At 72.5% G+C, this 114877-nt stretch carries 97 protein-coding genes (2 of these 97 cut by a window edge); 55 read left to right on the top strand and 42 right to left on the bottom strand.

Annotated elements, in window-relative coordinates:
• From ACFO60_RS06840 to ACFO60_RS06850, 3 genes are all read left to right on the top strand, one after another.
• A protein-coding gene (locus ACFO60_RS06840; protein WP_380838328.1) for a glycoside hydrolase family 1 protein crosses the window boundary here: on the top strand, positions 1-486 show its 3' portion. The gene continues 756 nt to the left of window position 1, outside the view; the window shows 486 of its 1242 coding nt (coding positions 757-1242); its start codon lies off the left edge, out of view; its stop codon occupies positions 484-486.
• A gap of 182 nt (positions 487-668) precedes the next feature.
• Positions 669-1508: an alpha/beta fold hydrolase gene (locus ACFO60_RS06845; protein ID WP_380838330.1), complete on the top strand. Its 840-nt coding sequence runs from the start codon at positions 669-671 to the stop codon at positions 1506-1508.
• A 172-nt stretch (positions 1509-1680) separates the two neighbouring features.
• On the top strand, positions 1681-2331 hold the full coding sequence (locus ACFO60_RS06850) for a formylglycine-generating enzyme family protein (protein ID WP_380838653.1): 651 nt from the start codon (positions 1681-1683) through the stop codon (positions 2329-2331).
• A gap of 55 nt (positions 2332-2386) precedes the next feature.
• Here the strand turns inward: ACFO60_RS06850 and ACFO60_RS06855 are convergent, their stop codons facing one another.
• Together ACFO60_RS06855 and ACFO60_RS06860 are read right to left on the bottom strand one after the other, a co-directional pair.
• The gene (locus ACFO60_RS06855) at positions 2387-2758 is read right to left on the bottom strand and encodes a ClpX C4-type zinc finger protein (protein WP_380838331.1); all 372 of its coding nucleotides are present in this window, start codon (positions 2756-2758) and stop codon (positions 2387-2389) included.
• 172 nt (positions 2759-2930) lie between these two features.
• On the bottom strand, positions 2931-3515 hold the full coding sequence (locus ACFO60_RS06860) for a cellulose binding domain-containing protein (RefSeq protein ID WP_380838332.1): 585 nt from the start codon (positions 3513-3515) through the stop codon (positions 2931-2933).
• Between the two features lie 784 nt (positions 3516-4299).
• Here ACFO60_RS06860 and ACFO60_RS06865 point away from each other — a divergent pair.
• The 3 genes from ACFO60_RS06865 to ACFO60_RS06875 all read left to right on the top strand — a co-directional run bounded on the left by ACFO60_RS06865 (position 4300) and on the right by ACFO60_RS06875 (position 7458).
• The gene (locus ACFO60_RS06865; RefSeq protein ID WP_380838334.1) at positions 4300-5571 is read left to right on the top strand and encodes an ABC transporter substrate-binding protein; all 1272 of its coding nucleotides are present in this window, start codon (positions 4300-4302) and stop codon (positions 5569-5571) included.
• Between the two features lie 77 nt (positions 5572-5648).
• On the top strand, positions 5649-6605 hold the full coding sequence (locus ACFO60_RS06870) for a carbohydrate ABC transporter permease (RefSeq protein WP_380838336.1): 957 nt from the start codon (positions 5649-5651) through the stop codon (positions 6603-6605).
• A 10-nt stretch (positions 6606-6615) separates the two neighbouring features.
• A complete protein-coding gene (locus ACFO60_RS06875) occupies positions 6616-7458 on the top strand; it encodes a carbohydrate ABC transporter permease (RefSeq protein WP_380838338.1) in 843 nt (280 codons plus the stop codon).
• Positions 7459-7493: 35 nt separating this feature from the next.
• On the opposite strand, the gene ACFO60_RS06880 is transcribed toward ACFO60_RS06875, so the two are convergent.
• Both ACFO60_RS06880 and ACFO60_RS06885 read right to left on the bottom strand, forming a co-directional pair.
• Positions 7494-8525, bottom strand: a complete 1032-nt coding sequence (locus ACFO60_RS06880) for a medium chain dehydrogenase/reductase family protein (RefSeq protein ID WP_380838339.1) — start codon at positions 8523-8525, stop codon at positions 7494-7496.
• Positions 8526-8690: 165 nt separating this feature from the next.
• Entirely contained in the window at positions 8691-9458 is a 768-nt protein-coding gene (locus tag ACFO60_RS06885; RefSeq protein ID WP_380838341.1) for a TetR/AcrR family transcriptional regulator, read from the bottom strand.
• A 153-nt stretch (positions 9459-9611) separates the two neighbouring features.
• Between ACFO60_RS06885 and ACFO60_RS06890 the strand changes: the two genes are divergently transcribed.
• From ACFO60_RS06890 to ACFO60_RS06900, 3 genes are all read left to right on the top strand, one after another.
• The gene (locus tag ACFO60_RS06890; RefSeq protein ID WP_380838343.1) at positions 9612-10619 is read left to right on the top strand and encodes an ATP-binding cassette domain-containing protein; all 1008 of its coding nucleotides are present in this window, start codon (positions 9612-9614) and stop codon (positions 10617-10619) included.
• A complete protein-coding gene (locus ACFO60_RS06895; protein WP_380838345.1) occupies positions 10616-11467 on the top strand; it encodes an ABC transporter permease in 852 nt (283 codons plus the stop codon). The genes ACFO60_RS06890 and ACFO60_RS06895 overlap by 4 nt, the downstream gene beginning before the upstream one ends.
• A 240-nt stretch (positions 11468-11707) precedes the next feature.
• On the top strand, positions 11708-12961 hold the full coding sequence (locus tag ACFO60_RS06900) for a YVTN family beta-propeller repeat protein (protein WP_380838346.1): 1254 nt from the start codon (positions 11708-11710) through the stop codon (positions 12959-12961).
• 21 nt (positions 12962-12982) lie between these two features.
• Here ACFO60_RS06900 and ACFO60_RS06905 read toward each other — a convergent pair whose 3' ends face one another.
• The 5 genes from ACFO60_RS06905 to ACFO60_RS06925 all read right to left on the bottom strand — a co-directional run bounded on the left by ACFO60_RS06905 (position 12983) and on the right by ACFO60_RS06925 (position 17970).
• Positions 12983-14245 (bottom strand): ABC transporter substrate-binding protein, encoded by a 1263-nt coding sequence (locus ACFO60_RS06905; RefSeq protein ID WP_380838348.1) that lies wholly within the window; start codon positions 14243-14245, stop codon positions 12983-12985.
• Between the two features lies 1 nt (position 14246).
• Positions 14247-15365, bottom strand: a complete 1119-nt coding sequence (locus ACFO60_RS06910) for a branched-chain amino acid ABC transporter permease (RefSeq protein WP_380838655.1) — start codon at positions 15363-15365, stop codon at positions 14247-14249.
• Positions 15366-15393: 28 nt separating this feature from the next.
• A complete protein-coding gene (locus ACFO60_RS06915) occupies positions 15394-16284 on the bottom strand; it encodes a branched-chain amino acid ABC transporter permease (protein ID WP_380838350.1) in 891 nt (296 codons plus the stop codon).
• Positions 16281-17090 carry an ABC transporter ATP-binding protein gene (locus ACFO60_RS06920; protein WP_380838657.1) on the bottom strand — a complete coding sequence of 270 codons (810 nt, stop codon included), beginning with the start codon at positions 17088-17090 and terminating at the stop codon, positions 16281-16283. The genes ACFO60_RS06915 and ACFO60_RS06920 overlap by 4 nt, the downstream gene beginning before the upstream one ends.
• A gap of 67 nt (positions 17091-17157) precedes the next feature.
• On the bottom strand, positions 17158-17970 hold the full coding sequence (locus tag ACFO60_RS06925; RefSeq protein WP_380838351.1) for an ABC transporter ATP-binding protein: 813 nt from the start codon (positions 17968-17970) through the stop codon (positions 17158-17160).
• 186 nt (positions 17971-18156) lie between these two features.
• Between ACFO60_RS06925 and ACFO60_RS06930 the strand changes: the two genes are divergently transcribed.
• Positions 18157-19371 carry a PucR family transcriptional regulator gene (locus ACFO60_RS06930; RefSeq protein WP_380838352.1) on the top strand — a complete coding sequence of 405 codons (1215 nt, stop codon included), beginning with the start codon at positions 18157-18159 and terminating at the stop codon, positions 19369-19371.
• Positions 19372-19479: 108 nt separating this feature from the next.
• Here ACFO60_RS06930 and ACFO60_RS06935 read toward each other — a convergent pair whose 3' ends face one another.
• Entirely contained in the window at positions 19480-22191 is a 2712-nt protein-coding gene (locus ACFO60_RS06935) for a hypothetical protein (RefSeq protein WP_380838353.1), read from the bottom strand.
• A gap of 315 nt (positions 22192-22506) precedes the next feature.
• On the opposite strand from ACFO60_RS06935, the gene ACFO60_RS06940 reads away from it, so the two are divergent.
• Complete coding sequence (locus tag ACFO60_RS06940; protein ID WP_380838355.1) at positions 22507-23181, top strand: phosphatase PAP2 family protein; 675 nt, start codon at positions 22507-22509, stop codon at positions 23179-23181.
• A 34-nt stretch (positions 23182-23215) separates the two neighbouring features.
• Here the strand turns inward: ACFO60_RS06940 and ACFO60_RS06945 are convergent, their stop codons facing one another.
• On the bottom strand, positions 23216-23599 hold the full coding sequence (locus ACFO60_RS06945) for an STAS domain-containing protein (RefSeq protein ID WP_380838356.1): 384 nt from the start codon (positions 23597-23599) through the stop codon (positions 23216-23218).
• A gap of 174 nt (positions 23600-23773) precedes the next feature.
• Between ACFO60_RS06945 and ppk2 the strand changes: the two genes are divergently transcribed.
• Positions 23774-24751, top strand: coding sequence for a polyphosphate kinase 2 (gene ppk2, locus ACFO60_RS06950; RefSeq protein ID WP_380838357.1), 978 nt, complete (start codon positions 23774-23776; stop codon positions 24749-24751).
• 142 nt (positions 24752-24893) lie between these two features.
• Positions 24894-25358 carry an ATP-binding protein gene (locus tag ACFO60_RS06955; protein WP_380838359.1) on the top strand — a complete coding sequence of 155 codons (465 nt, stop codon included), beginning with the start codon at positions 24894-24896 and terminating at the stop codon, positions 25356-25358.
• A 115-nt stretch (positions 25359-25473) separates the two neighbouring features.
• Here ACFO60_RS06955 and ACFO60_RS06960 read toward each other — a convergent pair whose 3' ends face one another.
• The gene (locus tag ACFO60_RS06960; protein WP_380838360.1) at positions 25474-26448 is read right to left on the bottom strand and encodes a helix-turn-helix transcriptional regulator; all 975 of its coding nucleotides are present in this window, start codon (positions 26446-26448) and stop codon (positions 25474-25476) included.
• Positions 26449-26577: 129 nt separating this feature from the next.
• Here ACFO60_RS06960 and ACFO60_RS06965 point away from each other — a divergent pair, with 129 nt between their 5' ends.
• The 7 genes from ACFO60_RS06965 to ACFO60_RS06995 all read left to right on the top strand — a co-directional run bounded on the left by ACFO60_RS06965 (position 26578) and on the right by ACFO60_RS06995 (position 37188).
• Positions 26578-28182: a peptide ABC transporter substrate-binding protein gene (locus tag ACFO60_RS06965; protein ID WP_380838362.1), complete on the top strand. Its 1605-nt coding sequence runs from the start codon at positions 26578-26580 to the stop codon at positions 28180-28182.
• A 94-nt stretch (positions 28183-28276) separates the two neighbouring features.
• Positions 28277-29203, top strand: a complete 927-nt coding sequence (locus ACFO60_RS06970; protein WP_380838363.1) for an ABC transporter permease — start codon at positions 28277-28279, stop codon at positions 29201-29203.
• Complete coding sequence (locus tag ACFO60_RS06975) at positions 29196-30107, top strand: ABC transporter permease (RefSeq protein ID WP_380838364.1); 912 nt, start codon at positions 29196-29198, stop codon at positions 30105-30107. Before ACFO60_RS06970 ends, ACFO60_RS06975 begins: the two co-directional genes overlap by 8 nt.
• 312 nt (positions 30108-30419) lie before the next feature.
• Positions 30420-34229, top strand: coding sequence for a S8 family serine peptidase (locus tag ACFO60_RS06980; protein ID WP_380838366.1), 3810 nt, complete (start codon positions 30420-30422; stop codon positions 34227-34229).
• 171 nt (positions 34230-34400) lie between these two features.
• A complete protein-coding gene (locus ACFO60_RS06985; protein ID WP_380838368.1) occupies positions 34401-35168 on the top strand; it encodes a DUF4166 domain-containing protein in 768 nt (255 codons plus the stop codon).
• 11 nt (positions 35169-35179) lie between these two features.
• Positions 35180-35914 (top strand): alanyl-tRNA editing protein, encoded by a 735-nt coding sequence (locus tag ACFO60_RS06990; protein WP_380838369.1) that lies wholly within the window; start codon positions 35180-35182, stop codon positions 35912-35914.
• Positions 35915-36255: 341 nt separating this feature from the next.
• Positions 36256-37188 carry an aminoglycoside phosphotransferase family protein gene (locus ACFO60_RS06995; RefSeq protein WP_380838371.1) on the top strand — a complete coding sequence of 311 codons (933 nt, stop codon included), beginning with the start codon at positions 36256-36258 and terminating at the stop codon, positions 37186-37188.
• A gap of 198 nt (positions 37189-37386) precedes the next feature.
• Here ACFO60_RS06995 and ACFO60_RS07000 read toward each other — a convergent pair whose 3' ends face one another.
• From ACFO60_RS07000 to ACFO60_RS07010, 3 genes are all read right to left on the bottom strand, one after another.
• Positions 37387-38757: an acyltransferase family protein gene (locus tag ACFO60_RS07000; RefSeq protein ID WP_380838659.1), complete on the bottom strand. Its 1371-nt coding sequence runs from the start codon at positions 38755-38757 to the stop codon at positions 37387-37389.
• 120 nt (positions 38758-38877) lie between these two features.
• Positions 38878-39372 (bottom strand): hypothetical protein, encoded by a 495-nt coding sequence (locus ACFO60_RS07005; protein ID WP_380838373.1) that lies wholly within the window; start codon positions 39370-39372, stop codon positions 38878-38880.
• Positions 39373-39469: 97 nt separating this feature from the next.
• The gene (locus ACFO60_RS07010; RefSeq protein WP_380838374.1) at positions 39470-40312 is read right to left on the bottom strand and encodes a helix-turn-helix transcriptional regulator; all 843 of its coding nucleotides are present in this window, start codon (positions 40310-40312) and stop codon (positions 39470-39472) included.
• Between the two features lie 827 nt (positions 40313-41139).
• Here ACFO60_RS07010 and ACFO60_RS07015 point away from each other — a divergent pair.
• A complete protein-coding gene (locus tag ACFO60_RS07015; protein ID WP_380838375.1) occupies positions 41140-41883 on the top strand; it encodes a fasciclin domain-containing protein in 744 nt (247 codons plus the stop codon).
• Between the two features lie 904 nt (positions 41884-42787).
• On the opposite strand, the gene ACFO60_RS07020 is transcribed toward ACFO60_RS07015, so the two are convergent.
• The 4 genes from ACFO60_RS07020 to ACFO60_RS07035 all read right to left on the bottom strand — a co-directional run bounded on the left by ACFO60_RS07020 (position 42788) and on the right by ACFO60_RS07035 (position 48043).
• Positions 42788-43378 (bottom strand): SgcJ/EcaC family oxidoreductase, encoded by a 591-nt coding sequence (locus tag ACFO60_RS07020; RefSeq protein WP_380838377.1) that lies wholly within the window; start codon positions 43376-43378, stop codon positions 42788-42790.
• 332 nt (positions 43379-43710) lie between these two features.
• Positions 43711-44997, bottom strand: a complete 1287-nt coding sequence (locus ACFO60_RS07025) for a M20/M25/M40 family metallo-hydrolase (RefSeq protein WP_380838660.1) — start codon at positions 44995-44997, stop codon at positions 43711-43713.
• A gap of 62 nt (positions 44998-45059) precedes the next feature.
• On the bottom strand, positions 45060-46892 hold the full coding sequence (locus tag ACFO60_RS07030) for a prolyl oligopeptidase family serine peptidase (protein ID WP_380838379.1): 1833 nt from the start codon (positions 46890-46892) through the stop codon (positions 45060-45062).
• 35 nt (positions 46893-46927) lie between these two features.
• The gene (locus ACFO60_RS07035; protein WP_380838380.1) at positions 46928-48043 is read right to left on the bottom strand and encodes a C39 family peptidase; all 1116 of its coding nucleotides are present in this window, start codon (positions 48041-48043) and stop codon (positions 46928-46930) included.
• 200 nt (positions 48044-48243) lie between these two features.
• Between ACFO60_RS07035 and merB the strand changes: the two genes are divergently transcribed.
• Positions 48244-48906, top strand: a complete 663-nt coding sequence (merB, locus tag ACFO60_RS07040) for an organomercurial lyase (protein ID WP_380838381.1) — start codon at positions 48244-48246, stop codon at positions 48904-48906.
• 22 nt (positions 48907-48928) lie between these two features.
• Here merB and ACFO60_RS07045 read toward each other — a convergent pair whose 3' ends face one another.
• Positions 48929-50038: a DUF5925 domain-containing protein gene (locus ACFO60_RS07045; protein ID WP_380838382.1), complete on the bottom strand. Its 1110-nt coding sequence runs from the start codon at positions 50036-50038 to the stop codon at positions 48929-48931.
• Positions 50039-50273: 235 nt separating this feature from the next.
• Here ACFO60_RS07045 and ACFO60_RS07050 point away from each other — a divergent pair, with 235 nt between their 5' ends.
• The 8 genes from ACFO60_RS07050 (at position 50274) to ACFO60_RS07090 (ending at position 61629) form a co-directional block, all read left to right on the top strand.
• A complete protein-coding gene (locus tag ACFO60_RS07050; RefSeq protein ID WP_380838383.1) occupies positions 50274-51053 on the top strand; it encodes a peptidoglycan recognition protein family protein in 780 nt (259 codons plus the stop codon).
• A gap of 142 nt (positions 51054-51195) precedes the next feature.
• Positions 51196-53013, top strand: coding sequence for a methylmalonyl-CoA mutase family protein (locus tag ACFO60_RS07055; protein WP_380838384.1), 1818 nt, complete (start codon positions 51196-51198; stop codon positions 53011-53013).
• The gene (gene scpA, locus ACFO60_RS07060; RefSeq protein WP_380838386.1) at positions 53010-55256 is read left to right on the top strand and encodes a methylmalonyl-CoA mutase; all 2247 of its coding nucleotides are present in this window, start codon (positions 53010-53012) and stop codon (positions 55254-55256) included. The genes ACFO60_RS07055 and scpA overlap by 4 nt, the downstream gene beginning before the upstream one ends.
• A 16-nt stretch (positions 55257-55272) precedes the next feature.
• Positions 55273-56253, top strand: a complete 981-nt coding sequence (gene meaB, locus ACFO60_RS07065) for a methylmalonyl Co-A mutase-associated GTPase MeaB (RefSeq protein WP_380838387.1) — start codon at positions 55273-55275, stop codon at positions 56251-56253.
• A 122-nt stretch (positions 56254-56375) separates the two neighbouring features.
• Positions 56376-57563: a serine hydrolase domain-containing protein gene (locus ACFO60_RS07070; protein WP_380838389.1), complete on the top strand. Its 1188-nt coding sequence runs from the start codon at positions 56376-56378 to the stop codon at positions 57561-57563.
• Positions 57564-57915: 352 nt separating this feature from the next.
• A complete protein-coding gene (locus tag ACFO60_RS07075; RefSeq protein WP_380838391.1) occupies positions 57916-58233 on the top strand; it encodes a hypothetical protein in 318 nt (105 codons plus the stop codon).
• A 75-nt stretch (positions 58234-58308) separates the two neighbouring features.
• Complete coding sequence (locus ACFO60_RS07080; protein ID WP_380838392.1) at positions 58309-59808, top strand: bifunctional phosphatase PAP2/diacylglycerol kinase family protein; 1500 nt, start codon at positions 58309-58311, stop codon at positions 59806-59808.
• Positions 59809-61302: 1494 nt separating this feature from the next.
• The gene (locus ACFO60_RS07090) at positions 61303-61629 is read left to right on the top strand and encodes a hypothetical protein (protein WP_380838396.1); all 327 of its coding nucleotides are present in this window, start codon (positions 61303-61305) and stop codon (positions 61627-61629) included.
• 231 nt (positions 61630-61860) lie between these two features.
• Here the strand turns inward: ACFO60_RS07090 and ACFO60_RS07095 are convergent, their stop codons facing one another.
• Positions 61861-62121 carry a TFIIB-type zinc ribbon-containing protein gene (locus ACFO60_RS07095; protein ID WP_380838398.1) on the bottom strand — a complete coding sequence of 87 codons (261 nt, stop codon included), beginning with the start codon at positions 62119-62121 and terminating at the stop codon, positions 61861-61863.
• 35 nt (positions 62122-62156) lie between these two features.
• Positions 62157-63155, bottom strand: coding sequence for a phosphotransferase family protein (locus ACFO60_RS07100; protein WP_380838399.1), 999 nt, complete (start codon positions 63153-63155; stop codon positions 62157-62159).
• Positions 63156-63228: 73 nt separating this feature from the next.
• Here ACFO60_RS07100 and ACFO60_RS07105 point away from each other — a divergent pair, with 73 nt between their 5' ends.
• From ACFO60_RS07105 to ACFO60_RS07115, 3 genes are all read left to right on the top strand, one after another.
• On the top strand, positions 63229-64134 hold the full coding sequence (locus ACFO60_RS07105) for a TIGR03619 family F420-dependent LLM class oxidoreductase (RefSeq protein ID WP_380838400.1): 906 nt from the start codon (positions 63229-63231) through the stop codon (positions 64132-64134).
• A gap of 218 nt (positions 64135-64352) precedes the next feature.
• Positions 64353-65153, top strand: coding sequence for an HAD-IIA family hydrolase (locus ACFO60_RS07110; protein ID WP_380838401.1), 801 nt, complete (start codon positions 64353-64355; stop codon positions 65151-65153).
• A gap of 39 nt (positions 65154-65192) precedes the next feature.
• A complete protein-coding gene (locus tag ACFO60_RS07115) occupies positions 65193-65831 on the top strand; it encodes a hypothetical protein (protein ID WP_380838403.1) in 639 nt (212 codons plus the stop codon).
• A gap of 77 nt (positions 65832-65908) precedes the next feature.
• Here the strand turns inward: ACFO60_RS07115 and arfB are convergent, their stop codons facing one another.
• Positions 65909-66334: an alternative ribosome rescue aminoacyl-tRNA hydrolase ArfB gene (gene arfB / locus ACFO60_RS07120; protein ID WP_380838405.1), complete on the bottom strand. Its 426-nt coding sequence runs from the start codon at positions 66332-66334 to the stop codon at positions 65909-65911.
• 216 nt (positions 66335-66550) lie between these two features.
• Between arfB and ACFO60_RS07125 the strand changes: the two genes are divergently transcribed.
• The 5 genes from ACFO60_RS07125 to ACFO60_RS07145 all read left to right on the top strand — a co-directional run bounded on the left by ACFO60_RS07125 (position 66551) and on the right by ACFO60_RS07145 (position 70589).
• On the top strand, positions 66551-67402 hold the full coding sequence (locus ACFO60_RS07125) for an alpha/beta hydrolase family protein (protein ID WP_380838407.1): 852 nt from the start codon (positions 66551-66553) through the stop codon (positions 67400-67402).
• 19 nt (positions 67403-67421) lie between these two features.
• Entirely contained in the window at positions 67422-68030 is a 609-nt protein-coding gene (locus ACFO60_RS07130; protein ID WP_380838408.1) for an HAD family hydrolase, read from the top strand.
• A 179-nt stretch (positions 68031-68209) separates the two neighbouring features.
• Complete coding sequence (locus ACFO60_RS07135; RefSeq protein WP_380838410.1) at positions 68210-68482, top strand: GlsB/YeaQ/YmgE family stress response membrane protein; 273 nt, start codon at positions 68210-68212, stop codon at positions 68480-68482.
• 186 nt (positions 68483-68668) lie between these two features.
• Positions 68669-70237, top strand: coding sequence for an alkaline phosphatase D family protein (locus ACFO60_RS07140; RefSeq protein ID WP_380838412.1), 1569 nt, complete (start codon positions 68669-68671; stop codon positions 70235-70237).
• 67 nt (positions 70238-70304) lie between these two features.
• Positions 70305-70589 carry a MarR family transcriptional regulator gene (locus ACFO60_RS07145; protein WP_380838414.1) on the top strand — a complete coding sequence of 95 codons (285 nt, stop codon included), beginning with the start codon at positions 70305-70307 and terminating at the stop codon, positions 70587-70589.
• Between the two features lie 101 nt (positions 70590-70690).
• Here the strand turns inward: ACFO60_RS07145 and ACFO60_RS07150 are convergent, their stop codons facing one another.
• Both ACFO60_RS07150 and ACFO60_RS07155 read right to left on the bottom strand, forming a co-directional pair.
• A complete protein-coding gene (locus ACFO60_RS07150; protein WP_380838415.1) occupies positions 70691-72310 on the bottom strand; it encodes an FG-GAP repeat protein in 1620 nt (539 codons plus the stop codon).
• 207 nt (positions 72311-72517) lie between these two features.
• The gene (locus ACFO60_RS07155) at positions 72518-73168 is read right to left on the bottom strand and encodes an ATP-binding protein (protein ID WP_380838417.1); all 651 of its coding nucleotides are present in this window, start codon (positions 73166-73168) and stop codon (positions 72518-72520) included.
• A gap of 252 nt (positions 73169-73420) precedes the next feature.
• Here ACFO60_RS07155 and ACFO60_RS07160 point away from each other — a divergent pair, with 252 nt between their 5' ends.
• From ACFO60_RS07160 to ACFO60_RS07170, 3 genes are read left to right on the top strand one after another with little or no spacing between them, the layout of a single operon-like run.
• Complete coding sequence (locus tag ACFO60_RS07160) at positions 73421-74788, top strand: helix-turn-helix domain-containing protein (RefSeq protein ID WP_380838419.1); 1368 nt, start codon at positions 73421-73423, stop codon at positions 74786-74788.
• Positions 74785-75696: a phosphotransferase enzyme family protein gene (locus tag ACFO60_RS07165; protein WP_380838421.1), complete on the top strand. Its 912-nt coding sequence runs from the start codon at positions 74785-74787 to the stop codon at positions 75694-75696. Before ACFO60_RS07160 ends, ACFO60_RS07165 begins: the two co-directional genes overlap by 4 nt.
• Positions 75697-75753: 57 nt before the next feature.
• Positions 75754-77001 carry a cytochrome P450 gene (locus ACFO60_RS07170; protein ID WP_380838422.1) on the top strand — a complete coding sequence of 416 codons (1248 nt, stop codon included), beginning with the start codon at positions 75754-75756 and terminating at the stop codon, positions 76999-77001.
• 155 nt (positions 77002-77156) lie between these two features.
• Here the strand turns inward: ACFO60_RS07170 and ACFO60_RS07175 are convergent, their stop codons facing one another.
• From ACFO60_RS07175 to ACFO60_RS07185, 3 genes are all read right to left on the bottom strand, one after another.
• On the bottom strand, positions 77157-78542 hold the full coding sequence (locus ACFO60_RS07175) for a hypothetical protein (RefSeq protein ID WP_380838423.1): 1386 nt from the start codon (positions 78540-78542) through the stop codon (positions 77157-77159).
• A gap of 383 nt (positions 78543-78925) precedes the next feature.
• Positions 78926-79897, bottom strand: a complete 972-nt coding sequence (locus tag ACFO60_RS07180) for a TAXI family TRAP transporter solute-binding subunit (RefSeq protein WP_380838424.1) — start codon at positions 79895-79897, stop codon at positions 78926-78928.
• A complete protein-coding gene (locus ACFO60_RS07185; protein WP_380838426.1) occupies positions 79897-82068 on the bottom strand; it encodes a TRAP transporter permease in 2172 nt (723 codons plus the stop codon). Before ACFO60_RS07185 ends, ACFO60_RS07180 begins: the two co-directional genes overlap by 1 nt.
• Before the next feature lie 355 nt (positions 82069-82423).
• On the opposite strand from ACFO60_RS07185, the gene ACFO60_RS07190 reads away from it, so the two are divergent.
• Complete coding sequence (locus tag ACFO60_RS07190; protein WP_380838428.1) at positions 82424-83002, top strand: hypothetical protein; 579 nt, start codon at positions 82424-82426, stop codon at positions 83000-83002.
• A gap of 84 nt (positions 83003-83086) precedes the next feature.
• Here the strand turns inward: ACFO60_RS07190 and ACFO60_RS07195 are convergent, their stop codons facing one another.
• Complete coding sequence (locus tag ACFO60_RS07195; protein ID WP_380838429.1) at positions 83087-83746, bottom strand: HEAT repeat domain-containing protein; 660 nt, start codon at positions 83744-83746, stop codon at positions 83087-83089.
• Positions 83747-83917: 171 nt separating this feature from the next.
• Between ACFO60_RS07195 and ACFO60_RS07200 the strand changes: the two genes are divergently transcribed.
• A complete protein-coding gene (locus ACFO60_RS07200) occupies positions 83918-85054 on the top strand; it encodes an aminotransferase class V-fold PLP-dependent enzyme (protein ID WP_380838430.1) in 1137 nt (378 codons plus the stop codon).
• A gap of 31 nt (positions 85055-85085) precedes the next feature.
• On the opposite strand, the gene ACFO60_RS07205 is transcribed toward ACFO60_RS07200, so the two are convergent.
• The 9 genes from ACFO60_RS07205 to ACFO60_RS07245 form a co-directional block, all read right to left on the bottom strand.
• Complete coding sequence (locus ACFO60_RS07205; protein WP_380838431.1) at positions 85086-85961, bottom strand: toll/interleukin-1 receptor domain-containing protein; 876 nt, start codon at positions 85959-85961, stop codon at positions 85086-85088.
• A 151-nt stretch (positions 85962-86112) separates the two neighbouring features.
• Entirely contained in the window at positions 86113-88098 is a 1986-nt protein-coding gene (locus ACFO60_RS07210; RefSeq protein WP_380838433.1) for a glycoside hydrolase family 44 protein, read from the bottom strand.
• 341 nt (positions 88099-88439) lie between these two features.
• Complete coding sequence (locus ACFO60_RS07215; protein WP_380838434.1) at positions 88440-89045, bottom strand: copper resistance CopC family protein; 606 nt, start codon at positions 89043-89045, stop codon at positions 88440-88442.
• Between the two features lie 57 nt (positions 89046-89102).
• Complete coding sequence (locus tag ACFO60_RS07220; RefSeq protein WP_380838436.1) at positions 89103-90314, bottom strand: Dyp-type peroxidase; 1212 nt, start codon at positions 90312-90314, stop codon at positions 89103-89105.
• A complete protein-coding gene (locus ACFO60_RS07225; protein WP_380838437.1) occupies positions 90314-90925 on the bottom strand; it encodes a copper chaperone PCu(A)C in 612 nt (203 codons plus the stop codon). The genes ACFO60_RS07220 and ACFO60_RS07225 overlap by 1 nt, the downstream gene beginning before the upstream one ends.
• Positions 90926-91087: 162 nt before the next feature.
• The gene (locus ACFO60_RS07230; RefSeq protein ID WP_380838439.1) at positions 91088-91651 is read right to left on the bottom strand and encodes an MFS transporter; all 564 of its coding nucleotides are present in this window, start codon (positions 91649-91651) and stop codon (positions 91088-91090) included.
• A gap of 119 nt (positions 91652-91770) precedes the next feature.
• The gene (locus tag ACFO60_RS07235; RefSeq protein ID WP_380838440.1) at positions 91771-92973 is read right to left on the bottom strand and encodes a cysteine desulfurase-like protein; all 1203 of its coding nucleotides are present in this window, start codon (positions 92971-92973) and stop codon (positions 91771-91773) included.
• A 178-nt stretch (positions 92974-93151) separates the two neighbouring features.
• The gene (locus ACFO60_RS07240; protein WP_380838442.1) at positions 93152-93907 is read right to left on the bottom strand and encodes a neutral zinc metallopeptidase; all 756 of its coding nucleotides are present in this window, start codon (positions 93905-93907) and stop codon (positions 93152-93154) included.
• A 265-nt stretch (positions 93908-94172) separates the two neighbouring features.
• Positions 94173-95270 (bottom strand): LacI family DNA-binding transcriptional regulator, encoded by a 1098-nt coding sequence (locus ACFO60_RS07245; RefSeq protein WP_380838443.1) that lies wholly within the window; start codon positions 95268-95270, stop codon positions 94173-94175.
• 91 nt (positions 95271-95361) lie between these two features.
• Between ACFO60_RS07245 and arfA the strand changes: the two genes are divergently transcribed.
• The 4 genes from arfA to ACFO60_RS07265 are packed head-to-tail and all read left to right on the top strand — an operon-like array spanning position 95362 to position 99987.
• Entirely contained in the window at positions 95362-96882 is a 1521-nt protein-coding gene (gene arfA, locus ACFO60_RS07250) for an arabinosylfuranosidase ArfA (protein ID WP_380838445.1), read from the top strand.
• The gene (locus ACFO60_RS07255; protein WP_380838446.1) at positions 96879-98219 is read left to right on the top strand and encodes an ABC transporter substrate-binding protein; all 1341 of its coding nucleotides are present in this window, start codon (positions 96879-96881) and stop codon (positions 98217-98219) included. The genes arfA and ACFO60_RS07255 overlap by 4 nt, the downstream gene beginning before the upstream one ends.
• Positions 98216-99151, top strand: a complete 936-nt coding sequence (locus tag ACFO60_RS07260; RefSeq protein ID WP_380838448.1) for a carbohydrate ABC transporter permease — start codon at positions 98216-98218, stop codon at positions 99149-99151. The genes ACFO60_RS07255 and ACFO60_RS07260 overlap by 4 nt, the downstream gene beginning before the upstream one ends.
• Positions 99148-99987: a carbohydrate ABC transporter permease gene (locus ACFO60_RS07265; RefSeq protein WP_380838450.1), complete on the top strand. Its 840-nt coding sequence runs from the start codon at positions 99148-99150 to the stop codon at positions 99985-99987. Before ACFO60_RS07260 ends, ACFO60_RS07265 begins: the two co-directional genes overlap by 4 nt.
• Positions 99988-100041: 54 nt before the next feature.
• On the opposite strand, the gene ACFO60_RS07270 is transcribed toward ACFO60_RS07265, so the two are convergent.
• The 3 genes from ACFO60_RS07270 to ACFO60_RS07280 are packed head-to-tail and all read right to left on the bottom strand — an operon-like array spanning position 100042 to position 103539.
• Positions 100042-101529 (bottom strand): MFS transporter, encoded by a 1488-nt coding sequence (locus ACFO60_RS07270; RefSeq protein WP_380838451.1) that lies wholly within the window; start codon positions 101527-101529, stop codon positions 100042-100044.
• Positions 101504-102787 (bottom strand): acyltransferase family protein, encoded by a 1284-nt coding sequence (locus ACFO60_RS07275; protein ID WP_380838452.1) that lies wholly within the window; start codon positions 102785-102787, stop codon positions 101504-101506. The genes ACFO60_RS07270 and ACFO60_RS07275 overlap by 26 nt, the downstream gene beginning before the upstream one ends.
• Positions 102784-103539, bottom strand: coding sequence for an alpha/beta hydrolase (locus tag ACFO60_RS07280; protein ID WP_380838453.1), 756 nt, complete (start codon positions 103537-103539; stop codon positions 102784-102786). Before ACFO60_RS07280 ends, ACFO60_RS07275 begins: the two co-directional genes overlap by 4 nt.
• A gap of 210 nt (positions 103540-103749) precedes the next feature.
• Here ACFO60_RS07280 and ACFO60_RS07285 point away from each other — a divergent pair, with 210 nt between their 5' ends.
• The 5 genes from ACFO60_RS07285 (at position 103750) to ACFO60_RS07305 (ending at position 111110) form a co-directional block, all read left to right on the top strand.
• Complete coding sequence (locus tag ACFO60_RS07285; RefSeq protein WP_380838455.1) at positions 103750-105087, top strand: sensor histidine kinase; 1338 nt, start codon at positions 103750-103752, stop codon at positions 105085-105087.
• Positions 105084-105737, top strand: coding sequence for a response regulator (locus ACFO60_RS07290; RefSeq protein ID WP_380838457.1), 654 nt, complete (start codon positions 105084-105086; stop codon positions 105735-105737). Before ACFO60_RS07285 ends, ACFO60_RS07290 begins: the two co-directional genes overlap by 4 nt.
• Before the next feature lie 113 nt (positions 105738-105850).
• Positions 105851-108226 (top strand): endopeptidase La, encoded by a 2376-nt coding sequence (gene lon, locus ACFO60_RS07295; RefSeq protein ID WP_380838458.1) that lies wholly within the window; start codon positions 105851-105853, stop codon positions 108224-108226.
• A gap of 145 nt (positions 108227-108371) precedes the next feature.
• Complete coding sequence (locus ACFO60_RS07300) at positions 108372-109508, top strand: Fic family protein (RefSeq protein ID WP_380838460.1); 1137 nt, start codon at positions 108372-108374, stop codon at positions 109506-109508.
• Positions 109509-109571: 63 nt separating this feature from the next.
• Complete coding sequence (locus ACFO60_RS07305; RefSeq protein WP_380838462.1) at positions 109572-111110, top strand: AMP-binding protein; 1539 nt, start codon at positions 109572-109574, stop codon at positions 111108-111110.
• On the opposite strand, the gene ACFO60_RS07310 is transcribed toward ACFO60_RS07305, so the two are convergent.
• On the bottom strand, positions 111076-112089 hold the full coding sequence (locus tag ACFO60_RS07310) for a M12 family metallopeptidase (RefSeq protein WP_380838464.1): 1014 nt from the start codon (positions 112087-112089) through the stop codon (positions 111076-111078). The genes ACFO60_RS07305 and ACFO60_RS07310 overlap by 35 nt on opposite strands.
• A 401-nt stretch (positions 112090-112490) precedes the next feature.
• Between ACFO60_RS07310 and ACFO60_RS07315 the strand changes: the two genes are divergently transcribed.
• The 3 genes from ACFO60_RS07315 to ACFO60_RS07325 form a co-directional block, all read left to right on the top strand.
• Positions 112491-113822, top strand: a complete 1332-nt coding sequence (locus tag ACFO60_RS07315) for a S1C family serine protease (RefSeq protein WP_380838465.1) — start codon at positions 112491-112493, stop codon at positions 113820-113822.
• Positions 113823-114079: 257 nt separating this feature from the next.
• A complete protein-coding gene (locus ACFO60_RS07320; RefSeq protein WP_380838466.1) occupies positions 114080-114472 on the top strand; it encodes a GntR family transcriptional regulator in 393 nt (130 codons plus the stop codon).
• On the top strand, positions 114469-114877 hold the 5' portion of the coding sequence (locus ACFO60_RS07325; protein ID WP_380838468.1) for an ABC transporter ATP-binding protein. 482 nt of this gene lie beyond the right edge of the window; only the first 409 of its 891 coding nucleotides appear in the window; it begins with the start codon at positions 114469-114471; its stop codon lies beyond the right edge, outside the window. The genes ACFO60_RS07320 and ACFO60_RS07325 overlap by 4 nt, the downstream gene beginning before the upstream one ends.

The raw sequence follows: 114877 nt of genomic DNA on the forward strand, positions 1-114877 counted from the left end.
GCCCGTCCCCGGCAGGACGTCTTCCTGGAGGCCGCGAAGGGGGACGACTTCGTCGGAGTGCAGGTCTACACCCGCGAGCTCATCGGCCCGCACGGCCCGCTTCCCGTTCCCGAGGGCGCGGAGACCACCCAGATCGGATGGGAGTACTACCCGGAGGCCGTCGCGGGCGCGGTCAGGAACGCCGCGAAGATCACCGGGGGCACCCCGATCCTGGTGACCGAGAACGGCGTCGCCACCGCCGACGACAGCCGCCGCGCCGAGTACATCACCCGTGCCCTGCGCGCGCTGAAGGGTGCCATGGACGAGGGCGTCGACGTGCGCGGGTACTTCCACTGGAGCCTGCTGGACAACTTCGAATGGCTCCTCGGCTACCGGCCGACCTTCGGCCTGGTCTCCGTCGACCGCACCACCTTCGAGCGCACGGTCAAACCCAGCGCCCGCGCCTACGGCGCCATCGCCGGGACCGGCCGCCTCCCGGAATCCTGACCACCTCCTACCGGCCTCTTGCGCGGCCCGCCCGATGTCGCCTCGATGTCGTGGCCTCGCTCATCGCCGGGGCCCGGTGCACCAGGGACGGCGAAGTGCCGGGGACGCGCCCAGATCCGGCGCACGACCTGACCGGCCGAAATTCGGTTGCCCGGCCGAAAGGTCGCTGAGAGGATCTGCCAATGCCTGCCTTCGCCGCGTATGACGGAACCGAGCTCGCTTTCCAGGTGCACGGCGAAGGGAGCCCGGTGATCTGCGTGCCGGGCGGTCCGATGCAGGACCCGGTCTACCTCGGCGACCTCGGCGGTCTGTCCGCGCACCGGCAGCTGATCATGTTGAATCTCCGGGGCACGGGCGGGTCCGCGATCCCGCGGGACCTCTCCTCCTATCGCTGCGACCGCCTCGTCGACGACGTCGAGGCTCTGCGCGAGCACCTCGGCCTCGACCGGATGGACCTGCTCGCGCACTCCGGAGGCGCCAACCTCACGGTGCTCTACGCCGCCCGCCACCCGCAGCGCGTCCACCGGCTCGCCCTGATCACCCCGAGCACCATGGCCGCCGGCGTCGCCGTGACCGGGGAGGCCCGGCTTCAGGCCGCGCGCCACCGCCGGGACGAACCCTGGTTCCCCGCGGCCTACGCGGCCCTGGAGGCGGTCACGTCCGGCCGGGCCGCCGGAGGCGACTGGGAGGCCATCGTGCCGTTCTGGTACGGCAGATGGGACGCGGAGGCTCAGGCCCATCACGCGGCCGAGGACGAGCAGCGGAACGACGAGGCCGCCGGCGCCTACGCCGGCGAGGGCGCCTTCACGCCGGACATCACCCGCGCGGCGCTCGCCGCCTTCGGCGCGCCGGTCCTGCTGCTCGCCGGAGAGGCGGACGTGGCCGCCCCTCCGCCCGCCATGGCCGCGTTCGCCGAGCTGTTCCCGAACGCCAAGCTCGTCGTTCAGCCCAAGGGCGGCCACTTCCCGTGGCTCGACGACGCCGGCCAGTTCGTGGCGACCACCGCCGCGTTCCTGGGATGACGATCCGTCCCCGGCCGGGTGCGGCGCCTCCGCCTGCCGAGCCGCGAGCGCGGCGCTCCCGGCCGGAGCCGCGGATCACCGGCCGCGCCGTGCCGGGGACGACCGTCCGCGCCGTGCCGGGGACCGGCCCTGCCGGAGACGCCCGACCATGGGCGTGAGCGAGCGAACCGAGATGATCGCCGTCCCGCCGGGACGGGTGACCCTGTCCGACCGGCGGACGCGGCGCAGCTGGCCGGTCGAGCTCGCGCCGTACCGGCTCGCGGCGTTCCCGGTCACCCGGTCGCTGTATGCGCAGGTCACCGGCCAGTGGCCGGGCACCGCGCGCGGCGACCGGCTGCCCGTCGAGGGCGTGTCATGGTGGGACGCGGTCCGGTTCTGCAACGCCCTCTCCCAGAGCGAGGGGCTGACGCCGGCCTACCGCCTCCAAGCGGGAGCGGAGGGCGTCGAGTGGGACGCGTCCGCCGACGGGTACCGGCTTCCGGCCGAGGCCGAGTGGGAGCACGCGTGCCGTGCGGGCACGACCGGCGCCCGGTACGGGGAGCTGGACGAGATCGCCTGGCATCGCGGCAACTCGGGCGAGCGGATTCACGACGTGGGCGGCAGGCGGCCCAACACGTGGGGCCTGTTCGACATGCTGGGCAACGTCTGGGAGTGGTGCTGGGACCTCTACGATCCCGAGGTGTACGGCGCCTATCGGGTGCTGCGCGGCGGCGGGTGGTTCGACGAGTCCTGGAGCTGCCGCGCCTCGGTACGGCGCCGCAGCCACCCGGACCTGCAGATCGACGACGTGGGCTTCCGCCTCGCGCGCTCCGTTCCCGCCTGAGCGTGATGGCCCCGGCGCCGATGCCGCGGTCCACCCGACCCCGCCGCGGGTCGTGTCACTCCTCGCCGGAGAATCGCTCCCATGCGGACTGGCGGGTGATCCCGAGAGCTTCGCCGATCTTGCTCCAGGTGACGCCGCGCCGGCGCAGTTCCTGCACCCACGAGCGCAGGTCGGTCTCGGCCTGGTCGACGTGCGCGGCGACGCGGGGAATGTGGCTCAGCATCTCCGGGTCCGTCAACGACTCCCAGACGGGCACCTGGAGGGCTGCGGGGTCGGCGAGACTCTGGTCGATGACCGACGTGGCGAGAGCCACGCACTGGTCGCAGATGTAGACGCCGGGGCCGGCGACCAGCCTGCCGACCTCGGTTTGCGGCTTGCCGCAGAAGGAGCACTGAGCGAGTCCGGCGAGGGCGTCGGACGTTGTCACGGCAACACTCCTAAGGTGTGTCAGGGATCTCCTGACACACCTTAGGTTGTCAGGGATTCCCTGACAAGTGGTGTGCGTTACACGGCTCGCTCGCGCGTGGGCGGCACTCAGGCCGTGGCGATCATGAAATGAGCCGTTCCGTGACCGAAGGCGCTTTCCCCGGTTTCCCAGCTCATCTCGGAGAGGGAGTGGGGGGAACGGGGTCGCCCGTGGGAGTGCGTGACGGGGTGGGAATGGGGGGAGCGGGGTCGCCGGTCGGGGTGCGCGACGGGGTGGGAAGGGGAGGCACGGGGTCGCCGCTGGGCGACGGTGTGGGGACGGCCGGACCGCCGCACCTCACGCCGTTGAGGGCGAAGGAGGACGGCATGGGGTTGGCGCCGGACGAGTTGGCGATGAAGCCGATCAAGGTACTCGCGCCCGTGGCCAGGGAGCCGTTGTAGGAGACGTTGACGGCGTTCACATCGGCGCCGCTTTGGGTGTAGACGGCGTTCCACTGGTAGGCGATGGTCTCTCCGGCGGTGAAGGACCAGGTCAGTCGCCAGTTCGTCACGGCGTCGCCCAGGTTGGTGATGGTGACGTTCGCGGTGAACCCGCCTGGCCACCTGTTGGCCACCACATAGGAGACCCGGCAGCCGGCGGCGGCGGAGGCCGGACCGGCCACGGTCAGCGTCGCGGCGGTGACGCCCGAGGCGACGAGCGTGAGGGCCAGGAGGGCCTCCCGCCATCGCCGGCGAGTCTTCAAGGGGACGGCCTGCATGTCGGACCTCCTGTGCCGGGCGGGTGGTCGCTCACCGAGGTGCGGTGTCGGAGAACGGGTGTGGTCTCGCATAACGGATGTGGTCCGATTACGTCACGTTTCGGTGGACGGTCAATGTGGCGTGCCGTGCGGAACGTTCGCCGGTGAAGGATTCGCTGCTCCACGCGCATGGCCGCCGGAGGCGGCGTGAAAGTTGCATCGGTCCCACGGGAGCGCCGGTGCTGCTGAGCGGCCGGATCGGGGCGTTCTTCCTGTGAGAGCGCGGCCCACCTGGTCCACATACTGCGGCTCTGAACTTCCGGCGGAAAGCCGCGAAATGTTTCCGACGTATTGCGACAGGATTATTGACGCTTGAGTCGACTCGGGCCTAATGTCCCCAGATAACGATCGGCGTGGCGCTCGAAACTTTCGGTCTCTCCGCTATTCCGCGGAGGCGGTTCCCGGAACGCCAGGTCGGCGCGACGATCGCGGGCTCGGACGCGGGCCCTCCTGACGCGGGATCCGGCCTGTGCCGCATGGCTCTGGTCGGGTCTCGGTCGGTCTCGCGACCGAGACGTAAGGAGCACAGAACACGCCGCATCACTCTGCCCCGACGTCGTGGCCGGACGTCTTGAGACCGCCCGGCTGGAGCAGGCGCGGCGCGCTCGGCGCGAAGCGCCCCCCTCTCGCCCCGATCCAAGGCCTGGTCCAGGCGCGTCCGCCCGGCCATGCGCCGGCGAACGCCGCCCGCACCGGCTCTGCCGGCCACATCTTTCCTGACCACGCGCAAGTGAAAGAGGTCGCCGTGAAGTTCCGCATTGTTTCAGCGGCCGCGCTCGCCGCGGCTCTCACGGTGGCGGGCTGTTCCGGCTCGCCGGCCGGGACGCCCTCCGCTGGATCGGACGCCAAGTCGTTCGAGTTCTGGTCGTTCACCGGGATCAACGCCAAGGGTTCCGCCGCGGAGTACAAGGCGATCAAGCCGGACATCCAGATCAAGCTGACCGAGGTGGGGGGCGCGCAGGAGACGGCGCAGGCGCTCACCACCGCGCTCGCCGGCGGCAAGGTGCCCGACCTGGTGCTGATCCAGGGCGACGACCTGCCCAAGTTCGTCCAGCAGCCGCAGAACTTCGTCGACCTGCGCACGATGGGCGCCGACAAGATCAAGGGCGACTATCTCGACTGGGTGATCAGCCAGTCCACGGCCAAGGACGGCTCGATCATCGGCATCCCGACCGACGTCGGCGGCATGGCCATCGCCTACCGGGCCGACCTGTTCAAGGACGCCGGGCTGCCGACGGACCGCGAGGAGGTGGGCAAGCTCTGGCCCACCTGGGACGCCTTCATCGAGACCGGCAAGAAGTACAAGGCGGCCACCGGCAAGGCGTTCATCGACAACGCCGCCATCAGCGTCTACTCGCAGGTGGTGAACCAGGGGCAGGAGAAGTACTACGACCCCTCGGGCAACGCGGTGTACGACCGGAGCCCTCAGGTCAAGACCGCCTTCGACCAGGCGCTCAAGGCCGTGGCCGCCGGGATCACCGCCAAGCAGAGCTCGTTCACCGACGGCTGGAGCGCCGCGATGAAGAAGGGGGACTTCGCCGTCGTGGCGGCGCCGGTCTGGCTGCTCGGCGCGATCCGCGACAACGCCCCCGACACCAAGGGCAAGTGGGACATCGCCACGATCCCCGGCGGCTCGGGCAACTGGGGCGGCAGCTTCCTCGCCATCCCCAAGGCCGCCAAGAACCCGAAGGCCGCCTGGGACTACATCGCCGCCACGCAGTCGCCGCAGGGCCAGCTCAACCACTTCTCCCAGGCCAGGTCCCTGCCCTCGACCCCGTCGGTCTACAAGGACCCGAAGCTCACCTCGGTCAAGGACCCGTTCTTCTCCGGCGCGCCCATCGGCACGATCTACACCGACTCGCTGCTCGGCCTGAAGCCGTTCCTCATCGGGCCGGACAGCACCACGATCGGCACGGAGTTCACCAACGCCATCCAGAACGTCGAGCAGGGCAAGGGCGATCCCGCGAAGGCATGGGACGCGGCGGTGACCAACATCAAGAACGCGATCGGCAGTTAGCACCTTCTGCCACGAGCGCCGCCGGCGCCCGGCGTCCCGGACGCCCGGCACCGGCGGCGGGGAAGTGAACCACGCCCGTGACGACGAGCATCAGCCTCACCAAGAAGGCCCCGCCTCCGCCGGCGCCGGTGGTGGCCAGGCGGGGCCGCCTCACCGAGTTCCTCGCCCCCTACGCCTACATCACCCCGTTCTTCGCGCTCTTCGCGATCTTCGGCCTCATCCCGCTGCTGTTCACGTTCTATGTGGCGTTGTTCAACTGGAACCCGATCGGCGAGCATGTGTTCGTCGGCCTGGACAACTTCAGCAGGCTGCTCCAGGACGTGCGGTTCTGGAACGCGGCGCGCAACACCGTCAGCATCTGGGCGCTGTCGACCGTGCCGCAGCTGCTGGTGGCCCTCGTGCTGGCGCACCTGCTCAACCACGTCCGGCTGCGGTTCGCGGTGCTCTTCCGCATGTCGATGCTCGTGCCGTACATCACGTCGGTGGCCGCCACCGCGATCGTCTTCGCCCAGATGTTCGACCGCGACTACGGGCTGCTGAACTGGCTGCTCGGCCTGATGGGCTTCGAGCACATCGACTTCATCCAGTCGGTGCCGGGCAGCCACACACTGATCGCCGTGATGGTCACCTGGCGGTGGTTCGGCTACACGACGCTGCTCTACCTCGCGTCGCTGCAGGCCGTCCCCCGGACGATCTACGAGGCGGCCGCGGTGGACGGCGCCGGCAGCCTGCGGCAGTTCATTCACATCTCCATCCCCGCGCTGCGGCCGGTCATCGTCTTCACCATCGTGACCTCGACCATCTACGGGCTGCAGATCTTCACCGAGCCCCTGCTCATCTCCCGGAGCGCGCCGAACACGTGCGGGCCGATCCGTCAGTGCCAGACGCTGACCCTCTTCCTGTTCGAGCAGGGCTTCACCCAGTTCAAGTTCGGTTACGCCGCGGCCATCGGCGTGGCGCTGTTCGTCATGGTCGTCGCGTTCGCCGGGCTCAATTACCTGCTGTCCACCCGGATCCGCCCGGAGAGGGCATAAGGGAGCGATCATGAGTAGGACGACACCGCGGTCCGGCGACCGCCTCCGATGGTGGGTCTACGCTCTGCTGGGCCTGGCCGTGTTCGCCTGCGTGTTCCCCCTCTACTGGATGTTCGTCGTCGCCACCACCGACACCGCGGCGGCCACGAACCTGCCGCCCGAGATCGTGCCGGGCGGCAACTTCTTCCACCTCGCGGGCCTGGTCTTCTCGACCGTGCCGTTCGTCCGGTCGATCGTCAACAGCCTGGTCGTGGCCGGGACGATCGGTGTCGGCCAGGCGCTGCTGTGCGCGCTGGCCGGTTTCGCGTTCGCCAAACTGCGCTTCCGGGGACGCGACCCGCTGTTCCTGCTCGTCGTCCTCACCATGACCGTGCCGACCCAGCTCGCCATCGTCCCGCAGTACATGATCATCTCGTCGCTGGGCTGGGTGGACACGCTGCAGGCACTCATCGTGCCCGGCCTGGCCAACGCGTTCGGGATCTTCTGGATGCGCCAGCACATGGCCAACGCCATCAGCGACGAGATCCTCCAGGCGGCCCGCATCGACGGGGCGACCACCTGGCAGATCTTCTGGCGCATCGCGTTCCCGCTGGTGCGTCCCGCCGCGTTCGTGCTCGGCCTGCTCGGGTTCGTCTACGCCTGGAACGACTTCCTGTGGCCGTTCGTGGTGCTGAAGTCGCCGGAGATGTACACCGTCCAGATCGCGATCAAGGCCCTGCAGACGAACTTCAGCATCGACCTCGGGCTCGCCATGTCCGGCTCCTTCCTCGCCACGCTCCCGCTGATCGTCCTGTTCGTCTTCGTCGGCCGGCGCATGGTGGCCGGGATCATGGACGGCGCCTTCAAGGGCTGAGACCGGCCCCGGGCCGCCATCAGGCGGTCAGGCGGTCAGGGGGTCAGGACGACCTTGCCGGCGACGGTGCCGGACTCGGCCAGCCGCATGGCGTCGGCGGCACGGGTGAGCGGCAGCCGGGCGGCGATCTGCGCGGTGACGTCCCCGCGCTGGAAGGCGGCGAAGACCTGGGTGAGGTCGGCGCGCAGCCGGGCGCGGAACCGGCCGGCGGACAGTGCCTTCCCGGCCCAGACGTTGAAGAAGAAGGCGCGGCGGCGGTTGGGCAGCGCGTTCCACAGCCACACCCGGCCGAGCAGCTTGAGCACGGGCCACTGCTTGGACCCCTCGTCGTCCCGGGTGGAGGCGCTGCCGTAGGAGACGAGCGTGCCGCCGGGCGCGAGCATGCGCCATGAGCCGGTGATGCCGCGGCCGCCGACGTGGTCGAAGACGGCGTCCACCCCGCCGGGCGCGAGTTCGCGGACGCGCGCGGCGACGTCCTCGGTGTGGTGGTCGACGGGGACGACGCCCCGCTCCCGCAGGGCGTCGTGGTGGCGCGCGGACGCCGTGCCGATCACCTTCGCGCCCGCGGCCTGGGCGAGCTGCACCAGGACCGAGCCGACGCCGCCGTTGGCGCCGAGCACCACGATGGTCTGCCCCGCGCGCACCCGCGCCTTGCGGTGCAGCATCTGCCAGGCGGTGACGCCGTTGACCACCAGGGTCTCCGCCTCCGCCGCGTCGATCTCGCCGGGCACCTCCACCACGTCCGCCGCGTCGACGAGCACGTGGCTGGCCCAGCCGCCGACCTTGACCAGCGCGGCCATCCGGGTGCCGGTCAGGCCCGGCTCGACACCCTCGCCGGTGGTGAGGACCGTGCCGACCAGGTCGTAGCCGGGCACGAACGGGAACGCCGGCTGGTCGTAGTAGCGGCCGCGGCGCATCTGCTGCTCGGCGAAGGAGACGCCGGTCGCCTCCATCCGGATCACGACCTGGCCCGGGCCCGCGACGGGGACGGCTCCGTGTCGGATCTCCAGCCCTTCCGGCTCCACCTTGCCCGGCAGGACGACCTCGACGAGTCCTTCGGCGTTCATGGCGACCTCCACTGCGTGGCGCATCGAGTTATATGTGTTTGTGTTCGTTATAAGTTGTAACCCAGAAGCGCGGAGAGTGTCAATAGCTTTGGTTATACCTTCTAACCATCATTGCCGGCCGCTCGCGCCGGAACGGCCCGCAAGGCCGGCGGGCCGGCCTTGGGGTCAGGAAGGCCTGGGCGAGGGCGCCGGCCCGGCGTCGCGAAGCCGTGGCAGGAAGCCGTCGAGCAGACAGTCGAGCCCGTAGGCGAAGTCGAGGTCGGGGTCGCTCTCTTCGTCCTCCTGCTCGATGAGGCGGCCGAAGGTCGGATAGCGTCCGCTGGCCACCACGTCGGCGATGTAGGGACGGACGGAGGCCGCCCACTGCTCCTCGGTCAGGCCGTTGCGCCGCTTGGCCTCCTCTCCCGCCAGTTCGTGCAGCACGAACCCGGTGACGTAGCTGGTGGTCGCGCCCACCATGCGCGCCATCTCCGGCAGGCGCAGCCCCCGCCCGTCCAGGGCGGCCAGGGTGCACTCGAGGTGGCGCAGAGCGTTCGGGCCGAGCGGCGCCCGCGAGGAGGCGGCCGCGACGAACCACGGGTGGTCGCGCAGCACGGCGCGGGTCTGCGTGGCGATCTGCGCCAGCACCTCGCGCCAGCCGGCCGCCGGCTTCTCCGGAAGCTCGATCATGCCGTAGACCTCGTCGACCATCAGGTCGAGCAGGTCCTCCTTGTCGGGAATGTGCCGGTAGAGCGACATGGTGCCGGCGCCGAGGCGCACGGCGATGGCGCGCATGGACAGCGCGCCGAGGCCTTCCGCGTCGGCGATCTCGATGGCCGCGGACACGATCTGCTCCCTGGTCAGCGCCGGGCGGCGGGCCGGGGCGGTGGGCCCGACGCGCGACCACACCAGGCCGGCGCGCGACGCGGCCCCGCCGTCTTGCCGCTCACCCATCCCGCTCTCCCTTCGCGAGCCGGTACGGCCGCCGGTGCCGGCGAGCGTCCCCGCCGTCCATTATCCCGCTTGCGTACAGCGCACCCTGAAGCGTACGCTCGTCTCGTAATGCGTACTTAGTACGCATTATGAGAATGGAGAGGAGGCGGGCAGATGGCAGGTCCAGAGGCTCCCGTGATCGAGGCGGAGGGCCTGCGTAAGCGATACGGGAAGACGGTCGCGCTCGACGGCGTCGACCTGGCCGTGAGACCCGGCACCATCTGCGGCCTGCTCGGGCCGAACGGCGCGGGCAAGACCACCGTGGTACGCATCCTCACCACGCTGCTCCGCCCCGACGGAGGCGCCGCGCGGGTGGCGGGCCACGACACCGTCCGGCAGGCCGAGCTCGTGCGCTGCCGCATCGGCCTGGCCGGCCAGTACGCCGCGGTCGACGAGCTGCTCACCGGCCGGGCCAACCTGGAGATGATCGGCCGCCTGTGCCACCTCCCGCGCAAGGACGCGCGGCGGCGGGCGGACGAGCTGCTCCACCGGTTCGCCCTCACCGGCGCGGCCGAGCGGCCGGCCAAGACCTACTCCGGAGGCATGCGCCGCCGCCTGGACCTGGCGGCCAGCCTCACGGCCGAGCCGCCCGTCCTCTTCCTCGACGAGCCGACCACCGGCCTCGACCCGCGCAGCCGCGCGGGCATGTGGACGCTGATCGCCGATCTGGTGGAGGCCGGGACGACGGTGCTGCTCACCACGCAGTACCTGGAGGAGGCCGACCGCCTGGCCGGCCAGATCGTCGTCATCGACGCCGGCAAGGTCCTCGCCACCGGTTCGCCGGCCGAGCTCAAGGCGGCCAGCGGCGGGGAACACGTGGACGTCGTCGTGCGCCGGGACGACGAGGTCGAGACGGCCCGCGCCGCTCTTGCCCGCCTCGCCTCGGCCCGGCTGCGGGTCGAGCGGCACCTGCGGCGCATCAGCGTCCCGGTGACCGGCGGGCCGGCCGCGCTGGTCGAGGCGGTCCGCGAGCTGGACGCCAGGTCTGTCGGCATCGACGACATCTCCCTGCGCCGCCCCACCCTCGACGACGTCTTCCTCCGCCTGACCGGGCGGCCCGCCGGGCGGTCCGAGGACGCCCCCGCCACCGGCGAACCCACCTCCCAAGGAGCGGCATCATGAGCATCCCAGGCGCGCCGGTCCTGCCGGCGCCCCCCCGCGATCGGTGGGCGCGCCTGCGCTGGACGGCCGCGGACACGCTGACCATCACCCGGCGCAACCTCAGCCACATCAGGCAGGTGCCCGAGCAACTGATCGGCGTGACCCTCCAGCCGATCATGCTGGTGCTGCTGTTCGCCTACGTCTTCGCGGGCGCCATCCACATCCCCCAAGGCGACTACCGCGAATACCTGGTGCCCGGCATCTTCGTGCAGTCCATCTTCTTCACCGCGGGCAGCACGGCGGTGAACGTCTCGCTCGACCTGACCCGCGGTGTCAACGACCGGTTCCTGTCGCTGCCCATGGCACGGTCGGCGGTGCTGCTCGGCCGCACGGTGTCCGACCTGTTCGAGAGCGCGCTCAGCCTGGTCGTCATGGCATCGTGCGGGCTGATCGTCGGCTGGCGGGTGCACACCACCGCCGGCTCGGCCGTCGCCGGGTTCGCCATGCTGCTCACGGTGGCTTACGCCGTGAGCTGGGTGGCGACCTATGTCGGGCTGGTCACTCGCGGGCCCGAGGCCGCGACCGGCGTCGTCATGGCGGTGCTGCTGCCGCTGACCTTCGTGGCCAACACGTTCGTGCCGACCGAGGGCATGCCCGCGCTGGTGCGCCCCATCGCCGAGTGGAACCCGATCAGCGCCGCCGCCGCGGCGGCCCGCACGCTGTTCGGCAACCCGGGCGTGATGCCCCAAGGCGCGCCCGCCTGGCCACTGCAGCACCCGGTCGTCGCCACCATCGCCTGGTCGGTGGCGCTGCCGGCGATCTTCGCCCCGCTGGCGGTCCACCGCTTCCGCGGCGCGGTGGCCCGCTGACCGGCGGCCCGCCGACCGGCGGTCCGGGCCGGCCGCGCGGGCCGGCTCGACCGGCGGCGGTCAGGCGATCGCGCACCGTCCGGCCACGCCGGCCACGCCCGGCCGCGTCCGCCCGCGGCCGGCTGTCGGCGGGGAACGCCGACGTCCCGCTGACCCGGCGTTGATCGTCCGCTGACCTTCGTGCCCCTAGCGTTTCGGTAGCCGGCAGGGAGCCGGGAGATCGGACCGCGAAGGGGAATCATGCAGCGGCGCACGTTGCCGGTTTCGTCGCCCGGAGGACGAGGCCTGACGGGGGACGCCTCGCGCGTGGCCGCCCGGGTGCTCCTCGCCGCGTCCGCGCTCCTCCTGACGGCGACCATGTCCGCCTGCGCCGGCGAGGGGACGCGTCCCGGCGTCGCGGCCACGGCCGTCCCCGCGCCCTCGTCCACCCTCGCCGAGGCCAGGTCCGCGCCGCGCGGCGGCGCCAGGAAGGTCGCGGTCCGGGACGTCTACGCCAACGACCGGCCCGGGATGCTCAGCCCGGTCGTCGCCTCCTTCCCGTCGCTGGTGTACGTGCCCAACAGCGAGAGCGGCACCGTCACCGTCATCGACCCGAAGACCTACAAGGTCGTGCGCCACTTCACCGTCGGCCGCCGGCCGCAGCACGTGGTCCCCTCCTGGGACCTGAAGACCCTGTGGGTCAACAACAACGACGGCGACACGCTCACGCCGATCGACCCGGCGACCGGCAAACCCGGGCGGCCGATCCCCGTCGAGGATCCCTACAACCTCTACTTCACCCCCGACGGCACCTCGGCGCTGGTGATGGCCGAGCGGCTCAACCGGCTCGACTTCCGCGACCCGCACACCTTCAAGCTGCGCGACTCGGTGAAGATGCCGTGCCGGGGCGTCAACCACGCCGACTTCACCGCCGACGGCGCGACCATGCTGGCCAGCTGCGAGTTCTCCGGCCACCTGGTGGTGGTCGACCTGGCCGGGCGCAAGGTGCGCAAGGTGGTGCCCCTTCCGCATCGCCACGGCATGGCCCGCCACGGGAACATGCCGCAGGACGTCAAGCTGTCCCCGGACGGCGAGACGTTCTACGTCGCCGACATGGCGGCGGGCGGCCTGTGGCTGGTGGACGCCGGGAGCTTCGCGGTCCGGGACTTCGTCAGGACCGGCGCCGGCGCCCACGGGCTGTACGTCAGCCGGGACTCGAAGCGCCTGTACGTGTCCAACCGGGGCGCCGGGTCGGTGTCGGTGGTGTCCTTCGCCCGCCAACGGCCGGTCGACACCTGGCGCATCCCCGGCGGCGGCTCGCCCGACATGGGCGGGGTGTCCGCCGACGGCCGGCGGCTGTGGCTGGCCGGCCGCTACCACGGGGTCGTGTACGTCTTCGACACCAGGAAGGGCAGGCTGGCCCGCACGATCCGGGTGGACGCCGGACCGCACGGGCTGGCGGTCTACCCGCAGCCGGGCCTGCACTCACTCGGCCACACCGGCGTCTTCCGCTGACCGGAGCCGGTGGCGTGCCGGTCAGCCGACCGGCACCTGGTAGTCCTTGGCCAGGTCCGAAACGGCGGCCTCCTTGACGATCACCGAGCCGCCGACCGCCGTCTTGTCCGGTTTGACGACGTAGGAGGCCCGGGAGGCGGGCTGGTCGATGCGCGAGAAGTCCATGGGCTGCCCGAAGCCGCCCTCCCACGAGGGCTGCGAGCGGTGCGCCTTCACGATGCCCTCGCGGCTGAGATCCTTGCTCTCGCACGCCTTCTTCAGCGCGTCGCCGACGATCATCGCGGCGCCGTAGCCGGCGCCCACGCCGCTGTCGACCGGCTGCCCGGGGTACTTGGCCTGGTAGTCGGACACCAGCTTCTGGATGGCGGGGATAGGAGCGCTCATGGGCGCCGCGGCGGTCATGACGGAGAAGCTCTTCAGCAGGGCGGGCGCGGCGGGCGTGCCGAGCAGCTGCGGGCTGTAGGCCGAGTTGCTGCCGACGAACGGGATGTCCATGCCCTTGGCGACGGCCACGCCGACCAGGGAGGCCGCCTGCCGGGGGCCCGCCGACACCATGATCGCCTTGACGCCGGCGTCCTTGAACGCCGAGACCTGCGCGCTCATGTCCTGGTCGGTGGCCTTGATCTTCTGCTCGACGACGGTCAGCCCCAGCTTGCCGGCCGCGTACTTGGACCCGTTGAGCGCGCTCTCGCCGTAGTCGCCCTCGAAGTACAGGTGCCCGATCTTGTCGCCGGACTTGACTCCCTTCTCCTTGGCGAGGTAGTCAACCCCATTGATCATGTCGATGTCGTAGGTGGTGCCGGTGACCTGGATGGCCTGGCCGCCGAGCAGGCTGGTGGCCCACGCCATGGGCAGCGTCAGCATCTTGTCGCCCTCGATGCGCTGCTTGAGCGCCGTGACCATCGGCGAGCCGATGAACTGCGGGACGGCGGCGGACTTCGGCCCTATCTCGGTGTAGGCGGCCACCGCCTTCTGCACGTCGTAGCCGTGGTCGCGGACGATGCCCTGCAGCTTGCGCCCGCACACCCCGCCGGCCGCGTTGGTCTGCTCGAAGTACAGCTGCTGCGCCTGCGTGAGGCTCTTGCCGAAGGAGGCGTAGGGGCCGGTCAGGTCGGTGAGGATGCCGAGGGAGATGGTGTCGGCGGTCACGCCGGGGCCGGTCCTCACCCCGTCTCCGCCGGTGGCGGGCTCGCCGCCCGTGGCCTTGCCGCTCGCGCACGCGCTCGCCGCGAGCGCGAGCGCCGTCAGTGCGGCGGCCGCGGTACCGATGCCGGACTTGCCCATGTCAGCTCCTGGTGTCGGGGGAGGGGGAGTGGGGGGCGGGCGGCGGGGTGAGCCGTGCCCGTGGCGTGCGGGTGAGCGTGGCCGCCCGGGCGCCGGCCGCCGCGCGCAGCCGGGTGAGCAGTCCGGCCAGGCCGCCGGGCAGGAAGAGCACCACGGCGATCACGGCGGCGCCGTATAGGATGCGGGCGGCCTCGGCGGGGGAGACGCCGCCGGAGCCGGGTTCGGCGATGAGCGGCAGGTCGTCGCTGTAGCGGGTGAGGAGCTGGGGCAGGAACGAGACGAACAGCGCGCCGAGGACCGCCCCGCCGATCGACCCGAGCCCGCCGATGACGATCATGGCGAGGTAGTCCAGCGACAGCAGCACGCCGAAGTAGTCGGGGACGGTCCGCTGGAACACCAGGGCGAGCATCACCCCGGCCAGCCCGCCGTACATGGAGGACAGCACGAACACCGCCGCGCGGTAGCGGGCGACCGGGACGCCCATGACCCCGGCGGCGATCTCGTGGTCGCGGATGGTGTTCATCGCCCGGCCCGGCCGGCCGCGCAGCACGCCGCGCGCGAACGCCGCGGCGCCCAGCACCAGCGGCAGGCCGAGGAACCACAGCCGCTCCAGCGAGCCGAACGGCACGTTGAGGACCACCAGGGACGGGGAGTCGGCGAAGACGAGCCCGAACAGCTCCATCGGCGGGACGGCCCGCCCGTTGTAGCCGCCGGTGAGCGGCTCGGCGTTGAACAGCAGGTGCTGGCCGAGGAAGATCAGCGCGAGGGTGGCGATGCCCAGGTAGGCGCCCTTCAGCCGCCCGGCGATCGGGCTGAACAGCCCGCCCGCCACGCCCGCCGTGAGCACCGCGAGCACCGCCGCGAGCGGGGTGGGCAGCCCGAGGCCGGCGAGCCCGTGCGACCCGCCGGCGGCCGGGTCGCCGGCGAAGTACACGTAGGAGTAGGCGCCGACGGCGAGGAAGAACGCGTGGCCCATCGACAGCTGCCCGGTGGAGCCCGTCAGCAGGGCGATGCCGATGGCGCCGACCGCCGCCGACATCGCGAACAGGCCGGCCTGCAGCCAGAAGCCCTCCAGGTAGAAGGGGACGGCGATCGCGACCGCCGCCGCGCCGGCCCACATCAGTGCCCGGCTCGGCCGGAAGCGGCTGTCAGACACGGGCCGTCTCCCTCGTGCCGAACAGGCCCGCCGGGCGCGCCAGCAGGATGACGACCATGACCAGGAACGGCGCGACGTCCCCGACGCCGCGCCCGAGGAAGGCGAGCTGGTTCTGGTAGCCGCTCATCAGCGCCTCGGTGACCCCGACGATCAGCCCGCCGGCCAGCGCCCCGGTGGTGGAGTCCAGCCCGCCGAGGATCGCCGCGGGGAACGCCTTGATCGCCGCCAGCGATGTGCTGCGGTCGAGCCCCGGCGTGGGGAACACGCACAGGAACAGCGCCGCCACGGCCGCCAGCGCTCCGGCCACCGCCCACGCGCTCAGCGAGACCCGGCCGAGGCGGATGCCCATGAGAGCGGCGGTCTCGGCGTCCTCGGCCGTCGCCCGCATCGCGATGCCCCAGCCGGTGAACTTGAACGCCAGCAGGAACAGCGCGATCAGCGCCGCGGCCGTGCCCAGCGCGACCAGCCGGGTCTCGGCGATCGTCACCTGCCCGAGGTGGACGACCGAGCCGCCCCAGGGGTCGCCCAGCGCCAGGATCTCGGTGCCGATCTGGCGGGTGAGCTCGGTGGTGAGCACGATGTCGACGCCGATGGTGGCGATCGCCAGCAGGGTGTGGGAGCCGGCGCGGGCCCGCCGGATGATGAGGAACTCGATCAGGGCCCCCACCGACGCCGCCGCGGCGACGCCGATCAGCAGCGCGGCCCAGAACCCGGTGACCGGCTGGAGCCGGGCCACCAGGTAGCCGCCGGCCAGCAGCAGCGAGGCGTGCGCGAAGTTGACCACCTCGGTGGCCTTGAAGATGACGACGAAGCCGAGGGCGATGAGCGCGTAGACGGCCCCGATGGAGATTCCGTTGAGGAGGAGCTCCAGAAAAGTGATCACATGTCCTCCTGTCCGGCGCTCGTGCCGAGGTAGGCCCGGACGACCTCGGGGTCGTCCTGCACCTGTCCGGGGGTGCCGTCGGCGATGCGGCGGCCGAAGTCGAGCACGGTGATCCGGTCGGCCAGGCGCATCACCATGCCCATGTCGTGCTCGACCAGCAGGACCGAGATGCCGAGGCCCCGCCGGACCGCGCCGATCAGCGCGGCCATCTCCGTCCGCTCCTCGCCGTTCATCCCGGCCACCGGCTCGTCGAGCAGCAGCAGCCGGGGCTCCATGCACAGGGCGCGTGCCAGCTCCACCCGCTTGCGCACCCCGTAGGGCAGCAGCCCGACCGGCGTGTCCAGGTGGTCGCCCAGCCCGGCGAAGCCGGCGATCTCCGCCGCCCGCGCGCGGTGCCGCGCCCATTCGCGGCGTGCCGAGGGCAGGCGCAGGCCGGAGGAGACGAACCCGGCCCTGGTCAGCCGATGCCGCCCCAGCATCAGGTTGTCGATCACGGGCTGGTGGGCGGACAGGGCGATGTTCTGGAACGTGCGCGCCACCCCGAGCGCGGCGATGCGGTGCGGCGGCAGCGCGGTGAGCTCCGCGCCGCCGAAGCGGACGCTGCCCGAGGTGGCGCGGTACACCCCCGACAGCACGTTGAAGCAGGTGGACTTGCCGGCGCCGTTCGGCCCGATGACCGCGTGCACGCTGCCCGGCGCCACGGTGAAGCTCACCTCCGACAGGGCGGTCAGTCCCGCGAAGCGCACCGTCACCGCCCGCACCTCTAGCGGCGCGGGGTCCCGGGCATCGTCGTGCGGCGCTGGCATACCGTCCGGTTGGTATGACGCGGTCATGGCCGCTCCTTCGCGATACCGTCCGGTTGGTATGATATGGTCATGCCCGCCACCTCCCGAGCGTGCGCCGCCCGGCGGACCCGTCCAGCGGACGCTCGGCGGCGGGGTCGCCCACGCCCAGGTAGCGCCGCCGCACCTCGTCGCCGGCGGCCAGTTCGGCCGTCGGGCCCTCCAGCGCCACTTCGCCGACCTCGAGCACGTAGGCGTACGACGCCAGCGACAGCGCCATCGCCACGTTCTGCTCGATCAGCAGCACCGAGGTGCCGCGCGCGTTGATCTCCTTGACGGTCTCGGCGATGCGGGCCGCCATCAGAGGCGCGAGGCCCAGCGTCGGCTCGTCCAGCAGCAGCATCGACGGGCGCGCCATCAGGGCCCGCCCGATCGCGAGCATCTGCTGCTCGCCGCCCGACAGCAGGCCCGCCCGCTGATGGGCGCGCTCGGCCAGCACGGGGAACAGGGCGAGGACCTCCTCGCGCGCCGCCGCCGACCGTCTGCCGCCGCCGAGCCCGCCGGCGCGCAGGTTCTCCTCCACGGTCATGCGAGCGAACACCCGGCGGCCCTCGGGGACCTGCGTCACGCCGCGCGCCACCACGGCGGGGGCGGCCAGGCCGGACAGCCGCGTCCCCGACCACGAGACCTTCCCGCCGCCGATCGCCCCGCGGTGGAAGCGCAGCGTCCCGGAGATCGCCCGGAGCAGCGTGCTCTTGCCCGCGCCGTTCGCGCCCAGCACGGCGACGACGGACCCCGCGGGCACCCGTAAGGACACTCCGCGCAGCGCGGGCACCGCGCCGTAGTTCACCGCCAGTCCGCTGACGGCCAGCCCCGTGCCGGCGGGGGGCGCCGTGGCCACCATGTGCTCCTCCTGTGGGTCGGTGAGCCACATACGAACGCCGCTCGCGCACCGCCGTCCAGATGCGGCGGTGAAGTCGCAACCGGTGCCCACCGTCGCGGGAGGAGCGTTGTGCGCCCGCACAACGGCACGTCACGAAACGAAACCGAACCTTGTTCCGGACGGGAGGCGGGTGGCACGCTACGAAAGATGCCCGTCAAGCGAAACGAGCACGTGGACGACGACATCCGGCACGTCCTGCGCATCGGCGCCGCGCGGCTGCTGGAACGCCTGCCCGAGCTGGCCGACGACCTGGTGGGCCGGGTGCGCGAGGGGGACGAGGCCTACCGCAGGCTGGTCTCAGTGGAGGAGCACTGGCAGAGCACCGAGGAAGGCCTGCGCATCGGCATCTCGGCCATCCTGCAGCCGCCCGAGAAGCGCCGTGACCTGGAGTTCGCCCGCACCATGGCCCGCCGCCGCGCCGAGCAGGGGCTGCCCATGGACTCGCTCATGCGCATGTACCGCCTGTCGGCCCAGGTGACCTGGGCGGGGTTCGTCGACCTGATCGAGCGCGAGCACCCCGAGCTGCTCGGCGCGCTGGTCCGCACCGCCACCCACGTCTGGCACGCCATCGACAGGCAGGCGCTGACCGCGGCCGAGACCTACCGGCGGCGCGAGAAGGAACTGCTGGGCCGCGGCAACGAGCGGGTGAACGCCCTGCTCGACGACCTGCTGGAGGGCACGGGCGACGCCGCCGTCGCGCGCTCGGCCGCCGCCGCGCTCGACCTGCCCGAGCGCGGACGTTATGCGGTCATCACAATCAGGCTCCCGGTCCGCCAGAGCGCCGCCCAGGAGGCGGGGGACGACGCCCATCCCGAGACGCTCGGGGCGATGCGGTTGGTCTGGAGGATGCGCACCCAGTACGAGGTGGCCGTCGTCGCGCTCGGCGAGGGCACGCTGGAGGCCCTGGTGGAGGGCATGACCCCGGTGGTGTGCAGCTCGGCCGGGGTCAGCCCCGTCGTCGACGGGCTGGAGGAGCTGGCGTCGGCGCGCAAGCTCGCCGAGCTGGCCATGCGCACCTGCGCCGGATGCGGGCCGGAGATCGCCCGGCTGGACCGGCGGCTGCCGGCCGCGCTGGTGGTCGCCCAGCCCGAGCTGTCGGGCCGGCTGACCTCGGAGGTGCTCGGCGCGCTGCTCGCGCTCGACGCGCCCGACCGGGAGGTGCTGCTCGCCACGCTCTCGGCCTGGCTGCGCTGCGAGGGCTCGGCCGCGCGCGCCGCCGGGCTGCTCTACTGCCACCGCAACACGGTCTTCAACCGCATCCGCCGCGTCGAGCAGCTCACCGGCCGCTCGGTCTCCCGCCCGCGCGACATCGTCGAGCTGGCCCTGGCCCTGGAGGCCGTCCGCCTGCTCCCGGCCGTCTGACGCCGGCGCGCCGCCCGTCACCTAACGCCGGCCCGCTACCGGACGCCGGCGCGCTACCAGACGCCGGCGCGCCACCGGACGCCGGCGCGCCGCCCGACGCGGCCGGCCTCAGGACGGGCCGGCGGCCGGTTCGCCGGCCCCCTGCCCCCGGAGTTCCCCGGATGTGCCGGTGAGCCTGTGGTGCAGGCGGCGGGCCTGCCGCACCAGCTCGGTGACCCGCCGCCGGCCCGCCGTCTCGGCGACCACCGCCACCGCGCCCCGCGCGTCCGCCCATTCGGCCACGTCGGCCGCGAACGTCATCAGCCGGGTGTGCGCGCTGGTGGCCCGCTCGCCGGGCCCTGGCAGGCAGGCGGGCAGCAGGCCGGCCATCACCTGCCACACCTGCCGGTGCGCCCCCTGCTCGGCCGCAGCCTTGAGCGCGGCGATGACGGCGGAAGGGCTGTCTCCGCCGCGCTTGAGCAGGTCGCCGAGCTGCACGCCGGTCTCCTCGCCCGGCAGGCCGCCGGTGGCCGCCAGGCGCAGGAACGGCCCCACGGCCCCGCCGGAAGGGCCCGCGAGCAGGAAGTGCGCCAGCACCAGCGCCAGGCCGGGGCCTCCCGGCCCCTCGGCGGTGGCCAGAAGCTGGAGATCCTCGGCCTTCGGCTTTTCCAGCGGCCAGAACGACTTCAGCGCGTAGGCCGATCGGGCGGCGGCAAGTTCCCGGTGCCCGGCCAGCACGGCGAGGAGCATCTTGCACGACTCGTCGTGGAAGCGGAAGACCAGCAGGTCGCCCAGCACCTCCTGGTACTCGGGGCCGGACACGAACTCGGAGGTGATGCGGGTGTCCCCTTCGTGGGTGCCCCAGCACAGCACCGTCCGCGGCTCGGCGGGACGGCCGGTGAGCCACCGGGCGACCTTGCGCCCCGTCTCCCCGGTCAGGCGCGCCGCCCGCGCGGCGACCTCCGCGGGGACGGTGCGGCCGAGCCGGAGCAATGCCTGCCGCAGGTCCAGCGGCAGCGCCTCGGCGCCGTCACGTTCGTAGCCCTCCAGCCGCTGCACCAGCGCGTCCGCGTCGAGCACGCCGTTGGCGCGGGTCGGCGTGGCCAGCAGGTACGGCGGCAGCCGCCCCTCCACCTGCGCCCGGTAGACCTCGGCGAAACGGGCGAGCGGCATGATCTTCCCGGCGGGGCCGTGCGTCATCTCGGGAACCCGCTCCTCGACGGTCGCCCGCCACTCCACAGGCGCTCTGAGCTCCGCGCCGGGGTCGGTCAGCTCTCTGGCCATCGCCGCGGCCCACTCGGCGGTGCGCCACCACGGCCGCCACCCGTAGCGGTCGTCATCGCACCGTGCGGCGAGCGGGGCCAGCGCGCCGGCCAGCGCGGCCCGTTCCCGGCCGTCCGGTCGTGCCGCCAGCCGGACGAAGCCGTCCAGCCACATCTCAGAGCTCAGCCAGTCGAACTCGCGCAACCTGAGCCGTGCCAGCGCCTCGGGAGCCCGTGCGGCCGGCATCGGCACGGGCTCGGGCACGTGCGGGAGCGGCGCGGGGACGAAAGGCACGGGCTCGGGCTCGGACGCCGCCTCGCCGCCGAAGACGGCCGCAAGCCGCACACCCTGATGGGCGGGCAGCGTCGCGACGGCGTCCCTGATCGTCTCGGCGCCCAGCGGGCCGAACCGGCCCGCGTGCTTGACGGCCAGCTTCACCGCGCGCTCGCGGGCCTCGCCCGACTCGCACACCAGCGCGGCGGCCAGCGCGGGCGCGTAGGCGTCCACATCGGCGGCGGGGCCCTTCAGCAGCCGGTCGAGCCAGGCGAGCCCGGCCCGCACCAGCCTGCCCTCAGGACGGAACAGCAGCCCCTCGACGGCCTCGCCCGCCTCGGCCGGCGGCACCGGGCCTGATCGGCGGACCTGCCTGAGCGCCAGATCGGCGACGTTCGCCGGAGCGGAGGCGAGCAAGGCCAGATAGTCGCGAAGATGCGGGGCGGTCTCCTCGGGCGCCGGGTCGAGCAGTTCGTGCAGGCGTACGAAGAACCGCTGGTCGGCGGCCTGGCCCCCGCGCAGGAACCGGCCGCGGCAGCCGGCGAGCACCCTCTCGCGCTCGACGCGGCCGTCCGCGGCCAGCGCGGTCAGGGCCTCCGCCCACCCCTCGTCGGAGCGCAGCAGCCTGCCCGCGCCCTCGGCCGAGAACAACCGTGGCACCATCACGGGCAGCAGAGGGTCATCGGGCAGCTCGCCGGCGGCCGTGGCCGCCGCCCAGGCGAGGGTCAGCGGGTCGTGCTCGGGCGGCTCGGCCCCGGTGGCGCGCAGCAAGGCCAGAGGCAGCCGCACCCGCCGGTCGGCGACGGGCCGCGAACCGCGCAGCCGCTGCGCCAGCCGAACCGCGAGGTCGCGCTGCCAGGCGGCGGGCCTGGCCGCCACGACCCGCAGGATCAACGGGACGTCGTCGATCTCGAGGGGCTCGAAGCCCCGCTCGAAGTCACGCCTGTTGAGCCAGGCGGCGACGGCCGCGGCGCCCGCGATGGTGCCCGCGCCCGCGACGCGCATGGGCTCCATCCAGCCGTCGGCCGGTTCAGCGGCGGGGTGGTCGTGCAGCTCGGCCAGGGCGTACACCGACCGGCCCTCCCGCTCGGCCCGCTCGACGAGCACCGCCCAGCGGGCCCGGCGCTCCCGCTCGCGTTCCTCTTCCTTGAGCCGCCCCGCCCGGCGCGCCTCCGGCAGGTGGCCGGGCAGCTCACGGGCCACCTCGAGGCGCCGCGCCTCGTCGAAGCCGATCACCAGCTTCGCGACGGCGGCGGCGTCACCGTCGTCTATCGCCGTGCGGACCTCATCCCAGGCGTTCGTCATGAGCGCGACCATAGGGGAGCCCTCCGACAAAGAGCGGGGGCCGGCGTGCCGGGCCCGGTGGGCGCCCCGGCCCAGGGCAGGGTTTGTGCGGGCGCGGGCGGACGGGTGGCCCCGGGCAGGCGGCGGCACCGGTGGGCGCGGGGCGGTAAAGGCGGTCTGGGGGAGGGCGGGAGCGGCGCTGACCGAGGGTTGGGCGTCCGCTGACCGGGCTCCTCCTAGCGTGGCGGTGAGTGGTCGCGCCGCCCGCTCCGGCGCGCGTGAGGAACGGCGCCGGAGCGCGGCCGCGCGAGGGGACGAGATCGGAAAGCACCGCCTGTGACCAGAAGAGCGCTCGACATCCTGGGGCTTCCCCTGCTGCTGCTCGCCGTCGCGCTCGTCCTCGGCCTCGCCGCCAGGACCCCGCAGTGGACCGGCGCCGACCTTCGCCTGGAAGCGGCGGTGCGCGCCACGCGGTCCGGCCCGCTCACGGCGCTCGCCCACGCCCTGCACGCCGGATTCTCCCCGCCCGCCGGGGTGACCATGATCGCGCTGCTCGCCGCCGGCCTGCTGCTGGCCCGGCGGCCCCGCACGGCGCTGATCGCGTCCTCGCTGGTCACGGCCGGGTGGACGGTCAACTCCGCCATCAAGGCGCTCATCGACCGGCCCCGGCCGCCGGTCGCCTTCCAGCTCGTCCCGGAGCTCGGGCACGACAGCTTCCCCAGCGGCCACGTGGCCCTGACCATGTCGCTGGTGATCGCCGCGGCCTACCTCGCCCGCCGCACCCGCTGCTTCCCGGCGGTCGTCGCGGCGGGCGTCGTGCTGGTGGTCGCGCAGGCGCTCGCCCGGCTTTACCTGGGCGTCCACCATCCGACGGACGTGGCCGCGTCGATCCTCACCAGCACGGCGGGCGCCGGAGCCGTCCTCCGGCTGAGCGCGGCGCGCCGGGGCCGCCTCGCCGGCGAGCCCGGCCGGGAGGGCGTCTCGCGCGCGGTCACCGGACCGCGGTCCTAGCGCCGAGGCCCGTCCCGCCGTCCGCGGCCGCCCGTCAGCCGTCCTGGGCGCCCGGAGAGGGCGGCGCGGCGCCGGAGACCCCCGTCAGCGAGGCGGCCACGTCGGGGTCGAGGGCGAAGGCCGAGTCCAGGTGGGTCAGCGCGAGCAGGCGGCGCAGGAATCCGTCCGCGCCGGCGAGACGCACCCATCCGCCCGACCGCCCGGCCTTGCGGCTGACGTCGAGCAGGAGCCAGAGGCCGCCCGAGTCGCAGAACCCCAGCCCGGACACGTCGAGGACGAGACGGTCGCATCCTCGCGCCAGCAGGTCCTCCAGCGCTTTGCCCGCCTTCCCCCGCGTGGTCGCGTCGAGTTCGCCGTCCATCGCGACCACCGTGCAGGCGGGATCGCGATGAGAGGCGATCGCCAGCTTCAAAGGCATCGGGCCGCTCCCTTTGCCGAACGTCGAAGACGGCAGCGTCATCACATGGACAGTGTCCCCATCGTTGCACCGTGCCATCGCGTACGGACCTATTAGACGGGCTATGTACCTCGATCGAGATGTGAAACCACCCGGTGCGTCGGAAACATTCTGTTCATATGTAATGCTGACGTTATGGAGTCGGCACCCTCGGACATCCTCTATCCGCAGTCCACCGAGTCGAGCGAGCTTCTCGACAGCACTCCCGGGCTGTGGGTGGACGCCAGCGACGACGACGATCCGGTCCTGCTGTACGCCGATGGGCGTACGGTCGACACCTGGAGGGAGCACTATCCCTACACCGAGCGGATGTCGCGCTCGGAGTACGAGCAGACCAAGCGGCTGCTGCAGATCGAGCTGCTCAAGCTGCAATATTGGATCAAGGACGCCGGGGGCCGCCTGGTGATCCTCTTCGAGGGCCGCGACGCCGCGGGCAAGGGCGGCACGATCAAGCGGTTCATGGAGCACCTCAACCCGCGCGGCGCGACCGTCGTGGCCCTGGAGAAGCCCAGCGAGCGCGAGCGCACGCAGTGGTACTTCCAGCGGTACGTCGCCCACCTGCCCGCCGCGGGGGAGATCGTCCTGTTCGACCGGTCGTGGTACAACCGCGCCGGTGTGGAGCGGGTCATGGGCTTCTGCAGCCCCGAGGAGTACCAGGAGTTCATGCTGCAGGCGCCGCTGCTGGAGCGGATGCTCGTGCGCGAGGGCATCCATCTCGTCAAGCTGTGGTTCTCGGTGTCCCGCCGCGAGCAGCGCACCCGGTTCGTCATCCGCCAGGTCGACCCGGTGCGGCAGTGGAAGCTGTCGCCGATGGACCTGCAGTCGCTCGACAAGTGGAGCGACTACACCAGGGCCAAGGAGGACATGTTCCTCAACACCGACACCGAGGACGCGCCCTGGACCGTCATCAAGAGCAACGACAAGAAGCGCGGGCGCGTCGAGGCCATGCGCCACGTCCTCAATTTGTTCGAGTACAGCAACAAGGACCACCAGGTCGTCAGCGCCCCGGACCCGCTCATCGTGCGCTCCGCCGCCGACATCGTCGATGAGGACAAGTCCGACAGGGAAGGCCCGCTGGACCTGCCCGCCGCCGAGGGCACGGGAACGAGATGACCGGGCCCGGGCGCGCCGCGGGCGCAGACCGGTGAGTGGGAGCGCTCCCGATGGAGACTGCTTTCCTACCTTTCGGCGACATCGCCCGGGCCGGTCCGGGCGTCCTTAACAGGGTGCGGGCAGATGACTACCGGGGGGTCGCATGACTTCATCAGGATTCGGCAGGGCGCAATCAGACAGTGACCGTGTCCTGCACCTCGCCGGGGATCCTGACGCCGTCGCCCGCGCCCGGCGGCTGGTGTCCTCGGCGCTCGGCAAGAACCACCCGCTCCACGACGACTGCGTACTTCTGACCAGCGAGATCGCCACCAACGCGGTCGTGCACTCCGACTCGGGGCACGGCGGGACGTTCACGCTCAGCGTCTCCTACTCCGCGGAATGGGTGCGCATCGCCGTCCAGGACGCCGGCTCGCTGGACCCGCCGTTCGGGTGGCGGCCCTCCTCGCCGCTGGACACCGGCGGCCGAGGCCTGCTCCTGCTGGAGGCGCTCGCCCACCGCTGGGGGTTCATCAGGGAGGCGGGGACCAACAACGTCTGGTTCGAGATGCACGTCGACATGCTGAACCCCTCGGCCGGCTCCAACGGCTCCCTGCGGATCGCCCGCTGACGCCACCCGCCCGCCCCACCCGCCCGGTCGAGGCAGGACGGGGCGGGCCGGGCAGGGCGGGGTCAGAGCAAGGGCGGGGAAGACACGCGGGGCAGGAGCCGCTCGGCCCCGCCTTTCAGGGCAGGTCGAGGCGGCACAGGCCCTCGGCCAGCACCTTGGTCGTCAGGCGGGTGCGGCTGTCGCAGCCGAGCTTGGCGAAGATGTGCTCCAGGTGTGTGGTCACCGTGCGCACGCTGAGCACCAGCGCCGCGGCGATCTGCGGGTTGGAGTCGCCCAGCGCGACCCTGGTGAGCACCTCGACCTCCCGCGCCGTCAGGTCGTAGGGCAGGACGCACGGCCGCTCGGCGATCACGGCGCCCTGGATGGCGCCGTGGAAGCCGACGCCCGCGCGGTGGACGCGCACCTCGCGCCACTGGCCGCCGCAGTCCTGCCACAGCCCCCGCCGCGACAGCTCGCGCGAGTCGATGAAGTCCCTGGCCAGCTCGGCCATCGCCGGCTCGCGCCCGATGGCCTCCGACGCGGGCCACCCGGCGACCGCGCGCCGCCGCCCGCCGCGCTCGAACGCGACCGCGTGGTACCCCGGCGGCAGCCCCATCGGGTCGATCACGCATCTGGTGAGGTCGGTGACGTGGGCCAGCGCGCCGGAGACGGCGCTGATCACCGTGGCGGTCTCGGGCGGCAGCGTGTCGCGGCTGCTGACGTGCAGCAGGCCGGTGTAGCGGCCCTCGTCCACGAACAGCGGCGAGGTCAGCCCCGACCGCCACCCGTACGGCTCGAGATGCCTGCGGTAGTAGAGCTCCGTGCCCGGCGACCCCATCGTCAGCGGGACGCGCGCGGTCATGGCGCGGCGGTAGGGGTCGAGCCGGGCGTACTCCTCGGCGGCGTCCGCGTCCACCCGGGCGTACCCCGAGGAGACCAGGCTGCGATGGCGGCCGGTCGCCGGGTCGAACGCGACGAACTCGTAGGCCTCCACCGGGATGATCTTCCGGAGGGCCGTCATGGCGCCGTGAGCCCCCGACCCGCCCGCCACCTGGAACCCCACTTCGGTGAACGCGTGGAGGTGGCGTGCGCTCAGGGTGATCGAATCCATCAGTCCTCCGCGCTCAGCTTGCCCGACCCAGATCTTTTCATGGAATACGTAAACCATCCGATGCAGTCCACTGCCCTGCTATTTAGCCTCTCCGGCATCACGCCGGAGCGACGGAGAGGCAGAGGAACAGTGACGGTCCACAAGAAGGCGCGAGGTGCCGCCGTCCTCCTCGCGGCGGCGCTCGGCCTGAGCGCGTGCGGCGGCTCCAGTGGGAACACGGGCGGTGACCAGGGCGGACAGGGGCCGAAGCAGTTCTCCGTCGCGCTCAACGAGCCTGACCATCTCACGCCCGGCAACACCTCCAGCAGCTATTCCATCACCGTTCTCCAGGCGTTGTTCGACACGCTCGTCGTGATCGACCCCCAGGGACGGCCGCAGATGCGCGCCGCCGAGTCGGTGACGAGCCAGGACCAGAAGACCTGGACCATCAAGATCAAAACCGGCCAGAAGTTCCACAACGGCGAGGCGGTCACCGCCGAGAGCTTCGCCGACGCCTGGAACGCCGCCGCCTACGGTCCCAACGCGTGGACCAACAACTACTATTTCGCCAACATCGAAGGCTACGACAAGCTCAACCCCGAGGCCGAGGGCGCGAAGCCCGGGACCGACAAGCTGAGCGGCCTGAAGGTCGTCGACCCCGCCACGCTGGAGGTCCACCTCACCGCGCCGTTCAGCCAGTTCCCGATCACGCTGGCCTACACCGGCTTCGCGCCGATGCCCAAGGCCGCCTTCGCCGACCTGAAGGCCTACGACCAGAAGCCGATCGGCAACGGCCCCTTCGCCCTGGACGGCGACTGGGCGCACAACCAGCAGATCAAGCTGAAGAAGTTCGACGGCTACGCCGGCCCGCGCGCGGCCAAGTCCGGCGCCGTCCTGTTCAAGATCTACGCCAGCCGCGACACCGCGTACACCGACCTGCGGGCCAACAAGGTCGACCTGCTGCAGACCATCCCGCCGGCGAGCGCGCCGGAGGCCAAGAAGCTGCTCGGCGACCGCTTCGTGCCCACGCCCAGCGGCACCATGGACTACCTCGGCTTCCCGACCTTCGACAAGCGGTTCCAGAACGCCGACCTGCGCAAGGCGATCTCGATGGCGATCGACCGGCAGGGCATCGTGGACGCCGTCTACAACGGCGCGTTCAAGCCGATGGGCTCGCTGCTGGCGCCGCTGGTGCCGGGCTACCGCGAGGGCGCCTGCGGCGAGGCGTGCACCTACGACGCGGCCAAGGCCAAGGCGCTGTTCGACAAGGCGGGCGGGTTGTCCGGAACGCTGAACCTCTACTTCTCCAACGCCGACCCCAGCTACGAGCAGTGGATGACGGCCGTCGCCAACCAGCTCAAGCAGAACCTCGGCATCGCCGACATCCAGTTCAAGAAGATCCCGGCCGCCGACTACCTCTCCACGCTTCGCGAGAAGAAGGAGGACGGCCCCTACCGCAACAACTGGGTCATGGACTACCCGAGCCCGCAGAACTACCTTGAGTCGATGTGGGGCGCGGGCAACCGCATGGGCTGGGAGAACAAGCAGTTCAACGACCTGATCGCCAAGGCCAACGCGGCGCCGAGCATGGAGGCGAGCATCCCGCTCTACCAGCAGGCGGAGGACGTCGCGCTGGCCGAGATGCCGATGATCCCGCTGTGGAACTGGCAGGACCAGGCCGGCTACAGCAACAAGGTCGGCGACGTGCGCATCGACGCCTACAGCCCCAACCTCGACACCATCACGGTCAAGTAAGGATGCACGCGATGGGGACTCCGCCCCCGGTCATGCCTCCCGGCCGGCCGGGGTCCCCGCGCGTCCGGCCGGCCGCCGCCACGGGAGGCGGCAGGTGAGGTACGCCGTCCAGCGCCTGCTGCAGGCCATCCCGGTCTTCGTGGCGACCACGTTCCTGATCTACGCGATGGTGTGGGCCCTGCCGGGCGACCCCATCCTGGCGCTCGCGGGGGACAAGCCGCTGCCCGCCAGCGTCCTTGCGACGCTCCGCGAGCACTACCACCTCAACGACCCGCTGATCGTGCAGTACGGGCTGTACATGGCGGGGGTGTTCCTGCGCGGCGACCTGGGGGAGACCTTCACCGGGCAGCAGGTCAGCGAGCTGCTCACCGACCGCTGGGCGGTGACCGCGCAGCTCGCCGTCACCGCCTGGATCTTCGAGCTGGTCGTCGGCATCGGCCTCGGCGTGCTGGCGGCGCTGCGGCGCGGCAAGCTGGCCGACACGGCGGTGCTGGCCGGCACGACGTTCGTGATCGCGGTCCCCGTCTTCGTCGTCGGGTACACCGCCCAGATCGTGCTCGGCCTCGACCTCGGCCTGTTCCCGACCGCCGGCACCGACGAGGGCTGGCCGGTCAGCTACCTGCTGCCCGGCATGGTGCTCGGCTCGTTCGGCCTGGCGTACGTCGCCCGGCTGACCCGGGCCAGCGTGGTGGAGAACCTGCGCGCCGACTACGTGCGCACCGCCACGGCCAAGGGGATGCGGCGATCGAGGGTCATCGGCAGGCACACCCTGCGCAACTCGCTGATCCCCGTGGTCACCTACCTCGGCGTCGACTTCGGCAACCTCATGGCCGGCGCGGTGGTCACCGAGGGCATCTTCAACCTGCCGGGCATCGGCCAGCAGGTCTTCCAGTCCATCCAGCTCCAGGAGGGACCGGTCGTCGTCGGCGTCACCACCCTGCTGGTAATGATCTTCATCGTGGCAAACCTGCTCGTCGACCTCCTGTACGGCGTGCTCGACCCGAGGATTCGCCGTGGTTGACCTCAAGGCGTCCGTGGAGGCCGCCGCCCCGGGACCGGAGACCTCCGAAGGACGGGTCCGCGGCTCCCTCTGGTACGACGCCTGGCTGGAACTGCGCGGCCGGGTCGTCTTCTGGCTCTCGATGGCCATCCTGCTCCTGGCCTGCGCGATGGCCGCCTTCCCCTCGCTGTTCGCCCGGTTCGGGCCGAACGACGCCTGCAACCTGCGGATGTCCAAGAAGGGCCCCGGCGGCGGGGCGCTGTTCGGCTACGACCTGCAGGGCTGCGACTACTGGTCCCAGATCGTGCACGGCACCCGCGCCTCGGTGCTCATCGGCATCGCGGTGACCGTCTTCGCCCTGCTGATCGCCGTCCTGCTCGGCCTGGTCGGCGGCTACTACGGCGGCGCGCTGGACGCGATCATCGCCCGGGTGACCGACGTGTTCTTCGGCATCCCCTTCGTGCTCGGCGCCACCGTCGTCCTGGTCGCCTTCCCCGGGCACGGCATCTGGGCCATGACCGTCGTGCTGGTGCTGCTGGGCTGGACCACCATGACCCGCCTGATGCGCGGCCAGGTCATCGCCGTGCGCGACTCCGACTACGTGCAGGCCGCCCGTGCCCTCGGGGCCGGTGACGTGCGCATCATGGTCAAGCACATCCTGCCGAACTCCATCGCGCCGGTGTTCGTGGTCGCCATGCTCAACATCGGCAACGTCATCTCCGGCGAGGCGACCCTGGACTACCTCGGCGTCGGCCTGCAGTACCCGGACGTGTCCTGGGGCCTGCAGCTGAACGTCGCCCAGTCGTTCTTCGCCGAGTACCCCCACCTGCTCCTCTTCCCGGCCCTCTTCCTGACCGCCACCGTTCTCAGCTTCCTCATGCTCGGCGACGTCGTCCGCGACGCCCTCGACCCCAAGCTGCGCTGACGCACCCGGCCTCCGCGGCATCCCCGTCGCCGGCCGCCCCACTGCTGTGCGCCGCGGTGCGTCGCCCGCCGGCCGTTCCTGTGCCGCCCCCGATCTCGACGGCCCTCCCGCTCGTCGAGCGTCTCCGCCGCTCCTTCCCGGCCACCGCCCGCGGGCTCTCCCTACACGCCTGACGGCCGGGGCCGCGTCAGGACGGCTGTCGCAGATGTGACATGTCATATTTTCGACAGTTCACTCCCGTTGCTGATGTCACATGCGCTTCGTCACTATTGCAGTTATTTCTGGCGCTTTGCCTATTCTTGGAGTGGCTTCGTGCACCGCCCCCCTTCCCTACGGCTCGGGTTCACCTCCCTGGCCGCGGGACTCACCCTCGTCATGGCGGCCTCGCCGCTCACCGGCGGAACGGCCTCCGCCGCCGCCCCCGGCTCCCGGCTCGCCGCGGCCGCGGCCTCCCGGGCCGCGACCGGCCCGTCCGCCGGCACGCGGACCGTCACGCTCGTCACCGGTGACAAGGTCACCTACCGGTCCGGCGGCGACACCCCGGCGATCGTCTCGGTCCAGGGACCGCACGGCGGCCGCGCAGCGGCCCGCATCACCACCGTCGGCGACGAGGTGTACGTGGTGCCGGACACGGCCGCCCCGTACGTGACCGCCGGACTGCTCGACCGGTCGCTGTTCGACGTCAACAAGCTCGCCGCCTACGGCTACGACGACGCGAGCAGCGACCACATTCCGCTGATCGTCACCTACACCGACGCCGCCGCCCGCAAGCGGGCCGAGCCGGTGCCGGGCGGCGCGGCGAAGGTCCGCACGCTCAGCAGCATCCAGGGCGCGGCGCTGACCGCCGGCCACGACCGGGCCGCGGACTTCTGGAACTCGCTCACCGGCACGGCCGGCGCGGGCGCCTCCTCCCGCGGCGCCGCGCCCGGCACCGCGCTCGCCGGCGGCATCGCCAAGGTGTGGCTGGACGGCAAGGCCAAGGCGGACCTCGCCGACACCGTCGCCCAGGTGCACGCCCCCGAGGTGTGGGCCGCCGGGAACACCGGCACGGGCGTCAAGGTGGCCGTGCTGGACACCGGCGTCGACGCCGCGCACCCCGACCTGAAGGACCGGATCACCGGCACGGCGACCTTCGTCCCGGGCCAGGACGTGACCGACCGCCACGGCCACGGCACCCACGTCGCCTCCACGATCGCCGGCACCGGCGCCGCGTCCGAGGGCGTGGAGAAGGGCGTCGCCCCCGGCGCCGACCTGCTGATCGGCAAGGTGCTCGACAACACGGGCAGCGGCCAGGACTCCTGGATCATCGCGGGCATGGAGTGGGCCGCCCGCGACCAGAAGGCCAAGGTCGTCAGCATGAGCCTCGGCGGCGGTCCGTCCGACGGCACCGACCCGCTCAGCCAGGCCGTGAACCGGCTCAGCGAGGAGACCGGCGCGCTGTTCACCATCGCCGCCGGCAACGCCGGCCCCGAGGACGAGACCGTCAGCGCGCCGTCCACGGCCGACGCCGCGCTCTCGGTCGCCGCGGTGAGCGTCGGCGGCAAGGGCACCTCCCTCGCCGCCTTCTCCAGCAGGGGCCCGCGCGTCGGCGACTACGGCCTCAAGCCGGAGATCTCCGCGCCCGGCGTGGACGTGCTGGCGGCCCGCTCGCAGTACGCCCCCGAGGGGGAGGGCGCCTACCAGACGATGAGCGGCACCTCCATGGCCACCCCGCACGTCGCCGGGGTCGCCGCGCTGCTCTCCGCCGCGCACCCGGACTGGACCGGGCAGCGGCTGAAGGACGCGCTGATCAGCAGCAGCAAGGTCCTGTTCCAGTTCGGCCCCTACCAGGCCGGCGGCGGCCTGGTGGACGCGAGCGCCGCCGTCGGCGGCACGGTCTTCGCCACCGGCACCGCCTACATCGCCACCCACTGGCCCTACACCTCCGGCCAGAAGGCGACCCGGCAGGTGACCTACACCAACACCGGCGACGCCCCGGTCACCCTGAACCTCAACGTCACCGGCGGCGCCCCCGAGGGCCTGTTCGAGCCTTCGGCCGGCACGGTCACCGTCCCCGCGCACGGCACGGCCGACGTCGAGGTGACGCTGGACGTCGACCGGGCCGAGCTGGACGGTCATCTGGCGGCCCGGCTCGACGCGGTGGACGAGGAGGGTGTGCTGCGCGCCCACACCGTGCTCGGCTACTACAAGGAGGGCGAGCGGGCTCAGCTCACCGTCAACGCCAAGGACCGGTCCGGCAAGCCGCTCGCCGGCGAGATGGTCGTGACCCGTCAGCTGCCCAACGGGCACCAGAGCCTCGACGCGTACGCGATCGACGAGTCCGGCACCCGCACGCTGCGGCTGCCGACCGGCACGTACTCCATCTGGATGTGGGGCGAGGTGCAGGGCGCGAACGGCCCGCACTCGCTCGGCGTGGCGCTGCTCGCCAAGCCCAGCGTCGAATTGAAGGCCGACACCGCCGTCACCCTGGACGCCGGCGGCGCCCGGCGGATCTCCTCCGTCCTGCCGAAGGGCATGGATCAGCCGCGGACCACGGTCGACACCCGCGTGGACTTCGTCCGCGGCTTCGGCGCCGAGGAGGCCGTCGCAGACAGCCGCCTCCTCGGCGTCCAGCACGACAGCATGTGGGTGCTGCCGACCGGCGGCAAGGTGACCGGCGGCAGGCTGGGCCTCGCCGCGCGCTGGCGCGACGAGCAGCCCCGCCTGGCGGTCTCCTCGAAGGACGACGACTTCGACGACCTGCTGATCCAGTCCCGGTACACGCCGCTGCCGGAGGGCCGTTACTCCTTCGACGCCGTCTTCGCCGGGCAGGGAAGCGCCGCCGAGCTGGCCACGGCGAAGGTCAGGGGGAAGGTCGCGGTCGTGCGCTGGAGCGACGCCGCCGACCCGGTCGCGATGGCCGAGGCCGCCCGCGCCGCCGGCGCCAGGCTGCTGCTCCTGGTGGGCAACGGCCGGGGCAGGCTCGACGCCTGGGACGCGGTGCAGACCCCCGCCCCGATGCCGGTGGCCTCGGTCACCATGGACGAGGGCGAGCGCCTGATCGGGCGCATCCGCAAGCAGGGCAGCGCCCCGCTGCGGGTGACCTCGCACCCCACCGCCGACTACCTCTACGACCTGGTCCACAAGTGGACCGGCGAGGTGCCCGCCGACCCGGTCTACCGGCCCCGCGAGCGTGACCTCGCCCGCGTCGAGATGTCGTTCGCCAACCACAAGCAGGCCACGGCGCGCGACATGCGCACCGACGTGCTCCCCGACTGGCCTCGCGGATTCAGCGGCTACCTCACCGAGGGGCCGGCGCGCGGCACTCGCACCGACTGGGTGTCCGCCGACGGCGGCGTGCGCTGGATGGAGAGCGCGCTCGCCCTGGACGGCGGGGCGCAGGAGCAGTCCGACCTGGTCACCTACAAGGGAGGCGCGACCGGCGACTCCCGCTGGTTCGGCCCGATCGTGCGCCCGCGGATGAACGACGTCAACGGCTGGTTCCCCCTGCGCGGCGGCGACGCCCTGATCTTCTTCCTGCCCGCCTGGGGAAGCTCCGGCGGCGACCACCAGGGCGAGATGCTGTTCAACGAGCACGTCACCCAGACGGCCTCGCTGTACCAGGGGGACACCCTGGTGGACCGCGTCACCAACGAGCGCACCGACCGGTCGGTCGTCCTGGCCCCGATCGTCAGCCCCGACCGGCTGCGTTACCGCCTGGTCAACGAGGCCGCCCGGGACGCGTCGCTGTACCCGTACTCGACGCGCACCCTCACCGAGTGGAACTTCACCAGCGGATACGTCGAGACCGACCACACGCTGACGCTGCCGATCATCCAGGTGGACTACGACGTCGACGTGGACGCCGACGGCCGGGCCCACCGAAAGGCCGACCTGACGGTCACTCCCCGGCAGCTGCCGTACGCGGTGGACGCCGGGCCGATCAGTGCCGTCACCGTCGAGGTCTCCTACGACGACGGCGGCACCTGGCGGAGCGCCCGCCTGGCCCGCTCCGGCGACGGCTGGACGACCAGGCTGGACGCTCCCCGCACGGCCCACGCGGTCACCTTGCGCGCCTTCGCCAAGGACACCGAGGGCAACAGCGTCAGCCAGACCATCACCCGGGCCTTCGGCCTGAGGTGACCCCCGGTCCGAGGCCCGGTCCATCACCCGGGCCTCGGACCGCCCCCGCCGGCCGGACGCCTCCAGGTCACGCTTCCAGGCCGCGCCGCGCGGACGACGGATTCTCCGTGGCGCGGCGGCCGATCTAGGGGCGCGTGCCACGATGAGAGGAAGGAAACGGGAGGGGGCGCGGTGCGGGAGCCGGGCGAGGGGTCGCACGCGTGGATGCTCCGGTTCCACCTGGGGACGGAGACGGTGCGCGGCGCGGGCGCGCTGACGGTGCGCCGGGGCCCCGGCCCGCTGGGGCGGATGGCCTGCGCCCTGCTCGGCCTTCCGCGCACGGGCACGGCGGTCCCGTTCCAGGTGACCGTGACACGCCTGACGGCGGCACGGCCCGCACCCGCGAAGACGGACCGGCCGGCGCGCACCGGGCTCACCGGCACCGGCCGTACGGACCGGACGGTCCCGGCCGGGGAAGCGTCGATGCGGGAGGTCCCCGCCGGGGAAGTGGCAGGGCGGGAGGCTCCGGTCGTGGAGCGATGGGAGCGCGTCATCGGCGGGCGCAGGCTCGTCAGTCATCAGATCCGCGTCGGCGAGCGAGGGTGGGAGCGCCACGGTCCGCTGGAGGTCCGCACACGCACCATCGCCCGGACCGCGCCCGCCTCCGCGCCCGGCTCCGCTTCCGGCTCTCCGCCCGGCTCCGTGGCCGGTTCCGTGGAGGTCGCCGAAGCGGATGCCGTGGTCGTCGAGGTGGTGCAGCGGGGCGCCGTCCTGCGCGCCGGCCGGCATGAGATCCCCGTCCCGGCGCGTCTCGCGCCCCGCGTCCGCGCCCGCGCCTGGACCGGCCCGCCCGGTCCTGACGGCGGTCCGCCGAGGTTCCACCTGGAGGTCGGCGTCGCGCTGCCCGTGATCGGCCGGCTGTTGTCGTACCGGGGACATTGCGAGGAGGAAAGGGCCTAGGCTGTCCTGGCATGAGCGTCGATCTCCACGGGCGAACGCAGCGGCTCGAACTGTCCGACCAGAACCTCCGCTCCTTCGAGGCCGTCGTCCTCGCGTCGGCTCCCGAGGGCATCGTGCTGAGCAGGTCGGCCTTCTACCCCGGGGGCGGCGGCCAGCCGGCCGACCACGGCGTCCTGGTGTGGCAGGGCGTCGAGACCCGCATCGTGGGCGCGCGCAAGGGCGACGACCTCTACCTGATCCCCGCCGAGGGCGACCCGATCCCGCCCGCGGGCACCGAGGTGCGAGCCGCCGTCGCCGACGACAGGCGCTCGGCGCTGATGCGCACCCACTCAGGGCTGCACGTGCTGTGCGGCGTCGTCTTCCGCGACTACGGCTCGCTGGTGACCGGCGGCAACATGGAGCCGTTCAGCGCGCGCATGGACTTCAACCTCCCCGAGGTGCCGCCCGGGTTCAAGGAGGCCGTCGAGGACGCCTGCAACGCCGAGATCGCCGCCGGCCGGCGCATCGACGTCAGGGTGCTGCCCCGCGAGGAGGCCTTCGCCATCCCCGACATCATCCGCACGGCGACCAACCTCGTCCCCGAGGACGTCGAGGAGGTCCGCGTCGTCGACATCGTCGGGCTCGACACGCAGGCCGACGGCGGGACGCACGTGGCCACGACCAGCCAGATCGGCCGCATCAAGGTCACCAAGATCGAGAGCAAGGGCAAGGGCTTCCGCCGCCTCCGCATCGCCGTCTCCGACTGACCGCCCTCGGACCCGAGGCCCCTCCCGCTCGGACCCGAGCCCACCGGTGGGACCCGAGCCCTCCGGTGGGACCCGAGCCCTCCGGTCGGACCCGAGGCGTCTCCCGGCCGCCGCTCGCCGATCACCCGCCGGCCGGGACGAGGCCGCGCCGGGCCGGCCCGGCTCCCGGGGCGCCGGCCCCACCGTCCGGCCCCGGCATGGTGGCCGGGGACCGGCCGCGCGCGGGGGGATGTCCGTTCGAGGGCCGCCGGCGACAGGTGCGAGCATGAGGGAGCGGCCTCGCGGCGGAGCCGCGCGTGTGCGGGCGGTGCGCGGCCCGCCGACAGTCCGGGGGATGACAGGTGACCGTGGAACTCTTCCCGCCCACGCTGCCGATCATGTCGACGATGGCGCGGAGCGAGGACGGGCGCTCGTGGCTGGCGCGGCTTCCTTCGCTGGTCGACGAGCTGAGCCGGCGATGGGAGCTGCGGCTCGGCGCGCCCTTCCACGGCGGGACCTGCTCCTGGGCGGCCCCCGCCACGCTTCCGGACGGCGGCCCGGCGGTCCTCAAGATCAGCTGGCCGCACCGGGAGGCCGCGGGCGAGGCCGAGGCCCTGCTCTGGTGGGACGGGAACGGCGCCGTCCATGTGTACCGCCATGACCAGGACAGGTACGCGCTGCTGCTCGAGCACTGCCGGCCGGGAGAGCCGCTCCGCGCCGTGGACGGTCTCGCGGCCGAGGACCGCCTGCTGGCCGGGGCGGAGGTGCTGGACGAGCTGTGGTCGGTCCCGCCGCCCGCCGAGACCCGATTGGAGCGCCTCGGCGAGGTCACCGCCGAGTGGGCCGGCCTGGTGGAGGACCGGATGGACCGGCTGCGCCCCGGATTCGACCCCGGGCTCGTGGCGCACGGCGTCCGGCTGCTCCGCGAGCTCCCTGGCACGGCCGCCAGGCAGGTCGTCCTGCACGGCGACTTCAACCCCGGCAACGTGCTCGCCGCGGGCCGCCGCGCCTGGCTGGCCATCGACGCCAAGCCGATGATCGGCGACCCGGGTTACGACCCCTGGCCGCTGGTGGAGCAGATCGACGACCCCTTCCTGCACCGGGACCCGCTTCCCGTGCTCGCCGCCCGGTACGCGCTGGTGGCCGGCAGCCTCGGCGAGGACGTCCGGCGGCTGCAGGCGTGGGCGGTGGCCCGCCGCGTCGAGATGGCCCTGTGGATGGTCGAACATGACATGCCCGGCGCGGCGCCCGCCATGGAACGGGTCCGCCTCCTGGCCGCCCTGGCGGGCCTCTGAATGCCGCTCCCGAGCGCCGGCTTCGAGGCGTTCCGAAGCGCCGTTCCCGAGTGCTGGTCGCCAGTGCTGATCGCCAAGGCTGGTCGCCAGTGCCGGTCGCGAGTGCCGCTCTCGAATGCCGGTCGCAAGGGCCGGTCCTGAGTACCGGTCGCGAGGGCCCGTCGCAAGGGGGCCGGGGCGGGCCGGTGGCCGGCGTGGCTAGGGCCCGGAGGTGAGGCGCGAAGAGGCCCCGTCACTCCGGGCCGGACGCCGATGGCGGCGGACCAGGGCGAGCAGGGTGGCGCCGCTCAGATAGGTGAGGAGCACGCCCCACGGCAGCCCGGTGGGCCCGTGATCCGACGGGCCGGCCAGGGCGACCCCGAGAAGACCCGACACCACGGCGGCGGCCCCTGCCACGGTGAGCGTGGTGGCCCACGCCCCGCCGGCCGGCTCCGCCCTCGCGGGACGGCTCGCGCGGCGCTCGAAGCGCCCGAAGGCGGCCACCAGGACGGCGAGGATCACCGCCAGGCAGGCCAGCCAGGGCAGTCGCAGGAGCAGCCAGAGCGGCGAGCCCGGCGCGGCGGCGGGCATCAGCCCGGTGCCGTACAGGAGCACGACGGCGGCCACGACGGCGGTCATGTGCCAGAGGAACAGCGTCATGATCACCGAGTTGACGGCGACGACGGCCGTCCACGGGCCGGGGCGGCGCAGCCACCGGTTGCCCAGGTCGCGCAGCGCCAGCGCGATGCCCGTCTGCGTGACGGCGAGGGCGAGCAGGGCCAGCGTCGGCGGCGCGGTGTTCTGCACGCGCTCCCCGGTGACCCCCACCATGCTGACCGGGTAGGGGCCGGCCACGGTGAGCAGCACCAGCGCGGCCAGCCCGGCGGCGGCCAGCGGCAGCGCGACGCGCCGACGGGACGGCAGCCGCCCGTCCTGCACGGCGAACCCGAGCTGGTGCACCGCGAGCCAGGCCATCAGGTAGTTCGCCGGCCCGACATAGGGGACGCCGAAGCCGAGCCGGGCCACGTCGTCCGCCCCGACCAGGACGGTCAGGGCGACGGGCACCGCCAGGCCCGCCCGCCGGTGCAAGGCGTGCGTGAGCGGGGTCAGGAAGACCACGGCGATGTAGGCCACCAGGAACCACAGCGGGATCGAGGCGAGCCACACCGCCGTGCCGACCGTCGCCGGCGCGGCGCCGAGGGACCGGGCCGCGAAGGCCGTCGCCGCCAGCCCGCACAGCAGGACCGTCGTCGGCTGGACGAGCCGGGCCGCCCGGCCCAGCGCCCAGCCGGTGCCGTCGCCGCCCCGCGCGAGGTGGGAGGTCAGCGACGCCGCGTTCGCGAACCCGCCGACCAGGAAGAACAACGGCATGACCTGGAAGATCCACGTCAGCGGGTGCGTCCACGGCACCAGCTCCAGGACGCTGCGGCCCGTCAGCCCCGACCCGTTCCGGGTCACGTACACGACCAGCCAGTGCCCGAAGACCACGGCCGCGATGGCGACGGCGCGGATCAGGTCGACATGCCGGTCACGCCCCGCCGGCGTCAGCTCGGCCGCCCGCCGCATCTCCTGGACCACCCGCCGGACCATCGTCACCGGTCTCTCCCTCCGCCGAGCCGATGCCAGGGTCCCTTCCCGCGCCGCTCGCCGCCGGACCCTCGGCTCCGCGGCTTTCCGGCCGCGGAGCCCCCGCCGGCGCCGGGCCGTGCCTCAGAGGTAGGTCAGCTCCAGGGAGTCGCGGTTGGAGCCCCAGGTCAGGTCCAGGGTCCAGCAGCCCGCCGACGGGACGTCGACGATGGACGGGTAGATCTCGCCCGGCCCCGAGTCGGCGGGCTGGCTCGACCGGACGACGGGTTCGGCGGTGCCCTTCGGATGGGCGGCGATCTCCAGCGGGGCGCCGTCGCGAGGCTGCCGGACGTACCAGAGGATCTTGTTCGCCGGGTCGGTGGGATGCCCGGCCCGCAGCCGGCCGGCGAAGAGGTAGCCGAGCACGTCGCCGCGCACGCCGGTCCTGACGGGGAGCCCGGTCGGGGCGTTGACGCTCGCCCACGCGGGGATCGGCGCGTGCGTCCCGGCCGGGCCCGTGCTCTGGTCCTGGCAGACCGGCCGCTCGCGCGCGGCCTGAGCGCCGCCGCGGCCGCCGCCGCAACCCGCCGCCGCCAGGGCCGCGACCAGCATCATGATGAACATCGAACGTGGTGACATGCCTTGAGTACTCGCCCGCCGCCGCCGAGGTTCCGCGCCGCCGAGGTTCCGCGCCGGCGGCGAGACCGGCCGGACGCCGTGGACCGGGAGCCGGCGACTAGGAGCCGGAGCGGGACGGTCGTGAGCCGCCCCCGGCGGCGAGTTCGCGGAGGGCGCGCACAGCGGCCTCCGAGGGGCTGCCCGGCTCGGGCTGGCCGACGACGATCTGCTGGGCGGGGCTCTCGTCGATGGTGAGGGTCCGCCAGCGGAGCACCAGCTCGCCCACGCGGCGATGGCGGATCCGCAGGGAGACGCGGTCCCGTGCCCGCACGTCATGGCGCGGCCAGATGCGGCGGAAGTCCGCGCTCGCCTCCAGGAGCTCCTCGACGAGTTCCCGCACCCGCGGGTCGTCCAGGCCGGTGCCCACCGCGGCCCGCAGGTGGGCCACGTGGGACCACGCCTCCTGCTCCCACTGCACGTAGAAGTCGTGGGCGTCGGGGTCGAGGAAGATCAGCCGAATGAGGTTGCCCGCGTGGCTCAGCCCGTCGAAGAACGCCGCGGCCGGCGGGTTGACGGCCAGTACGTCCATCCGCCGGTTCCACACGAACGCCGGCGCCGGCAGGCCGTCCATGAGCCGCTGCACCTCGGGGTCCACCTGGTCGCCCGACTCCGGGCCCGTGCGCTCGGACGCCATGTGGCGGGCCAGGTCGTACAGGTACCCGGTGGCGTGCCCGTCCAGCTGGAGCACCTGTGCCAGCGCGCCGACCACATGGTCGGAGGGATGCCATACCTTGCCCTGTTCCAGCCGGGTGTAGTAGTCGGGGCTGATGCCGGCGAGCGCGGCCACCTCCTCGCGGCGAAGGCCCGACGTCCGGCGACGGCCGGTGGACGGCATGCCCACCTGGTCGAGGGTCACGACGTGGCGCCGGGCGCGCAGGAAGTCACCTAGGGGGTTGGTCATGCCGGTCAGGCTAGGAAATCGCGCTTCAACGGCATGCAAACCACGGAGAAGGGGAGCTTCACATCGAAAGTGATTCTCCACAAGGCGCCGCGGCCGAGCCTGCCGGTCGTACGGCCGTTCGAACGTGCGGTCGGTTCCCGAGCCCGGCCCGGTCAACCGCAGGGAGGTCGTCGGCCGTCATTCGCCGGCGCGCGGTGGGGGAGCCGGGGCGAAAGAACGCCCCGTGACCCGTGTGGCCGGTGGTGCGGGCACGAGGACAGGCCGGCATGGTGGAGCCTTTGACGGTTCGGGGTCGCCGGCCGGGGTGGCGGGGAGGGCGCCCGGTGATAATAAGAGGGACGATGCGCGCGGGGCCCCGGCCACGAAGATCGCGCGCACGACGCAGTTGATTGAGCGAGGGCATGCTCGAGCGGCCCTCTCATAGGGGCTGTCGCCGCGGGACTCCGCGTGGGACGAGGCGCCCGCTGACGCGCGAGGCCGTGACGGACACGGCCGGCGGACACGCGGGCCGTCGAGGGACGAGGCCCGTGAAAGCGCGGGCCGGGAGCGGCGCCCGCCGCCGCGTCGCCGGTGCGAAGGGCCGGCGACCCCCTGCTCGTGGCGAGCCAGCCGTCATCGCCGGCTCATGACCAGGCCGCCGGATCCCGCGTCCGCCGGATCGCCGGACCAGCGCGAGATCGCCGGGCGGCCGTGATCACCGACAACGTTCTGCCGATCTCCCATGTCGCCGTCAGGCGCAAGGTCCTGGCCACCGTCCAGTACCCGCCCTTCGCGGGTGGCCGGTGCCCGGTGACCGCCTTCAAGAGAGCGTAAAAGGGGACAGACCCATGAACACTCGTCTACTCGTCCTTCCGCTAGCAACGGCACTGTCGTTCACGGCCGCCTACGTCGCCGGAGCCGGCGCCACCACGAGCGGACGCGACGCCGGCGTCGGCACGCTGACGCCGGGAGCGGTGCGGACGCCCGCGCCGGTCTCTCCCACCTCGACCTTCTCCAGCCCCGGGGAGTCGCCGCCGGCGGGGTCGCCGGTGCCCTCGGAGTCGCTGTCGCCGTCCGGGTCGCCGACGGACATGTCTCCCTCGCCGACCGGAGCGGTCGCGTCCCCGTCCGGGCCGGGCTGCGCCGCACTGCCGGCCTCGGGTCCCGGCAGCCCGGCCCAGCTCGCCACCGAGCCGCTGGGCACCGCCCTGTCCCACGTCCCGGACCTGTCCACGCTGGCCGACGCCGCCAAGAAGGCGGGTGTGGTCGAGACGCTCAACTCGGCGAAGGACATCACGGTCTTCGCGCCCACCGACTCCGCGTTCAACAAGGTGCCGCAGGACCAGCTGAGCCGGATCGTCAACGACAAGCAGAAGCTGACCCGGCTGCTCACCTACCACGTCGTCCAGGGACGCAAGATCCCCGCCGACCTCGAGAAGGGTGAGCTCACGACCCTTGAGGGCGGCAAGATCGGCGTCCGCAAGGAAGGCGAGACCATCAGGGTCAACGCCGCCCGGGTGACCTGCGGCCCCCTCCAGACCCGCAACGCCACGGTCTACATCGTCGACTCGGTGCTCAAGCCCGGCGGATGACGGCCGGACGCGAGGCGGGCGATGGGGCGCGAACCCCGCGGGTGACGGGCCGGAGCCCGCCGGCCTGACGGGCCGATCGCGCGAGCGCGGGCACCGGCCCGGCCACGACGGCCGGGACCGGTGCCCGTCCTCGTGTGCCCGCGCTCGCGCCCAGGCGTGACGCGCGGCCGTGCCCGCGCCCAGGCGTGACGCGCGGCCGTGAAGCCGGTGGGCGATGTGCGGCCGCGGACGGGGAACGGCGGTCGGTCAGGCTTCCGGCCGGCGGTCGGGGAGGCTCCTGCCGGAGGGGGGCGGAGGGTGATGCCGAACGGCACGCGGAGGCTCCCCTCGGGGTCTCCGCTGGTGTGGGTGGTGACGAAGCCGGACCCGGACCGCTGGTGACGGCGGGACGCGAGGTCCGCAGGACCCCGGTGACCTCGACCGCCCCGGCGCGGTACACGCAGACGGCGAAGCCGCCGAACAGGTACGGCATTCCCTGCACGGTGAGCCGGAGCGTCAGCGGCTGCCGGCCGCCGTCGCCGCCCGGCTCGACGAGCTTCTTGGAGACCCCGGGCGCGGGGCGCCCGGCCCCGCGCGGGCGGCGGCAGACAGCAGCGCGAGGGATGGCGCACAACCCCGGCGAAGGCGCTGGGGAACGCCTTGGGAAACGTGTCGCGGATGGCTCAGCCCTTGCGTGCCTCGACGATGGAGGAGAGCCGCATGCCCACGCGCCCTTGTCTCCTCCGCAAAGGCGGGTGCGTTTCCTCGGCCGGAACGACTGCGTGGAGCGGCTACGCGAGAGCGCCGGACCAGGCGTGGACCCCCATGTATGACGCCGCCGCCCGGAACGCCGTCACCCGTCCTGCCCACCGCCGGAACGAGGGCGGCGGGCAGGACGGGCGCCGGAAGGCGTGTTCCAGCGGCTTCAGCCGGTGGACGGCGGCTTGACCGGGGGCTGTCCGCCCGGGTGGACGAGAGTGTTCTGGAACGAGGTGATCAGCCACTCGCGGGCGTACTTGACCGCGACGCTGGTGTTGATCGAGACGGTGTCGGGACGGCAGGCCTTCTCGCCGCCGTACAGCACGCAGCCTTTGCGGACGATGACGGCGGTCGTCGGGGACACGAAGCGCACGTGCTCCTCCAGTTCGAGCAGGCGGGTGTTCTTCAGGCTCCTGTCGAAGTGGCGCTGGATGGCCTTGGCGATGCCCTGGCGGCCGTGCATGTGCTCGCCGAGGATGTTGACCAGGTCCCCGTCGGGGGCGTAGGCCGCGGCGTACGCCCGGCTGTCCCCGCGCTCCCAGGCGCGCGCCTGCTCGCGGCGCATCCGCGTGAAGACGGCCAGGTCGGCGGCGTGGGCCCGCCCGGCGGCGAAGACGGGTGCCCTGGTGCCCGCGGCGGAGGCGGAGCCGGAGGCCGTGGTGGCGCCGGAGGCCGGGGCGGCGCCGATCGATGCGATGCCGAGTCCGGCAGCAAGAGCCAGGCGGATCGTGGTCCGCCCGTGTCGATGAATGCCCATCGTGTGCTCCCGTCCGAGTCGATCTGCAGCAAACGTATCCGCGTGTCGTCCGATCGACGGTGAAGGACCGTCACGTGTCCCGGCAGACGCCCGTGAAATGCGCGCATGCGGCGGACACGACGGTGAAACTGCCGAGGGGTCTCACACCACCTGATCCGCCGGGAGAAAAAACGGCGGCAGGCGTTTCGGCGCGAGGTGTGCGAGCGTTCCGACTTCTTCCGGTGGCACGCCGTGCACGAAACGTGCCTTCTTCTGCGTCCCCGGCATTTCGGGGAACCTCGGTAGAAGTGTTCCCCGAAATGCCGGGATTAGTACCTTTTGGGCGAGGGTGGTCAGGCGGCGGGCGAGGTGAGCAGGCGGTCCAGGACGCGGACGCCGAACTCCAGCCCGGCCACCGGCACCCGCTCGTCCACGCCGTGGAACATGCCGAAGTAGTCCAGCCCCGGGTCCAGCATCAGCGGCGCGAAGCCGTACCCCCTGATGCCGATCTTGGCGAACGACTTGGCGTCGGTGCCCCCGGTCATGACGTACGGCACCGGCCGCCCGGCCGGGTCCTCGGCCAGCAGGGCGGCGCACAGCTCGTCGAACAGGCCTTCGGTGGGGGAGGCCACGCCGTCGTTGAAGCTCACGAACTCCCGGGTGATCTTGGGGCCGAGCAGCCTGTCGACCGTCTCGAGGAACTCGTCGCGGAACCCGGGCAGGAACCGGCCGTCCACGTGCGCCTCGGCCGTCCCCGGGATCACGTTCACCTTGTAGCCGGCGTCCAGCATGGTCGGGTTCGCCGAGTTGCGGATCACGCCCTTGAACAGGGTGCCGGCCTTGCCGAGCCGTTCGGCCTCCTCGTCCAGTCGGTCGAGGTCGACGCTCGTCCCGAGCGCCTTGCCGAGGTCGTCGATGAGGGCGGCGACGGCGGGGGTGAGCCGTACGGGCCAGCGGTGGTCGGCGAGGCGGGCCAGCGCCCGGCACAGCTCGGCCACCGGGTTGTCGGCCGGAGGCTTGGAGCCGTGGCCGGCCACGCCGTGCGCGGTGACCTTCATCCACGCCGTGCCGCGCTCGCCGACCGCCACCGGGTAGACGCGCCCGCCGTGGGGACCGGTCACGCTGAAGCCGCCGGACTCGCTGATGGCCTCGGTGCAGCCCTCGAACAGGTCGCGGTGCCGGGTGACGGCGTACCCGGCGCCGTACTCGCCGGTCGCCTCCTCGTCGGCCAGGAACGCCAGCACGATGTCGCGCCGGGGCCGCACGCCGCGCCTGGCCCACTCGCGCACCAGGGCCAGCGTCATCGACAGCGTGCCCTTCATGTCGACCGCGCCGCGCCCGTTGACGCACCCGTCGGCGATCTCGCCGGAGAACGGGTGCGTCTTCCACTCGGCCGGGTCGGCCGGGACGACGTCCAGGTGCCCGTGGATCAGCAGCGCCTCGGGGCTGTCGCCGGGGATGCGCGCCACGACGCTGGTGCGCCGGGGGGCGGACTCGAACACCGTGGGCTCGATGCCGGCGTCGGACAGCAGCCCGGCGACGTACTCGGCGGCCAGGCGCTCGCCGGAGCCGTCCGGCGTGCCGTCATTGGTGGTGTCGATCCTGAGCAGGTCGGAGCAGATGCCCGCGACGCCCGTCACGCCGTGGCCGCTCGCCTGCCGCGTCCCGCTCGCCTCGGTGGTCCTGGTCGTGTCGGCCTCGGTCACGTTCTTCCTTTCAGCGCCAGCGGCGGCACCTCTGGGGTGGGGAAGCCGAAGATGAGCCCGTAGAACGCCAGCTCGGCCTCCAGCGCCGCGATGATCGTCTCTTCCCGCCGCCAGCCGTGCTGTTCCCCGGGGAAGGTCAGATACGCCCACCGGCCGCCGTGCTCGTCGAGCGCGGCGATGAAGCGCTCGGCCTGGCCCGGGTCGACGATGGCGTCCTCCAGGCCGTGCATCAGCAGCGCGGGCCCGGACGCCCGGCCGGCGTGCAGGGTCGGGGAGCGGTCCAGATAGCGCTGCCGCGTCTCGGGCAGCGGGCCGATGAGCCCGTCGAGGTAGCGGGACTCGAAGTCGTGGGTCTCCCTCGCCCAGCCCTCGGGGTCGGTGATCGCGTAGTGGGCCACCGCGCCGCGGAAGACGTCGCTGTGCACGAGCGCGGCGACCGACGTCCAGCCGCCGGCGCTGCCGCCGCGGATGGCGACACGCTCCGGGTCGGCGAGCCCGGCGCCGATCAGGCCGCGGGCGACGGTCTCGCTGTCCCGCACGTCCACGATGCCCCAGTTGTGGCGCAGCCGCTCGCGGTAGGCCCTGCCGTACCCGGTGGAGCCGCCGTAGTTCACCTCGGCGACGCCGATGCCCCTGCTGGTGAAGTAGGCGATCTCCAGGTCGAACACCATCGGGCTCGACCCGGTGGGACCGCCGTGGACGAACATCACGTACGGGGAGGGGCTGCCGTCCACGGCGCCCGCCGGCGGGTACACGTGGGCGTGCACGCCGTCGAACACCATCGCGCGCGGCGTGGGCAGCACCGCGGGGTCGGGAAGCTCCCTGGGGCGCGACAGCACCTCGTGGCCGCCGGTCGAAAGGTCCACGCGGACCACCTCGTACGGCTTGTGCGGCGACCCGCCGACGGCGGCGACGGCGCCGCCGCCGGGGGAGACCGACAGGGCCGGGGCCCAGTAGGTGTAGGAGCCGCCGACGTCGGTGATCTCGCCGGTGGCCGGGTCCAGCACGCCGAGCCGCTTGCCGTCGGCCGTGCCGTGCACGGTGACGAGGCGGTCGCCGGCGAGCGCGAACCACTGGTAGCCGAGCTTCCAGGCCGCGTCGCCGAACTCCTCGGGCAGCGGGGCGAGGTTGCGCGGCGGCGTGCCGTCGAGCGTGACGAGGTGCAGGTTCCACCAGCCGGACGGGTCGGTCACGGCGTACAGGGCGCCGTCGTCGCGCCATTCCGCCTGCGCCACCGCCTCCTGCGGTCCTCCGGCGACGACGCGGTGCGGCCCGGCGGTGCCGTCCTCGCGCAGCGTGGCCACGCACAGCGAGGCGCCGTCCCACGGCATGGCGGGGTGGTCGTAGCCGATCCAGGCGATCTGGCCGCCGCCGGGGGAGACGCGGGGGTTGAAGATGAAGTGCTGGGCCTTGACCACCACGCGCGCCGGCCCGCCGTCCAGCGGCACGGCGACCAGGTCGCGTTCGTCCTCGGTCTCGCGCACGCACCACACCTCGTCGCCGTGCAGGACGAGGTCGGCGTAGCGGGAGACGCCCGCGGGGGTGATGGGCAGGGGCTCGGCGCCCGGCCGCAGGACGTACAGCCGCTGGTCGTGCCAGTTGGTGAAGACCAGGCCGCCGCCCGGCAGGGGCCGCCATGAGCGGCCGCCGTACTCGATCACCCGGTTGCGGGCGTTCCAGCCCGGCGGCAGGACGTCGTGGACCGCTCCGCCGGGGGTGCGCCGCACGACGCAGCGCCGCCCGCCCTCCGCCGGGCGCGGCTCGTCCCACCAGACCTCCTCACCGGCGCTGGTTGGCACGATCTCCACCCAGAACGGGCGGTCGTCCACACGTGCGACGTCAACGGCAGTGATAGGAGATCGGATCACCAGTTGCCCTCTGAGGATGGGAGTGGGATGTCGTGCGGGTGGATGACATGGACGATTCCCCCGCTGCTGGTGCTGCGTAACCAGACGTTCTCGAACGCGGCCCGCGGATAGACTCTCTTGACCGTGTCGTCGGAGGCGCCCGCCGGATCATTGGCGACGACGTCACCGCCGGCGGTGAACCCGGTGACGACCATCAGGTGGCCGCGCGTCGAGTAGCCCGAGCCCGGCAGCTCGTGCTCCTTGAACGACTGCGAGGTGATCAGCGGGATGCCGGCCGTGATGAAGCGTTCGGCCTCGGCGAGCGAGCGCAGGCGGGTGACGAACCCGCTCAGCCCGTACCGCCCGGCGTAGGCGACGCTGAACGGCCAGTTGCCGGTGCCCTGGTAGCTGTGGTCGTACATGTCGCGCGCCGCGTGGTCCACGGCGGGACACGGGTCGGCCGGGTCGACGAACAGCAGGTCGCCGGGGCCGGGCCCGCGTCCCCAGTATTGCAGCACCATCGTCGTCGAGGCAGGGCTGCACCAGGCCTCGCCTCCGCCTCCCCATTCGGGGTAGTGGCCGGCGTGGGTGCGCTGCGAGCGCGGCGGCACGTCCAGCTCGACGCCGGCGGCCTCGCCGGGCCGGCTGACCGGGACCCCGGCGCGCGTGGGCAGCGCCGAGGCCATCACCCCGACCGACCGGACGGCCGCCCCCGGGCCGTGCAGCGTGAGCCGCAGGCGGTAGGCCGAGACGGGGCGCCGGGCGACGAAGGTGTCGACGGCGACGTCGCCGTCCTCGTCGCCCTGGCCGGGCCGCGAGGTGCGGTGGATGTCGCCGTTCCCCTCGGCCCAGTTGCCCATGTCGTACCACTTGGTCAGGCCGCCGGTGATCGTGCGCGCCCGCAGTTCGACGCGCAGCCACGAGCCCGGCGGCGCGGCGGCCGTCCACGAGGGGACCAGCTCGGTCGCGGGGAAGCCGATCTCACGCTCTTCGGAGGTCCAGCGGGTGTACGGCCAGGTGGTGGTCTCACCGCCGAACGGGTCGAGGTAGGAGGTGACGCCGCTCTCGGAGGGGGCCACGGCGGCCCAGCGGTGGAAGGCGACGGGGCTCGCGTCGGCGGACGAGTTGACCACCCTGCGATTGTGGTTTCGCCCTCAGTGCGGCGCATCGGATGGTTTACGTATTCGTCACACGGCCCTGACCGTGAACCGGCGGCGGCTTTGCCGCCCGCCATCCTCAATACCGGAATATAGCCCTCATTCGGCCGGGTGATGGGGGTGGTCCGCGGCCGCGCGGTGGCATCGACCCTCGTCCCGCCGGGTACGTCAGACGCATGCGCGATCTTGCGGACGTGCGGGTCTTCGTCTACCAGTGGTTCGCCGAGAGGGGGGAGCCCCCGAGTCCCGAGGACGTGGCCGACGGGTTCGGGCTGGACACGGCCGCGGCGCTGGAAGCACTGAGAGCGCTGCACGACGCCCACCTGCTCGTGCTGGACGCCGGCAGGCGCGAGATCCTCATGGCCCACCCGTGGTCGGCGCGGTCCCTCGGTTTCGTCGTCACCGACGAGCGGGTGAGGTGGTGGGGCGGCTGCGCCTGGGACTCCTTCGCCATCCCGGCGCTGGTCGGCCGTCCCTGCCTGGTGGCGACGCACTGCCCGGGCTGCGGCAGGGCGCTGGCCTTGGACGTGCGCCCGGACGAGCATCCGCCCGCCGGCCTGGTCGCGCACTTCCTGGTCCCCATCCCGCGCATGTGGGACGACGTGATGTACACCTGCGCGCACCAGTCGCTGTTCTGCTCGGAGGAGCACGTCGGCCGGTGGCTGCGCCAGAGCCGGAGCCCGCGCGGCGCGATCCTCGACATGCGGACGCTGTGGCTGCTGGCCACCCGCTGGTACGCCGGCCGCTTCACCAGGGAGTACCGCCGGCGCACCCCCGACGAGGCGCGAGCCCTGTTCCATGAGCTCGGCCTCGTCGGCCCGTTCTGGGGCGACGCCTGAACCCGCCGCGGCCGCCGGGCGGTCAGAGGTACAGGCCGGTCGAGTCGGCCGGCGGGGCGGGCAGGGCGGTCGCGCGGCCGGAGCGCAGGGCGAACAGCTCGGCCAGGGTGGCGCCCGACGGAGACACCCCTTCGGAGGCGCCGAGCCACGCGGCGGCCTCCTCGGCCGACAGGCGGCCGGCCTCCACCTGCGACAGGCAGCGTCCCGGGCGCACGACCGCCGGGTGCAGCCGTGCCAGGTCCTCGTTGGTGGTCACCGCGACCAGGACGTCCCTGCCCTGGCCGAGCAGCCCGTCGGTGAGGTTGAGCAGCCGCGACAGCCCCTGCCCTGTGGCCTCCTTCGCCTCCGCGCGGATCAGTTCGTCGCAGTCCTCCAGCACCAGCAGCCGCCAGCGGTGGTCGTCGTCGTCGGTGTCGTACCCGACGGCGACCTCCATGAGGTAGCCGGGATCGGCGAACAGCCGCTCGGGGTCGAGCACGCAGTCCACCTGGCACCAGTCGGCCCACTCTCTGGCCAGCGCGCGCAGGGCCGTGGTCTTGCCGGTGCCCGGCGGCCCCTGCAGGAGGATGAGCCGCCCGTTGGTCTCCGACGGTGTGACCGCCATCAGGCGTCCCAGCGCCTCGCCGGCGACGCGGGAGTAGTTGCCGCGGATCGACGGCCAGCGCGGCGCGGTGATCGGGCGCTGCGTGCGGCGCGGGCCGTGGGCCCCCACCCACCAGAAGCCCATCTCCACGTGGTCGGCGTCCTGCGGCGGCGGCTCGACGGCGTCGAGGGTCGCCTCCTCCAGCACCGAGCGCGCCAGCTCGTCGCTGACGGCGGTGACGGTGAGCACGGCGGTGCGGTTGCGGAACCGCACGACCCGCAGGGTCCAGCCGTCCCCGCACGCGAGCCGCGAGTCGCGGCCGTCCTGCTCCTTGGCGGCGCGGGTCAGCCGGGCGCGGGCCGGCATGAGCGGGGCGTCGGGACGCACCCTTTCCAGGTTCGCGGTGCGCGCCCACGGCTGGTTCCCCGTGGCGAACGGGGACAGCGCGAGCGCGTCGATGACGTCGACGGGCGAGTCGCCGTCGTCAAGCCACACCTTCATCGGCAGGGCCTCGGCGGCGGGGAAACGGACCTCCTCCACAACGGACATATATTCATGTTCCGGCCTGGCGAGGGCAGAGTCCATGGATTTTCCCGAAGGTTCGCCCGAAACCTGCGACTTCCTATGCGTGATTGGCAAATCACCCCATGTGGTGATGTGTAGCTCGTTAGGGTTGCCATACGGATTCAATGCACTGGGAACCACTAAGAGCGGGTTTGACGTCTCTACGGGTGGACAGTGGGCCCTGAGTCCGCAAACGCGTTCGTATCCCCAGGAGAAGTCAGTGGCAATCGACCTCGTGTCGCGCGAAGCCTGGGGTGCCCGCGCCCCGCGCGGCTCCTACTCGACGGTGACCGAGAACCGAGGCGTCAAGGTGCACTACACCGGCGGCCGGGTCGACCCCGCGATCGTGAATGATCACGCCAAGTGCGTCGCCCTCGTCAGGTCCATCCAGAACTTCCACATGGACGGCAACGGCTGGCTCGATATCGGATACTCGATGGTGGCCTGTCCCCACCGCAAGGTCTTCGTCGGGCGCGGCCCTCACCACCTGCCCGCCGCCAACGGCGCCGGCCTGAACAGCGACCACTACGCCGTCCTCGGCCTGGTCGGCGACAGCGGCCTGGTGCAGCCTCCGGACGCCCTGCTCGAAGGCGTCGTGGACGCCATCGAGTACCTGCGTGAGAAGGGCAGGGCCGGCACCGAGATCAAGGGCCACCGCGACGGCTACTCCACCGACTGCCCCGGCGAGCCGCTGTACGCGTGGGTGCGCAAGGGGGCGCCGCGCCCCGGCGGCGGCGGGACCGGCCCGGGCACCCCGCCGGAGGAGCACCCGCAGTGGCCGGGCAGGCTGCTCAAGTACCCGCCGGTCATGCGCGGCGACGACGTGCGCACCTGGCAGGCCCAGATGGACAAGCGCGGCTTCGCCATCGACGTGGACGGCGCCTACGGCCCGGGGTCCAAGCAGGTCTGCCGCGACTTCCAGGAGCAGCAGAAGCTGGACGTCGACGGCATCGTCGGCAAGAAGACCTGGGACGAAGCCTTCGAGGCCCCGATCACCTGAGCGGGCCTGAGCGGTGCCGCGGCGGCCGGGCGGCCGCCGGAGGGCGCCCGATCGGCGGCTGACCGCCGCCTGATCGGCCGCTGATCGCCCGGTGACGCCCGGCCGTGGTACTCCTGGCACGCCACCGCCTACGATCCATGTCATGACCGTCCAGCATGAGGAGTTCCGGCCGGGGGCCGGTTTCCCGCCCGGCACGCGCGAAGAGTGGCGGCGGGCGGCCGTCGACGTGCTGCGCAAGTCCGGCGCCGACGTCGGCTCCCCCGAAGAGGCGCTGGCGCACACGACCTACGACGGCGTGACGCTCCGGCCGCTGTACGACGCCTCCGACCTGCCCGCCGACCCCGGGCTCCCCGGGTTCGCGCCCTTCACCCGGGGCACGCGCGCCGTCGGCGGAGCGCTGACCGGCTGGGACGTCCGCCAGCGCCACGCCCACCCCGACCCCGCCGTCACCCGCGAGGCCGTCCTCGCCGACCTGGAGAACGGCGTCACCTCGCTGTGGCTCGTCCTCGGCGACGGCGGCATGGACCCCTCCGCGCTGCCCCGGGTGCTGGACGGGGTCTACCTCGACCTCGCCCCCGTCGTCCTGGAGGCCGGCGCGGCCACGCCGCAGGCCGCCGAGGCCTACCTGCGCCTGGCCGGCGAGCGCGGAACCGCCCCGGCGGGCGGCAACCTCGGCGCCGACCCGATCGGCCTGCGCGCGAGGACGGGGACGCCTGCGCCGCTCTCGGAGGCCGTCGCGCTGGCTCTGCGCACCAAGGGGACGCCCTCCCTGCGGGCGATCACCGTCGACGCCACCCCCTACCACGACGCCGGCGGCTCCGACGCCGAGGAGCTCGGCTGCTCCCTGGCCACCGGAGTCGCCTACCTGCGGGCCCTCACCGACGGCGGCCTGACCCTGGAGGAGGCGCTCGGGCAGATCGAGTTCCGCTACGCCGCCACCGCCGACCAGTTCCTCACGATCGCCAAGTTCCGCGCCGCGCGCACGCTCTGGGCCCGCGTCGCCGAGGCCTGCGGCGCGCCGGCCCTCGGGGGCCAGCTCCAGCACGCGGTCACCTCCTCGGCGATGATGACCGCCCGCGACCCGTGGGTGAACATGCTCCGCACGACCCTCGCCTGCTTCGGCGCCGGCGTCGGCGGCGCGGACGCCGTCACCGTCCAGCCCTTCGACGCCCGCCTCGGGCTGCCCGACGCCTTCTCCCGGCGCATCGCCCGCAACACCCAGTCCCTGCTGTTCGAGGAGGCCAACGTCGCCAGGGTCGCCGACCCGGCCGGCGGCTCCTGGTACGCCGAGCGGCTCACCGCCGACCTGGCGGGCAAGGCGTGGGAGTGGTTCCAGCAGATCGAGCGGGCCGGAGGCGCCGAGGCGGCGCTCGAACGGCTCATCCCCGAGCGCCTGGACGCCACCCGCGCCCGCCGCGCGCGCGACATCGCCCGCCGCGTGCGGCCGATCACCGGCGTCAGCGAGTTCCCCCAGCTGGACGAACGGCGCCCCGTCCGCGAGCCGGCGCCCGAGCCGGCCGGCGGCGGGCTGCCCCGCGTCCACTACGCGCAGGACTTCGAGGCCCTGCGCGACCGCGCCGACCGCGCCCCCGAACGGCCCCGGGTCTTCCTCGCCGCCATCGGCCCGGCGGCCGCGCACACCGCGCGGGCCTCCTTCGCCGCCAACCTGTTCCAGGCGGGCGGCATCGCCACCGTCACCGGCGGCGCGAGCACCGACCCGGCGGCGATCGCCGAGGCGTTCGCGCGCAGCGGCGCCGCCGTCGCCTGCCTGTGCTCCAGCGACAAGCTCTACGCCGAGCACGCGGAGCCGGTCGCCGCCGCGCTGGCGGCGGCGGGGGCGGGCAAGGTGTGGCTGGCGGGGAAGGGCCACTATGAGGGTGTGGACGCCGTCCTGCACGCCGGCTGCGACGCGCTGGACGTCCTCCGCACCACCTTCGACGACCTGGGGGTTGCCCCGTGATTCCCGACTTCGCACAGGTGCCGCTGACCGCGCCCGCGGCCGCGCCGCCCGGGCCCGGCGCCCCGCGGGACGACGTGGCGCGTGACGACGTGGCGCGTGACGACGTGGCGCGTGACGACGTGGCGCGTTGGGCCAAGGCCGTGCGCGAGCAGGTCGGCAAGGACCCCGCCGACCTGGTGTGGGACACCCCCGAGGGCATCGGAGTCAAGCCGCTCTACACCGCCGCCGACCTCGAGGGCCTGGACTTCCTGTCCACCTACCCCGGCACGGCGCCGTACCTGCGGGGCCCCTACCCGACGATGTACGTCAACCAGCCGTGGACGATCAGGCAGTACGCCGGGTTCTCCACCGCCGAGCAGTCCAACGCCTTCTACCGGCGCAACCTGGCCGCCGGCCAGAAGGGCCTGTCGGTCGCCTTCGACCTGGCCACCCACCGCGGCTACGACTCCGACCACCCCCGCGTGGGCGGCGACGTCGGCATGGCAGGCGTCGCCATCGACTCGATCTACGACATGCGGCAGCTGTTCGACGGCATCCCGCTCGACCGCATGAGCGTGTCCATGACCATGAACGGCGCGGTGCTTCCGGTGCTCGCGCTCTACATCGTCGCCGCCGAGGAGCAGGGAGTGGCCCCCGAGCGGCTCGCCGGGACCATCCAGAACGACATCCTCAAAGAGTTCATGGTCCGCAACACCTACATCTACCCGCCCGGGCCGTCGATGCGGATCATCTCCGACATCTTCGCCTACACCTCCCAGCGGATGCCGAAGTTCAACTCCATCTCGATCTCCGGTTACCACATCCAGGAGGCCGGGGCCACCTGTGACCTCGAGCTGGCCTACACCCTCGCCGACGGCGTCGAGTACCTCCGTGCGGGAGTGAAGGCCGGGATGGACGTCGACGCGTTCGCGCCGCGCCTGTCGTTCTTCTGGTGCATCGGCATGAACTTCTTCATGGAGGTCGCCAAGCTGCGCGCCGCCCGGCTGCTGTGGGCCGGCCTGGTCAAGGGCTTCGGCGCGCGGAACCCCAAGTCGCTGTCGCTGCGCACCCACTCCCAGACCTCCGGCTGGTCGCTGACCGCCCAGGACGTCTTCAACAACGTCGCGCGCACCTGCGTGGAGGCCATGGCGGCCACCCAGGGCCACACCCAGTCCCTGCACACCAACGCCCTGGACGAGGCGCTGGCCCTGCCCACCGACTTCTCGGCGCGCATCGCCCGCAACACCCAGCTGCTGCTCCAGCAGGAGTCCGGCACCTGCCAGGTGATCGACCCGTGGGGCGGCAGCGCGTACGTCGAGCGGCTCACCTACGAGCTGGCCCGCGCCGCCTCCGGGCACATCCAGGAGGTCGAGCGGGCGGGCGGCATGGCGGAGGCGATCGACGCCGGCCTGCCCAAACTGCGCATCGAGGAGGCCGCCGCCCGCACCCAGGCCCGCATCGACTCCGGGCGGCAGCCGGTGATCGGCGTCAACAAGTACCGCACCGGGTCCGACGAGGACATCGAGGTGCTCAAGGTCGACAACACCGCCGTGCGCGCCCAGCAGCTCGACAAGCTGCGCCGCCTGCGCGAGGAGCGCGACGAGCGGGCCTGCCGCGACGCCCTGGAGGCCCTCACGCGCGGCGCCGCCGGCGAGGAGAACCTGCTCGCCCTCGCCATCGAGGCCGCGCGGGCCAAGGCCACGGTGGGGGAGATCTCCGACGCCCTGGAGAAGGTCTTCGGGCGGCACGCCGGGCAGATCCGTACCATCTCAGGGGTGTACCGCGAAGAGGCGGGCGACGCCGCCGGCATCGAGAAGGCGCGGGCGGCCTGCGCCGCGTTCGAGCGCGAGGAGGGCCGCCGGCCGCGCATCCTGGTCGCCAAGATCGGCCAGGACGGGCACGACCGCGGCCAGAAGGTCATCGCCACCGCCTTCGCCGACCTCGGCTTCGACGTCGACGTGGGCCCGCTCTTCCAGACCCCCGCCGAGGTCGCACGCCAGGCCGTCGAGGCGGACGTGCACGTCGTGGGCGTCTCCTCGCTCGCGGCCGGCCACCTGGCGCTGGTGCCCGAGCTGCGCGAGCACCTCGCCGCCCTCGGCCGCGACGACATCATGATCGTCGTGGGCGGGGTGATCCCTCCCGGCGACTTCCCCGCGCTGCGCGAGGCCGGGGCGAGCGCGATCTTCGGGCCCGGCACGGTCATCGCCGACGCCGCGATGGACCTGCTGCGCGAGCTGTCCGCGCGGCTGGGCCACGCCATCTGATAGGACCAGAAGGGTCATGCCGTCGCTTGAGGACTACGTCCAGGGCGTCCGCGAGGGCGCCGTCGGGTGGATCGCCCGTGCCATCACCCTCGTCGAGTCCACCCGGGCCGATCACCGGGCGCTCGCCCAGCGGCTCCTCGTCGAGCTGACGCCGCTGTCGGGCAAGGCCAGGCGCGTCGGGGTGACCGGCGTGCCCGGGGTGGGCAAGTCCACCTTCGTCGACGCCCTCGGCGTCCACCTCACCGGGCAGGGGCACCGCGTCGCCGTGCTCGCCGTCGATCCCTCCTCCACCCGCACCGGCGGCAGCATCCTCGGCGACAAGACCCGCATGGCGCGGCTGTCGGCCGACCCGAACGCCTACATCCGGCCCTCGCCCACCTCAGGCACCCTCGGCGGCGTCACCAAGGCCACCCGCGAGGCCATGGTCGTCGTCGAGGCGGCGGGCTTCGACGTGGTGCTGGTGGAGACCGTGGGCGTCGGCCAGTCCGAGACCGCCGTGGCCGAGATGGTGGACACCTTCCTGCTGCTGGCCCTCGCCCGCACCGGCGACCAGCTCCAGGGCATCAAGAAGGGGGTTCTGGAGCTGGCGGACGTCATCGCGGTCAACAAGGCCGACGGCCCGCACGAGATGGACGCCCGCAAGGCCGCCCGCGAGCTGTCCGGCGCGCTGCGGCTGCTGCGCGCGGGCGGCGGCACCTGGAACACGCCGGTGCTGACCTGCAGCGCCCTGGAAGGCACGGGCCTGCCCGAGCTGTGGCGGCAGGTGGTCCGCCACCAGGACCAGATGGAGGCCTCCGGCGAGCTCGCCGCCAGACGCCGCCGCCAGCAGGTCGGCTGGACCTGGACCCTCGTGCGCGACCGCCTGCTCGGCAGGCTCACCGGCGACCCGGCGGTGGCCGCCGTCACCGCCGAGGTCGAGCGGGAGGTCCTCGAGGGCACCCTCACGCCTTCCCTGGCCGCCGATCGCCTGCTGGCCGCCTTCGACCGCCGCACGTGACCGCGCTGGACCGCCCAGAGCACCGGTTCCACTCGGACGGGGCTTCTTCCTCGACGTCCTTGCGGAACGTGCGGCCGTCGCGCGAACGCGTGACGTGCGAACGGATGAGATGAGGAAAAGACGTGACCACTGGTGGCTTCTCGTCGAAACGGCTGGCTCGGGTGCGAGAGCTGCTCGAGCGTCACGTCGACTCCGGCTTCGTCCCGGGTATGGTGGCCGTTCTCGCCCGACACGGCGAGGTGCACATCGAAGCGACGGGCAATCTCGCGTTCGAGGGCGCAGGGTCGAGGACGCCGATGGCAGGCGACACGATCTGCCGCGTGGCCTCGATGACGAAGCCGCTCGTCGCCGCGTGTGCGATGACGCTCGTGGAGGACCGCACCCTCCGCCTCGATGACCCGGTCGACGACCTCCTCCCGGAGCTGGCGGACATGACCGTGCTCGCCGATCCCCGCGGGCCACTGGAAGACACCGTTCCGGCGAAACGCCCGATAACGCTGCGGGACCTGCTGACCTTCACCCTGGGCACCGGCATGGTCCTCGCCGAGCCGGGAACGGTTCCGATCTCGGACGCGCTGAACGCGCTCGGCCATCCGCCGCCGGAGGAGTGGATGCGCCGGCTCGGCACGCTGCCGCTCGTCCACCAGCCAGGTGAGCGCTGGATGTACGAGACCGCCGCCGACGTGACGGGCGTGCTCATCGCCCGGGCCACCGGTATGTCTCTCGGGCATGCCTTGCGCGAGCGGATCTGCGATCCGCTCGGGATGAAGGACACCGCCTTCAGCGTGCGCGGCGAGAGCGTCGGCCGGTTGGCGACGGCGTACGAGCTCGACGCCGCCACCGGTGAGCGGGTCGTGGAAGACGGCCCCGACGGGCGGTGGAGTCGGCCGCCGGCGTTCGAAGGCGGTGGCGGCGGGCTCGTCTCGACCGCCGGCGACTACCTCGCCTTCGCCTCGGCTCTGCTCGCGGGCGGTTCCCACCACGGCGAACGGGTGCTCTCGCGGCCGTCGGTGACGCTGATGACACGAGACCACCTGACCCCGGCGCAGAAGGCGGTCTCCGGGTTCTGGCCGGGGTACTTTGACACCATGGGCTGGGGTTTCGGGATGTCGGTCCGCACCCGCAGCACGCAGCCCGGCCCTTCGGCCGGGAGCTACGGATGGCCGGGCCTCTACGGCACCGCCTGGTACAACGATCCCGCCGAGAACATGACGACGATCTTCATGATGCAGCGGGCGCACGCGGGCGACCAGAGGCTGCCGATGTGGAACGACTTCTGGACCGCTGTCCATCAGGCGATCGACGACTGACCGCGGGGGCCGCGGACCGCCGGGCCGGGTGGCGGCGCCCGCACGCGCCACCCCGGAGACCGGGCCGGTGACCTGCGCATACGGAGGGGCTCTCCCGGCCGCGGGGATGGGACCTGCCCGCGATGACGACCGGCCGCGCTCTCATGCGCGAGTCGCATCCCCGGCACGACTCCTCCTTCGCCGCCCGCGTCGTTCCTCCTCCCAGGGTGTGCCCGCATCTCCCGGCTCCGTTACTTCCGTCGGTACGGCGGTCACTCAGGGTAGAAGAATTTCCTTCCCTGGGGAGTCGTCCGTCGCGCCAAGCGGGTCGAAGATGTCACCATGGCGACACACAGAGTTAACAGGAGGTCGCATGAGCAGTGATCCGCAGCCGCGCCACGCCCGCCCGGCGGCGCCCGGGGAACACTGCCCGCCGGAGGGCGACGACGCCGCCCCCGACGAGGCCCCCCTGCTGTACGTCAGGGTGCTCGGCCTGTGCCGCCTGCTCGGCGAGGAGCGCTTCTTCCGCGCGGCGTTCGGCGACGCGGGGGTGCACCCGCGCGAGGCCGCCGTGAACGAGCGCACCCGCGTCCTCGAACTCGACGTCGAGGAGGTGCTGCGCGCCGCGCTCGGCCCGGGCGCGCCCGCGAACTCCGCCGCCTGCGAGCCTGAGAGGCTCTCCGGGCGCTGAGGCGCCGCCGGGGGCTCCGCGTCCGGCGCCGGGAGGATCGACGGGGCTCACACCGGGTGACTGAGCGTGCCGCGGGTGGGCACTATCGATGGCATGTGGAACGCCAGCGGCAGAGGGACGGGCATCAGGAAACGGCTGGGCGCGCTCGATCGGCGCCTGTTCAGATCGGTCGCCGACGCGCACCTGCCCGGCCTCGACCGCGTCCTGCCGCGCCTGTCGCGCGCGGCGGACAACTCCTTGCTGTGGGCCGCCATCGCGGGCGGCCTCGCGCTGACCGGGCGCAAGCGCATGCGCCGCGCCGCCACGCGGGGGATGCTGGCGATCAGCCTGGCCAGCCCTGTGGTCAACCTGCTCGGCAAGCAGGCGTTCGCCCGGGCCCGGCCGTCCATCGTCGACTTCCCGCTCGCCCGCCTCGGCCGCATCCCCTCCTCGCACTCCTTCCCGTCGGGCCACTCCGCCTCCGCGGCCGCGTTCGCCACCGCCGTGGCGCTGGAGGCGCCCGCGCGGGTCGCCGTGCCGGTCGCCGTCGCCGCGGGCGCGGTGTGCTTCTCCCGCGTCTACACCGGCGTGCACTATCCCGGCGACGTGCTCGCCGGCACGGCGCTCGGCGTGACGGCGGCGCTGATCACCAGGCGCCTGTGGCCGGGCCAGACGGTCATCGGCGATGCCCGCGTCGCCGCCACGGCGCCTCTGCACGACCTCGACCCGGACGGCGAGGGGGTGGTCGCCGTGGTGAACAACGCGGCGGGGCACGACCCGTGGACCGCGGCCGCCGTGCGCAAGGCCCTGCCCGGCGCCGAGGTCATCGAGACCGAACCCGGGGACGACCTGATGCGGTGCCTGAAGGAGGCCGCCAAGCGGGCCCGGGTGCTGGCCGTCGCGGGCGGCGACGGCACGATGAACTGCGGGGCGCAGGCGGCGATGGAGCACGGTGTCCCGCTGCTTCCGGTGCCGGCCGGGACGTTCGACCACTTCGCCCGCACGCTCGGCATCGAGACCATCGAGGAGGCCGCCGACGCCTACCGGTCGGGCCAGGTCGTCGCCGTCGACGTCGGCGAGGTCGCCGGGCGGGTGTTCCTCAACACCGCGAGCATCGGCATCTACCCCTCGGTCGTCGACCTCAGGGAGGACTGGGAGAAGAAGATCGGCAAGTGGCCGGCGCTGGTGCTCGCCATGGCCGGCGTGCTGATGCGCGACCGCAGCCCGCTCGAACTGGTCGTCGACGGCGTCCGCCGCCGGGTGTGGCTGCTGTTCGCCGGCAACTGCGCCTACGAGTCGCGCGGCATCGCGCCGACGCGCAGGGACAGGCTGGAGGACGGCGTGCTGGACATCCGCATGCTGACGGCCGCGGGGCGGTTGCCGCGCCTGCGCGCCATGGTGACCACCGTCGCCGGGGGGCTGGGCCTGTCGCGGCACTACAGCCAGTGGCGGGCCGACACCCTGCGGGTGGCCGCGCCGGGGGACCCGGCCGGCGAGATCAGGCTGGCCCGCGACGGCGAGACGTTCACCGTGCCCGGCCCGGTGACCCTGGGCAAGCGCCCCCGCAGCCTCCTGGTCTTCCGCCCCGGGGCCTGAGCCCCGTTTCGAAATAACCGCGATCAACGACCGGCTCACCAGGCTTTGAACCAGGGCCCAGCCCTCCGGCGGAGGAGCGCCCGGGAGGCGGCTGGTGGCATTCCCGGAGGACATTCACGGCGGTTTCTACCTCCACCGTCCGAGCGCGAGGAATACAGCGGTTCAGGCCTGTCCAGCGCGACGCAGGCCGGTGGCGGGATGGCACGCCCAGGAGGATTGCGGTCAGGGCCGGCTTCAAGTGATCCTTCGGCTCCACGTGGAAGCGGGCCAGGTCGGGCTCGGCCTGGTAGGCCGCCCGCAGGCTGGGCGGGGGTGTGCTGTGGGCCGGCAGTGCACCGGCCATGTCCATGGCTTGCAGGCTGAACAGTGTCGTGTTCTCGCCCAGGGGCCGCTCCATGGGAGCGCGAGCGGCCGATCGGGCCGGCAGGAGCAGGGATCGATCGGACTTCGAGCGTCATAGGTATTCAGAACGCCTGGACGGTGACGTTTCAGAATAGGCTGGACGGGAGCTCTCTGGCGTCAATAAAACCACAATCATCGAGGCAAGAGTTAATAGGTGCTGTTTGTCGTGTACCTTCACCGACAACAATCGATGCGAGCAATGCTCCACAAACCCCTGGAAGGGCGTCTGTCTGTGATGGGGGATATTGCCAATATGGCGAAGAATGCGCGCACGAGGGAGTGAAGGTGGGTAAATTCCGGGAAATCGCCGGGCTCATGTCCGTCGGCAGCCTGATCATCGGTGGTGTCATCGCCCTGGACGCGTCCGTGATGACCACGGTCGCCGGAGCCGCCGCGTACGACGCTCCCGGGCACTCGGTGGTGGACTCGTGGGTCCACCCCTCGTCCGGCGTCGAACGGGCCGCCGGGAAGAGCCGCCGGCACAAGCGGCACAGCCTGTCCGGCCGGTCGGCGGTGGCGCACGCGCTCCGCCTCACACATCCTGGTGACGGCGGGCACGGGCGGAGTGCACGCCGGCACCGGCACCACGGGGGCCACGGTCATCACCACCTGCGGCAGGCCGTCCGTCACATCCGAGTGGTGACCGTCAAGGCGGACAGGGCGCGGCGTCACGACGCCCGGAGCGGAAGCGCGGAACTACGGCGATGGATCGCCGGCGCCGCGCACGGTGACCCCGGGACGAAGGCGCCACGCGGTCCGCAGGCCGGACGAGGGCCGCAGAGCGAGCGGGGCCCCGAGGGACCGGCAGGTCCCGCAGGTCCGGCGGGTCCCGCAGGTCCGGCGGGTCCCGCAGGTCCGGCGGGTCCGGCGGGTCCGGCGGGTCCGGCGGGTCCGGCGGGTCCGGCGGGTCCGGCGGGTCCGGCGGGTCCGGCGGGCGTGCGGGGGGTCGCGGGTCCGCAGGGTCCGGCCGGCGCGCGGGGGCTCGCCGGTCCCCAGGGTCCTGCCGGTGCGCGGGGGCTCGCGGGTCCGCAGGGTCCCGGTGGTACGCGAGGGCCCGCCGGTGCGCAGGGTCTCGCGGGTCCGCGAGGTCCGGTGGGAGCGTTCGGGTACGGGGTCGTCACGGGGACGCCGCTCGCGTGCAACCTCGTCGGCGCCGGCTGCCTCGGCAGCGCAGCGCCGGTCGCGTGCAACCTCGCCGGCGCCGGCTGCCTCGGCAGCGCAGGCTACCTCGCCGGCGCCGGCTACATCGCGGGCGCCAACTGCCTCGCGGGCGCCGACTGCCTCGCCGGCGCCAACTGCCTCGCGGTCGCGGCCTGCCCGGCGGGCGAGAGCGTCTTCGGCGGCGGACACCTCATGCCCCCGCCGGGAGCGCCCGTCTATGCACACGCCAAGCGGATGGGGCCGGCCGGCAACCGGTGAGCGGTGTCCGTTCGCGACGACGGCGGCCTCGCCGCTTTTGTCACGGCCCGCGTCAGCTGCGCCACTGTTCGACCAGGACGCCGGGCCGTCCGCCGGGCCCTGTCTGTCCGGCATCGCCGGGCCGTCCGGCGGGGCGAGCCCGCGGGCAGCGCGCCGGCCGGGCCGACGGCCGGCCGGCGCGCTGCCTCAAGCGTCACCGGGCCACGTGGACATGTGTGCCCGGGCCGCGGCTCAGCTGGAGAAGAGCATGCCGACCCAGCTGCGCTGGTGGTGGCCGTGGCGGCCGTGGTGGGGCGCGCCCCAGGCGGGGGCGCCGTGCACCGGGGGCGGCGGCGAGGCGTACTGCTGCTGGGCCCACTGGCTCTCGACGCGCGCCAGGGTCTCGAGCTCGCCGTAGTCGAGGAAGATGCCGCGGCAGTTGTCACACTGCTCGATGTGGACGCCGTTGCGGTCAAAGGTCCGCATGGAACCGCTGCACTTCGGGCAACGCATGGACTCGATCTCCTTCGGGTGGCCTACAGGCGACACTACTGCGGGGCCCCGGCGCGCGCGATCCTCCCGCAGGAGGAGACGAGGACTTGCTCTACTTCGTCCAGAGGACGGCCCTCAGCGCCCGCCGTGGCCACGGCCGTGGCCGCCAACTGGACCGTCAACGCGCGGGCCGGCACGTCGAGTTCCCGCCACGGATCGGCGGCCGGCACGGCCGATCCGCCCGCGTCGAGGTAGGCCGACAGGAAGCGTTCCCACAGGTCGGGCGAGAGCAGGCCGGTGGCGTACCAGGCCGCGGGACGGGCCAGATCCCACGCCGGGTCGCCGGAGCCCAGGTCGTCCACGTCGATCAGCAGCCACTCGCCCTCGTACCGGATGATCTGCCCCAGATGGAAGTCGCCGTGGGTGAGGCGTCCGGCGACCTGCCCCCGGGGCTGGGCGAAGGGCGGCGCGCCGGCAGGAGGCCCTCCGGCGGGCGGTGCGGTGGCGGGCGGCGCGGTCGCGGAGCCGGGGAGGCCGCGGAAGGCCGCCAGGATGGTCGCCGCGGGGGCGGCGAGCCCACCGTCCAGGCCGTCCAGCCGGGCGACGGCGCGGGCGAGCCGGGCGGCCCCGGCCGGGGGGAGGGCGGGGGCGGGCGGCGCGGCGTGCAGCGGGGCGAGCAGCGCGGCCGCGACGTCCCACGGGGCGCCCACCGGGTCGGCCGGGTCCACCGGCTCCCCCGCGGGCCACACCGTGACCAGGCGCCCGGAAACGAACTCGGGCCGGTCGGCGAGCGGCGGCAGCAGCACTCCGGGAAGCGCCGCGGCGGCCCGCAGGCGCGCGGTCAGAGCCGCCTCGTCGGTCTCCGGCGGATGCGCCTTGACGACCACGTCGCCGGCCCGCACGACCATGACCCTCGTGTCCTTCAGCACCGTCGCCCCGGCCCCTCCGCCGCGCGCGCGGGCGAAGCGCGCCAGCCGCCCGGCGAGGCCGGGGGGCGTGACGGCGGAGCCGTCCCGGACGGCGTCCGCCGCCTCGTCCTCACGCCGCACGGTCATCGGTCCCCGTCGCCCCATCCCCGCCGTGTACGGTCACCGGACCAATGTACGGGCGCGCCCGTAAGGTGAGGTCATGAGGATCGGCTTCGGAGTACCCGTCTCAGGCTCATGGGCGACGCCCGCCAACATGCTGCGCGTGGCGCGCCGCGCGGAGGACCTCGGCTACGACTCGCTGTGGACCTTCCAGCGCCTGCTCTACCCGGTCGGCCACACGATGGGGCCGACGTACCGCAGCGTGCTCGATCCCGTCGTCACCCTGGCCTATCTCGCGGGGGTGACCGAGCGCGTCCGGCTCGGGGTGGCGGTGCTGAACATGCCGTTCTTCTCTCCCGCCCTGCTGGCCAAGCAGCTCGCCACGCTGCAGGAGGTGTCGGGCGGGCGGCTGGACGCCGGGCTCGGGCTGGGCTGGCTGCCCGAGGAGTTCGTCGCCTCGGGGGCGCCGCTCGCCGGCCGCGGACGCCGCGCCGTGGAGTTCCTGCAGGTGCTGCGGCGCTTCTGGAACGACGACATCGTGTCCCACAAGGGGGAGTTCTACGAGGTCGCGCCCTCCCACATGGACCCGCGGCCGGTTCCGCCGCCTCCGGTGCTGCTGGGGGGCACGGCCGAGGTGGCGCTGCGCAGGGCGGGCGAGCTGGCGGACGGCTGGATCAGCTCCAGCCGGACGGACCTTTCGGCGATCAGCGACCAGATCTACATCGTAAAGGACGCCGCCCGGGCCGCCGGGCGTGACCCCGAGGCGCTGCGGTTCATCTGCCGGGGCGTCACCAAACTGCGCGAGGCCGGGCAGCCCGGCCGCGCGCCGCTGACCGGGTCGCCGCAGGAGATCAGGGCCGACGTCGAGGCGCTGGCCGCCGCCGGCGTCACCGAGGTCTTCCACGACCTCAACTTCGACCCCGAGATCGGCTCGCCGGACGCCGACCCCGTGACCTCGATGCGCCGCGCAGAGGAGGCCCTTTCAGCCCTGGCCCCCGGCGCCTGAACCGACTCGCGGGGGGACGCGCACGTCTGCGCCCCCGTCTGCGCCGGCACCGGGCCGGCGCGGACGCCACGTCGCCGATCCGGCCGGCGGACATGATCATCCACGGGCGGGCGAAGGTACGCCGCCCGGGGGGACGAAGCTCGCGGGCGCGGAACATCCACTCCGCACCTGTCATCCTGGAGGAGTACGCACATGAGACGCCCGAACGCGGGGGAACGGTGAACGAGCGCAAGCCGATCGAATGCTGGCTGTCGGACATGGACGGCGTCCTCGTCCACGAAGGCAGCCCCGTGCCCGGGGCCGACGAGTTCATCCGCAAGCTGCGCGACTCGGGCAAGCGGTTCCTCGTGCTGACCAACAACTCGATCTACACTCCGCGCGACCTGTCGGTGCGGCTGCGCGGGGTCGGGCTGGAGGTGCCGCCCGAGTCGATCTGGACCTCGGCGCTGGCGACGGCCCGGTTCCTGGACGACCAGCGGCCCGGCGGGTCGGCGTACGTGATCGGCGAGGCGGGCCTGACCACGGCCCTGCACGAGGTCGGGTACATCCTGACCGACACCTCCCCCGACTACGTGGTGCTGGGCGAGACCCGCACCTACAGCTTCACGGCGATCACCAGGGCCATCCGGCTGGTCGAGGCGGGCAGCCGTTTCATCGCCACCAACCCCGACGCCGTGGGCCCCTCCAACGAGGGCTCGCTGCCGGCGTGCGGGGCGGTGGCCGCGATGATCACCAAGGCGACCGGCGTCGAGCCGTACTTCGTGGGCAAGCCGAACCCCATGATGATGCGCAGCGCTCTCAACGCCATCGACGGGCACAGCGAGAGCACCGCCATGATCGGCGATCGCATGGACACCGACATCGTGTCCGGCATGGAGGCCGGGCTGCACACCATCCTCGTGCTCACCGGAGTGACCGCCAAGGACCAGATCGACCGCTACCCGTTCCGGCCCTCGCTCGTGGTGAACTCGGTGGCCGACCTCGTCGCCCTGGTGGATTCCCCGTACGTGGTGGAATGACTGTCACGTCCTGTCAGGATCGCCGGGGAGGATGACGGCATGACCGACGTTTATCTGGAGATCGGCCCCAAGAAGGTCTTCGCCTGCGCATTCGACTGGCCGGGGTGGTGCCGCGTCGCCAAGGGCGAGGAGAACGCCCTGGCGGCGCTGGCCGAGTACGCCCCGCGTTACCGGACGATCGCCGAGCGGGCCGGACTGCCGTTCGACCCGGGCGCCTTCACCGTCGTCGAGCGGACGCCCGGCGGCTCGACGACCGACTTCGGCGCCCCCGAGGCCATCCCCGAGATCGACGCGCGGCCGGTCGACGCAGAGACGGCCGAGCGCGACACCGCGCTGCTGCGGGCCGCTTGGGAGGTGTTCGCCGAGGTCGCCGCCGTCACGCCCGAAGAACTGCGCAAAGGCCCCCGCGGCGGCGGGCGCGACCGCGACAAGATGGTCGCGCACGTGGTGGAGGCCGAACGGTCCTACGCCCGCAAGATCGGCGTGCGGCACAAGCCGTTCCCCATGGAAGACCTCGCGGCGCTGGAGGCGATGCGCGACGACATCGCCGAGGTGCTGTCGAAGCCGTCGGACGGCTCTGCCCTGGTCGCGCGCGGCTGGCCCGCCCGCTACGCCGCGCGGCGCATCGCCTGGCACGTGATCGACCACATCTGGGAGATGGAGGATCGCCGCACCTGACGCCTCCGCGCGCCGTCCACGACAGGACGGCGCGTCGCGGACGGCGCGGGCGGGTGGGCGTGAAGCGGGCCGGCCGGTCAGCGGTCGTCGGTGCGGCGCAGGCGTTTGATGTCGGAGCGGTGCTTCTTGGCCGTGAGCCGCCGCTGGACGGCGCCGCGGGAGGGCTTGGTGGCCCGGCGCTTGGCCGGCGGGGGAGCGACGGCCTGCTCGAGCAGGCGGGCCAGGCGCACCATGGCGGCCTCGCGGTTGCGCAGCTGCGAGCGGTACTCCGAGGCGATGACGGTGACGACGCCGTCGACCAGGCGGGAGGCCAGCCGCTCGAGCGCGCGCGCCTTGAGCGGCGACGGCAGGGCCTCGGTGGCGCCGAGGTCGAAGCTCAGCTCGACCCGGCTGTCGGTGGTGTTGACTCCCTGGCCGCCCGGCCCGGACGAACGCGAGAAACGCCACGAGAGCTCGGCCTCCGGGATGACGACCGAGCCGCGGACGACAAGAGGACCGGGCATTGCTCCAGCGTAGCCGCCCACCCCCGCCGCGGATCAACTGATTTGTCCGCCCCTTTCCGCCAGGTCAGTGTCTTGTCACGTGGCGGGAGTCCCTTGCGAAGATCGCGGGGCTGGAGCACAGTGTCCCTGTACTCCGGGCCGGCCCGATCCGGCCCTTTTCCAGGGGCCGGCGTCGCATCGCCGGGCCGAATGCGTCACGACGTGGGGAGCCGTGCGGTGGCGAGCATCGTGGGGGTTCACGGCATCGGCAAATACCGCTACTTCGTGGACGCCGGCTCGGCGCGAGGGGCCGCCGACACCATGCGGGCCAAGTGGAACCGCTACCTGCACCATGGCCTGTCGGGCGGCGCGCCGTACGCGGGGCAGGCCTACGTCAGCGAGGTCGCCTACTACGCCCACCTGCTGCGCGAGGAGAAGCCCCCCGCGACCAAGCGCGACCTGCGCAAGATGGACCCCGCCTCCCAGCTCGTGCTCGCCGGATGGATGGAGCAGATGGGCGGGGTGGGGGCCAGAGCGGGCGAGACGCTCACCGGGCTGATCCACCGGTTCGCCGAGTGGCTGCTCATGAGGCTCGGGCCGAAGGCCAAGGACTTCGCCGAGGACTTCTGCCCCGAGGTCGCGGCCTACCTCGCCGGCGCGGACGCGGCGGCCCGGGTTCGGTCGCGCGACGCCGTGGCCGACACGATCCGCCGCAACCGGCCCAGGGTGCTCATCGCCCACTCGCTGGGCAGTGTGGTCGCCTACGAGGCGATGTGCGCCTACCCCGACCTGTCGGTCGAGCTGTTCGTCACCCTCGGCAGCCCGCTCGCGATGCGCAACGTCGTCTTCGAACGGCTGCAGCCGTTGCCCGCGGCCGGGCGCGGCGTGTGCCCGCCCGGCGTCGGCCGGTGGGTCAACATCGCCGACAAGGACGACATCGCCGCCATCCCGGGGCAGCTGAAGAAGTTCTTCGACGGCGTCAGCCGCGACGAGACCGTCAACATCAACTGGGCCGACTTCCACACGGTGCGGAACTACCTTGCCTGCGGCGCCGTCAACGAGCACGTGCGCCCCTTCCTCGCGTCCTGATTTGGGTAGGATCGCGATCATGCAATGGGTGCTGTTCGACTACGGAGAAGTGCTGTGCCACGCGCAGCCGGCGGCCGACCGCGAGCAGATGGTGCGGGTCGCGGGCATCGACGCCGACCGCTTCTGGCGGGGCTACTGGGAGCACAGGCTTGAGTTCGACAGGGGCACCCTGACGCCGGGCGCGTACTGGTCGGAGGTGCTGGACCGCCGCGCCCGCGACGCCGAGGTCGAGCGGCTGGTGGAGCTGGACGTCCAGAGCTGGACCCATGTCAACGACGACGCCGTGGCGGTCCTGACCGAGTTCCACGAGGCCGGCAGGCCCGTGGCGCTGCTGTCGAACGCCCCGGCGTGCGTGGCCGAGGGCATCGAACGGCTGCCGTTCATCGCCACCATGGAGGCCCGCTTCTACAGCGGCCACATGGGCGTGGTGAAGCCGGACGCCGAGATCTACCTCAGGGTCGCGGCGGCGCTCGACGTCCGCCCGCAGGACGTGGTCTTCGTGGACGACCGGCTGGTGAACGTCAACGGGGCCGAGTCGGCGGGCATGACCGCCGTCCACTTCCACGACGCCGAGACGCTGCGCGCCGATCTGAAGCTGGCGCTCGCCACGCCGGGCGAGGCGCCCTGACCCGCCCGCTTCGCCTGACCGGAATGTCCTGACAGGGTGCCTCGCCCGGGCGAGGCACCCTGAGCCGTGGCACGCCGCCGCGTGCCATCTGCCGCCATTTCACGCTCCGACCTGCCCTCGAAGTATCGGACGATCCGTAAAAGGGAATACGGATGACATCCGAATAAGGGAGTGTGAAGATGCATGTCAGCGGCATAATCAGCGCGATCGTCGTCGGCTTGGTGATAGGCGCGCTCGCGCGGCTCCTCATCCCCGGGCGGCAGAACATCCCGATCTGGCTGACCATCGTCATCGGCATCGTCGCGGCCCTCATCGGCACCGCCATCGCCGGCGCCCTCGGGGTCGCCACCACCAGAGGCATCGACTGGATAGAGCTGATCTTGCAGATCATCCTCGCCATCATCGGCGTCCTGCTCGCCAGCGCCCTGTACGGCAGGCGCAGAGTGACCTGATCCGCCGGGCTCCCCCCGGCCCGCCGCCGGACGCGGAGACTTCGCCTGGAATGCCGGTACCGGTCGCCTCGGCGTCGACCGGCGTTCAATCACGGTGGGTAACCCACCCGCCTGGCCCGGAGGTGTTCACGCGGCCGACACCGGACACTCGCCCGCAGGTCAGCCGGGCCGTCTGCACTTACAACCGTGGAGCATACCCCGTCACGCAGAGCGTTCCTGATCGCCGCCGCCGCAGGAGCCGGCGGACTGCTGTCGCCGGCGTCCGCCGGTGCGGAAAGTACCGCGACCGCGCGCGCCGGCCGTACCGCCCGGGACCCGTTCACGCTGGGCATCGCCTCCGGCGACCCCGCGGCCGACGGATTCGTGCTGTGGACCCGTCTCGCGCCCGACCCCCTCACCCCCGACGGCCACGGCGGCATGCCGGCCCGCGACGTCGAGGTCGGCTGGCAGGTGGCCACCGACGAGCGTTTCCGCGAGGTGGTGCGCACAGGGTCGGCCCTCGCCCGTCCCGGCTCGGCCCACTCGGTGCACGTGGAGCTGCAAGGGCTGCGGCCGGGGCGGGAGTACTTCTACCGCTTCCGCGCGGGCGGGCACCTGTCGGAGGTGGGGCGCACCCTCACCACCCCGGCCCCCGGCACCGCGGAGTCGTCCTTCACCTTCGCGGCGGTCTCCTGCGCGCAGTACGAGCACGGCTACTACACCGCCTACCGGCGGATGGCCGAGCAGCACCCGGACCTGGTCGTCCACCTCGGCGACTACATCTACGAGTACTCCGGCGGCGTCTACACCGCGGCGCAGGGCAACGTGCGCGAGCACGCCGGCGGCAAGCTGCAGACGCTGGCCGACTACCGGCTGCGGCACGCCCAGTACAAGACCGACCCCGACCTGCGGCTCGCCCACCGCAACAGCCCGTGGCTGGTCATCTTCGACGACCACGAGGTGGAGAACAACTGGGCCGGCGACAACCCGGGCACGCTCGTCCCCGACTTCGCCACCCGCAAGGCGGCCGGCTTCCAGGCGTACTACGAGAACATGCCGCTGCGCCGGTCGGCGGTGGTCCGCGGCCCGCACCTCAAGATCAATCGCAGGGTGTCGTGGGGGTCCCTGGCGACCTTCCACCTGCTCGACAGCCGCCAGTTCCGCGACGACCAGCCCTGCGACGACGGCATGCGCTCCGGCTGCGACGAGCGCCTCGGGCAGGAACGGGTCATGCTCGGGGACGAGCAGATGAAGTGGCTGGCCGGCGGGCTGCGGTCGGCTCCGGCCGCGTGGAACCTCGTCGCCCAGCAGGTCATCGTCGGCCAGCGCGACTACCACCTCGGCCCCGGCCGGGAGCTCAACGTGGACGCCTGGGACGGCTACCCGGCCGAACGCGACCGGCTGCTGCGCACCCTGGCCGGCGCGGCGACCGGCAACCCGGTCGTGCTCACCGGCGACGCCCACGTCGCCTCGGCCTCCGACCTGCTGGCCGACTTCGACGACCCGGACGCCGAGCGGGTGGGCGTGGAGCTGGTGGCCACCTCCATCTCCAGCGACGGCGACGGCTACCGCGACGCCGCCAGGGACGCCGCGCTGCTGGAGGAGAACCCGCACCTGAAGTTCGTCAACGAGCGCCGCGGCTACATCATGTGCCAGGCCACGCCGCAGGAGCTCAAGGCGGACTTCCGCACGCTGGACTACATCAGCCGCAAGGGCGCGCCGGCCAGGACGGCCGCCACCTTCACCATCCCCGCCGGCGAGCGCGCCCTCACCTGAGCGCCGCGGGGGACGAAGCACAGGTCGCCGAACGGCTCGGCGTCAGCCGCGCGGATGGGTCTTTCCAATGGGTCTTTCCAAGGGAGGGGCCGTCACCGCGGTCATCGACCGGCTGGAGAAGGCCGGGTTCGCCCGCCGCCGCCGCGACGCCTCCGATCGGCGACATGTCATCGTCGAACTCGACCGTGAGGGCGCCTACACCGGCTTCCGCCAGATCTTCGAGCGCTTCAGCGAGGCGTACACCGCGCTGATCGAGAAGTACGACGACGCCCGGCTCGCGCTTCTGCTCGACTTCGCGAACGGCGCGAGCGAGATCGTCTACAGCGAAACGATGAAGATCAGAAACCCCTGACTCGTGGTCGCGCCTTCCGCTTGGCACCAGGGGTCGAACGCCGGAGCGGCCTGGCGGACCCCGGACCTGTGAGACCGGGGCGCCGGCTGGAGCGGCGGGGGTCAGGGGGCGACGGTGTAGCCGAACAGGCCCGTGCGGCCCCCGGTGAGGGAGCGGGCGGAGCCGGTGCGCAGGCCGGTGTAGGAGCCCTTGCGGGCGGCCGAGGGGATGAGGGTGACGCGCCCGGCGCCCGGCGAGCCGACGGCCAGGCCGGAAGCGGTGATCGCCACCGACGAGCCGTAGAGGTCGCCGGGCCGCCCCGTCCTGCCCTTGACGATCACCGCGTGCTTCGCCGTGAGCCCGCCGGTGCGGGTGCCGGGGAGCACCAGGACGCGGTTGCCGCCGGGCAGGCCGATCGCCAGCTCGGCGTCGCCGTCGCCGTTCAGGTCCCCGGCGGCGAGCGCCGAGCCGAGCCGGTCGGTGTTCAGGCTCTCGCCGCGGATGCCCTTGGTCTTGCGCGACCAGAACTCGCCGCCGATCGCGGTCAGCCCCCGCCGGGTGCCGTGCAGCACGTGCACGCCTCCGTTGCCGTACATCGGCCCGTCCTGGAAGACGTCGAGGCCCTCCCCGGGGACGCCGACGGCGAGGTCGTCGCGGCCGTCGCGGTCGAAGTCGCCGGCCGCGAGCGCCCCGCCGAAGTAGTCCCACTTCTCGGCCTCGCCCGGCACTCCGGGGCTGTTCTGGGTGTACAGGCCGGCCTGCCGGGCGCGCAGGTCCACGACGGTGACCGATCCGCCGCCCGAGGTGGCAGGGCCGACCGTGTCGCCCGGCGCTCCGACGGCCAGCTCGGCCCTGCCGTCGCCGTCGAAGTCGCCCACCGCGACGGCGGCGCCGAACTGGTCGCCTTCGATGTGCTCCTGCGCGACCCATGACGTGGCCTGGGTGACGAGGGCGCCCTTGGCCTTCGGGCCGCGTCCCTTGAGGCCGAAGACGCCCACGCCGCCGCCCTCGGACAGGCCCGGGATGCCGACGACCAGCTCGTCGTCCCCGTCGCCGTCCAGGTCGCCCGCGGCCAGCGCGGCGCCGAACCTGTCGGTGTCGCGCGGGCGGCCGAGGCGGGTCACGTCCAGCGTCACGGCCGGCCGCGGGCCGCCGGACGTGCCGTACAGCACGTGGACCACGCCGTTGCCGTCGGCGCCGTCGGGCACCGGGGTGCCGGCGAACTCCTCCGAGACGCCGATCGCCAGGTCGGGGCACCCGTCGCCGTCGAAGTCGCCGGAGACCATCGCCGATCCGAACGAGTCGCCGCGTTCCGGGCCGCCGGGGATGCCGTGCGCGCCCTGGGAGAGGACGGCGGTCTTCTTCGCGCCGCGGAACAGCGTGACCGTGCCCGCCCGGCCCTGCCCGTCCACGGTGTCGTACGGCGCCGCCACGGCCAGGTCGGCGCCGGCGCCGCACGCCGCGCCGAGCGCGCGGGACGAGACGGCGCGGGACGGCACTGCGCGGGACGACGCCGCGCGGGACGACGCCGCGCGGGACGACGCCGCGCGGGACGACGCCGCGCGGGACGGCATCGCGCGGGACGACGTGCCGGGCGTCAGGGCGCGGGCCGGCGCGCCGGCGGCCACGGCCTCCGCGCGGCCGGCAGGGGCGGCCAGAGCCTGGGCGGCGGGCTGGTGGAGGAGGGGGACGACCACGACGGTCGCGGCGGTGATCAGGCGAAACGCGCGCGAGGCACTCATGCTCCGGATGGTCCCCGCCGGCCAGGACATCCGCCCTACCGCAGCGTGAAGTCCCCGCGTCGGTCGTCTGAACGGCGTGTCCACTGATCCACACGGCCATTGTCAGAGCGGCCGGGAACGTCTCCACCCGATCGTCGCGATGTTCGCCGGGATGTCATGCCACGGAGCCGGGACCGGCTCCGTGGCTTCCACCTTCAGGCCCGTCCGTCACGCTCGCTCGCCGCCGGCGACCGGTCCGCCTCGGCCCCCGTCAGGGGGACCCGGCGGCGGGGCGGGGAGGGCGAAGGCCACGGCCTTGCCCGCCCCGCCGCCGGCGGACACCGTCGTCGGGTAGGCGTAGCAGTGCCCGCGGGACAGCCGGTGGGCCAGCAGCAGCCCCCGGCCGCTCTCGGCGAACGGCGCCAGGTCGCAGGCCTCCAGGCCGGAGGGCTCCTCGTCCTGCGCGGGGGCCTGCCCGGCGTCCGGATCGGTCTCCTGCAGGCGGGCCAGTATCGCCGAGACCAGGCCGAGGTCACGCCCGCCGTCCACCATCTCGCACCACATCGGGATGCCGCTCAGGCAGTGGACGCGCAGCTCGTACGGCCCGCGCGCGTGCGTCTCGGAGTTGGCGGCGAGCTCCGCCACGATGATCTCGGCGTCGCCGATGTCGTCGTCGCCCGCTCCCGCGGTGGCCAGGGCCTCCCGTACCGCCGCGCGGGCGCCGCGCGAGGCGGAACCCGGCCGCAGCGTCGTGACCAGGACCCGGAAGGCGTCTTCGACCGGAAGGGGAGCGCGTGGGCGCTCGCCCGGCCGCCGCTCCCGCGACAGGACTCCGGTGCGGTGGTGGACCTCCTGCGGCACGGGCTGCTCGGCGCGCATGAGCTGATCACTCCTTGGCATGTCGACCGTTGAGCCGGCGGAGGGAGCGCGCGGTGATCCCTCCCGGAACTGGCCTCCATGGTGAGGGAGGCGCGGGAGCGGTGGTGAGCCGCCTCACCGATACGCATCCCCGCTCTGCCGCGATCGTCCGAGCCGATCAGCCCGGGCGATCGGTCCGGCCGTTATCCCCTCGTGACCCGCCGTCACCTGGTTACCTGAGAATCCCAGCGCAGTTCACCGTGGAAGGTCTGCATGAACGTCACTCATGCGAGGGAGCAGGCGATCAGCTTCGCCGTCTGGGAGAGACCCCAGATGCGCCAGGCTCTGGCGGCGCGCGACATCGCGACCGTCTATCTGCTGCTCCAGCGCGTCGGAATCTCCCAGCGGCGCATCGCCGCGCTGACCGGGCAGTCGCAGTCGGAGATCTCCGAGATCCTCAACGGACGCCAGGTCATGGCCTACGACGTGCTGGTCCGCATCGCCGACGGGCTCGGCGTCCCGCGCGGCTACATGGGCCTGGCCTACGACGAGACCACGCAGGGGGGCGCCGACCCGGCGCTCGCCTGCCACGAGGACGACCTGGACGAGGACGAGCAGGTCCGCAGGCTGCTGGCCCACGCCGCGCAGGTCACCATCGGCGCCGTCGCCGTCGTCGCCGACGACTGGCGCCGGCCGCTGGCCCGCGCCGACACCCCCGTGCCAGCGAAGATCGGGGACGCCGAGGTGGAGCAGGTGGAGACCGTCACCGAGTCGCTGCGCACGCTCGACTACCGCTACGGCGGGGGCGTCTGCCGGGACGCGGTCCTCGCACAGCTCAGCTGGTCGCAGCATCTGCTGCGGGCCACCTGCTCAGAGCGGGTCGGGCGCCGCCTGCACCGCGCGCTCGCCGACCAGCACAACCTCGCCGGGTGGACCTCCTTCGACGTCGGGCTGCACGGCCCGGCCAGGCGCCACCTGTCCCGTGCGCTCGAGCAGGCCAAGTACGCCGGAGACCCGTCGCTGGCGGCGAACATTTTGTACCGCCTGGGGCGGGTCCATCTGCATCTCGGGCGGGTCGAGGACGCATTACGGTTCTTCCAGCTCGGCCAGATCTGCGCCCAGGACGCCAGCTGCGAGCTGACCGTCGCCATGCTCTGCGCCAACGAGGCGTGGGCGTACGCGCTGCTGGGCGACGAGAAGCTCGCCATGAAGTCCATCAGCCGGGCGAGCGACGAGTTCGACCGGGCCCACCGCGAGGCGGTGCCCGGCTGGGTGCGGTTCTTCACCGAGGTCGACCTGCAGGCGGCCAGCGGCATGACCCACGCGGGCCTGGCCGAGCTCGACCGCCGGCACCTGCCTCTGGCGGCCGAGCTGCTGGCCGGCAGCGTGCGAAGGCGCGAGGCCGACATGGCGCGCAGCAAGGTGTTCGAGCTGATCGGCCTGGCCACCGTCCGGCTGCTGCTCGGCGAGGTCGACGACGGCGTGGCCGACGGTCATGAGGCCGTCACCCTGGTCACCCAGATCAGGTCCGTGCGGACGATCGACCGCCTCGCGCCGCTGGAGGCCGCGGCGGCGGGGCGGCCGAACAGCGCGGACGCCCGCGAGCTGCGCCGGCGCATCGCGGAGCTGCGGGCCGTATGAGCGTCACCACCATCGGCCCGTCCGGCGGGCTCACCCGGGACAACCTCCACTTCCTGCTGGGCGCCCTGTGCGCCGAGACGGGCCTGGACCCCACGGGCGCCGAGCTGATCAAGTTCACCAACAACGCCGTCTTCCGGCTGCGCACGGCCCCGGTCGTGGTGCGCATCGCCGGGTCCACCGCCGCGCGCGACCGGGCCTCGCTGGTCGTGCGGGTCGCCCGCTGGCTGCAGGGCCACGACTTCCCCGCGGTGCGCCTGCTGCCGGGGTTCGAGCAGCCCTTCCTGCTGCACGGTCAGATGATCACGCTGTGGAAGGAGGTCCCCTGCACCGGCCGCCGGCCGGACGGCGCCGACCTCGCCGTCCTGCTCAGGCGCCTGCACCGCCTGCCCGGCGCTCCGGACGAGCTGCCGCCGTGGCGGCCGATGCGCGAGGTCCGCCAGCGGCTGGACGAGCCAGAGGAACTGGGCGCCGCCGACCACGCCTTCCTGCTGCGCGAGTGCGACGAGGTGGAGGAACGGCTCGCGGGCCTGCGGTTCGCGCTGCCACCCGGCGTCATCCACGGGGACGCCTTCCTCGGCAACGTCATCGCGGGCCCGCGCGGTCCGGTGCTGTGCGACTTCGACGGCACCGGCGTCGGCCCGCGCGAGTGGGACCTGGCCCCGGTGGCGGTCGGCCGGCTGCGGCTGGACTACGCCACCGACGACCACGCCATGCTGGCCGAGCACTACGGCGTCGACGTCACCGAGTGGGAGGGCTTCCCGGTGCTGCGCCGCCTGCGCGAGCTCAAACTGGTCACCAGCGTTCTGCCCATCCTGCGCAGCAACCCTTCGATCCGCGCCCAGTGGGAGCACCGCATGCGCACCTTCCGCGCCCGCGACCTGACCACGAGGTGGCAGCCCTATCGCTGACGCGGGGACGATCCCGGCGCGGCGGCGGCGCCGCCGCGGGCGTGCCAGGATAGGACCGTGACAACGGCGGTGGACACGGGCATCGACCTGGCGGACCTCGCGTTCTGGCGCCGGCCGCCGCACGAGCGCGAGCGCGACTTCGCGCGGCTGCGGAGCCTGCCGCACCCGGTGTTCTTCCCCGAGCGCCGGGTGCCCCTGCTGCGCTCGGGGAAGGGGTTCCACGCCCTGGTGCGGCATGCCGAGGTGGTGGAGGCCAGCCGCAACGCCAAGGTGTTCTCCAGCGAGCCGGCCGTGACCAACCCCGAGCCGCCCGGCTGGGTCAAGCACGTCTTCGGCGACTCGATGGTCAACCTCGACGACCCGCGCCACGCCCGCCTGCGCCGCATCGTGTCGCGCGCGTTCTCGCCGAAGATGCTGAGCGGCCTGAACGACGGCATCGCCAAGGTCGCCGAGCGCATCGTCGACGACGTCGTCAAGGAGGGCCCGCGCGACTTCGTCTCGCAGGTCGCCGCCCGGCTGCCCATCCACGTCATCTGCGAGATGATGGGCATCCCCGACGGCATCCGGGCGAAGGTTCACGAGCACGTGGACGTCTCCACGGCCTACACCGGCGTCCGCATGAGCCTGCCCCGCACGGTCGCCATGGCCGGGCGCAACATGGCGGCGCTGTTCGCCCTGCAGCGCATGGTGATCAACCTCGGGCGTGAGCGCGAGCGCGAACCGTCGGACGACCTGGTGTCGGCGCTGGTCAACGCCAACGTCGACGGCGAGCGGCTGAGCCCGAAGGAGCTCGGCTCGTTCTTCACGCTCCTGCTCGTCGCCGGCAACGAGACCGCGCGCAACACCATGGCCCACGGCGTCAAGCTGCTCACCGACAACCCTGGCGAGCGAGAGCGGCTCGTCGGCGACTTCGACGGCCACATCGGCGGCGCCATCGAAGAGACCGTCCGCCATGTCTCGCCCATCATGCAGTTCAGGCGCACGGTCACCGAGGAGTACGAGATGCGCGGGGTGCGGTTCGCCCCGGGCGACAAGGTGGTGCTGTTCTACGGCTCCGCCAACCGTGACGAGGAGGTCTTCCAGGACCCCGGCCGGTACGACATCACCCGCAAGCCGAACCCGCACGTCGGCTTCGGCGGCCCGGGCCCGCACTTCTGCCTCGGCGCCAACCTCGCCCGCCAGGAAATCAAGATCATGTATCGCGAGCTGTTCACCCGGCTGCCCGGCATCCGCGCCGTGGGGGAGCCCGAGTTGTTGCTGTCCAACTTCGACAACAGCGTCCGCTCCCAGGGGTTCGCCTTCTGACACCGGCGACGCGGGTGAGGCCTTCCGGCGAGATCCGGCCGCCTTCCGGCTGACGTCGGGTCTCCGTCGCGATCGGCCGTCACCGCCTGCCCGCACGCGGGGCGCGCCCGGCCGCGGGATGCGGCCGGGCGCGCGTGGAGCCGTCGAAGCGAGGATCAGTTGGCGAGGCGGCAGCCGTCGGTCGTCTTGCCGTTGTTGCAGTGGTTGAGCTGGAGACTGTCCAGCACGTAGGCGAAGTTCTGGCCGGAGGGACTGACCACCGACACTTGAACGGTGGCCGCTCCGCTCGGCGCGACGGCCGAGTACGAGTACTCCTGCCAGCCGGTCGACAGCGCCGAGATCGGGCCGTTGTCGGCCGAGATCAGCGCGTTGGAGGAGTTGTACCAGGACAGCCGCAGTCGCACGTTGCCGGACGTGCCGGTGGTCATCTTGGCGAAGAACTTGTAGCGCTGCCCGGCGGTGATCGCCGGCTTGCGGGTCACCGACACCGACCCCTCGGCGTACGACTGGACGTTCATGGTCAGCGACCGCCGCCCGTCGTAGTACCGCGCGGAGACCTGGCCGTCGGAGCCCGGCGGGGTGACCTGGAACCAGCCCCCGCCCGAGACGCTGAAGCCCGAGGGCGTCGAGTAGGGCGCCTGCGCCTCGATGGTGCGCTCCTGCGCGGTCAGCAGGTCGTTGCTGTAGCCGACGTCGCAACAGGTCGCCGTCGTGAAGTACGGCCAGGCGGCCACGTTGGCCTTGCGGGTGTCGGGATAGTTGCCCTGGTAGAAGGTGGCCGTGGTCTCACTGGGGTCGTAGTAGTTGTTGAAGTCGTGGTCCAGCACCCAGTCGTAGTAGGGGTTGGACATGACGTCGGGGTAGCTCAGGATCTCCGAGCCCTCGGTGACCTTGGGGTGGTCGACGTAGAAGCCGTCCGCGGCCAGGTGGGTCAGCTCGTGCAGCATGGTGCCGCTGGCCCAGGCGTCGGCGGTCGCCGCGCAGGCGGGTTCGCACCAGGCGGTCGCCGTGCCGTTGAAGTCCTCGAACACCACGTACTTGCGGTTGTCGACGTCGTAGCCGGCGTCCGCCAGATCGTGGGTGATGGTCTGGATCGGGGTCTCGCCGCCGATGACGCCGGACTCGATCTTCTCCGGCACGACCAGGGCGTGCGCGTAGCCGGCGTAGGTGCTCGTGCTGTATCCGGTCCTGCAGCTCAGGTTGATGTGCTGGTCGTAGTTCGTGGACTCGTCGAGAGACCAGTCCATCCGGTCGACGATCTTGGCGATCTTCTCGACCTGCTGCTCGTACCTGTTCCCGATGCCGTCGTGCCAGGCGTAGATGACCTGGACCGCCGGGATGCTCCCACTGGCGTTCTTGGGGTCGGCCAGCGTGGCGGCGCAGCCCCGCTGGGGGACGCTCGCGTCCACCGGCTGCGCGTAGGGACCCGTGGGCTCGGGATCGTAGGGGGCATCGAACGCGCCTGCCGGACTCGCCGTCATCAGGACGACGAGACCCCCCGCGGCGATGGCCGACACAAGGCGCTTCAACCGTAACGACAAAGGTGCTCCTCCTGTGGGTGTCATTTCGGAGGGAGCCTAACCCTTCGTAGGGGCCCAAAAGAATGCGATGTGGGGAATTTCATAAAAAATCCGGAATCGTGGTGAATTGACGCGGAAGTACGGCAACTTGTCGGCCTGTCTATGGATGATCATCCTGTTTGTGCGCTAGAACCGACCATTCATTGATTAGTGCGCCCTGTTATCCCGTTAACCGGTTAACCCAGCCACTTCGTACCGTTTCGCGAGCTTTATCGGCACGAGGAGAACGCGCGTGGCTTCGGTTCCCGCAGGTCGCCGCCCGGCCGCCCGCCGATGCCATCCGCGGCATGATGGGCCTCCCCGGGAGGGCGGCCGCGCCAAGGCGCACGAGCCGCGCGACCGGGTCAGCTCCCGGCGAGATACTTCCTGGCGCCGTCGTGGAGCGGTACCGGGCCGGTCTTCGGGGCGTCGGCCTTGCTCATGTTCCCGGCCTCGGGATGCACCTTGGCGAGCTCGTCCTGATGGTCGAACAGGACGCGGACCAGGCTCCCGGCGAGGTCGGCCGGCATCTTCTCGGAGACGACCAGGAGGTTCGGGACCGCGATGGTCGCGACGTCGGCGCCGGTGCCGTAGACGTCCTTCTTCAGCGTGCTCGCCTGGTAGACCTCGCCGTACTCCGCGCGCAGCTTCGGCAGCAGGTCGCCGAGCGGCACGAAGACCACGTCGTCCTTCAGGGTCGTCGTGAGGTCGGTGACGCCGCCGGTCGGCAGGCCGCCGGACCAGAAGAGCGCGTCGAGCGTGCCGTCCTTCATGCCCTGGACGGTCTCGGGCAGCGACAGCGCCTGCTTGCGGACGCCGGTGTCCGGATCGAGGCCCGCGGCCCGCAGCAGGCGCAGCGCGATGTACTCCGTGCCGGAGTTGGGGGACCCGGTCGAGACGCGCTTGCCCTTCATGTCGGCCACCGAGCGGATGCCCGAGCCGGCGCGCGCGATGACATGGGTGTAGTTGGTGTAGATGCGGGCGAGCGCCCTGATGGGCTGCGGCCGGGCGAAGGCGCCCTTCCCGGACGCGGCGTCGCCCGCGGCGTCGGCGAGGGTGAAGGCGATGTCGGACTCCCCGCGCACGACCCGCTGGATGTTCTCGATGGACGCGCCGGTCGCCTCGGCCGTGACCTGGTAGCCGGGCAGGTTCCTGCCGACGAGGTCGGCGTACCCGCCGCCCAGCTGGTAGTACACGCCGGTCGTGTTGCCGGTGGCGATGGAGAGCCGGCCGCCCTTGTAGAGCCCTTGCCCGGCGGGGGCCTCCCGCTCGCCGCCGCAGGCCGCCAGCATGAGCGCCAGGCCGATCGCCACGGCGAGACGGGTAACGGATCGCATCAGCTTGCCTCCTGGGTCGGGGTGGGTCCGGCCGGGCGGTCACGTCCGGGCCGCCGCAGGACGACGTGGGTCAGGAACGCGACGCCGAGCACGGCCAGGCCGATGGCGACGCTGCGGGGTTCGAGGCGGAGCAGGACCAGCGCGGCGGCGCCGCAGAGCAGGCGCTCGGGCCATCCCGCGCGGCGCAGCATCCACCCGCCCGTCGCGGCCGCGAGGGCCGCCACGGCGACCGCCGACACCGCGAGCGCCGCGAGGACCTGCGGCGGCGGGGCCTGCCACAGCAGCGCCCGCCCAGCCGGTGACAGGACGACGGCCATCGGGACCAGGAAGGCGGGAAGGGTGTACTTCCAGGTCGTCATCATCGTCGCGAACGCGTTGCCGCCGGTGACGGCCGACGCCGCCACCGCGGCCAGCGCCGTCGGCGGAGTGACCTCCGACAGGACCGCGTAGTAGAAGATGAACATGTACGCCGCCGCGGGGGGCACGCCGAGCATCTGCAGGGCGGGCCCGATGACGACGGCGGCGATGATGAACGACGCGGTCACCGGCACGGCGAGGCCGAGCAGCAGCACCGCCAGCGCCGACACCACGGCCGTCAGGACCAGCCCGCCGCCGGACAGGTCCACGATGATGCGCGAGCTCTTCAGCCCGAGGCCGGTGAGCGTCACCACCGCGACGATGACGCCGGCGGCCGCCGTGGTCGCGGCGACGGGCAGGACTCCCAGCGTCCCCGCCGACAGCGCCTTGGCCGCGCGGCGCGGCCCGAGCCGGTGCGCCGGGTCGAGGAACGACAGGGCGAAGGCGAGAAGGGTGGCGTAGACGACGGCACGGAACGGCGAGACGCCCCACGCCATGCACACCACGATGACGACCAGCGAGGAGAAGTGGTAGCCGAAGCGGGCCAGCAGGCGCCAGGCGGGCGGCCCGGCCTCCTCGACGGGGCGGGCGCCGAACCGGCGGGCGTCGATCTCGATGGCGAGGATGATCCCGAGGTAGTACAGCAGGGTGGGGACGATCGCGTAGATCAACACCTGCAGGTACGACACCTTGAGGTACTCGGCGATGATGAAGGCCGCCGCGCCCAGCGTCGGAGGCGACAGGATGGCGCCGATGCCGGCGGCGGCCAGCACGCCCCCTCCCTGCGCGGGCGCGTACCCGGCCCGCCTCAGGATCGGCCAGGCCACGGCGCCCAGCGACACCGTGGTCGCGGTGCCCGACCCCGAGACCGTGCCCAGCAGGAACCCGGCCAGCGTCACCGTGCGCCCGGGCGCGGCGGCCGAGCGGCGGAAGGCCGCGAACGAGATGTCCAGGAAGAACCGGCCCGCTCCGGAGTGCTCCAGCACGGCGCCGTAGATCGTGAACAGGACGATGTAGGTCGCCGCCACGTCCAGCGGGACGCCGAACAGCCCTTCGGTGCCCATGTACAGCTGGACCAGGATGCGGTCGATGTTGTAGCCGCGGTGCCCGGCGACCCAGTCGACCGGAAGGTAGCCCCCGTAGTAGGCGTAGGCGGCGAAGGCCAGGCAGATCGCGGGCAGGATCGCCCCGACGGTGCGCCGGGTGGCCTCAAGGACGAGCAGCGTGCAGCCGGCGGCCATGACCAGGTCGAGGGCGGACGGATCGAAGGTCCTGCGGATGAACGCGTCGAAGTCGAGCAGCGGGTACGCGCACACGACGACCGAGACCCCGGCGAGAACCCAGTCGGCGACTCCGGGACGATCCGGCCCCGCCGCCTCCTCCCGAACCTCCCGAACCCCACGCGCGCCACCGGCCCGCCGCCCGTCCGCGATCTCCCGCGGGTCTCCGATCTCCTCCGCGTTCCGGGTCTCCCGCGTGGCCCCGGCCTCCCGTGCCCGCCGCGGCCGGCGAGGCCTTCCCGGCAGGCGCAGGCCCGGCCGGTACACCAGGAACGTCAGCGCCAGGACCACCGCCAGGAAGCTCATCCGGTACGGCAGCACCGGCATCGGGTCGAAGACGACGTAGAGCGCGTAGAGCGACACGCACAGCGCCACCGCGCCGACGACGCGGGCCGGGACCCCGGTCAGATCGCGCGCGGGGCGCTCGGCGTCGAACTCGGCGGCCGGCCTGCCGGTGTCGGCCGGGGAGACGTCCTGCCCGTCGTCCCCGGAGGCGGGCGACGCCGTGCCGTGCGCGGTGGTCGGCACTGCCACCCCCTGAACCCCGGGACGCTCTGACTTGAACTCCGTGCTCTTTGTCAACCCTAGATGTTGAACGGTCGCATTCAAAGGTCATTCTCAAAGCCGAGGCCGCGAACCCCCGCCCGGACGCCGCGACCCCGTCACCCGGACGCGGGATCCTCGCGGGCCGGTGAACCGGACGGGGACGTTCCGGCGATAGAGGAGATGTGTTGGTTCTCCTGACTCGTCCCGCTCCGCCGAAGACGTCGGGCCCGTCGCCGGGCGGTTCGATCCGTACGAGGCGCTGGCGGGGGTCGCCGTCACGGCCGCCGCGGCGGCGGCGGGGGCGGCGCTCGGCCGCTGGACGCCCTCGCTCGCGGTCGCTCCGGTGGTGGTCGTGCTGTGGGGGTTCGGCACGTTCGCCGATTCCCGGGGCGAGTACGGCGGGTGGTTCTGGCCGGTGATCGCCGGTCACGAACTGGAATGGGGACCACGTCCCTCCGGAACCCACCTGCTCTATCTGGCCGCGTTGGTCGTCCTGCTGGGGGCGCTCGCGCTGCTGCGCCACGGCGGCGTCGGCGCGGCGTTCGCGCTGGTGGACGCCATGGCCGGCAGCACGGCCGCCCTGCTGACGGCGCGGCTGCCCCCCGGAACCGGGATCCCCCGGGGCGGCGCGGGCGTCGAGGCGGCGGTGTGCGTGCTGGTCGCCCTCGCCGGAGCGGCGGTGGCCGTCCGCATGGTGCGGGGACGGCAGGCCGGGACGGCCGGGGCGCTCACGCAGCTGTCCCTGCTCGCCGGCACCTTCTTCCTCGAAGGCGACCTGTGGCCCTGGCCGCCGCCGGGAGACCCGCGCTGGGAGCCCGTCCATCAAGGCTGGTCCGCCGCCCTCCCTCTGCTCGCACTCGTGCTCATCCTCGCCCACCGAGACCCGGTCACGCCCCCGCCCCGGAGAACCACCTCATCGTGACCAAGCACGACCATGATGGAAGTACCTCAGTCGCGGGGTCTCTGTGAAGAGCGCCAGGCACGAGAACGGTCATCAGCCGCACGATCATGCGTTGAGTCGCTGGAGGAGCCGCGTGTCGCCGAGTTCTTCCGCCGTCTCCAGGACGAGGCCGCGCGTGTACCGGTCTTCGTCGTCATGGGGTTCGGCGAGATAGCGGCGGACTCCGTCCAGCCCCCGGCGGTCACCGCGCAGCGCCAGACCGCGCGCGCCCTCCATGGCGATCGTCAGGCAGGGGTCGCCGAGACGTGCGTACAGCGCCTCGCGAATGACCGCGTTGTCGTCTTCGAGCCCTGCCAGACCGGCGGTCGCCCAGTCTCGGGTCTCATCGTCGGTGTCCTGGGTGAGCCTGATGAGCGCCGATCGCCCTTCGGTGTGGCCCTCCGGCAGCACGGAGCCCAAAGCACACGCGACAGCATGGCGGACGTCCTCGCTGTCGTGGCCGGCCAGGCGGACGACCTCGGGGAAGGCGCGCTCGTCCGCGAGATGGCCGAGCGCGAAGACCACTCCGCAGAGCAGGATGGGATCGCTTTCCCGCTCGGCCATCCGCCGCAATATCGGCAGGCTCCGCTCCAGGAACGGTCTGTCACCCGCGACGCCCAGTTGTGCGAGGACGTCAGCGCCCAGCAGCCGCTCGGACGGCCGCGTGCCAGCGCACAACTCCGCGGCTCCCTGGAACGTCTCGGCGTCTCCGCGCAGTCGCAGCACCGGCCGGAGGGGCGAGGGTCAGCCGTGGCCCCTTATGCCGGCCCCGCTGGGCGGGCCCTCCCTCTCACGTCCCGCGCGCAACCCGTGAGCACTCCTCGGGGCCACGTCTTGGTGGCCTGCGAGGGGCGGCCTGCGAGGTTCGGACCTGGAACGTCGGATTAGGGTTCCCTTGTGAACATCGACGACTTCAGCCTGGACCCGGCCGTCGCGCACCTGAACCACGGATCCTTCGGCGCGGTGCCGCGCCGCGTGGGGCGAAGGCAGGACGAACTGCGCCGGGAGGTCGAGCGCGCCCCCGACCTGTACTTCGCCACGGTCATGGACCGCCTCGCCAAGGCGCGCAACGAGGTGGCCGCCTTCCTCGGCGCCGAGCCGGAGGGCGTCGCGTTCGTCTCCAACGTCACCGAGGGTGTCGCCGTCGCGCTGAACAGCCTGACGCTCCGGCCCGGCGACGAGATCATGATCTGCGACCACACCTACGGCGCCGTCGAGATCGCCGTGCGGCGCACGGCGGAGCGCGCCGGGGCCGAGGTGGTCGTGGTGACGCTCCCTGGGCGCGGGGACGGCGAATGGCCGGGCGAGGAGGCCGCCCGGGCCTACCTCGCCGCGGTCACGCCGCGCACCAAGGCGGCCGTCTTCGACCACATCACCTCCGCCACCGCCCGCCTGCTGCCGGTGGCCCGCCTGGTGGAGGGGTTCCGCGCTCTCGGCGTGACCACGATCGTGGACGCCGCGCACGCGCCCGGCATGCTCGACGTGGACGTGAGCGAGCTCGGCGCCGACTTCTGGACCGGCAATCTGCACAAATGGGCGTTCGCGCCCCGTCCGGCGGGTGTGCTGGCCGTCTCCTCCGCCTGGCGCGAGCGGGTCGAGCCGCTGATCCCGTCCTTCTACCAGGAGGCCGGCTTCCCCAGGAGCGTGGAGTTCCAGGGCACCCGCGACTACACGGCCTGGCTGGCCGCGCCGGAGGGGCTGCGGATCTTCGAGGACCTCGGGCCGCACGCCGTCCGGGCGCGCAACGCCGAGCTGGTCGCGCGCGGCAGCCGGATCGTCGCCGACGTCGCCGGCCTCCGGCCCTGGCGGGCGGACCCCGAACTGTCGATGTGCGTCCTGCGGCTGCCGGACGGGGTGGCCGAGACCCAGCCGCGCGCCGAGGCCCTGGCCGCGGAGATCATGCGCAGGTACGGCTGCCGCGCGGGCGTGAAGTTCTGGCCGGGCGCCGGCCTGCTGCGCCTGTCGGCCCAGCTCTACAACCGCGAGCAGGACTACGAACGCCTCGCCGCCGCCCTGCGCGACCTGTTCGGCTGAGGGCCGGCGCGGGGAGGGCGGCTGCGTGGGCTCACGGGTGGTCCATGCGGGCGGCGATCGCGGCGTGCACGGAGGCCTCGAAGTCGCCCTCCAGATCGTTCAGGATGGCGAGCATCCGGGCGCAGATCTCCACGACCTCGCGTATCCGCCTGCTCGACTCGGCCCGGTCGCCGGGATCCCTGGCGCCCCGCGCCACCGCCTTCTTGGCCGGTTCGATGCACTCCTTCAGCGCCCGCAGCCGCTGGTCGCCGTCCGCGACCGGGGCCAGCAGCTCTTCCAGCCGGTCCATGGCCGACAAGAACGGCGGGTCGTCGTCGTAGGCGGCGTACTTGACCGACCAGTGCCAGCTGTTGAACCACTGGAAGTATCCGGCGGCGGTGTCGGTGCGAGTGTGCAGCACCGACAGTGCGTGCTTCACGAACTTGAGCGCGTCGAGGTTGTCCAGGTACCAGAGGATCTGCCGCTGCCCGATCAGCACCGGAGCGCCGCCCAGCGACCGCAGCAGCTCCAGCATCGTCTTGCGGTAGGACGTGGCGTCCCGCCAGTCCCGGAAGTCGGCGTACTTGATGTGGCTGACGCTCGGCGGGAGCGCCACGTCGTCGAGCAGGAGCGGCAGGATGCCGAACCCCTTCCCCTCCATCGAGCGGATCTTGGCGACTCCCAGCTCCTCGCGCACCCAGGGCGACCGCATCGAGGCGTGGGAGACGATGTAGATCAGGCTGGTGGCGGCGGCGATCTCCCCGAAGATCCGCTCCGGGATCGAGTCGCCCACCTTCAGGTCGCGCTCGGCCAGGAAGGTGGCGACCCCGGCGGCGGCCAGCGAGCCGTCCAGGAACCGGGCGAACTCCCGGTCCGCGCTCGAATAGGAGATGAACACCTTGACCCGTGACGCCCCGCCGTCGCTCATCAGCACCTCCGCGCGCGATCCTCCAGGAGCCGGCCGGGCACCCGGAGGGGTGCCGGACGTCGCACCGCGCGCGCGTGGGCGCGGGCCGGCGGCCGGGCGGAACGCAGCGAGCATACTGCCCGCCGCCGCCGGCCGCCGGGCCCGCGAGCCATCAGCGCGGGGGCGTGGTCACCTGGACGGTCTGCGACTTCGGTCCGAGATTGCCGGCCAGGTCACGGGCCCGCACCCAGAAGGTGTACCGCCGCCCCGGCGACAGGTCCGCGACGGCGACCCTGGTCGTCGCGGTCACCGTCGTCTTGACGGGCTGCCCGGCGCTCTGCCGTGAGAGCTCGTACTCCTTGACCGCGACGTTGTCCGTGGCCGGCGACCAGGTCAGGGTGACGCCGCGCGCGGTGGGACGGCCCGCCTTCAGGCCGGTCGGCGCGCAGGGCGGCACGGTGTCCGCGACGACCAGAGCCGTGATCGAGTTCGCCGGGAACGTGGTGGACGCCGTCGCGGACCCCGCCCTCGTGCTCAGCGGCAGGTCGGCGGGACGGGTGATGGCCGTGAGGTCGGCGCCGCTGTACTGGTAGACCTGCGCCGTGGCGCCCGGCGCGCCGCCGTTGACGGTGACCGGGCTGGTGAGGTCGGAGCCGGTCTTGTTGACGACCATCAGCGTCAGCGCGCCGTCCGCGCTGCGCTTGGCCCCGTACACGGCGAGCCGGGACTGGTCGGCGCTGGTGGACAGGACTGAGGTGTCGCCGAACCTGCCGCCCTTGCCGTCGTGGTTGAGGTACATGCGGAACGCGTACGCGCCGGGGTCGGCGGAGGAGGGCGGGCTCCACAGGGTGGCCAGGTCGGCGCCCTCCCGGCCGAGGATGCCGAGCACGTCGGCCTGGGCGAGCGCGCCGTTCAGCGACCCCAGGGCGCCGAAGCTGTACTCGGTGACGGCGACCTTGGTGCCCGGGTAATTCTTCGCGACCATCTCCTTCATCCTCGGGATGAGGTACACCGGCTGGCCGATCCAGCTCTCGTCGGTGTAGGCGCGGTCCCACAGGGTGCGGGTCTGGCGCAGTCGCAGCGCCTGCTTGGCCGCGTCGCCCGGGTCGTCGCCGAAGACCCCGGCCTGCGGGTACCAGTGGTTGTCGTAGTAGTCCAGGATGCGCACGCCGTGCGCCTGCTCGTAGGCGCGCATCTGCTGCAGGTACCACTCGCCGAACGGCACGCCGCCGTGCGCCGCCTGGTCAGGCGGGTTGCTCCAGCAACCCTCGATCGCGCATCGCTGCTGGTCGGAGCCCGACAGCGTGATCGACGACCAGCCCCAGCCGACCGGACCGAGCGTCTGGGCCTTGGGGTCGGCGGCCTTGACCGCGCCCGCGATCTCGTAGGTCTTGTCGCGCATCTCGTCGTAGGACGCCCCCGCGGGGTGGACGTCGCGGTGCGTCGAGTGCCAGATGTCCGGCTCGTTGTCCAGGTTGTAGAACCGCACCCCGCCGTGCGCCGCGTCGCCGTACCGGCCGCGCAGGTGAGCCATCCAGTCGGTGACGTACTCGGCCCCGATCTCGACGCTGGTGTCGTGCGGGTCGTTGCCGGTGACGTTCGTGCCGTCGGGCTTGACGCCGTTGCCGCAGTCGGGCGCCCACTGGTCGGTCGACTGCTGCGGGCCGTATTTGGCGACGCTGAACCCGCACGCCTTGGCCCGCTCCTTCGGCGCCCAGCCGATGAGGGGGAGGGTGATGACGCTGTCGGTGCCGGTGCGCTTGTCCTGGTCGACGAACCGGTCGGTCTCCGAGCCGTCCGGCAGCGCGTCCGGGTCGGCGTTGTCGCCGGCGATGTTCTCGAAGAACCAGTCCGCGGCCCGGTTGGTGGTGTCCAGCCGGAAGTTGTAGCGGGTGGTGGCGTTGCCGCCCCAGCGGCGCACCGGCAGGCGCAGCTCCTTGGCCAGCGCCTCCTCGGTGAAGTTCATCCCGTACACATGCGGGCTGATGGGGTGGGTGGGCGCGCTGAGATCCACGGTCAGCGCGGGCCCCGCCTCCGCCGCGGACCGCCCGGCCTGCGCGCCGGGTCGTTCGCCGGCGGCGTGCGCGGGGAGGGCGGTGCCGGTCGTGACCAGCAGCGTCGTGACGGCCAGTGCGAGCCGCGTTCGGTGCGGTGGCATGACGGGGTCCTCCTTGACGGGCGAGTGCGCTCCGGAGCGGCACGCCCTCGCGGGCGAGTGCGCTCCGGAGCGGCACGCCCTCGCGGGCGAGTGCGCTCCGGAGCGGCACGCCCTCGCGGGCGGGTGCGTTCCGGGCGTGGTACGACCACCGGCCGATGCTGCTGCCCCCGCGCACCCGGGTCCAACAACGTCGCCCCACCTCTCGTGAATCCCCTGGTGAACCCCTCTGAACTGCTGAAACTTTCACCGCCGACCGAGGGGCCACCCGTGTCGTCCGCGCTCCCGACGCCGGTCAGGCGGCCGTCCGAGCCCGCGATTCCCTGTGGCGGTGAGGGTGCCGTCTACACCTGGTCCTTCTCCGTCGTGCTGGGATCATCCTCTGCACGGGATGTCCTGCGGCCGGTCAGCACGGCCGCCGCCGCCACCACCACGAGCAGGCCGAGTGCCGCCCAGATCCACGGCGGGACACCCGCGGCCGAGGTCTCGTCCTCGCTCGTGGAGACCGGTGGGGGCGCGGAGGCGGCGGCACTCGCCGCCGGCCGTGCCGGCGCCGCGCTCGCCCGTGTCCCGGCCGCCTCTCCGGACGCTCGCACGGTGAAGGGAATCTCCCCCTCGACGGGATGGCCGTCGGACGAGACGATGCGCCAGGCCACGACATAGTCCCCGGACGGCAGCGGGCCCGCGACCTTCTGGAAGACCTTCGGCCCGTCGGTGCGGGGCCGGCCGGACTCGAAGCGCCGTCCCGCCGCGTCGTGCAGGATGACAGCAGGGAAGCTCACGCTCGCGCTGAACTCCAGCTCGATCTGATCGAGCTTCGAGACGAGGGCGTTCTTGGCCGGCGAGCTGCTCTTGAGGCTGTCGTGCGCGAGCGCGGAAGGGGCCGCGAGCCACAGGCTCGCGGCGGACACGCAGAGGACGAGCAGTGCTCGAATGACGGTGGATTTCATCACGTTGCTCACTAGGGTCGGGAGCGGTGGCCGGATGACGGGTGATCGGCTACGGGCTCATTTCAGCAGTCTCTCTCCGATCCAGCCGCCGGGGTCGCAGCCCGGCGGGATGGCGAACACGGCCGAGCCGATCGGCGTCGTCCACTCGTTCAACAGGTCGACCTCGGCCAATCGCCTCTGCACCGGCACGAACTGGCGGGTGATGTCGGCCTGGTAGGAGGCGAAGACCAGTCCGCTGTCGGCGCGCCCGTCCGCGGACAGGCCCTCGTCGTAGTTGTAGACCCGGCGGAAGATCCGCGAAGCGGGGTCGGCGGTGTGCGCCCGGCGGATGTGGGCGTACTCCGAGATGGCCGGCAGCCCCACCGCGTTCAGCTTGGTGAAGTCGGGTTCGTCGTGCTCCCGCGTACCTGTCAGCGGGGCGCCGTTGTCCAGGCGTCGGCCGATGGTGAACTCCTTGGCGACCCGGTCGGCGGCGTCCCAGGTCTCCATCTCGGCCCGGATGCGCCGGAGTACCACGGTGGTGCCGCCGTGCAGCCATTCCGGACCCTCGCGCACCCACACCGCGCGGTCGAATTCGGGTGAGCCGGGGACGGGGTTGACGGTGCCGTCCAGCTGGCCCATGACGTTGCGCTGGGTCTGCCCGCCCTCCTGGATGCCGGCGCCGCGCCGGAACCCGCGCTGCGTCCAGCGCACCCGGGCGAAGGCGCGGACGTCCTTGACGATCATGCGTAGTGCGTGTGTGACGGTCAGCGGGTCATCGGCGCAGATCTGCACCAGCACATCACCGCCGCTCCAGCGCTTGTCCAGCTTGTCGATGGAGAAGCCGGGCAGCGGCGCGATCTGCCGCGGGCGCCGGCCGGCCGCGCCGGCCGCCTCGAACAGGCCGGGGCCGAAGCCGAAGGTGACGGTCAGCCGGGCGGGCAGCACCGCCAGCTCCGGCTCGGTGTCGGCCAGCGCGGGACGTCCCTCGGTGAGGCGCCGGGCGTCGTCGGTCACCAAGCGCATCATCCGGCCGAGGGCCTCGCGGTCGACGCCGCGGCGCAGATCCAGGCCGGCGAAGACGGCGTTCGCCTGCGGGCTGGTGGCGATCCCGGCCTGGTGCGGTCCGTGGAACGGCTCGACCGCGGTCCCGGACCGCGCGGCTGAGGCCTGCCCGGCGGCGGACGCCGAGGTGAAGGCGGGTGCGGTCAGGGCGCCGGCCACGGCGGCGCCGGAGGCCAGCAGGCCCCGCCGGGTGAGCGGGGGCCTGCCGGGTCGGAGGTCGGCCATCAGCCCTTGTCCCCGCCGTCTTCGCCGCCCATGTGCATGCCGCCCTCGCCGGTGCCGGGCTGGTAGTCCTCCTTGCCGCCGGCGAAGTCCTTGCCGATCGCGGTGAACTTCAGAGTGCCGCCGTCGGCGAGGGTCAGGGTGAAGGGGATCTCAGCGCCCGGCTCGACCTTGCCGGCGACGCCCATCAGCATGATGTGGTCGCCGCCTGGCGCCAGCTGATGGGTGCCGCGGGCCGGGATCACGAAACCGCCCTCCTTAGGACGCATCACCATCTTGCCGTCGTCCTCCACGACTTCGTGCAGCTCGATCTTCGGTGACAGCGGGGAGGCGCCGGAGACCACCCGCACCTCGGTGCCGGTGTTGTTGACCAGGGTGCCGAAGGCGGCGGTCATGCCCTCGCCGGTGGTCTTGACCCACGGGTCGGTGATCGACAGAGCCGGCGCGGGAGACGCGACCGGCGCGACGGCGGCCGCGGCACTCGACGCGGGTGCCGAGGGGACGGCGGAGGTGGTGTCCCTGGCCGCGCACCCGCTCACCAGCACGGTGGCCAGGGCCAGAGCCGGAAGCGGCAGAGCGGGGAGGACACGGGAACGCGAAAAGGGGGAGAGCATGGAAGAACAAGACCTTTCACGGCAGGCCTCGGCAGCGGAAGGTTCAGGTCGTGCCGGAGGCGGACACACGCAGGATCGCTCAGCGGCCACAGACGAGGTGGCCGCCGGTTTCCGGGCCGATGACGCCGGAAATGGAGACGTCCTCCGGCGCCGCCGCAGCGGTCAGCCGGAGTAGCAGGAGACCTGCGCGTGCGGCGGGCCGCGCCGAGGCGCGGCGAAGGCCAGCAGCGCAGAGCGCAACCGGCCAGGTTCGGGCGCCGCCACGGCGGCGATCGGCTTGTGCACGGGCTGCAGGCAGGCGACCAGCACAGGGTGCAACCGCACCGCCAACCGGCGCAGCAGCCCCCACAGCGCGGCCTCGCCCCGGGCCAGCCACAGTGCCGTCAGCCCGGCCGCCCAAGCGTGCGCGACCAGCATGCCCGCACTCGGCGCCAGTCCAGACATGTGCGTGTGACCTGTGACATGGTGGGCCGCAGGAGTGTGACCGAGGGTGAACAACACGTGCAGCACCGCCTGCACCCCCGCCAGCAGCGGGAAGATCACTGTCAGCGGGCGCTCGCCCCCCGAGGCCGCCACCCCGGCGCCGAAGGCCAGCAGCAGGCCGCCCGCCGCCACCGGCGTCGAGACCGGCCCGCCGCCCAGCCGGTGCGCCGCCACGCTCAGCCCGAGACACACAACGGCGAACACCGTGGCGCGGGCGAGACGGAACGGCAGGGCGGCGGTCATGATGTGGTCATCATCTCACCTCGTCCCGTTGGCCCGGAAGCCGGTACGAGCCCGGCTCGCGACCGGCCGGGCATCTCGGTACGGAGACGTTCCGGTGGACGCGGCGCGACGTCAGGACGTCAGGACGTCAGGTCGTCAAGGGCTTTGAGGAGGCGGTCGACGTCGGACTCGTCGGTGTAGGGGGCCATTCCGGCGCGGACGGCTCCCTCGTCGCCGAGGCCGAGCCATCTGCTGCACTCCAGGGCGTAGAAGCTGCCCGCCGGGGCGTTGACCCCGCGCGCCGCGAGGAACTCGTGGACGGCGGCCGGCGCGGCGCCGTCGACCGAGAACAGCGTCGTGGGCGTGCGCCTGCGGCCCGGCGCGCCGTGCGGGCGCACACCGGGGATCTGGGCCAGCCCGCTCTCGAGCCGCTCCAGCACGGCCTCCTCGTGCCGCTCGAGCTCCTCCATCGAGCGCGCCAGGCGCTCGCGCCGCGTCCCCTCGCCGGGCACCAGTCCTGCGAGGAAGTCGACGGCGGCCGTCGTCCCGGCGAGCAGCTCGTAGGGGAGCGTGCCGAGCTCGAAGCGCTCGGGAACGGCGTCGGTCTGCGGCAGCAGCTTGTCGGGGTGGATGCCCTCCAGCAGCAGGGGATCGGCGGCGAGGACGCCGAGGTGCGGGCCGAGGAACTTGTAGGGCGAGCAGGCGTAGAAGTCGGCGCGCAGCGCCCCGATGTCGACCAGGCTGTGCGGGGTGAGGTGAACCCCGTCGAGGTAGAGCAACGCTCCGGCGGCGTGCACGAGGTCGGCGATCGCCGGGATGTCGGGCCGGGTGCCGAGCAGGTTCGACGCGCCGGTGACGGCGACCAGGCGGGTGCGGTCGCCGAGCAGCCCGGCGACGCGCTCGGTGGCCAGCTCGCCGGTGTCGCGGTCGAAGTCCGCCCACCGGACGGTCACGCCGCGCGCCTCGGCGGCGTGCACCCAGGGCCGGATGTTGGCGTCGTGGTCGAGCCGGGAGACGACGATCTCGTCCTCGGGGCCCCAGTCCTTGGCCAGGGCGCGTGCCAGGTCGTAGGTGAGCTGGGTCATGCTTCGCCCGAACACGATGCCCGCCGGGACGCCGGCCAGCAGGTCGGCCATCGCCTGCCGCGCCGACAGGACGATCTCGTCGGCGCGGATCTCGGCGGCGGTCACCGATCCCCGGTTCGCCACGGCGGCCCGCAGCGCCCCGGCCACCGCGTCCGCCACCTCCATGGGCGTCTGCGTGCCGCCCGGACCGTCGAAGTGCGCCGCCCCTTCTTCGAGCGCCGGGAACCGCTCCCGCACCGCCGCCACGTCATACGTCACGAGACCTCCAATGCCGTCACCAACATGACCTTTACGCACCGATGCGGCATTTGCCAAGTTTTCGGCGACGGATCGCCGCCGCGGGGAAGGCGCGTCGTCGCCTCGCAGGGGAGCGGCCGGCGGGAGACGGGGGCGCCGGGTGCGGTCGCCGGCGGCGGAGGTGGGAGGGGCGCGAAGGTCAGGCGACCTGCTTGGAGGAGGCCGTCCAGGTGTTGCAGGAGCGCGGGTCGCGGGAGGCGTACCCCTTGTCGAGCCATCGGGCGATGCCGGCCCCCCGGCCCTGCGGCCCCGGCTTCTTGCCCTCGTCGCCGTTGGCCCTCATCACGCTGAGCAGCGCCCGCCAGCTCTCGGCCTTGCGCGCCGCGGTCTTCCAGGTGGCGCCGAGAAAGACCCCGGCCAGGCAGAACGACTGGAGGGAGGAACGGCGGAGCTGCTCGTTGAGCTCCTTCTTGGAGGAATAGGGGATCGCCTCGAACGCCTCGCTGATCCCGGTGAGCCGCTGCAGGTGGTAGGCGTACACGCGGGCGACGAGCTGGAAGTGGAAGACCTCGCGGGTCCGCAGGTAGTCCTTGTCGATCAGGATCGCGCCGGTCGACGTCTTGTCGCAGAACGAGCCGGCCTGGTCCTTGCCCCATTTATCGTCGCAGAACCGGCGCGCCTTTGTCAGGACGATCAGCTTGGCGGGCTTGAACGTCAGCCCCGCCTTGCCGAAATAGGCGCCCCAGGCCTTGTTCATGCATGCCCACAAGGCCTGCAACGTCTTCTTCGCGGCCTTGGAGTTCGCCGTGCTCAGCGCGCCCTGCCGGCATGCGAAGGCGGGCAGGACGCCGCTCTTGTACAGCTTGTTGTCGGTCAGGGCCGGCGCGTTCTTGATCGGGTACGCGGACGTGATGGTCCGTGCCTCCGCCGTCCCGGACAGCGGAAGAACCGCCACAAACGCCACAATAGTTAATGAAAGCAGTTTTTTGCGCATGAATAGTGGACGCTAGCTCACCGAATGACACACATCAATACATCAGCCCAAAAGCGTTATACGTGCTGGTTGTCGAGATGCGCGGGGCGGTGCCACGGTGAACCGCGTAGTGAGCGCGATCGAAGGCGGCGAGGACTCGGCGCGCGTTCCGTGCGGCACCCACGCCCGCTAAGCCGTTCGGCGTGCGTCTGGACCGGGCCGGCCTTATCGGCCCCCGGCGTCCCCGCTAGGGCGTCGCGGGTGAGGTGGCGGGGGTGAGGGCGGTGCTTTCCCTGATCATGAGGTGGTAGTCGGCGGTGACCTCCTGCACGGGGTGGTGCGCCGGGCCGTCGAGGCGGCGTTTGAGCAGGTCGACGGCGACGCGCGCGAGCTGGGTCTTGTCGGGGGCGACGGAGGTCAAGGTCGGGGTGCTGAACCTGCCGTCCTCGATGTCGTCCACCCCCGCGACCGCGATGTCCTGCGGCACGCGCAGGCCCGCGGCCAGGATGGCCCGCATCGCGCCGAGGGCCAGCAGGTCGTTGAAGCAGAACACCGCGTCGGGCCGGGCGGGGGAGGCCAGCAGCGCCGCCATCGCGGCGGCGCCCTCGGGCCTGCCGAACCGCTCGACCTCCACCACCATCTCGGGCAGCCCGTGGGCCGCCATCGCCTCGCGGTAGCCGGCCAGGCGGACCGAGGAGGTGCCGCTGGCGGCGTTCTCCTGTGCGCCGAGGGCGGCGACGCGGGTGCGGCCGAGGCCGAGCAGGTGCTCGGTGACGTCCCTCGCGGCGCGCACGTTGTCGATGGCCACGTGGTCGGCCGGGCCGTCGTGGATGCGCTCGCCGAGCAGCACCAGCGCGGTGTCGTCGGTGCGCGCGGCGAGCTCCTCCTTGCCGATCGCGACCGGGCTCAGGATCAGCCCGTCGATGCGGTGGTCGCGCACCCCGTCCAGCACCTGGCGCTCGCGGTGCAGCTCGCCGTCGGTCTGCTCGATGACCACGATCCAGCGGTGCTCGGCCGCGGCGGCGATGACGAACCGCGACAGCTCGGCGAAGTACGGCTTGTCGATCTCGGGCAGGCCGAGGGCGATCACGCCGGTGCGGCCCTGGCGCAGGTTGCGGGCGGACAGGTTCGGCCGGTAGTCCATCTCCGACAGCGCCCGCTCGACCTTCTCTCGCGTGGCCGCCGACACGTGCGCGTAGCCGTTGACCACGTTGGAGACGGTCTTCACCGACACCCCGGCCAGACGCGCGATGTCGCGCAGGCTCCCTCCCACGTGGGCCACCCTCCTGGTCGCGAACCTGATCTCCTCGTACGACCGTACCGGCACCTCCGTACGTAACGGCACGGTATCGACCCGGTCAGCTCCTGTTTACAACGTTGAAACAACGTTGTACAAACGCTCCTACCACTGAACCGCGCGACAGAGAGGTCGTGCCTTGGCACCGACTGCTCATATAACCCTTGACCCCTCCTTCCGGATCGGGCCGGTGGAGCGACGGCTGTTCGGCTCGTTCGTCGAGCACATGGGCCGTTCGGTCTACACCGGCGTCTTCGAGCCGGGGCACCCGCTGGCCGACGGCGACGGCCTCCGCACCGACGTGCTGGAGCTGACCCGCGAGCTGGGGGTCACCCTGGTGCGTTATCCGGGGGGCAACTTCGTCTCCAACTACCGCTGGGAGGACGGCGTCGGTCCGGTGGGCGACCGGCCCGCCCGCCTCGACCTCGCCTGGCGCAGCCTGGAGGACAACAGCTTCGGGCTCAACGAGTTCATGGCCTGGGCCGCCAAGGCCGGCGTGGAGCCGATGATGGCGCTCAACCTCGGCACCCGCGGCGTGGCCGAGGCGCTGGAGCTCGTCGAGTACGCCAACTACCCCGGAGGCACCCGCCTGTCGGAGCTGCGCAGGTCCCACGGCGTCGACAAGCCGCACGACGTCCGCCTGTGGTGCCTGGGCAACGAGCTGGACGGCCCCTGGCAGATGGGGCACAAGACGGCGGGGGAGTACGGCCGGCTGGCCGCCGAGACCGCACGGGCGCTCAAGCGCTTCGACCCCGGCCTGTCCCTGGTCGCCTGCGGCAGCTCCAACAGCGGCATGCCGACCTTCGGCGCATGGGAGGCCGAGGTGCTGGAGGCGACCTACGACATGGTCGACTACATCTCGCTGCACGCCTACTACGACCCCTCCGACGGGGACGTGGACTCCTTCCTGGCCAGTGCCGCCGACATGGACCACATGATCCGGTCCATCACCGCGACGGCCGACCACGTGGGCGCCAAGCTGCGCAGCCGCAAGCGGATCAAGCTCTCCTTCGACGAGTGGAACGTCTGGTACCAGAGCCGCTTCCACGGCGAGTCGTCGCTCTCGTGGGCCGAGCACCCCCGCCTCATCGAGGACGTCTACGACCTCACCGACGCGGTCGTCGTCGGCAGCCTGCTGATCACGCTGCTGCGCAACGCCGACCGGGTGGGCATCGCGGCCCAGGCGCAGCTCGCCAACGTCATCGCGCCGATCATGACCGAGCCCGGCGGCCCGGCGTGGCGGCAGACCATCTTCCACCCCTTCGCGCTGACCGCGCGGCACGCGCGCGGCGAGGTGCTCAGGGTGGAGCCGGAGTCCCCGGTGATCGACACCGGCAAGTACGGCGAGGTGCCCGCGATCTGGGCGACCGCCACCCACGACCCGGAGACCGGCGAGATCGCGCTGTTCGCCGTCAACCGCGACCGGCGGGCCCCGCTCCCGCTCGACATCGGCCTGCCGCACGGCATGCGGGTCGCCGAGCACCTCGAACTCGCCGACGCGGACCCCTCGGCCCGCAACACTGCGGAGGCGCCCGACCGCGTCGTCCCACGTCAGGGAACGGGCCTGGTCCTCGACGACCGCAGCGCCACGCTTACACTTCCGCCCGTTTCATGGACTATTGTCCGCTTTGCTCCCCTTACTGCCAGGAGTGCGTCATGACCAGCCCACTGTCCCGTCGTTCCTTCCTCGGACTGTCCGGGGCCGTCGGGCTGACGGCGACGCTGGCCGCCTGCGGCGGCGGCACGAAGATCGGGGCCGACGCCGGAGCGCCCGCCGCGGCCGCCCCGACCTTCTCCGGCGGCGAGTACACCGGCCCCAAGGTCACCCTGGAGTTCTGGAACGGCTTCACCGGCGGCGACGGCCCGCACTTCCGCGCCATGCTGGACGCGTTCAACAAGCAGTACGCCGGCAAGATCGAGGTCCGCAACGTCACCCGCCGCTGGGAGGACCTCTACCCGGCGCTGCCCACCGCCATCGCGGCCGGCAAGGGCCCCGATGTGGCGGTCATCCACATCGACTGGATCGGCACCTTCGCCGCCCGCTCGGTGCTCACCCCGCTGGACGACGTCGTCTCCGCGCTCAAGCTCAGCGACGCCGACTTCATCCCCGCCATCTGGAACGCCGGCGTCTACGAGGGCAAGCGTTACGCCGTCCCGCTGGACGTCCACTGTCTCGGCGACTACTGGAACACCGCGCACCTGGACAAGATCGGCCTCAAGGACGCCCCCGCGGACAAGGCCGGGTATGAGAACGCGCTCGCCGAGCTGGCCAAGGCCGGCGTGGCCAAGCCCTTCTGGATGCCCAGCAAGTGGCCGGCCCACCTGATGTTCATGTCGCTGCTGTGGCAGAACGGCGGCGAGCTCTACAGCCAGGACGGCGCCAAGGCGCTGTGGGGCTCGGCCGAGGGCGAGCAGGCGCTGGCCTGGATGGTCGAGCAGATCGACAAGGGCCGCAGCCCCGAGAAGGTCGCGATCGACACCCAGTACGCCGCCTTCAAGAACGACAAGGTGAGCTTCACCTGGGACGGCATCTGGCAGATCAACGACCTGAAGACCAACGCGCCGAGCCTCTCGTGGGGACTGTCCCCGGTGCCGGCCATCGGGTCCACCCCCGCGGTGTGGAGCTCCTCGCACAACTTCGTGATGACCGCGCAGGCGGCCAAGGACGCGAACAAGGTGCAGGCGGCGAAGTTCTTCATCGACCACATCAGCAGCCGGTCCACCGAGTGGGCCAGGGCCGGCATGATCCCCGCCCGCAACTCGGTCCGCCAGGACCCCTCGATCGCCGACCTGCCGCAGATCAAGCTGGCCGCCGACCCGGGCGTCTTCCACTTCCTGCCCGCCCTTCCCGGCGTCGGAGACGTCCAGTCCAAGGCCCTGGAACTGGCCGTGGCCAAGGCGGTGCTCAAGGAATCGAGCCCCGCGGACGCGCTGAAGGAGGGCGTGGCGACGGCCGACAAGCTGCTGGCCGAGAACAAGAGGAAGTACGGCCGGTGAGCCTGCTCACCCGCCAGGAGGGCCTCGCGGGGACGGCCGCCGCCGTCCCCGCGGGCTCCGCGCGCCGGATGCGGTGGTGGACCCCGTACGCCTTCCTCGCCCCGTACCTGGTGCTGTTCGCGGTGTTCATGGTGCTGCCGATCGGCTTCGGCTTCTACACCAGCCTCCACGAATGGGACATCAGCCTGCCGGCCAAGCCGTTCGTGGGCCTTGAGAACTACGCGGAGCTGTTCGACCCGTCGAGCGTCGACGGCTCGCGGTTCTGGATGGCGATGCGGGCGACCGGCATCTTCACCGTCTTCTCCGTGCCGCTGCTCATCCTGGTGCCGCTGCTGGTGGCGCTGATGATGAACGGCCGGTTCCGCGGGCGCAACCTCTACCGCGCCGTCTACTTCGCCCCCTACGTGCTGGGCGTGGCCGTGGTCGGGTTCGTCTGGCGGTACCTGCTGGACGGCAACATCGGCCTGGTGAACCACTACCTGGGCCTGGACGTGCAGTGGACCACCGACGTGCCTCCCGCCTGGATCGCGCTCATCGGCGTCACCGTCTGGTGGACGCTCGGCCTGAACGCCGTCATCTTCCTCGCCGGGCTGCAGGACATCCCGCGCGAGCTGTACGAGGCGGCCATGGTGGACGGCGCCGGCCCGCTCGCCCGCTTCCGCTCGGTCACGCTGCCGGGCCTGCGCCCGGTCATGGTGTTCGTGGTCAACGCCACGATCCTGGCCTCGGCCAACATGTTCGGCCAGTCCTACCTGATCACCGCGGGGGCGCCCGCGGACCAGACCAAGACCGCGATCTACCTGATCGCCGAGACCGGCCTGCGGCGGTTCGACATGGGCACCGCGTCGGCGATGAGCTTCATCCTCGCGGGGTTCCTGATGTGCGCGAGCGCCCTGGTCTTCGGCGCCTTCCGCGACAGGAGGAAGCGATGACCACCCTTGCCCCACCCCGGGCGCGGCGCGCCCTGCTCCATCTGGTGCTGGCCGTCGTCGCCGCGCTCTACATCAGCCCGCTGGTGTACATGCTGCTCACCTCGTTCAAGACCCGCGAGGGTGCCGGGGCGACCGAGCCGCAGTGGATCCCGAGCCCCGCCACGCTCGGCGCGTACCGGGAGATCCTCAACAGCCCCGACAGCCCGATCCTCACCTGGTTCGCCAACAGCCTCATCGCGGCGATCGGCCACGCCACCCTGGTGCTGGTCACCGCGGCCCCGGCGGCCTACGCGCTCGCGCGGCTGCGCTTCCGCGGCCGCTCGGCCTTCTTCACGGTGATCGTCGCCACGCTGTTCGTGCCGCCGGTGGTGCTGCTCATCCCGAACTTCCTCATCGTCAACGAGCTGTCCTGGGTGGACAGCCTGCCCGCGGTGATCGTGCCCGCGGCGGCGGGCGGCTTCGGGGTGTTCTTCCTGCGGCAGTTCTTCCTCGGCCTGCCCACCGAACTGGAGGAGGCGGCCGAGCTGGACGGGTGCGACCGCTGGCAGATCTTCACCTCGATCGCGCTCCCGCTGGCCAAGCCCGCGCTGGTCACGCTGTTCCTGCTGTCGTTCCTGACCAACTGGAACGACTTCCTGTGGCCCATTTACGTGCTGCTCAGCCCCGACTCCCTGACGCTTCCCGCCGGGCTCGGCAACTTCCAGAGCGCCAACACCATCCGCTACGACCTGCTCATGGCGGGCGCGGTGATCGCCAGCCTCCCGGTGATCCTGCTGTACCTGGTGGCCCAGCGCTGGGTCATCGAAGGCATCTCCCGCTCCGGCCTGAAGGGCTGACCCGGGCCGCGTGTACCCCTCCTGCCGCCCGTGACCTCGGGCGGCAGGGACGCGCTAGGGGCGCACGCGGGCTTCCTCCGCCGGTTCGCAGGGCTCCAGGGGCGGGGCGTCGAGGTTGCAGGCGGCCTTGCGCTCGGGGGCGCGCAACACGTTGGTCCTGATGGTGACGAAGGTCAGCAGCGCGGCGCAGACCAGCATGGCGGCGCTGGTCAGGATGGCGGCGCGGAACCCGGAGGTGAAGGCGGCCGGCGAGGTGTAGGCGGCTCCGGTCAGCCCGACCAGCGGGGGGATGGCCGCGACGGCCAGCAGGCTGCCGGTCCTGGCCACCGCGTTGTTGACGCCGCTGGCCACCCCCGCGTACCGCTCGTCGGCCGTGGCCAGCACCGTCGCGGTCAGCGGCGCGACCGCCGCGGACAGGCCCAGCCCGAAGAGCACGACGGCGGGCAGCACGTCCAGCACGTAGGACGCGCCCGGGCCGACGCGGCTCATCAGCACGAGCCCGCCCGCGCACAGCAGGATGCCCACGGTCATCGGCAGGCGCGGCCCGATGCGCTTCGCGAGCTCGCCCGAGCGGGGGGACAGGATCAGCATCAGCAGCATGACCGGGAGCATCGACGACCCGGCGGCCAGCGGCGAGAATCCGGCGGCCACCTGGAGCTCCACGACGAGCAGGAAGAACACCACGCCCATCGCCGCGTACATGATCAGCGTCACCACGTTGACGGCGGTGAACTCGCGGGAGGCGAACACGCGGACCGGAACCAGCGCCGACACGGCGGCCCCGTTCCGGGAACGGCGGATCTCCAGCAGGACGAACGCGGCGCCCAGCACGACACCGGCGATCGCGGCCACCAGCGGGATCGCCGTCCCGCGCTCGATCAGCCCGTAGGTGATCCCGGCGAGGGCCACGGCGGCGAGCACGGCGCCGAGCACGTCGAACCGGCCGGCGGCCCCCTCGTCCCTGGTCTCGGGCACGTGCCGCGCGGCGGTCACCACGGTGAGGGCCGCGATCGGCAGGTTGATCAGGAACACCCAGCGCCAGCCCGCCGTCTCCACCAGCCAGCCGCCGAGCAGCGGCCCCACGGCGCCGGCGACCCCGCCGAGGCCGGACCAGGCGCCCACGGCGCGCGGGCGGTCGTCGCGGGCGAAGGACGACTGGATGATCGCGAGTGAGCCCGGCGTGAGGAGCGCGCCGCCGATGCCCTGGAGCGCGCGGGCCAGCACCAGCGTGTGGATGTTGGGGGCGAGTCCGCACAGCGCCGAGGCCAGGGCGAACCAGACCACGCCGACGATGAAGACCTTCCGCCTGCCGTACCGGTCGCCGAGGGAGCCGCCGAGCAGGATCAGCCCGGCCAGGGTGAGGGTGTAGGCGTTCACCGTCCACTGCAGCCCGGACATCGAGGCGCCGAGATCGTCTCCGAGCCGCGGCAGGGCCACGTTGACGACCGTGCCATCCAGGAAGGCCATCCCCGAGCCGAGCACGGTGGCGAACAGGACCCACCGGCCTTGTGGGGATTTAATCCGGATTCCACCCTTTTCCATGCTGCCCATCATGCTCGACCCTCAGCGTGCTCCGAACATCCCGTCTTGCCCCCGCCCCGCCCATGCCGGGGGCCGAGGCGGTGCGCTCGTGTCGCGAACGCCGGTCCCGGCGCAGGAGCAGTGCGCAGAGCAGGGCGACCAGGACGGCCGGCAGCGGCAGCCAGAACACCCGCTCCAGCAGCCGGCCGGGCGAGTCGGGCGCCACAAGGAGGCCGGGGACGGCCGGGCCGAACGGCAGCGCGGCCAGCAGGACCACGGTCAGCGCCGTCTGGTGCCACAGGAAGACCGTCATCGCCGACAGGTTGGCCAGGACGACCGCCGCCCACACGCGCGGACGCCGCATGAGGGAGGTCAGCGGCCGGTGCAGCAGCATGGCCAGGCCCACCTGGGCGATCCCGAAGCACACCGCGGCCAGGGTGGGCGGGCTCAGGTTGGACACCCGCGCCCCGGTGACTCCGATCATGCTCGCCGGGTAGCCGAAGCCGGTGACCAGGACCACCGTCCCCACCGTCCCGCCCGCCAGCATCGCCGCCGCTCCCCACCCTCCGCCGAGCCCCCGCGCGTCACCGGCCCCGCGGGCGAGACCGATGGCGTACGGGACGAGCCAGCCGGCGAGCACGTTGGTCCAGGCGGGCCACGCGGGGCCGCCCAGGCCGAAACGGACCACGTCCGTCACCAGCACCAGCGCGACCGCCGTGACGGCCGCATGCACGGGCCGCACCCGCACCAGCAACGGAGTGACCGCGGTGAGCAGGCCGTACACGCCGAGGAACCACAGCGGGCCGAGGGCCGGCCCGGCCAGGGAACGCAGCGACCCCGGCGACACGCCGGCCGCCGCGAGCAGGACCAGCAGCCCGGCCCACACCATGAGCAGCGGCCCGGCCGGGACGAGCAGGCGGCGCAGGCGCAGGCGGACCCACGCCCCGCCCGGCTCGCGGCCGAGGCCGCGCGCCGCCGCGTACCCGCCCACGAAGAAGAAGACGGCCAGCGTCTGGAGCGCCCACGACAGCGGGACGAGACCGGGCATGGCGGAGAGCGGGCTGGTGACCCGGAGGTGTCCGAGATCGTCCACCACCCAGGCGGTCACCAGCCAGTGCCCCGCGATCACTCCGAGGATCGCCAGGGCGCGCAGCGCGTCGGCTCCCCGGTCGCGCGCGGCCGGCGTGCCCGCCTCGATCCGCCCGGCGAACGCGTCCCACGCCCGCCGCCCCGGCAGCGCCGCGCGTGCTCCGAGCAGGGTCCCCGCCCGCCGTGTCACGGCGCGCTCACTTCGGAGGCACGGCCGAGGGTGATCAACGCCAGGTTCCGCAGGGACACGCCACCCGGCCGGAAGTAGTCGCTGTGCCCGGCCGCTCCGGCCGCGAAGAGCCGCACGCCGAAGGAGGGGCGTGCGGGGTCTGCGCCGAAACCGAGATGCCCGATGCGCACCGGCGGGACGAAGCGCATCCAGTCGTTCCCGCCGCGGCCCGCCCACAGCCGGGCCCGGGCGCCGAGATCCCGCGCCCGGCCGACCCCGAGGCCGGGGCTGCCGAAGACGGCCACGTCGGCCACGGGCAGGCCGGGCAGGGCCTTCGCGCAGACCACCGAGCCGTAGCTGTGGCAGAGCAGCGTCATCGGAGCGGAGGTGATCGAGCGGACGCGGGCGACGGCGCGGCGCAGTTCCCCGGCGCCGTCTTCGGCGACCGCGTCGGTGGCCGCCGCGAGACTGACGGCCCGCGGGCTGTCGTACCCGAGCCAGGCGATCACCGCCGGCCGGGCCGCCGGGTCCAGGGCCCGCACCTGCGCGACCAGGGCGCGGGCGGCGCCGCCCGGCGTGCTGTACGCCTTGCGCCGCCCGCCGTCGAAGGTGGCCCGCGTGACGTCGGCGCCGGGCACGATGACGGCGACCCGGTCCGCCGTCGCCAGGTCGCCGAAGACCTTGACCATCCGGTCGTCGGGAGTGGGGGAGAGCAGGGTGAGGACGCCGAGTGCGCCGGTGAGGGAGATCGCCGCGAAAGCGCTCCTGGCCATGGGGGAGCCTCCTGTCCGGATCGCGGCGCGCCGCCGCGAACACAGCAGCAAGCTAGGAATCGCGATCGCTGACCCGCGTCCCCGGCAGGTGTGGTCTTCTCCGCTCCCACCCCGGTACCCGGCCGCGCGGTGCGGTGGCACCACGGGGTGAGGCGGAGAGTCACCCCTGAGGGTGACGCCGGGCGGGGGCGTGGCTCGTACGCTGGTGCGGTGATCTCGCGTGCCTGGTCCGGGTTCGTCCGGCTGGCGTCGCCGCCGGCCGCGGCGCTGGTCACCGGGACGGCGGAGCCCGCGGGCCCGCGGTCGCGGTGGCTGCGGCCCGCCGTGCCGGCATGGGCGCGGTGGGCGCCGTTCGCCACCGTCGACCTCGTTGTCGTCGCCGACCTGGCGCTGGCCTACATCCTGCTCGCCACCGGCGTGTCCTACCTGCAGACGGAGGCGGCGGCGTCCCACTTCTCCGCCGACGGGCCCGTCCTGATCGTGCTCGCCGCCGCCTACGCGGTGCCGGTCGCTCTGCGCGAGCGCTGGCCGGTGGCGGCGTGGCGGATCTCGGCGATGGCGGCGGTGGCCGGCGGCCTGGTCAACCCGCGCATCCTCAACGGGGCGATGGGCGGTGCCGCCGGCCACGGCGACGGCGTGATGCCCTACGTGGCCGCCCAGGTGATCACCTATCTGCTCTGCGCCTACTCGATCGCCGTGCGCGCGGATCGGAACGTCGCGATCGGGGTCTGGGTCGTCTCGGCGGTGGGCGCGTGGATCATCCACCCGAACTCGATGTTCCTCGCCACGGTCCTGGTGACGGTGGCCGTGCTGTTCGGCCAGAACGTCCGGGCACGCAGGCGGGCGACCAGCCGGCTGGACGATGAGCGGCGGCGCGGCGAGGAGCAGCGGGCGGCGCGCATCGTCCTGGAGGAGCGCACGCGCATCGCCCGCGAGCTGCACGACATCGTCGCCCACCACATGTCGGTGATCGCGATCCAGGCGGAGGCCGTGCCGCTGCGGGCCCGGGGCGACGTCGCGGCCCTGGAGGGAGGGCTGGCCGAGATCAGGGTGCTGTCGCTGGCGGCGCTCGCCGAGATGCGCCAGGTGCTGGGCGCCCTGCGTGGCGCGGACGGCCGCCGGGAGACGGCACCGCAGCCGGGGCTGGACCGGCTGGACGACCTGATCGGCAATGTCCGGGCCGCGGGGCTCGCCGTCACGACGGAGGTGTCCGGCCCTCTCGACCTGCCGGCCGCGGTCGGCCTGTCGGCGTACCGGATCCTGCAGGAGTCGCTGAGCAACGCGATGCGGCACGCGCCCGGGTCGCCGGTGCGAGCCGAGATCGAGCGGACGGCCGCCGAGCTGAGGGTGAGCGTGACCAACGGCCCCGGCGGCGCGCCTCCGCCCGCCACCCCGGACGGGCCGGGCCAGGGGATCGCCGGAATGCGTGAGCGCGCGGCACTGCTGGGTGGCACCGTGGAGGCCGCGCCCATGGCGGACGGCGGGTTCGCGGTGACGGCCACCCTGCCGCTCGCCGCCGCCGAACCCGCCGCGCCGGAGGAGCCGTGATCCGTGTCCTGATCGCCGACGACCAGGGCATGGTCCGTACCGGCTTCACCACCTTCCTCGGCACCCAGCCCGACATCGAGGTCGTCGCGGAGGCCGTCAACGGGCAGGAGGCGGTGACGCGGGCGGCGGAGCTGGCGCCGGACGTGGTGCTGATGGACGTCCGCATGCCGGTGATGGACGGGCTGGAGGCGACGCGCCGCATCCTCGCCGGCACCGCCACCAGGGTCCTGATCCTGACGACCTTCGACCTGGACGACTACGTCTACGAGGCGCTGCGGGCGGGGGCGAGCGGCTTTCTGCTCAAGGACGCATCCGCGCAGCAGCTCGTCGAGGCCGTGCGGGTGGTCGCCGCAGGGGAAGCCCTGCTGGCCCCCTCGGTCACCAGGCGGCTGATCGCCGAGTTCGCCCGGCTCGGCGGGCCGCGGGCGCCGACCGTGAAACGGCTGGCCGAGCTGACCGGCCGCGAGACCGAAGTGCTGGCGCTGATGGCCCAGGGCCTGTCCAACGGAGAGATCGCCGGGCGGCTGGTGGTGTCGGAGCAGACGGTGAAGACGCACGTCGGCCGCGTCCTGGCCAAGCTGGGCCTACGCGACCGTGCCCAGGCGATCGTCTTCGCCTACGACACCGGCCTGGTGCGTCCCGGCGACTGACGCAACGTCGCTGATTACAGAATTACGATCGCTGCAAGCGAACAAGCGCAGACATGGGAACAATCTCGGGCTCTCATTAATTGAGTCGATGTAACTCAACCCTTGGAGTTCGCATGAGTGAGAGCTTGATCCTTCCGGTGCTCCCGCTGGACGACGAGGTCGTCCTGCCCGGCATGGTCGTCCCCCTCGACCTGTCGGACGCCGAGGTGCGCGCCGCCATCGACGCCGCGAGGGCCACCTCACAGCAGAGCAAGCCGCGGGTGCTGCTTGTTCCGCGCATCGACGGCAAGTACGGCGCCGTCGGCGTCTCCGCGGTCGTCGAGCAGATCGGAAGGCTTCCCGGCGGCGAGCCCGCCGCCGTCGTCCGCGGCGTCGAGCGGGTGCGCATGGGTTCGGGCACGACCGGCCCCGGCGCCGCGCTGTGGGTCGAGTCGACCCACATGGAGACCGTCCCGGCCGACGGGCGCGCCGAGGAAGCGGCCAAGGAGTACAAGGCCCTGGCCACCACCATCATGCAGAAGCGCGGCGCGTGGCAGATCGTCGACGCCATCAACCAGATCGAGGACGCCTCGGTCCTCGCCGACAGCTCCGGGTACGCGCCGTGGCTGACCACAGCCCAGAAGGTCGAGCTGCTGGAGAACGCCGACCCGGCCGAGCGCCTCGGCCGGCTGGTCGAGTGGGCCCGCGAGCACCTGGCCGAGCTCGACGTCGCCGAGACGATCCGCAAGGACGTCCAGGAGGGCATGGAGAAGCAGCAGCGCGAGTTCCTGCTCCGCCAGCAGCTCGCCGCCGTCCGCAAGGAGCTCGCCGAGCTGAACGGGGACGCCGCCTCCGAGGAGGAGGACTACCGCGCCCGCGTCGAGGCCGCCGACCTGCCCGAGAAGGTCCGCGAGGCCGCGCTGAAGGAGGTCGACAAGCTCGAACGCACCTCCGACCAGTCGCCCGAGACCGGCTGGATCCGCACCTGGCTGGACACCGTCCTCGACATCCCGTGGAACGAGCGCACCGAGGACTCCTACGACATCGCCGCCGCGCGGGCGGTGCTCGACGCCGACCACACCGGCCTCGACGACGTCAAAGAGCGCATCATCGAGTACCTCGCGGTGCGCAAGCGGCGCTCCGACCAGGGGCTCGGCGTGGTGGGCGGCCGCCGCAGCGGCGCCGTCCTGGCGCTGGCCGGCCCTCCCGGGGTGGGCAAGACCTCCCTCGGCGAGTCGGTCGCCCGCGCGATGGGCCGCACGTTCGTCCGCGTCGCCCTCGGCGGCGTCCGCGACGAGGCCGAGATCCGCGGCCACCGCCGCACCTACGTCGGGGCGCTGCCCGGCCGCATCGTCCGGGCGATCCGCGAGGCCGGCAGCATGAACCCGGTCGTCCTGCTGGACGAGGTGGACAAGGTGGGCGCCGACTACCGGGGCGACCCGACCGCGGCGCTGCTGGAGGTGCTGGACCCGGCGCAGAACCACACCTTCCGCGACCACTACCTGGAGGTCGAGCTCGACCTGTCGGACGTGCTCTTCCTGGCGACCGCCAACGTCCTTGAGGCGGTGCCAGGCCCGCTGCTCGACCGCATGGAGATCGTGACCCTCGACGGATACACCGAGGACGAGAAGGTCGCCATCGCACGCGACCACCTGCTGCCCCGCCAGCTCGACAAGGCGGGCCTGACCGCCTCCGACGTCACCGTGGACGACGACGCGCTGCGCAGGCTCGCCGGCGAGTACACCCGGGAGGCCGGCGTGCGTTCGCTCGAGCGGGCGATCGCCCGGGTGCTGCGCAAGGTCACCGCCAAGGCGGCCCTGGACGAGACGGCGCTGCCGGTGCACGTCACGGCGGACGACCTGGTCGGCTACCTCGGCCGGCCGCGGCACGTCCCTGAGTCCTCGCTCCCCGAGTCGGCGCAGCGCACGGCCGTGCCCGGCGTCGCGACCGGGCTCGCGGTCACCGGCGCGGGCGGTGACGTCCTGTACGTCGAGGCCTCGCTGGCCGACCCCGAGACCGGCTCCACGGCCGTCACGCTCACCGGCCAGCTCGGCGAGGTGATGAAGGAGTCCGCGCAGATCGCCCTGTCCTACCTCCGTTCGCGTGGCGCCGAGCTGGAGCTGCCGGTCGGGTCCCTGAAGGACCGGTCCGTGCACATCCACGTCCCGGCGGGCGCGGTCCCGAAGGACGGCCCGTCGGCCGGCGTCACGATGACCACCGCCCTGGCCTCGCTGCTGTCGGGCCGCCCCGTGCGGTCGGACGTGGCGATGACCGGCGAGGTCTCGCTCACCGGCCGGGTGCTGCCGATCGGCGGGGTCAAGCAGAAGCTGCTGGCCGCCCACCGGGCGGGCATCACGACGGTGCTGATCCCGGCGCGCAACGAGCCCGACCTGGACGACGTGCCCGAGGAGGTCCGCAACGAGCTGACCGTCCACGCGGTGAGCGACGTGCGCGAGGTGCTGGACATCGCGCTGACCCCGGCCACGGTGGCGGAGCCGGCCGCGGCCTGACCGTGAGGCCCGGCCGGGCCTCACCCCTGGGCCGTAGTTCTTCGGCCGCCTTCGCCTGGCTTCGTCCAGGCGAAGGCGGCCGGACAATTTTGGACGAATCATCTGGCCGCTTGACCAGATGATTCGTCCATGTTGTTATGAGGGTGTGATCTACGGAACCCCTGAACTGGAAGCCCCCGACAAGTCCGTCCTCGGCGAGATCGAGGAGATGCGCCGCGACCTGAAGTACCGCCTCGCCGAGCCGCACCGCTGGGACGGCCAGCTGCGGCGCCAGCTCCAGGCGCGGGCGATCCAGGGGTCCAACTCCATCGAGGGTTACCGGGCGAGCGTCGAGGACATCGAGTCCATCATGCTGGGGGAGGAGCCGCTGGAGACCTCGCGCGCGGTCACGAGCGAGATCGCCGGATACCAGCAGGCGCTCACCTATGTCCGCCAGCTGTCGCCGGCCAGGTCCTTCCGCTTCGACCTCGGCATGCTCAACGCGCTCAACTTCATGATGATCGGCCACCACCACGACAAGTCCCCGGGCGTCGTGCGGCCGGGCGGCATCTACGTTCGGAACTTCTCCACGGGGGAGGTGGTCTACGAGGGTCCGGACGCGGAGGACGTCCCCGGCCTGCTCGACGAACTGGTCGCGTGGCTGAATGGAGGAGACGCGCACCAGCCCAGCTATGTCCGGGCCGCGATGGCGCATTTCAACCTCGTCGCCATTCATCCCTGGAGGGATGGCAACGGACGTATGTCCAGGGCGCTGCAGACACTGGTGCTCGGCCGCGATCAGATCACCACGCCAGAGTTCTGCTCCATCGAGGAGTGGCTCGGCCTGGGGGAGAACACCGTGGACTACTACCGGGCGCTGCGAGATGCGCAGCAGGGCGTCTGGTCGCCCCACGACGAGATGTTGCCGTGGGTGCGGTTCTGTCTGCGGGCGCATCACATGCAGGCCCAGCGGGTGCGGCGGCGCCTCGCCGAGGCGGGGGAGGTGTGGATGCTCCTGGAGGAACAGATCGACAAGGAGGGTCTGCACACCCGGTGCGTCTCGGCGCTCTACCAGGTCTTCGTGTCACGGCGGCTGCGGCGTGCCACCTACCAGGCCGAAGAGTCGCTGAGCCAGGGACAGGCCGCGCGCGACCTTCGCGAGCTGGCGGCGCGCGACTGGCTCACCCCGTACGGCGAGACCAAGGGACGCTTCTACGCCCCCGGCCCCCGGATGGAGCGGGTCAAGGCCGACTTCGCCGCCCGCATGGAGCCGCTGCGCGACCCCTACCGCGCCCTCCTGTGACGTGCGGCGCGCGGGTAAGTGCGTGCTTTCCAGCGCACAGATAACCGAGTACCGTTCGGTTTCATGCACCCGGGAGTGGTCGCGGCCGAGACGCCCGACAAACCTGCAGTGATCATGGCGAGCTCCGGACGGGTGCTGACCTACCGCGAGCTGGACGAGGAGTCCAACCGGCTGGCGCGCCTCTTCCGGTCGGCCGGGCTGCGGCCGGGGCAGCACGTCGCCTTCATGCTCGAGAACCATCCGCTGTTCCTGGTCGTCGCCTGGGCCGCCCACCGCTCCGGGCTGTACTACACCGCGATCAGCTCCCGCCTGCGGCCGGACGAGCTGGCCTACATCGTCGGCAACTGCGAGGCCGAGGTCTTCATCTCCTCGGCGTCGCTCGCCGGCGTCGCGACGTCGATCACCGAGCGCACCCCGCGCGTCCGGCTCAGGCTGATGATCGACGGCGTCGCCCCGGGCTTCGCCTCCTACGAGGAGGCCGTGGCCGCGCACCCGCCGGAACCGGTCGAGGACGAGTGCCAGGGAGCGGACATGCTCTACTCCTCCGGCACCACCGGGCGCCCCAAAGGCGTCAAGCCGCCGCTGAGGCGCGCGCCGCTCGACGCCCCCGGCGCCCTGCTGCGACTGGTGCGCTTCCTGTTCGACCCGCCGTCCGATTCGGTATACCTGTCTCCCGCCCCGCTGTACCACGCCGCGCCCCTGCGCTACTGCATGGCGTTCCAGCGCATCGGCGCGACGGTCGTCGTGATGGAGCGGTTCGATCCCGAGCAGGCGCTCGCGCTGATCGAGAGACACCGGGTGACGCACTCCCAGTGGGTGCCGACGATGTTCATCAAGATGCTCAAGCTGCCCGAGGCCGTGCGCGGCAAGTACGACCTGTCCTCGCTGGCCTGCGCCATCCATGCCGCCGCGCCCTGCCCGGTCCAGGTCAAGGAGCAGATGATCGCCTGGTGGGGCCCGATCGTCCACGAGTACTACGCGGGCACCGAGGGCAACGGCTTCCTGTATGTCGGCCCGCACGACTGGCTCGCCCACAAGGGCACCGTGGGACGCCCGCTGCTCGGCGTCGTGCACATCTGCGACGAGGACGGCGACGAGCTGGCGGCCGGCGAGCACGGCACGGTGTACTTCTCCGACGGGCCGCGGTTCGAGTACCACGGCGACCCGGAGAAGACCAGGGCGGCGCACGATCCGCAGGGCCGGGGCTGGACGACGCTCGGCGACATCGGCTATCTGGACGAGGACGGCTTCCTCTACCTCACCGACCGCCGCTCCTACATGATCATTTCGGGTGGGGTCAACGTCTATCCGCAGGAGGCGGAGAACGTCCTCTCCCTCCACCCGAAGGTGGCGGACGTGGCGGTCTTCGGAGTGCCCGACGAGGAGATGGGCGAGGCGGTGAAGGCCGTGGTCCAGCCCGTGGAGCGCGCCGGGGCCGGGCCGGCGCTGGAGGCCGAGCTCATCGCGTACTGCCGGGAGCGCCTCGCCCACTACAAGTGCCCGAAATCAGTGGATTTCCGGCTGGAGCTTCCCCGCCATCCGACCGGGAAGCTGTACAAGCGCCTCCTCAGGGACGAGTACTGGCCGTCACCTGAGAGGTGATCGACCCGCCCGCGGCGGCCGCGGCGACCGGTGGGCAGCCGTAGAGCGCGCGCACGGCGGCCAGGTCGGCCTGGCTGAAACCGTCGCGCTGCCCGATCTGCGCCGGCATGAGCGGCACCAGGGTGTCCAGCCCGTTGGCGCTGAAGAAGTTCCTCCCGTACAGCATCACCGAGCCGTAGTCGAGGGTGCCGAACAGGCGGTTCTGCTCGGGCGCCAGCTTCTGGAACTGGGACTCATACCCTTTCATCACGTTCTCCAGATGAACGGTCACGGCGTTGTCCCGGTCGGAGCGCGAATGCTCGTGGTAGAAGCCGACCGCGTGCAGCAGCTCGTGGATGGCGACGCCTTTTCGCTCGCATCCCGGGCCGATCGAGACGTCCTGCGGCTGAGAGCCCAGGCGTCCCACGTACGAATAGCAGCCGTGGCCGGAGATGACGTTCAGATATCCCGCCTCTCCGGTGCGCGGGACGAAGCGCACGCAGGTGCCGTCATGGAAGGCCCTGATCGCCTGGGTCACCGCTTCGCGCGCCGCCGAGGTGAGAGTGGGGGAGAGCACGTAAGGCACCTTCTTGTCCGGCCACAGCGCGCCGGTCTGCGTGGTGGCCGCGCCGGACGAGGAGCCGGGGCAGGCGGGGCGTTCGGGCGGCGCCGGGCCCGGCGGGGCCGCCGGCGGCGACACCGACAGCCGGGCGGTCTCGGGGAAGATGCCCGGCATCCGGACCTTCCCGGCGGACGCCTCCGTGGGCGTCCCGATGACGATGTCGCCTTCGGTGATGGCGTGCCCGTCGATCTCGGCGAACCCGATCGTGTGCGGTTGCCCGGTTATGTCCGGGGTGGTGATGGAGAGAGAGGGGTGTTCGAGCTGCTGCTGCCAGAGCGAGTCCAGTACGTCGTCATCGTCCTCGTCGTCGGCGACGGCCGGCGGGGCGCCGGTCAGCAGTCCGGACAGGATCACGGCCAATATCAGTTTATGTCTCATATCCATACCCCCGGAAAGCGTTCGCGACGGCGCACGGACCGTCGCCGGGGAAACCTACCCATGTGATCATCCGGCACTCTCTGAAAGGATCCCTCCGGTACGGGAGCCGCCGCCCGGTACGCGGGGGACGGCCGGAATTGTCGGCCCTTTCTCCTTATCCCGGCTTTACATTTCCGTCTTGCGGCGGGCGAGTGATTCCCCAGGTCAGCGCCTCCTGTGCAGGTCATCGCGGCACGCGCCATCGGCCGCGCCGTCGCGGGAGACAGGACGCGGGCGACGTTCAGGAGACGTTCAGTCAGGGCTTAGGAAGGTCTTATCGCCGGTGCGCCATCATCGATTTACCGGTCCTCAACCGGCCGCCGCCGAATAGCGGCGTATGCGGACGACCTTGGGGGAAAGAGATGAGCACCGAAGACCCGCGTGAGCACAAGACCGGCGACACCGCTCCGGTGGAGGCGCCGACGGCGCACGGATGGACGCAGTTCGGCCGGACCGCGCCCCATGCGGGAGGTTTCCAGCACCATTCGAACGCCCCAGGGGCGTGGACCGGGGACACCGTCCAGTCGCCGGTCTTCCCGGCGGGCGGCGCCGCGAGCGGATGGTGGACGACCGGACGCAAGGCGGTGGCGGGCCTGGCCCTGGCGGCGGTGGCGATCGGAGGCGGGGCCGCGGGGGCCTTCGTCGCGACGGCCGCCGCGGGCACCCCGACCCTGATCTCCAGCCCGATCGTCCGGCCGGCGTCCGACGCCGCCGCCGCGACGGTGGCCGACGTGGCGCGAGCGGTGCAGCCGTCCGTGGTCTCCATCACCGTGACCAGCGGCTCCGGCCAGGGCGAGGGCTCGGGCGTGATCCTGTCCGACGACGGCCTGATCCTCACCAACAACCACGTGGTCGCCGGAGCGGGACAGGACGCCAAGCTCCAGGTCAAGTTCAGCGACGGCAAGGTCGCCCAGGCCGACGTCGTCGGCACCGACCCGGCCACCGACCTCGCCGTGGTGCGGGCGAAGGGCGTCTCCGGGCTGACCAAGGCGACGCTCGGCGACAGCGACAAGCTACGGGTCGGCGACGCGGTCCTGGCCATCGGAAGCCCGCTGGGCCTTGAGGGCTCGGTGACCGCCGGCATCATCAGCGCGCTCGACCGCACGCTGACGGTCGGCGGCGAGTCCCAGCAGCAGCGCCCGCAGCTCCCGCCCGGCTGGGGCGACGGCGGCTTCGGCCGGCAGCCCGGCCAGCCGCAGAGCAGCGGCACGACGATCGGCGGAGCCATCCAGACGGACGCCGCGATCAACCCCGGCAACTCCGGCGGCGCACTGGTGAACGCCTCCGGGCAGGTGGTCGGCGTCAACAGCGCCATCGCCACCAACGGCGGCGACGGCAACATCGGCGTGGGCTTCGCGATCCCGATCAACACCGCCCGTCAGGTCGCCGACCAGCTGATCAAGAGCGGCAAGGTCACGCACGCCTACCTCGGCGTCACCCTGGCAGACGCCACGGGCGACGTCCAGGGGGCCGTCATCGGGTCGGTCCAGGACGGCAGCCCGGCCGCGCAGGCGGGCCTCAAGGCGGGCGACCTGATCACCAAGCTCGGCCAGACCCCGGTGTCGGGGGCCGAGACGGTGGTGGGCGCGGTCCGCGGCTACCAGCCGGGCACCAAGGTCACGCTGACGTACGTGCGCGACGGCGCCACCTCCACGGTCACCGTCACGCTCACCGAGAAGACCACGACGAGCTGACCGTCCACGAACAGGATGCGCCGCCGGGCACGCTGCGGGCCCGGCGGCGCATCCGTCATTTCCGGGTTCCACCGAGGGGCCGTCGCCTTCAGGCGACGGCCCCTCCGGCGTTGGAGGGCCGTCACAGGTCGGCAGGTGCGGCGCGCGCCGCGAACGCCACGGTGAGCAGAGGCGTCGGCGATGCCGATCCGGCGAACTTATGACTCTTTAACATCTATTAGCCTAAAGTGCTACGAGACTAGATAAATGGAGAAGCCGTGATCGAGTTCCATCTGGACGTGAGATCGGGTGTGGCGCCCTACCTGCAGCTGGTCCAGCAGGTACGGCATGCGCTACGGCTCGGCATGCTGCGTGAGGGCGACCAGTTGCCGACCGTCAAGGAGGTCGTGGCGCACCTGGCGATCAACGCCAACACCGTGCTCAAGGCCTACCGGGAACTGGAGCACGAGGGCCTGGTCGCCGCCCGGCCGGGGGTGGGGACGTTCGTGACGGCGACGCTCACCGACACCTCGCTGGCCGCGCACGGACCGCTGCGGCTGGAACTGCGGCTGTGGCTGGCCAAGGCCCGCCGCGCCGGCCTCGACGAGGAAAGCATCGAGGCCCTCTTCATGACGACCTTTCGGACCACCGCTCAGGAGGACATAGCGTGAACACTGTCCTGCAGGCCCAGGAGCTGGGCAAGAAATACGGCAAGCGCTGGGCGCTGCGCGAGTGCACCATCGACATCCCGGCAGGGCATGTCGTCGGGCTGGTGGGGCCCAACGGAGCGGGCAAGACGACGCTGCTGAAGCTGGCCAGCGGACAGCTCGAACCGACGGCGGGCGGCGTCACCGTGCTGGGCGGCCGGCCCGCCGGCGGGCCGGCGCAGCTGGCCAAGGTCGGGTTCGTCGCCCAAGACACCCCCGTCTACGCGGGGCTGACCGTCGCCGAGCACCTGCGGCTGGGAGTCCGGCTCAACCCCCGCTGGGACGACGCCATGGCACGGGAGCGCATCGCGCGGCTCGGCCTGGTCCCCACGCAGCGGGCGGGCAGGCTGTCGGGTGGTCAGCGCGCCC

Origin of the sequence: Sphaerisporangium dianthi (assembly GCF_042654065.1) — a bacterium.
In the GTDB taxonomy this organism is placed as follows: Bacteria; Actinomycetota; Actinomycetes; order Streptosporangiales; family Streptosporangiaceae; genus Sphaerisporangium; species Sphaerisporangium dianthi.

Excerpts from the sequence above, each read along its gene's own strand:
- ACFO60_RS06845 (WP_380838330.1), top strand. The coding sequence starts at position 669 with ATGCCTGCCTTCGCCGCGTATGACGGAACCGAGCTCGCTTTCCAGGTG.
- ACFO60_RS06850 (WP_380838653.1), top strand. The coding sequence starts at position 1,681 with ATGATCGCCGTCCCGCCGGGACGGGTGACCCTGTCCGACCGGCGGACG.
- ACFO60_RS06860 (WP_380838332.1), bottom strand. The coding sequence starts at position 3,515 with ATGCAGGCCGTCCCCTTGAAGACTCGCCGGCGATGGCGGGAGGCCCTC.
- ACFO60_RS06875 (WP_380838338.1), top strand. The coding sequence starts at position 6,616 with ATGAGTAGGACGACACCGCGGTCCGGCGACCGCCTCCGATGGTGGGTC.
- ACFO60_RS06880 (WP_380838339.1), bottom strand. The coding sequence starts at position 8,525 with ATGAACGCCGAAGGACTCGTCGAGGTCGTCCTGCCGGGCAAGGTGGAG.
- ACFO60_RS06885 (WP_380838341.1), bottom strand. The coding sequence starts at position 9,458 with ATGGGTGAGCGGCAAGACGGCGGGGCCGCGTCGCGCGCCGGCCTGGTG.
- ACFO60_RS06890 (WP_380838343.1), top strand. The coding sequence starts at position 9,612 with ATGGCAGGTCCAGAGGCTCCCGTGATCGAGGCGGAGGGCCTGCGTAAG.
- ACFO60_RS06895 (WP_380838345.1), top strand. The coding sequence starts at position 10,616 with ATGAGCATCCCAGGCGCGCCGGTCCTGCCGGCGCCCCCCCGCGATCGG.
- ACFO60_RS06900 (WP_380838346.1), top strand. The coding sequence starts at position 11,708 with ATGCAGCGGCGCACGTTGCCGGTTTCGTCGCCCGGAGGACGAGGCCTG.
- ACFO60_RS06905 (WP_380838348.1), bottom strand. The coding sequence starts at position 14,245 with ATGGGCAAGTCCGGCATCGGTACCGCGGCCGCCGCACTGACGGCGCTC.
- ACFO60_RS06910 (WP_380838655.1), bottom strand. The coding sequence starts at position 15,365 with ATGTGGGCCGGCGCGGCGGCGGTCGCGATCGCCGTCCCCTTCTACCTG.
- ACFO60_RS06920 (WP_380838657.1), bottom strand. The coding sequence starts at position 17,090 with ATGCCAGCGCCGCACGACGATGCCCGGGACCCCGCGCCGCTAGAGGTG.
- ACFO60_RS06925 (WP_380838351.1), bottom strand. The coding sequence starts at position 17,970 with ATGGTGGCCACGGCGCCCCCCGCCGGCACGGGGCTGGCCGTCAGCGGA.
- ACFO60_RS06930 (WP_380838352.1), top strand. The coding sequence starts at position 18,157 with ATGCCCGTCAAGCGAAACGAGCACGTGGACGACGACATCCGGCACGTC.
- ACFO60_RS06935 (WP_380838353.1), bottom strand. The coding sequence starts at position 22,191 with ATGACGAACGCCTGGGATGAGGTCCGCACGGCGATAGACGACGGTGAC.
- ACFO60_RS06945 (WP_380838356.1), bottom strand. The coding sequence starts at position 23,599 with ATGCCTTTGAAGCTGGCGATCGCCTCTCATCGCGATCCCGCCTGCACG.
- ppk2 (WP_380838357.1), top strand. The coding sequence starts at position 23,774 with ATGGAGTCGGCACCCTCGGACATCCTCTATCCGCAGTCCACCGAGTCG.
- ACFO60_RS06955 (WP_380838359.1), top strand. The coding sequence starts at position 24,894 with ATGACTTCATCAGGATTCGGCAGGGCGCAATCAGACAGTGACCGTGTC.
- ACFO60_RS06960 (WP_380838360.1), bottom strand. The coding sequence starts at position 26,448 with ATGGATTCGATCACCCTGAGCGCACGCCACCTCCACGCGTTCACCGAA.
- ACFO60_RS06990 (WP_380838369.1), top strand. The coding sequence starts at position 35,180 with ATGAGCGTCGATCTCCACGGGCGAACGCAGCGGCTCGAACTGTCCGAC.
- ACFO60_RS07000 (WP_380838659.1), bottom strand. The coding sequence starts at position 38,757 with ATGGTCCGGCGGGTGGTCCAGGAGATGCGGCGGGCGGCCGAGCTGACG.
- ACFO60_RS07005 (WP_380838373.1), bottom strand. The coding sequence starts at position 39,372 with ATGTCACCACGTTCGATGTTCATCATGATGCTGGTCGCGGCCCTGGCG.
- ACFO60_RS07010 (WP_380838374.1), bottom strand. The coding sequence starts at position 40,312 with ATGACCAACCCCCTAGGTGACTTCCTGCGCGCCCGGCGCCACGTCGTG.
- ACFO60_RS07015 (WP_380838375.1), top strand. The coding sequence starts at position 41,140 with ATGAACACTCGTCTACTCGTCCTTCCGCTAGCAACGGCACTGTCGTTC.
- ACFO60_RS07020 (WP_380838377.1), bottom strand. The coding sequence starts at position 43,378 with ATGGGCATTCATCGACACGGGCGGACCACGATCCGCCTGGCTCTTGCT.
- merB (WP_380838381.1), top strand. The coding sequence starts at position 48,244 with ATGCGCGATCTTGCGGACGTGCGGGTCTTCGTCTACCAGTGGTTCGCC.
- ACFO60_RS07045 (WP_380838382.1), bottom strand. The coding sequence starts at position 50,038 with ATGTCCGTTGTGGAGGAGGTCCGTTTCCCCGCCGCCGAGGCCCTGCCG.
- ACFO60_RS07055 (WP_380838384.1), top strand. The coding sequence starts at position 51,196 with ATGACCGTCCAGCATGAGGAGTTCCGGCCGGGGGCCGGTTTCCCGCCC.
- meaB (WP_380838387.1), top strand. The coding sequence starts at position 55,273 with ATGCCGTCGCTTGAGGACTACGTCCAGGGCGTCCGCGAGGGCGCCGTC.
- ACFO60_RS07075 (WP_380838391.1), top strand. The coding sequence starts at position 57,916 with ATGAGCAGTGATCCGCAGCCGCGCCACGCCCGCCCGGCGGCGCCCGGG.
- ACFO60_RS07095 (WP_380838398.1), bottom strand. The coding sequence starts at position 62,121 with ATGCGTTGCCCGAAGTGCAGCGGTTCCATGCGGACCTTTGACCGCAAC.
- ACFO60_RS07100 (WP_380838399.1), bottom strand. The coding sequence starts at position 63,155 with ATGACCGTGCGGCGTGAGGACGAGGCGGCGGACGCCGTCCGGGACGGC.
- ACFO60_RS07105 (WP_380838400.1), top strand. The coding sequence starts at position 63,229 with ATGAGGATCGGCTTCGGAGTACCCGTCTCAGGCTCATGGGCGACGCCC.
- ACFO60_RS07115 (WP_380838403.1), top strand. The coding sequence starts at position 65,193 with ATGACCGACGTTTATCTGGAGATCGGCCCCAAGAAGGTCTTCGCCTGC.
- arfB (WP_380838405.1), bottom strand. The coding sequence starts at position 66,334 with ATGCCCGGTCCTCTTGTCGTCCGCGGCTCGGTCGTCATCCCGGAGGCC.
- ACFO60_RS07130 (WP_380838408.1), top strand. The coding sequence starts at position 67,422 with ATGCAATGGGTGCTGTTCGACTACGGAGAAGTGCTGTGCCACGCGCAG.
- ACFO60_RS07135 (WP_380838410.1), top strand. The coding sequence starts at position 68,210 with ATGCATGTCAGCGGCATAATCAGCGCGATCGTCGTCGGCTTGGTGATA.
- ACFO60_RS07145 (WP_380838414.1), top strand. The coding sequence starts at position 70,305 with ATGGGTCTTTCCAAGGGAGGGGCCGTCACCGCGGTCATCGACCGGCTG.
- ACFO60_RS07150 (WP_380838415.1), bottom strand. The coding sequence starts at position 72,310 with ATGAGTGCCTCGCGCGCGTTTCGCCTGATCACCGCCGCGACCGTCGTG.
- ACFO60_RS07155 (WP_380838417.1), bottom strand. The coding sequence starts at position 73,168 with ATGCGCGCCGAGCAGCCCGTGCCGCAGGAGGTCCACCACCGCACCGGA.
- ACFO60_RS07160 (WP_380838419.1), top strand. The coding sequence starts at position 73,421 with ATGAACGTCACTCATGCGAGGGAGCAGGCGATCAGCTTCGCCGTCTGG.
- ACFO60_RS07165 (WP_380838421.1), top strand. The coding sequence starts at position 74,785 with ATGAGCGTCACCACCATCGGCCCGTCCGGCGGGCTCACCCGGGACAAC.
- ACFO60_RS07180 (WP_380838424.1), bottom strand. The coding sequence starts at position 79,897 with ATGCGATCCGTTACCCGTCTCGCCGTGGCGATCGGCCTGGCGCTCATG.
- ACFO60_RS07205 (WP_380838431.1), bottom strand. The coding sequence starts at position 85,961 with ATGAGCGACGGCGGGGCGTCACGGGTCAAGGTGTTCATCTCCTATTCG.
- ACFO60_RS07210 (WP_380838433.1), bottom strand. The coding sequence starts at position 88,098 with ATGCCACCGCACCGAACGCGGCTCGCACTGGCCGTCACGACGCTGCTG.
- ACFO60_RS07215 (WP_380838434.1), bottom strand. The coding sequence starts at position 89,045 with ATGAAATCCACCGTCATTCGAGCACTGCTCGTCCTCTGCGTGTCCGCC.
- ACFO60_RS07220 (WP_380838436.1), bottom strand. The coding sequence starts at position 90,314 with ATGGCCGACCTCCGACCCGGCAGGCCCCCGCTCACCCGGCGGGGCCTG.
- ACFO60_RS07225 (WP_380838437.1), bottom strand. The coding sequence starts at position 90,925 with ATGCTCTCCCCCTTTTCGCGTTCCCGTGTCCTCCCCGCTCTGCCGCTT.
- ACFO60_RS07230 (WP_380838439.1), bottom strand. The coding sequence starts at position 91,651 with ATGACCGCCGCCCTGCCGTTCCGTCTCGCCCGCGCCACGGTGTTCGCC.
- ACFO60_RS07255 (WP_380838446.1), top strand. The coding sequence starts at position 96,879 with ATGACCAGCCCACTGTCCCGTCGTTCCTTCCTCGGACTGTCCGGGGCC.
- ACFO60_RS07265 (WP_380838450.1), top strand. The coding sequence starts at position 99,148 with ATGACCACCCTTGCCCCACCCCGGGCGCGGCGCGCCCTGCTCCATCTG.
- ACFO60_RS07270 (WP_380838451.1), bottom strand. The coding sequence starts at position 101,529 with ATGGAAAAGGGTGGAATCCGGATTAAATCCCCACAAGGCCGGTGGGTC.
- ACFO60_RS07280 (WP_380838453.1), bottom strand. The coding sequence starts at position 103,539 with ATGGCCAGGAGCGCTTTCGCGGCGATCTCCCTCACCGGCGCACTCGGC.
- lon (WP_380838458.1), top strand. The coding sequence starts at position 105,851 with ATGAGTGAGAGCTTGATCCTTCCGGTGCTCCCGCTGGACGACGAGGTC.
- ACFO60_RS07305 (WP_380838462.1), top strand. The coding sequence starts at position 109,572 with ATGCACCCGGGAGTGGTCGCGGCCGAGACGCCCGACAAACCTGCAGTG.
- ACFO60_RS07310 (WP_380838464.1), bottom strand. The coding sequence starts at position 112,089 with ATGAGACATAAACTGATATTGGCCGTGATCCTGTCCGGACTGCTGACC.
- ACFO60_RS07315 (WP_380838465.1), top strand. The coding sequence starts at position 112,491 with ATGAGCACCGAAGACCCGCGTGAGCACAAGACCGGCGACACCGCTCCG.